Here is a 114626-nt window from a genome sequence, read left to right on the forward strand (position 1 = left end):
GGCCCGCGCGGTCGGCGCCCTGGACGCCGTCGCCGCACAGCCGCACGGCTTCCGGCAGCCCGTGGGAGAGCGCGGCCAGTCACTGTCGGCCGGGCAGCGCCAGCTGATCGCCCTCGCCCGCGCCGAACTCGTCGACCCCGGCCTCCTGCTGCTCGACGAGGCGACCGCCTCCCTCGACCCGGCCACCGAACAGACCGTCACCCGCGCCCAGGAACGGCTCGCCCGACGGCGTACCACCGTCGTGGTCGCCCACCGGATGACCACGGCCGCACGGGCCGACCTGATCGCCGTACTGGACCAGGGACGGATCGTCGAACAGGGCACGCACACCGACCTGCTGGCCGCCGGCGGCGCGTACGCCCGGCTGTGGCAGCACGCCCAGGAAGCGCCCGTCTCCGTCCCGGCAGGAGACCGCCCATGACCCGCACCCAGGCCGGCCCGCACCGCACCACCACCCCCGGCACGCCCGAGGCGCCCGGCACACCCGCCCGGCCGGCCCCGGCCGCCCGCTCCCGCCGCGCCACCGGCCTCGCCCTCGGCCTCGCCCTGCTGACGGCCGCCGTCCTCGCCTCCCTCGCCGTGGGCACCCAGCAGATCCCCCTCGACCACGTGGCGAGCGCCCTGTTCGAGCCGGCCGGCACCAAGAACGACGTCATCGTGCGCCAACTGCGCCTGCCCCGCACCCTCATCGGCGCGGCCGCCGGCGCGGCGCTCGGCCTGGCCGGCGCCGTCATGCAGACCCTCACCCGCAACCCCCTCGCCGACCCCGGCCTCCTCGGCGTCAACGCCGGAGCCTCCGCCGCCGTCGTCACCGCGATCAGCGTCCTCGGCATCCACTCCTTCGACGGCTACCTCTGGTTCGCCCTCGCGGGCGCCGCCGGGGCCGCCGCCCTGGTCAACGCCCTCGGCGGCAGCCGCGCCGCGACCCCCGTCCGCCTCGCCCTGGCCGGTACCGCCGTCAACGCCGCGCTCTTCGGCTACGTCAACGGCCTCCAACTCGTCGACCTCGACACCCTCGACACCATGCGCTACTGGGCCGTCGGCACCCTCGCCGGCCGCGACATCCACCTGCTGTGGCGGGTGCTGCCCCTGCTCGCGGCCGGCGCGCTGCTCGCCTTCGCGCTCGCCCGCCCGCTCGGCGCCCTCTCCCTCGGCGATGACTCCGCCCGGGCGCTCGGCGCCCACCCCGGCCGCACCCGCGTCCTGTCGATCGCCGCGATCACCCTGCTGTGCGGCAGCGCCACCGCCGTGTGCGGCCCGATCGGCTTCATCGGCCTGATGATCCCGCACGCGGTACGCCCCTTCAGCGGCCCCGACCCGCGCTGGCTGCTGCCCTACTGCGCGCTGTACGCCCCGGCCCTGATGCTCGCCTCCGACGTCGTCGGCAGGATCGTCGTGCCGCCCTCCGAGATCGAGGTGGGCATCGTCACCGCCTTCCTCGGCGGCCTGCTGTTCATCCAGCTCGTGCGCCGGCGGAAGGTGGCCCGACTGTGAGCACCGTCAAGCCGGTTCCCGGCGCCCGCCGGACCCCCGTACACCTGGACCGGGCGCGCGGCTGCGTCCGCGTCGGCGCCTGGTCGCTGCGGTTCGACGCGCGGGCCGTCCTGGTCAGCGCGGCCCTGTGCGCGCTCGCCCTGGTGGTGACCGTGTTCGCCATCGGCAGCGGTGAGTTCGCCATCGGCCCGCTCGACGTCGTCCGCACCCTGTTCGGCGACGGGCCGCCCGGCGCCGACTTCATCGTCATGGACCTGCGGCTGCCGCGCGCCCTCGACGGCCTCCTCGTGGGCTTCGCGATGGGCATGGCCGGTGCCGTCTTCCAGTCCCTGACCCGCAACCCGCTGGGCAGCCCGGACATCACGGGCTTCGGCAACGGCGCCTCCGCCGGAGCGCTCGTCGCCATCATCCTGTTCGACGCGGGCGCGCCGCAGACCGCCCTCGGCGCGGTGGGCGGCGGGCTCGCCACCGCCGTCGCCGTCTACCTGCTCGCCTGGAAACGCGGCGTGCACGGCTACCGGCTCGTCCTCGTCGGCATCGGCGCCTCGGCCGTCCTCGGCTCCGTGACCAGCTTCCTGTTCGTCCGCGCCGACATCGGCAAGGCGGCCCAGGCCGCCACCTGGATGATCGGCTCCCTCAACGGGCGCGGCTGGAGCGATGTGCGGATCGCCGTACTGGGCCTGGCGCTGCTCGTCCCCGTCGTCCTCGCGTACACCCGGCGGCTGACCATGCTGGAGATGGGCGACGACACGGCGGCCGCGCTCGGCATCCCGCCCGAGCGCAGCCGTCTGACGCTGCTCGTCACCGCCACCGGACTGACCGCGATGGCCGTCGCGGCGGCCGGACCCGTCCCGTTCGTGGCCCTCGCCTCGCCCCAGCTGGCCCGCCGCATGACCCGGGCGGCCGGGCCCAACGTGCTGCCCGCCGCCTGGACCGGCGCGGTCCTCGTCACCGGCTGCGACTGGGCCACCCAGCGGATCTCGCACTCCGCGCTGCTGCCGGTCGGCGTGGTCACCGGGGTGGCCGGCGGGATCTACCTGGGCTGGCTGCTGTGGCGCGAACGCGGATCCGGCCGGCTGTGACCGGCCGGCCGACCGGCCGCCGGTCCGAAGGGTGGTCCGCCTTCGGGACGGTGGACGAGCGCGGTGTCATTGGGGAAGTGGGGAAGTGGGCCAGTGGTGGTCAGTGGTGTCCCTCGGCGGCGACCAGCCTGGCCTTCGCCAGCGCCGCTCCGGGGTCCAGGTACGTGCCGCCGCGGACCAGCGGGCGCAGCGACGCGTCGAAGTCGTAGCACAGCGGCGCGGCGGTGGGGATGTCGAGCCGTGCCACCTCGGACCCGGTCAGCCGGTCGAGGACGGTGGCCAGGGCGCGCAGCGAGTTGCCGTGCGCGACCACCAGCACGGTGGCCCCGGCGCGCACCTGCGGCGCGAGGACGTCCGCCCAGTACGGGACGGTCCGGGCGGCCATGTCGGCCAGGCTCTCGACCGCCGGCACCCCGTCCGGCCGCAGAGCGCTGTACCGGGGGTCGGCGCGCAGCCGCGCCAGCCGGTCGGGCGGCAGCGGTCCGGGGCGGCCGTGCAGCGACCGGCGCCAGTGCCGGTACAGCTCGTGACCCGCCTCCGCGCGCACCTCCCGCTTGCGCCGCCCGGTCAGCGCCCCGTACTGACGTTCGTTCAGCCGCCAGCTGCGCTGCGCGGGAATCCACGACCGGTCCAGTTCGCCCAGGACCAGATCGGCGCTGCGGATCGCGCGGGCCATGACCGAGGTGTGGACGACGTCCGGCAGCAGGCCCGCGCGGGCCAGCAGCCGCGCCGCCTCCAGGGCCTCCCGCTCGCCGTCCGCGGTGAGCGGCACGTCGGCCCAGCCGGTGAAGCGGCCGTCCGCGTTGGCGGTGCTCCGGCCGTGCCGCAGCAGGACGAGCGGCCCGCGGCGCACGGCCCGGTGCCGCTCAGCCACGGTCGGCGGGCGCCGTCCGCGCGGCCCGGGACCGGGACGCCTCGATCTCGGCGTACGCCTGCTCCCGGCCCTCCCAGTGCGAGCCCTCGACGCTCTTGCCGGGCTCCAGGTCCTTGTACACCTCGAAGAAGTGCGTGATCTCCAGCCGGTCGAACTCGGGGATGTCACCGATGTCGCGCACATGGGCGTACCGGGGATCGTGGGCCGGTACGCACAGGACCTTCTCGTCCGGGCCGTGCTCGTCCCGCATCACGAACATGCCGACCGCGCGGCACTCGACGGTGCAGCCGGGGAACGTCGGCTCGCCGACGACGACGAGCGCGTCCAGCGGGTCGCCGTCGCGGCCGAGGGTGCCCTCGATGTAGCCGTAGTCGGCCGGGTACTGGGTCGAGGTGAACAGCAGCCGGTCCAGCCGGATGCGGTGCAGTTCGTGGTCCATCTCGTACTTGTTGCGGGACCCCTGGGGGATCTCCACGGTCACGTCGAACTCCACAGTCTGCTCCTCATGGCCGTAGGCGCGCGGCCCGGCACCCGGCTCGTGCCGGTCGGCGAGCGCTCGTACTTCGTCAGGGAATGCGCGCGGGTCAGCGGCGGACGGGCCGGGTCTGGAAGCGGCGGGTGCGGGCATGGCTCCTCCTGGTCATCACTCACTCGACCAGGGACCGTCAGCGGCGGATGCCGCGGTTGCGGTGAGCCCCATCACCGGCACGCTCGGCGCGCACCTCCAGTGTGCCCCGGCCCGGCCGGAGCTACCCTGGAAAGGCGTTCGACGTTCGGCGCTGGACCCCGCCGAGATCACTCGTACGGGTGATCGATCCGCCGACCGGCCAATGGTTCCTGCCGCTCCCGGGACACGGGATGGTGGAAGGGACGTGGAACATGGCCGGGACCTCGTCCGGTGCGCACTCCACCGCGCATCCCACCGTAGCCGCCGCGGCGTTCGCGCCCGCGTGGCTGCCGCCGGGCGGCCGGGGCAACGGGCTGCCGGCGCCGTCCTGGGCGCCGATCGCCGACCTCGACGCACGGGACGTCGACACGGTCCTCGCCGCCCTGCTCGACGCGCACGTCCCCGCCCACGCGGCGCCCGCGCCGCGCCCGGTCCGCCCCCTGACCTCGGACAGGTGGGTGCGGGGCGCGGTGTGGCGGCTGCGGGTGGGCTCGTCGTCGTACGGGAAGGCGGAGAACGTCCTGCTGAACGTGTTGCGGGCGGGGAAGAGGGGGAGGCTGCCGCCGTGATCCTGGCGCTGGCTGAGCCGGTCCGGGCCCGGTGCTCAGGTGCGGCCGATCTCCCTCGGCAGTTCCAGGGAGAGGACCCGGTCGGCGTACACGAACGTCTCGAACTTGGCGCCGTCCGGGACATCGGGATCGGCTTCCAGACGGCTCAGCGCGTCCAGCACGGCGGGGGTGTCGAGGTCCTGCTCGTAAGCGGTCCGCAGCCGTTCCACGGTGTCCGCGTGCAGGGGGCGTGAGACCGCGTCCGCCCACGCCGCGACCCGCGCCCGCCAGCGGGCCAGGACGGCGCGCGCCTCCTCCAGCGCCGCCGCGCCGATCTCGGCCGGGGCGACGTACGGCAGGCCGAGCAGGGCCAGCCGCACCGCGAGCGGATCGGCTCCGTCGGCGGCCAGGTCGTCCGGGCCGCCGGGCAGCCGGGTGGGCCCGACCTCGACCAGCAGCGCCTGTTCCGCCTCCTCGACACCGGCCGACGGGGCGAGCACCCGTACGTCGACGGGGCCGCCGAACGCCGCGAACAGGGCGGCGTCGGGCGTGTGCACCGCGGGAGGCTGGATGCCCACCTGCCCGGCGGCACGGGCCAGCGCGTCCGTCCGCTCCCCGGACAGCGGACGCTCCACGTACCCGGTGATCACCTGCAGATCCTCCAGCTCCGCGATCCGGAACAGCACGTCGGCGACCAGCAGCGCCCGCAGGTCACCCGGGAGGTCGCGGCGCTCCGCCGGTGCGGGGTGCACACAGACGCGCAGCAGCCCGCCGGGGCCGCGCCGGATCGGGGTGAGCCGCCCGGTCCGGGCATCGGTGAGAAGCACGCCGACCTCCTTCACAGCACCGTCGGACGACACCGGGGCGGAGCCGTCCGTACCTGGGCAGAGTCGTCCGCCTCCGGCTCGGCCGGCAAGGCGGGGTCACCGCCGAATGCCGGCGGAAGCCACGTCATGGCGCCGATGACAATCCCGGACACGGCACACATCGCCCACGACAGAGGCAGGACCAGAGCGACGACACCGGCCAGGAGGAACCCTCCGGCCAGGCACAGTACGAACGTTCCGGCGCGCCGCGGCAGGCCGCTCGCCCTGGGGCGCGCGCCCACGGCACCGCCGGCCGCGCGCTTCTCGCCGCGTGAGGGCATCGCCAACGTCCTCTCCTCGTGGAGTCGAACAGGGACCGTTGGCGGGTGTCACCGCGGATGTCGGCGAGCCCCTCCGCCGTACGTGCCACCGTAGGCGTGCCGCGCGGCCACCGGCAACCGGACATGGCGGTCAGCGGCGACCGGGCATCGCGGCCACCGGCAACCGGACATCGCGGTCACCGGTGACCGGACCCACGGTGTGGGCCGCCTCGTGCCGTCAGCCGGACGGCGAGCGGGGGCGTCGCCTGACGGCGGCCTTGAAGACCAGGACGGCCCAGCCGCCGTACTCGGGCCGGAACACGGCCCGTGCCGCCACGCCCCGCTGCCACAGCCGGTCGGCTTCCCGCAGGGCGGCCCGGCGGGCGGCGGGCCCGGTGCCGTGGCGCAGCACGCGGTCGACGGGACTCGGGAGGCCGGTCATCTCCCACCTCCTTGCCTCCAGGGTGCCCCCGGAGCGCCTGTCTGTGGAGTGCCTCCGGGGGAGTCTCCAGAAAGGGAGTGCGGCGGCCGGTGGGCCGTGGGGACACGAGGGTTGCGGCAGCCCGCGGCTGGGAACAATGGGGTGCGCGCCACGGCCATGAGGCCCGCCGCCCCGATGAGTCCCGGAGTCCCGCCGCCGGTGTACCCCTGACCGGCCTCGCCGACGAGCCCAGAGCATCCCTGTTCGAGAGGGTGGGGAGGAGAACGATGAAGCGAGAGCCCCAGCAGTCGGCAGTGCGCACCGAGCAGCCCCCGCCGGAGGCCGCCGAGGCCCGGCTGCGGCTGCTGGCCGAGGCGAGCCGCGCACTGGCCTCGGGCCTGGACGCGGAGGAGTCGCTGCGCCGGCTGGCCCGGCTGGTGGTGCCCCTGCTGGCCGACGCCTGCGTGGTCGACGTGACCGAGGGCGAACGGCTGCGCCGCCTCACCGTCACCGACCGGGACCCGGACCGGGCGCTGCGCGTCTTCCACGGCGGCTTCCTGCCCGGGCCGGACGACTCGGCCGCCGCGCTGGCGAAGGTGCTGCGCGGCGCGGGACCCGTGGTGGTGAGCGACTTCGGCACGTCCGATCCGGACGACCCGCTCAGAGCCGCCCAGTGGGCCCTGTACCGCACGCTGGGCGGCGAGACCGCGCTGATCGTGCCCATGCGCGTACGACGGCAGGTCCTCGGCGCGCTGACGTTCGTGCGCCGCGCCCCGGCCGCCCCCTTCGACGAGCAGGAGCAGGCGCTCGCCGCCGACCTCGGCCACCGGGCGGGCCTCGCCCTCGACAACGCACGCCTGTACGCGCTCCAGCAGTACACCGCCGAGCAGTTGCAGCTCTCCCTCCTGCCGGACCTGTCCGGCCTGCCGCACCTCCAGCTCGCCTCCCGGTACGTGGCCGCCCGCGAGCGGGCCGAGGTGGGCGGTGACTGGTACGACGCCTTCCCGCTGCCCGACGGCTCGGCGGTGCTCGCCATCGGTGACGTCGTCGGCCACGACCTGGCGGCCGCCGTCCGCATGGGACAGCTGCGCAACATGCTCAGGGCGCTGGCCTACGACAGCGGTGACGACCCGGCGGGTGTGATGCGCCGTCTGGACGGCGTGATGCAGGGCCTGACCGGCATCGAACTCGTCACGGCCGTCATCGCCCGCCTGGAGACGCGCCCCACCGGACCGTGGCGGCTGCACTGGACCAACGCGGGCCACCCGCCGCCCCTGCTCGCCCAGCCCGACGGCCGCACCTTCCTGCTGGAGGAAGGGCACGCCCCCATCCTGGGAGTCGACCCCGGCCTCCGGCGCGAGACCGCGACCGCGGAGCTGCCGCCCGGCTCCACCCTCCTGCTGTACACCGACGGCCTTGTCGAACGCCCCGGCGAGGACATCGGCCGGGGCCTGACCCGGCTGCGCCAGCACGCCGCCGCGCTGGCCCGCGAGCCGCTGGCCGTCTTCCGTGACGAACTCCTCGCCCGGCTGAGCGACGGCCAGCACGACGACATCGCGGTCCTCGCGCTGCGCGTGCCCTGACCGCGTCACCCGGACGGCCTTGACCGGCGCCCCCGCATGCCTGTTCACTCGACCCTGGCGATGGATCCCGCCTGGACTCCGGTCCGAACCGCCCCACCCCGGGCTGATGGTTCCTGACCAACGTCAGGAACGCATGTCCTCGGGAGGTACGCAGGGTGGTGGCAGCAGTGATCACCGTCGCCGTTCCCCACGCGAGCCCCCCGGGCGGCACGACCGCCACGGCCGTGGACGCGCAGCGCGCCCGGCCTCCCCGTCGCCCTTCCGGCGCGGGTCCCTCCGAGGCGACCACCCGCGCGCCTCGGTCGCACGGAAGGGAAAGGCCGGGGGTGCGCCGTTCCATGTTCGATGTTCCATGCGGGCGGCGCATCCCCGACCGGTACGTCATGGGCCGGATGCCGGATGCCGGATGCCGGTCGCGTGCGGCGGGCATGGCACAACTGGGTGATCTGGCGGCCGAGTCCGACCGACCAGGACGGCAGTGCCGGCCGCGCCACCCACGGCCGCGCCCGTCACCCCGGACCGGCAGGAACAATCCGGTGGCCCGAACGCCCCAGCATCGCGATCATGGAGGTCGCCGACACTGACACCGACGACGCCGACTGCCGAGGAATCGTTCGCCATGCCGCTTGTGCCCGCTGACCCGACGGTGCTCCACCCGATGCCCGAGCAGCCCCGGGTGGTGCTGCTGCGGCCCTTGGTGAAGTCCCCGCTGATCGAGGTGGGGGACTTCTCGTACTACGACGACCCGGACGACCCGACCGCCTTCGAGACACGCAACGTGCTCTACCACTACGGCCCGGAGAAGCTGGTCATCGGCAAGTTCTGCGCGCTGGGCACCGGAGTGCGGTTCATCATGAACGGCGCCAACCACCGCATGGACGGTCCCTCGACCTTCCCCTTCCCCACCATGGGCGGCTCGTGGGCGGACCACTTCGACCTGCTCACCGGCCTGCCGAACCGAGGGGACACCGTCGTCGGCAACGACGTCTGGTTCGGCCATGGAGCGACGGTGATGCCCGGCGTACGGATCGGCCACGGCGCGATCATCGCCACCGGCGCCGTGGTCACCGGCGACGTCCCCGACTACGGCATCGTCGGCGGCAACCCGGCCCGTCTCATCCGCACCCGCCACGACGACCAGGACATCGCCCGGCTGCTCGCGGTGGCCTGGTGGGACTGGCCCACGGAACACATCACCGCGCACGTGCGCACGATCATGTCGGGCAGCATCACCGAACTGGAAGCCGCGGCCCCGTGATCCCACGGACGGGAGGGGCACGCGCGTGACTGCCGGGGGCACTCCGCCGCTCGTGGCCGCCGCACGACGCGGAGACGCCCGGCAGATACGCCAGTTGCTGGACGAAGGGGCCGACCCGGACACCTGCGACACGGCCACCGGCGAGCCCGTGCTGTGCATCGCCGTCGCCGCCTACCACCAGGAGGCCGCCGAGGCCCTGGTGCACGCCGGTGCCGACGTACTGCGCCGACTGCCCGACGGCGGCACCGCGCTGCTGCGGGCGGTGGACAGCGGCTCCGTGGCGATGACCACCTGCCTCCTGCCCGAGCCGGTGCGCCTGACGTCACCGGTGCGCGGAGAACTGCTGGACCGCGCACGGACGTGGGCGACGGCGGGCACGGAGACCGAACTGCGGCGCAGGACCGGTTCGGCGGAACAGGCCGAGCGGGTCCGCGTCGAGGAGGGTTCCGAGCCCTGCCACTGCGAGCAGATCACCCTCGGCGGACTGACGGCACGCGACGGGCACGCGGCGATCCTCACCGCCCTGGAGGCACACCTCCGTATCCGCACCTCCTTCGGTGCGCTGCTCGCACGCGCTCTGCCGTACCCGGACCGGTGCCACGCCGTATGGTGCGAGGCCGTGCTCGTCCTCGGGCAGCGGCTCGACGAGGAGACCTGGGCGGCCGCCCTGGACCTGAGCACCCACGACGACCGGCTGCACCGCCTCTTCGCCGCAGACGTACTGTTGTCCCTGCTCATCGGGGACGTCATAGGGGGCGACCCTTTCGACGGGCGGGGCAGGGAACTTCTGCCCTGGGCCCGGCGGGAACCGGACCCGGAAGTCCTCGCCGTGGTGCTCGACGCGCTGGGATACGACATGACCCCGGAGAACGAGGAGGTGGGCCTGTCGTATCTGACCCATCCGGAACCACGCGTACGGGTCCAGATACCGGACCTGCTCACGCAGCCGCGGCATCAGGTGCGGTCGCATTCGCATGCGCAGCATCAAGCTCAATCGGCGGGTTGGGACCGGCCCGAGAGCCTGGCGGCGATGCTCGCGCTGGCCCGCGATCCCGACCCGGAGGTACGCGCCGGCGTCTGTCACTGGCTCACGCAGCATCTCGTAGGCGGGCCGGAGATCTCCGAAGCGCTGCTGGACCTCGCGCGTGACGAACGGCAGATGACCCGCATCCAGGCCGTGTCGGCCCTGGCCCTGCGGGATGATCGGCGCTGCGTGGAGGCGGAACGCCACATCGGTCCCGTGGACGACGATCTCGCCCGGGACGACCGGCTACGGGCGGTCGACCGCTACCTGGAGCGCGGCGGGCGGCAGCGGGACAGGTGACGCCGTGGTGACCGGCGTCGCACCGTGCCTCAGCGTCCCAGTGCGACCACCAGCAGAGTGCGCGCGGCCGTCGTGCCGATGAGGCGGCAGCGGTGCGGGACGTCGCCGCGGTGATGGGCGCTCTGGCCGGTACGGAGGCGGATCGGGTCCTGGCCGCGCAGTTCCAGGTCGACCTCGCCCTCCAGCACGTAGATGAAGTCCTCCCCCGAGTGCTCGAACCAGCCCCGCTCGCCCTGCCCGGGTGTGAAGTGCTGCTCGTACGCCTCCATGACGTCGCTCTGGCCGCCGGGGATCAGTACGTGGGCGAACTGCCCGGTGCCCTCGGTGACCCGGATGACCTGGGGGTCCTCCTCGTGCGCGACCGTGTCGGACGTGCTGGAGGGGCGCAGGAAGATGCCCGGCGGCAGGGCGAGCGCGTCGGCGATCTTGTAGATGGACGCGAGGCTCGGGGTCGTCAGTCCGCGCTCCAACTGGCTGAGGAACGGCTGGGACAGGCCCGAGCGGGCGGCGAGTTCGGCCATCGGGACACCGAGCCGTCGTCGGTGGCCCCTGATCACGGAACCGACGGCCAGGGCCTCGGGAGAAGGGTCGGGTCGGCGCACGTGCTCGACGGTAGCGCAGCGGATCAGGCGCCGGGGCAGCGGCCGTAGAACCGGGGACGGGCTCCGGAAAAAGCTTCATGGCGCCGACACGCTGCTGCAATAAGCGAGGCGAATTATTGACGTCGTCAATCCCGCTGTCGGCAGAGGAACTGGACGACCATGGCCCGCACATCACCGCCCGGCTCCCCGGCAGACCCCCCGGACACCGCCTCACCCGCGCCCGGCAAGGCGTTCACGAGGACGAGCAAGGCGACCAGGGCAAGCAGGGCGACGAGAACGGCCAGGACTGCCAAGGCCGTTACGGCCGTTACGGCTGCCAAGGTCGCCAAAGCCGCCGGAGCCCCGCTGGTCTCCGCCTGCCTCGTGCTCGTCCTGTGGTGGGCGGCCGCCCGGGCCGGCGTCCTCGGCGCGGGGCTCGTCCCCACCCCCTGGCAGACGCTGCGGGCGGCGCGCGCGATGTGGTCGGACGGCACGTTGACCGACGACCTGCGGGCCAGCCTGGCGCGGGCCGGGCAGGGCTTCGCGGCCGGGGCGTCGGCCGGGATCGCCCTCGGCTTCCTCACCGGCCACCAGCGCCGCGTCGCCGCGCTGGTCAATCCGGTGATGTCGTTCCTGCGGCCGATCCCCGCCATCGCGCTCGTCCCGCTGGTCACCGCCTGGTTCGGGATCGGCGAGCAGGCCAAGCACCTGCTCATCGCCTACGCCGTGTTCCTGGCCGTCTGGCTGTACGTCCACGACGGCGTCGCCCGGGTGCCCGCCGACTACCTGCGCGCGGCCCGCGCCCTCGGCGTACCGCGCTGGCGCAGGCTCACCGAGGTTCTGCTGCCCGCGGCGGCCCCGTCGGTGGTGGCGGCGCTCCGCTACGGGGCCGGGCTCGCCTTCCTGGCCCTGGTGGCCGCGGAACTGGGCGGCGCGCAGAGCGGCATCGCCTACCGCCTCCAGGTCGACGGCCAGTTCCTGCGCACCGACCACATGTTCGTCGGCCTGATCGAACTCGGCCTGCTCGGCCTCCTCGCGGATGCGCTGATCAGCACGGTCGGCCACCGACTCGTCCATTGGAGCAGCGGTTCATGAGCGACCACACCCACCTCGCGCCCCGGGAGCACGCATGAGCGACCTCGTCCGGCTGGAGGGCGTCGAAGTCCGCTACGGGAACTCGCTCGCCCTCGCCGCCACCGAACTCGACTTCGCCGAGGGCTCGTTCACCTCTCTGCTCGGACCGACCGGCTGCGGCAAGTCGACCCTGCTGAACACGATCGCCGGGTTCGTGACGCCGAGTTCCGGGCGCGTCCTGATGGACGGCGTCCCGGTGACCGGCCCCGGCCCGGACCGGGGCGTGGTCTTCCAGCACTACGCGCTGCTGCCCTGGTTCACCGCGCGCGGCAACGTCGAGTTCGCCCTCAAGCGCTTCGGCCTGAGCCGCGCCGAGCGACGGGCGCGCGCCCTGGAGTCGCTGGCCGGAGTCGGTCTCGCGGACGCCGCCGGTAAGTACCCGGCACAACTCTCGGGCGGTATGCGCCAACGGGTCGCCCTCGCCAGGGCGCTGGCCGCCGAGCCGCGCATCCTGCTGATGGACGAGCCGTTCGGGGCGCTCGACGCGATCACCCGCGTACGGATGCAGCGGCTGCTGACGGAGCTGTGGCAGCGCACGCGTACCACCGTCGTCTTCGTCACCCACGACGTGGACGAGGCACTCGCCCTGTCCCAGCGGGTGATCGTCATGGCGGCGGACCCCGGCAGCGTGATCGCGGACCACGAGGTGACCGACGACCCGGCGGCGTCCGGCCTCCACTCCCGCATCGTCACCCAACTCGGCACCGACTGAAGCCGTACGACCGAGCCGGACCGAGTCGGACCGAGCCGGACCGATTCGGACCGAGATTGAGTCGGACCGATTCGGGCGGACCCACCCGCCGTCGCCGCCCCCCCCGACAGACCCTGTTACCCCCCCCTCCGAGGAGCCCCCATGCCCAGAACCTCACCGTCCAGATCCCGGACGGCGGCGGCCGTACTCGCCTGCGCCGTCCTCGCGTTGGCGACGCTGCTCACCGCCTGCGGCAAGGACACGGACGCCACCGCCGGGCCGGGCGGGACCACCCGGGTCACCATCGCCGGCAGCGACTATCTCGGCGGCGCTCCCGTCTACGCCGCCACCGCGAAGGGCCAGTGGGCCGCGAACGGCCTCACCCCCAGGACCCAGTCCTTCAGCACCGGCCGCGACGCCCTCAACGCCGTGCTCGGCGGCCAGGCCCAGTACGCGGTGGTGGGCGACCTGCCCGCCGTGTCGGCCGTGCTCGCCGACCGGAAGATCAAGATCGTCGCTGCCCTGTCCGGCTTCACGGACTGGCGGCTGCTGACCACCACTTCCGGTTCCGTCACCCGCTTCGCCGACCTCAAGGGCAAGAAGATCGGCCTGCCCGAGGGCACCAACGTCCAGTACGCCCTCGACGGCATGCTCACCTCCGCCGGCCTGAAGCCGGGGGACGTCACCCTCGTCAACCTCGCCCCGAACCAGGTCACCCCGTCCCTCGCCCGCGGCGACATCGACGCGGGCCTCACCTTCCCGAGCTTCTACGACGCCACCAGGGCCACGCTCGGCGCCAAGTACCGCGAGCTGCGCTACGACGGCTACACCTACCGCACGCTCCTGATCGCCGCCCCCGGCACGGCGACCGGCACCTCCACCGCCGTCCTGCGCACCCTCACCACCGCGGCCGCCACCATGGCCGAGGACCCCGCCGCGGCCCGCAAGGCCGTCGTCGCCCAGGCCGCGGGAGCCGTGCAACCGGCGTTCGTCGACGGCTACTACGCCTCGTACGACTATGCCGTCACCCTCGACGAGCCCCTGCTGAAGCTGCTCACCGCGGAAGGCACCTGGGCGAAGTCGACCCAGAAGCTGCCGGGAACGCCGAGCCGGACGACCTTCCTCCAGCACATCGACCCCACCCCGCTCAGGACGGCCGCCCCCAAGGCCGTGACCCTCTCCTGAAGCAGCGGCCGGAACCCCTGCTCCGGCCCACCGCCCCTGCCCTCGCCTCCCGCTTACTCATCCCGGAAGGACACCCATGACCACCGTCGACCAGAACACCCTGCGGCGCCGCGGCACCGGACTGCGCGCGCACGACCCCGCCCGCAGCTACGGCGGCCACACCCTCTACACACCCATCGCCGGAGGCGGCGAGGTCTACCTGATCGACAGCCACGGCGAGCCCGCCCACGAGTGGAAGCTCGCGCACCCGCCGGGCCGGCACGCGCACCTCCTGGCCGACGGCACGCTGTTCTACCAGGGCAAGCAGACGGACACGGAGTCGCTCTTCCCCATCTGGGACGTCTACCACGGCGGGATCCTCCAACTCGTCGCCCCCGACGGGTCGGTCCTGCGCGAGGCCCGCCACCCCTACCACCACCATGACGCGAGCCTGCTCGCCAACGGCAACCTGATCCTCCTCGGCGTCGAACCGGTGCCCGCCGCCCTCGCCGCCCGCATCCCCGGCGGCATCCCGGGCTCGGAGGCCCCCGACGGCCGGATCTGGGGAGACGTCGTGTACGAGATGACGTGGTCCGGGGAGATCGTCTGGCGCTGGGCGTCCTTCGAGCATCTGACGCCCGAGGAGACCCCGCTCGACCGCCACTTCGCCCGCGAGCACTGGCCGATGGCCAACACGGTCAACGAACTGCGCGACGGCAGCGTCATGGTCGGCTTCCGCAGCGCCTCGACAGCCGTGATCATCGACCGGGCGACGTCCCGTGTCACCTGGCGCCTCGGCCCCGACGTCCTGGCCCAGCAGCACTACCCCCACGAGCTGGCGAGCGGCACGATCCTGGTCTTCGACAACGGCTCCTACCGCGACGACACCTCGGTCCCGTACTCCCGGGTGATCGAGGTCGACCGCGCCACCCGGGAGATCGTCTGGTCGTACGAGGACAACCCGCCCCAGAACTTCTACAGCCCCTACATGTCCAGCGCCCAGCGCCTCCCGAACGGCAACACCTTCGTCGCCGAGGGCTCCTTCGGCCGCCTCTTCGAGGTCACGCCCGAGGGTGACGTGGTGTGGGAGTACGTCGTCCCGCAGTTCGGCTCCTTCACCACCGGCACCGGCATGGAATCCTCCCGGGGCGCCCAGAACGCGGTCTTCCGCGCCTACCGCTACGGCCCGGAGCACACCGCCTGGCTGCCTCCCCGCCGTAACCCCTGACTCGGTAGGCTTCCCGGATGGTCCGGAACGCGCAGCGGGAGAACGGTACTTCGGCCGGAGACGAGGCCGCAGACAAGGCTGGAGTCGAGGACGGGGACGAGCCGGGGTGGGAAGCCACCCGGGCGTGGGTCGCCGGGCACCTGGGCGAGGGCGAGCGCATCGAGGCCGCGGAGTGCCTCCGCGGGGGCTGGACCTCGCGGATGCGCCGCCTCCGCATCGCGGGCCCGGGCGGCGGCCGTCAGCTCGTGCTGCGGTCCTTCGTCAAGCCGTTCTACCTGCGGCACGCGGAGGGCCTGCTCACCCGTGAGGCGCAGATCCTCACGCTGCTGAGCGGCACCGATGTGCCGGCGGCCACCGTCCGGGCCGTCGACGCGACCGCGCGGTACTGCGACCACCCTTCCCTGCTGATGACGCTGCTGCCCGGCAGCGTCCGGCTGGACGAGGAAGGAGCCGGGGCGCGGGCCGCCCTCCTGGCCCGGCAACTGGTACGGGTCCACCGGGTGCCGACCACCGAGCGGACCCGGCCCCGCTCCTACCAGGCATGGACCGCGCCCGAGCGGGTGCGGCTCCCGGACGGCACCGCCCGCCCGGAGCTGTGGGAACGCGCGGTGGACGTCATCCGCCAGGACCCGCCGCCCTATGAGGGATGCTTCCTGCACCGGGACTTCCACCCCGGCAACGTGCTGTTCACCGGGCAGGGCGAGACACTGCGCGTCAGCGGTGTCGTCGACTGGGTCGAGACGTCCTGGGGCCCGGCCGACCTCGACGTCGCCCACTGCTCCACCGCGCTCGCCCTGCTGCACGGCCCCGAGACGGGGATGTCGTTCGCCGACCTCTACCTCGCCGCCGGCGGCCGCCTGACCCGAACCCCGGCCGCCCACCTGTACTGGAGGCTCCTGGACGCCCTCGCCTTCGCCCCCGACGCGGAGAAGGTCGCCACCCCCTGGCGCGAGCTGGGCCGCACCGACCTGACACCGCAGGTGCTGACCGGCCGCCTGGAGCGCTACCTCGAAGCGCTCCTCCAACGGTACGGCCGCAGGTCGTAGGTCTCGCGCCCCATGCGCACCGTGAACCCCCTGGCTAGGGTCGGTCCCCATGCAGCACACGAAGATCGTCCGCCGCCCGATGGCTGAACGCAGGCGCGACACCTTGGAACGGCTCCGTACCGAGCGGGACGTATGGGTGTCGACGGCTCATCCCGAACACGGCCCGCACCAAGTCCCGTTGTGGTTCTCCTGGGACGGGCGTGCCGTGTGGATGTGCACCGCCGCCGGTTCCGCGACCGCACGGAACGTCCGCACCGAGCCCCGCGTACGTCTCGGCCTGCCGGACACCTTCGACGTGGTCCTCCTCCAGGGCGAGGCGGAGTGCTTCGCGGACCAGGAGGTGCCCGAGGACGCGGCGGAGGCGTTCGCCGGGAAGTTCGGCTGGGATCCGCGCACGGAGGAGAAGCCCTTCCTGTACCTGCGCGTGGCCCCGAAGACCGTACGCGCATGGCGCGGCGGAACCGAACTGCCCGGCAGAGTCATCATGCGCGACGGTACGTGGCTGGAGTAGCGGCCGCCGTACCGCACGGGCCGCCCGTACGTCCCGCGCCGGCACCCACCGCGAGGAGGCCCTCCAGTCATGAGCCGCGCTCCGTACGACGACTCCACCGCCCGCCAGGACGCGCGGACATCCCCGCGTACGAGGAACTGCGGGTACCGTTGGACGGCGGCGACCTGACCGTGCCGCGCCGGCCGGCCGCCGACCCGGGCGCGCCGGTGGTGCTGGCACTGCACGGCATCACCGCCAACGGCCTGATGTGGGCCCGGGTCGCCCACCACCTGGCCGGACGGGTCACACTCGTCGCGCCCGACCTGCGCGGCCGGGGGCCGCAGCGCACCACTGCCCGGCCCGTACGGCATCGCCGCGCACGCCGATGACGTGGCCGCGGTCGTGGCCGCGCTGGACCTGGGGCGCGTGGTGCTCACCGGCCACTCCATGGGCGCCTTCACGGCGGCGCTGACCGCGGTACGCCACCCGGACCTGTTCTCCGCGCTGCTGCTGGTGGACGGGGGCGTGGGCTTCCCGGTCCCGGGCGGCCTACCGCACCTTCTGGCAGCGGCACCGGGCCTTCGTCGATGCCTGGTCGCCGTGGGTGGACGCCTGCATCCGGCGTGACCTGGTGGGCGAGGAACCGGAGTTGCGGTCCTCCTGCCGGATCGAGGCGGTCCGCACCGACGGCATCGACCAGCTGGGCCAGGAGGTGTCGGGCGCCGTCCACGTCGGGTGCCCGGCACCAACCACTACACGATCGTCGTCGGTGACGAGGGTGCCCGGGCGGTGGCCCGTCAGCTGCTGACGGCGGCGGGGGTGGCGGAGGCGGCGGACGGCGAGGGATAGGCGGATCGCGTTCAAGTTCCAGACCGGAACGCAGGGGGTCCACCTGCCGGAGAGGTACGGCCGGGCGATCCGCGAACCCCTGCGGCGACGAGGTGTCCGCGCCGTGATTCCTGTTCCGGCGGACCAGCGCGGCCTACGCCGACGCCGGGGCAGCAGAGGGGGCAGGCCACCGGCCCAGCCCACTCGCAGTCCAAACGAGCGAATAGATGATCCCTTGGATAATCGATTATTGCTGATACAGTCGATTCGTACTCGCCCAAGGACGTCCTCGGCTGCACCATGGCCGGTCACACCCTCGGACGCGCGGTGCTGACCGCCACGGCCGAAACACCCGCCTGACAGCGCCACCCGACACCCCGGAGACATCCCGCCATGCACCTTCACACCCTTCCCGACGCCGGCCGACCCGGTGACGGCCTGATGGACCTGGACACCGTCCGCGCCGTCAGCCGCGCCGTCACCACCGCCCACCTGTTCATCTATCTCGCCCCCGAGGCCGCCGAGGAGGCGGCCGAACTCGGCGTGACCGACACCGGGCCGGCATATCTGGCCTTCCGGTCGGCCGCGATGGGCGCGGTTCCGTGGCAGGTCACGCTCGCGGCCTTCTACAACTTCAGCCCGCGGGCGGCGCGGGCCATGGCGGGCGTATGGGACGCCGCGCCGCCCGAGCAGTGGCAGGCCGCCCGCTTCCGGGCCGCCGGACGGGCGATGCGGCGCGTCGACGTACATCTCACCGGCGAGCACATCGCCGAGGCGCGCTCGCTGATCGACCCGGTCGTCGCCGGTGCCGACTACGCCGGCAAGGTGCTGGCCGCCGCGAACGCCTCGGTCGCACTTCCGCCCGATCCTCTCGTCGCACTCTGGCAGCAGATCACGGTGGCGCGCGAGTGGCGCGGCGACGCACATCTCGTCGTACTCGCCGACAACGACCTCGGGCCGTGCGACTGCCTCGTCCTGCACACCGCGACCGGCCGCCTTCCAACAGCCCTCGCGCGAGCTACCCGGCAGTGGGACGACGAGGAGTGGAACGCGGCGACGGCACGCCTCGTCGCACGCGGCTGGCTCGACTCCGACTCCCTGCTCACCGACGCCGGCAGCGCGGCACGCGAGCGCATCGAAGCGGAAACGGACGAGCACTGCGCCGCGCTGTGGGCACCGATCGGCACCGCAGGCGCCCGCCGCTTCGCCTCGCTCATCGCACCGATCGCCAACGCGTTCACCGCAGCGCCGCTTCACCCATCCACCAAGGCGGTGCCCCCGCCCCGCTCGCGGCCCCGAGTCCGGGCAGATGGCGCAGTGCAGTGAGGAGCAGTGCAGTGAGGAGACGACGGACGGGGGACTCCGGGATGTGGGCGGCGATCGCCGGGGGCGTCAGCCGGACGGGACCGGCGGCTGGTCCGCCGCGGGCCGTACCGCGGCACCCTCCGGCTCCACCGCGGCCAGGTCGCGGCCGCGCGTCTCCCGGGCGGCGGCCACGGCGACCACGGTGATCAGGGCGGCCAGGCCGACGTACACCGAGATCGGGGCGGAGGAGCCGTACGAGCCGAGCAGTGCCGTCGCGATCAGCGGGGCCGGGGCGCCGGCCGCCACCGAGGAGAGCTGCGCGCCGATGGAGGCACCGGTGTACCGCATCCGGGTGGCGAACAACTCGGAGAAGAAGGCCGCCTGCGGGGCGTACATGGCGCTGTGGAAGACCAGGCCGACGGTGACGGCGAGGACGAGCGCGGGGAAGGACTTCGTGTCCAGCAGACCGAAGAAGGCCCAGGACCACGCCCCGACGCCGACCGCGCCCACCAGATAGACCGGCTTGCGCCCGACCTTGTCGGACAGCGCGCCGAACAGCGGGATGAGGCAGAACTGCACGGCCGAGCCGATCAGTACCGCGTTCAGCGCCGTCTGCTTGCCGATGCCGAGATGCTCCACGCAGTAGGTGAGGACGAAGGCGGTGATCACGTAGTACGAGATGTTCTCGGCCATCCGGGCGCCCATCGCGACCAGCACGTCCCGCCAGTGGCTGCGCAGTACCTCGACGAACGGCAGCCGCTCGGCCTGCTGTTCGGTCTTGCGCCGCTCGGCCTTGGCCAGCGCCTGCCGGAACAGCGGGGACTCGTCGACGGACAGCCGGATCCACAGACCGATCATGACCAGCACGGCCGACAGCAGGAAGGGCACCCGCCAGCCCCACGAGTCGAAGGCGTCGTCGCTCAGCACGGTGGTCATCAGGGAGAGAACTCCCACGGCGACCAGATTGCCGGCGGGCGCGCCGCCCTGCGGCCAGGAAGCCCAGAACCCGCGTCTCCGGGCGTCCCCGTGCTCGGACACCAGCAGAACGGCTCCGCCCCACTCACCGCCGAGGGCGAAACCCTGAACGAGCCGCAGCGTGGTGAGCAGCAGGGGAGCGGCGACGCCGATCGTGTCGTAGCCGGGGACACAGCCGATCAGGGCGGTGGAGCCGCCCATCATCAGCAGACTGACCACCAGGAGCTTCTTGCGGCCGAGCCGGTCGCCGTAGTGGCCGAAGACCACCGCACCGATCGGACGGGCGGCGAAGCCGATGGCGTAGGTGAGGAAGGAGAGCAGCGTACCGGTCAGCGGATCGGTCCCGGGGAAGAAGACCCGGCCGAAGACCAGGGCGGCGGCGGAACCGTAGAGGAAATAGTCGTACCACTCGACGGTGGTCCCGATGAGACTGGCGGCGACGATGCGCTTGAGGTGGGGCGGGGCCGGCGGAGCGGCTGCGGGCGACGACATCGGCACCACTTCCTGGCGTGTGACGGGGACGACTGTGTGTCGCCACACCGTAGGAACGCGCAGGTGAGCGGCGTATGTGATGGGACACCATAGTTTCGGGCCGGAGAGTGCGCGTGCCCACCATGGGGGACGCGGAGAGCCGCACGAACGGCACGGTGACGGCTTTCGCGGGGCGGTGAAGGAGGGGGCCGAGTTGCCCTGGTCGGGCATGTCAGGGAAGGCCCGTGCCGACGTTCACCACCGCGCTGTCAGTTCACGGAACTTGGGGCAGGTGACGATGTCTTCCGCGCCGCATTGCAGGGCGTGCTCCAGGAGTTGGGTGGCGTGGCGGAGATCGACCATGCGTTGCTCGATCTCGGTGATCTTGGCGCGGATCATCGCCTGCCGGTGCGGCTGGGCGCGCTGGAAGTCCTTGATCTCGCGCAGGGTCAGTCCCGCGTGCTGGTACTTGCGCAGCACCACGATCCGCTCGGCCGCCTCCGGAGCGTAGCGCCGCTGTCCGCTCAGGCGTTCGGGCGCGGGCAGCAGGCCGTGACGTTCCCAGAAGCGGATGGCCGACGCGGGCACTCCGGTGACTTTGGACAGTTGCCCGATCGTCATGGCCATCGTCCCGGCCCTCTCGTCCTTCTCCGCCCGGCCACGGCCGGGTATTTGACTTGAACCTTAGTTCAAGTTGAAGGGTGGTCGGCACGAGGGCAGCGGCGGACGAGCCGCCGTCGCCGACCGATTCCAGGAGGACGTCATGAGCGATGCACAGGGGAAGAAGGAGCGGGCCGACCAGTTGGTCGAGGCCGCCGAGGGGCTCTTCACGGCGGGGGTGATGTCCCACTCCGGGCACGCCAACCTGAGCGCCCGGCTCGACGACGACAGCTTCCTGCTGACCCCCGGATTCGTCCGCGGGCTGCGGCCCGAGGACCTGGCGGCCGTCAGCCTGGACAGGCAGGTACTCGCCGGACGACTGCGGTCGGTGAGCGCCGAGATCATCGCCATGCACAGCACCGTCTACCGCGCCCGACCGCAGGTGGGGGCCGTCATCCACACGCACTCGCCCGCCGCGACGGCCTTCGCCGTGGCCCACCGGCCGCTGCCGTGCCGCACCGAGCCGATGCTGCGCTTCGGACAGGCCGAGGACGTCCCGGTGGTCCCATGGGGGCCGCGCGGGTCGGACGTGTCGGTCCGCGGCATGGCCGAGATCCTGGAGCGCCGCCCCACGACGGCCGCGGTGCTGCTCGCCAACCACGGCCTGCTGGTGTTCGGCCCGGACTCGGCGGCCGCCGCCCACCTCCTGGTGGCCGTCGAGGAGAGCGCCGAGGCGGAACTCGCCGCCGCGGCGATCGGCGGGGCCGTCGACTTCCCCGAAGGCGCAGTGGAAGCCGTACGGGCCGCGATCGCGCGGGTGGCGTCATGACGGACGTGACGACGGGGACGGACGTGACGACGGGGACGGAGGTGCCGGCCGCGCCGGACGCGCTGTCGGCGGCGGACGACACGGCGGCCGGGCGCGCCGAGGCGGTACGGGAACGCTACCGGACGACCCTGGGGGCCGTCCCGGGCGGTGTGCAGGCCCGGCTGCGGCTGGCCCAGGACTTCGGGCGGCTCCCCACCGAAGAGGCGATCGCGGCCTTGCGCCACATCGTCCTGACCGACAACCCGCTGGGGGCACGGGTGCAGCAGCTCGTCCACTTCGGCCAGCTCCTGGCGCTGGGCCGGGCCGGTCCCGCCCGCATCCACGCCCAAGGCGCGCTGCACGCGGGCGCGAGGGTCGCCGAACTGATCGGAGTCGCCGAGACCGCGCTCATCACGGCGGGCGTACCGGCCTACGCGCTCGGCACCGAGATCGTCGCCGGGCTCCTGTCGGCCGAGGAGGGCAAGGATGGTGAGGACGGCAGGGGCGGCAGGGACGGCGGCGGCGATGACGGTGACGACGCCGGAGGCCGCCCCCGGCCGGCGGGGCAACTGCGCGCGGACTAGGGCCGCGTCCGCGTCCTTGCGCGAGAGGAGACCTGGCGAAGCATCTTCGCCGGGCTGCTCCCGGTGATCCGGAGGTCCTGTTCCGGCTCGGCCAGGGGCAGCAGACGGACGGTCCATGACGCGCGGCCTCCACGCCGCCGCCACCAGCCCGGCCGCCACCAGCCCGGCCGCCACCAGCCCGGCCGCCACCAGCCCGGCCGCCACCAGCGCGGCCGGGCGCCGGCACGGTCTCGCCGCAGCGCGGTCACGACGGGGTGTGCGGGTCCGCCCGCCCCCGGCGGGGCGTTCTGTGCCTCTTCCCGCGCCTGGCTGAGCAGGCGTCCGCAGGACGGCACCTCGTCGCCGGTGAGCGCGTCGCCCGCCCGCCCGGCCCGCCGGTACGCGACGGTCCGGCAGGCCGCCGCGACGGCTTCACCGGCAGCCGCGGCCACCGGTCACTGCCGGCCCGCCCTGGCGCGCTGTGCTTCCTGTGCGGCTGTCGTCCGTCGGGTCCGGCGGCGTCGCTGCTCGTCCACGCCGACGACGGGTGCCGCGAGCAGGAGTTCGCGGGTGTAGGGATGCTGTGGGCTGCGCGTGATGTGCTCGGCGGGCCCCGTCTCGACGATGTCGCCGTGGTGCAGGACGCTGACGCGGTGGCTCATGCAGCGGACGACGGACAGGTCGTGCGAGATGAAGAGGTAGGCGACGGCGGTCGTGTCCTGGATCTCCAGGAGCAGGTCCATGATGGTGCGCTGGGTGGTGAGATCGAGGGCCGAGACCGGCTCGTCGCACACGATGAGACGAGGGCCGAGAGCCAGGGCGCGGGCGATGGCGATGCGCTGGCGCTGGCCGCCGGAGAACTCCCGGGGCAGTCGGTGGGCGGCGTCCTCGGGAAGGTGGACGCGGCCCAGCAGTTCACGGATGCGGGCGCGGGCTTCGGCGGATGTGTGACCGTGGGCGGTGAGCGGTTCCGCGAGGGTGTCACCGATGGTGCGCGCGGGGTTCAACGAGGTGTACGGGTCCTGGAAGATGACCTGGAGGTCTCGGCTCAGGGCACGACGCCGGGCGCGGCCGGCGGTGTCGAGACGGTGCCCGTCGAGGGTGATCGTGCCGGAGTCCAGGGGGACGAGGCCGAGGACGGCGCGGCCGATCGTGGTCTTGCCGGAGCCTGACTCGCCGACGAGGCCGAGGGTTTCACCGGGGCGGATGTCGAGGTCGACGCCGTTGAGAACCTGGGTGCGGGCAGCGCGCCGGCCCTTGCCGGGGAAGGAGACGCGGACGTCGCGGCAGGAGAGCAGTACGTCGTCGGCCGTGGCGCGCCCGGGTTCCGGAGAGGCGGAGGCGGTGGTGTTCATCGGGCGTGGCTCCTCGCGTGGGGTGGCTGCCATGCGGGCCGGGCGGGAGCGTCGTCCAGGACGGCGTCGAGCAGCTTGCGGGTGTAGGGGTGCCGCGGCGCGCCGAGCAGGGTGGCGGCGGGGCCGGTCTCGACGATGGTGCCGTCGCTCATGACGGCCACCCGGTCGCACAGGTCGGCGACGACACCGAGGTTGTGGGTGACGAGGAGGACACCGAGGGACCGCTCCTGCTGGAGCCGGCGCAGCAGGTCGAGTATCCCGGCCTGCACGCGGACGTCGAGGGCGGTGGTGGGTTCGTCGGCGATGAGGAGCTTCGGGTCGCACGACATGGCCCCGGCGATCAGGACGCGTTGGGCCATGCCGCCGGAGATTTCATGGGGGTAGCGGCGGGCCGCGTGGGCGGGGTCGTGGATCTCGACCATGCGCAGCAGTTCCTCGGCACGGGCCGCCGCCTGTCTGCGGGTCAGGCCCAGCACCGTACGCAGGGGCTCTGCCAGCTGACTGCCGATGGTGAACGCGGGGTCGAGATTGCTCATGGGCTCCTGCGGCACGTACGCGAGGGTGGTGCCGCGCAGGGCTCGGCGGTCGCGCTCGCCAAGGCCGGTCACCTCGCGGCCGTCGACGCGGACGCTGCCCCGGGTGATCCGGCCCTCGGCAGGCAGCAGGCCCAGGGCCGCGAAGGCCGTCTGGGTCTTGCCGGAGCCCGACTCGCCGACCAGGCCGACGATTTCGCCGGGGCGGACGTCGAGGTCGACACCGTGCACGACTTCCTTCTCGGTGCCGTCGGGCCGGGGGTAGGAGACGGCGAGGCCGCGCACGGACAGCAACTGCGCCCTGCCCTCGTCGGACGTGCCGCTGCCCACGGACGTCTTCGGGGGCACCGGTCGGCGGCGCGTGCGGGGAGGCGGGGCGGAGTGATCCTCCAGCGCGTCACGCAGGGCGCCGGCGAGCAGGACGAGAGCGCTGCTGGTCAGCGCGAGCGCCAGGCCGGGCCACAGCAGCAGCAGGGGGCTGCGCTGGATGTTCTGGAACGCCTCGTTGAGCATGGCACCCCAGGTGGCGGTGGACCCGCTGCCCACGCCGAGGAATTCGAGCCCGGCCTGCAGGCCGATGGCGATACCGGCGACCAGGGCGGTCTGGATGACGATCGGGCCGCGCACCACCGTGAAGACGTGCCGGGCCACGATCCGGGTGTCGGACAGGCCGGAGATACGGGCGGCGTCCACGTACAGTTCGCCGCGCACGTCGGCCACGATGCCGCGGACCAGGCGGTAGAAACCGGGCGCGACCAGCACGCCCAGGACGATCATCAGGACCCACACGTCGGGGCCGAGGATGGCACGCGAGGCGAGCAGGACGACCATGGCGGGCAGCGCCATGACGAGGTTGACGAGCCAGCCCGCGACGGCGTCGAAGCGTCCCCCGTAGTAGCCGGCGTACAGGCCGGTGGGAACACCCAGCAGCACGGCGACGGCGAGGGCGATGAGCGCTCCGCCCAGGGTGTTGCGTCCGCCGTAGAGGATGCGGGCGAGGATGTCCCGCCCGGCGGAGTCGGTGCCCAGCAGGTGCCCGGCGCCGGGATGGGCGAAGGCGTCGGCCAGGACCGCGTCGCCGGGACCCTGGGAGGTCAGCAGCGGGGCCAGGGCGACCGCGGTCACCAGGAGTGCCAGGACGGCCAGTGACACGGCGCCGAGCGGATCGCGGACCACGCGGCCGAGGGTCCGGCCCCGGGGCGGGGCCTGGGTGCCCCCGGTGGCAGGGGCGAGGGGCGGGGTCTGGCTCATGCCACTCTCGCCTTCGGGTTGAGCCAGCCGATCAGGATGTCGACGGCCAGGTTGATCAGGACGACGCCGACCACGGTGAACATGACCAGCGCCATGATCACGGGGATGTCGCCGCGGGTGGTGTAGGAGACGGTCATACTGCCGATGCCCGGCAGGCCGAAGATCTGTTCCACGAGTACCGCGCCGCCGAGCAGGCCGACGAACTGCGTGCCGAGCAGGGAGAGCGCGGGCGCGGCGGCGTTGCGCAGGACGTGCTTGAAGACGATGCGCCGGGCGGACAGGCCGCGGGCCCGCAGGGTGCGGACGTAGTCCTGGCGCAGCACGTCGATGACCGCGCCGCGCACCTGCTGGCAGACACCCGCGACGGAGGCGACGGACAGCGAGACGACCGGGAGGGTGATGGTGGAGAGCCAGCCGCCGGGTGACTCGGTGAACGGTGTGTAGCCGATGGCGGGGAACCAGTCGAGTTCGACGCCGAAGACCAGGACGAGGACGAGGGTCACCAGGAAGCCGGGCACGGCGTACCCGGCCACGGCCAGGATCTGCACGGCGCGGTCGACCGCGCCCCGGCGGACCCCCGCCCACACGCCCAGCAGGAGCGAGACCAGCGCGGTGACGAGGGTGACACCGAGCACCAGGCTCAGGGTGACGGGCAGCCGGTTGGCGATCGCCTGGGTGACGTCCTCGCTGGTGAACCAGGAGACGCCGAAGTCTCCGCGCACGGCGTGCGTGACCCAGTCGGCGTACTGCGCCGGCACCGGTCTGTCCAGGCCGAGTGCGGCGTTCTTGGCGTCGACGGCGGACTGCGCGGCGCCGTCGCCGAGCAGTTGGCGCCCGACATCGGTGTCGGGGACGGAGAGGAGCAGGTAGGAAAGGAAGGAGATGACGAACAGCAGGACGACTCCTGCGCCGATTCTCCGGACGACGAAAGTCAGCATGGTTCACGTTTCCAAGTCCGACGGCCCTTCAGGCCGGAATGTGCGTGTCCCGCGTGTGGCGGACGGGCCACGTGGGGCGCCCCCATGGGCGGCCGCGGGGCGCGGGTCGCGCGGTGAGGGGCCGCCGTTGGCGGGCGGCCGGTGCGAGCGACCCTGACCCCAGAACCAACCACGCGGTAGGTTTTGCGGTGAGGCTTTTGAGCACGTGGTGGATGCGCCGCCACCGCGGGCGTGGTCCGACCCGTCCGGACCCGTCCGCCCGCACCGCTGGAGGCCCCTCTTGCCCGTACCGACTCCCATGCCCGTACCGACTCCTTCGAAGGGCGAGCGCACGCGCGCACGCATCCTGGACGCGGCCGCCCAGAGGTTCGCCCGGTCCGGCTTCAACGCGCCCTCCCTGCGGGAGATCGCGGCCCAGGCCGGCATGACACACGCCGGCCTGCTCCACCACTTCTCGGGAAAGGAGGAACTCCCGCTGGAACTGCCGGCCCGCCGTGACCGCGAGGACCTCGCCCAGCTCTTCCCGCAGGCCGTGGACCAAGGGACCGCGGCCGTGGACGAAGAGACCGGGGCCGTGGACGAAGGGACCGGGGCCGTGGACGAAGAGACCGCGGCGCTGGAACCGGCACAACTGCTCCAGCGCGTCGTCGACCTCGTCGAACGCAACAGGCGTATGCCGCACATGGTGGGCCTGTTCTCCAGGGTGGCCGCGGAGGCGGCCTCCCCCGAACACCCCGCGCACGACTGCTTCGTCGCCCGCTACCGGCTGCTGCGCCGGGAGCTGACGCGTCTGGTGGAGGCGCTGTGGCGGGAGGCGGACCCGCCGGTGGCGACAGCCGACCCGGACGCTGTCGCCCAGCAACTGCCGGCCCTGCTGGACGGGCTGCAGATCCAGTGGTCGCTGGAGCCGGAGGCGGTCTCGATGCGGGATCAGGTGATCGCCTTCCTCACCCATCACGGTCTCTGCCCCGAGGAAGGCGATGACGCGGTCACGGTGTGAGGGCCTTGCGCACGGCGGTCGCCGCGCTCTGGTGACCGGTGGCGTTGGGGTGGAATCCGGCGGCCGTGTCGGTCGCCCTGGGCTCGATCCATCGCACGCCGTCGGGCTCGCAGGCGTCATGCCCGATCGAGGGGCCGTAGAGGTCCACGTAGGTGGCGTCGTAGACGTCGGCCTGCTCGGCGAGCATGGAGTCGAGTTCCTTCTCCTTGTCCCGGAACCAGGGGAAGTCACCGGTGGCGAAGGGGATCAGGTCGCGGCAGGCACTGCCGTCGTCGGGAACGATCGCCGGGTAGCCGACAAGCAGCACGGTGGCCTGCGGGGAACGGCGGTGGATCTCCTTGAGCACCGCTTCGACCCTGGGCGCCGTGGCGTTGATGAGCCGGCGGATGCCGTCCTGGCCCAGCACGGTGTAACTCGCCTTGCAGGGAGCCGCGTTCGGCGCGAGGTTCGCCAGGATCACGCAGCGTGTGATGGTGCCGGTGAGGTCGAGGTCGTTGCCGCCGATGCCGAGGGTCACCAGCGTGGTGTCGGGGCGCAGCGCGTCCAGCTGGGCGGGTGCCGAGCCCTGCCGCTGGGTCATGTCCTGCGTGGTCGCCCCCGCGCAGGTCACGTCGGTGAAGGACGCGGCCCCCAGGGACTGGGCGACGAGATGGGGGTAATCGCTGCTGGAGCGCCCGCAGTTGAGATCGGTCTGCTCGGGGATGCCCAGCCCGGAGCTGTAGGAGTCGCCCAGTGCGACGTAGCGCACCGGCTCCCCGGCCGCCGGGTGGGCCGGGCGCCCCTGCGCGCCGGCCGGTGTGGCCGGCGCGGTGACGGCCGCCGTGGCCAGGGCCGCCGCGAGTGCGGCGCGGACCGCCCCGGCGTGGCGGCGTCCGGTCGCCGGTGCGGTGGGCGGCGCCGGAGTGGGCGAGTGGTGCAGCGTCATTGCCGTACCCCTTCTGCGGAAGGACCTCGGTACTGCGCGGCACCGTGCCGCACAGCGAAAACCGTATGGTGTGCGGTTTCCGTCGTCAATGAACTGAACGCGACGGTCTCCCTTGACAGTGAAAACCGATCACTTTACGTTTTTCGTGTTCGGACCGTCGAACACCACCGATCACCGAGGCGGGGCGCATGACTGCAGACCACACCGTCGAGCCGGAGCTGTCCGTGGCCCAGAAAGCGGCGCTGACCAGCGGGGAGGGCGACTTCGTCACCGCTTCGGCACCCGGCGTCGCGGCCGTGCGCATGTCGGACGGACCCCATGGACTGCGCCTGCCGCGGGAGGCCGGGGACGGAGGGCAGGCGGACCTGCGCAGCGCGGCGCCCGCGACCTGCTTCCCGCCCGCTGTGGCACTGGGCAGCAGCTGGGACCCCGCCCTGGCCGAGCGGGTGGCGGGAGCGCTCGCCGCGGAGTCGCGTGCCTTCGGCGTCCATGTCGTCCTCGGGCCCGGCATCAACATCAAGCGCTCGCCCCGGTGCGGACGCAACTTCGAGTACTTCTCCGAAGACCCGCTGATCAGCGCCGAGATGGGCGGCGCCATGGTACGCGGACTCCAGCGAGCGGGTGTGGGCGCGGCGTTGAAGCACTACGCGGCCAACAACCAGGAGACGGACCGGATGCGCGTCAGCGCCGACGTCGACGAGCGAGCCCTGCGTGAGATCTATCTGCGCGCCTTCGAACGGATCGTCCGGCGCGAGCGGCCCTGGTCGGTGATGGCCTCCTACAACTCGCTCAACGGCGTCCCGCTGTGCGAGAACGAACTCCTGCTGACGACCATCCTGCGCGGCGAATGGGGTTTCGACGGCGTGGTGATGTCCGACTGGGGCGCCGTACGGGACCGTGTCGCCGCCCTGCGCGCCGGTCTCGACCTCCAGATGCCGGGCACCGGCGGACGCGGTGACCGGCAGGTCGCCGCCGCCGTCGAGGACGGCACGCTCCGCGCCGGCGTGCTCGACGAGGCCGTGCGCCGTCTGTCGCTCTTCGCCTGCCGGGCGACCGCCTGCGACGCAAGCACCACCACCCCCGCCGAGGACCTGTTCGACCGCCATCATGAGCTGGCCCGCGAGGCGGCCGAACGCTCCGTCGTCCTGCTCAAGAACGACCACGACCTGCTGCCCCTCAGCAGCACGGCCGGCAGCGTGGCGGTGATCGGCGAACTCGCCCGCACCCCCCGATACCAGGGCGCCGGAAGTTCCCAGGTCACCCCGACCCGTCTCGACGTACCCCTGGACGAACTGCGCCGACGGGCCGAGGGCGCCACCGTGTGTTTCGCCCCCGGATACCGGCTGCCGGGCGGACCCGGACCCGACGCCGAGGGTGACGAGCCGGTGCGGGAAGCCGAGGAACTGGCGGCCGGCTGCGACACCGTGCTGCTGTTCCTGGGCCTTCCCGCCGAGGACGAGTCCGAAGGCTTCGACCGCGACCACATCGACCTGCCCGCCGCCCAGCTCGCCCTGCTGGACCGCGTCGTACGGGCCAACCCCCGTGTCGTGGTCGTGCTGTCCAACGGGGGCGCGGTCGGCACCGCCGCCTGGCACGAGCGGGTGCCCGCCCTGCTGGAGGCATGGCTGCCGGGCCAGGCCGGCGGCAGCGCGCTCGCCCGTGTGCTGTTCGGTGAGGTCAGCCCGAGCGGCCGGCTCACCGAAACGCTCCCGCTGCGCCTGGAGGAGGTCCCCTCCCATCTGTCGTTCCCCGGCGAGGAAGGGCATGTCCGCTACGGCGAAGGCGTGTTCGTCGGCTACCGGGGGTTCGACGCGCGCCGCAGCCCGGTCGCCTTCTGCTTCGGACACGGCCTGACCTACACCACCTTCGAGTACGGCCACCTCGACGCGGCCTGGAACGACGACCGGTCCGCGCTCGACGTCACCGTCACCGTCACCAACACCGGACGGCGCGCCGGCCGTGAGGTGGTCCAGGTGTACACGCACGGCCCCGACGACTCGCGCGTCGCACGCCCGGAGCGCGAACTGCGCGGTTTCGCCGGCGTGGAACTCGCACCCGGCGAGCGGCGCCGGGTGAGCATCACCCTGGACCGCTCCGACCTGGCGTACTACAGCGGCAGGGAAGGCGGCTGGCACGTCGAGGGCGGCCGGTACCGGATCGACGTCGGTGCCTCCTCGCGCGACATCCGCCGGTCGGTCCACGTGACCGTGGCGGGAGACGCGACGACCGTACCGTTGACAGGCCGTTCGACCCTGGCCGAATGGCTCTCCCACCCGGTCGGCGGGCCCCTGCTGAGCGAGGCGCTCGGGGGTGGCGGCGACAGCGGGCCAGGAGTGTTCGGCGATCCCCGAGTGCGCAGGTTCCTGGCCGATGTCCCGCTCGACGTGATCGCCGGATTCCCGCTTCTCCCGCTCGGCACCGAGGACGTCGCCGCACTCGCGGCCGAGGCGGCCGGCCAGGACGCGAACGGCACCGCCGCACAGAAAGAGGGGTGAGACGGCGGCGGCCGATGCGGGCGTGCACCTGGCGAAGCCCGGCCGCCGAGGCGACCGGACACCGCGCGCCTGTACCACGCCCGCGCCCCGCCTCTGACCACAGCAGCCCAACTTGCGTACGTCACTGCCCAGTTCGCCCCCCCGGGCCCCCGTGTGTCCGCCGGAGGACTCCTCAGACCTCCAGGAGCGCCATGACGTCGTCGGCGGCCTGTCGCATGTCCACCGAGCGGTCCACCAGCCACTGCAACTGGATCCCGTCGACCACCGCGATGAGCAGGACCGCCAGCCGCTCGGCGGGGACGATGCCCGTACGGATCGTGCCCGTGTCCATCCTGCTCCTCAGCGACGCCACGACCTGCTCGCGCAGCACCGGGTAGCGGCGCGCGAAATGCGCGTGGGCCGGATGCGCGGGATCGCTCGCGGCGGCCGCCATGGAGACGAACAACTCCACCAGTCCCGGCGTGCCGGAGCCCTCCTTGATGATCTCCCGGTAACTCAGTGACGCGCCGCGCTCCTCCTGGCGCGCGTGCGCGGCCTCGTCGCGCATCCGCAGCACCTGGGTGAGCAGGTCCTCCTTGGAGTCGAAGTAGTGCATCAGCCCGGGCAGGCTGATGGCGCAGCGGGCCGCGACCTTGCGCAGCGAGGTGCCCCGGTAGCCCTCGTCCGCGAAGACCTCCAAGGCGGCCCGGAGAATCTCCTTGCGCTTGGCCTCGCCCTTCCCGTACGGGCCACGCTTCGCCATGCGCGCCGCCTCAGCACGCGGCCGCGGGCGGCACCAGCGGCAGGCGGCCGGCGCGGGCCAGGGCGCCCAGCCAGCGGGCGGACGGCTTGGGCGTACGGGCGAAGGTCACGGGATCGACGCCGATGAGCCCGAAGGTGGGCTTGAAGGTGCCCCACTCGTAGTTGTCCAGGGCGCTCCAGTGGAAGTAGCCGCGCACGTCGGCACCCTGCTCGATCAGCCGGGCCAGCGAGGCCAGCGCCCGGTGCGTGTAGGCGATGCGCCGGGTGTCGTCGCCGGTCGCGATGCCGTTCTCGGTGACGATGACCGGCACATGCGCCCCGACCGTCCCGACGGTGTGCGTGACCGCCTCGGCGAGCGCGTCGGGGTACACCTCCCAACCGGTCAGTGTGGTCGGCGCACCCTCGGGCACGGGCAGCGGCCCGTCCGGTCCGACACGGTGCCGGGTGTACGCCTGCACACCGACCCAGTCGTCGTCACGGGCGGCTTCGAGGAAGACGTCCTCGCGCGGGTGGGCGTAAGCGGCCGCGGCCTCCTCGGCCCCCGGCTCGGCCTGGTAGACCTGATTGGCGATCGTCCAGCCCGCTTTGAGACCCGCCTCGCGCAGCAGCGCGCCGGCGCGGCGGTGCGCCTCGGTCAGCGCCGCCGTCACCACCGCGTCCGGTTCCACCCGCGCCGGGTCGAAGGCCGCCGCGCCGCTCTCACGGCCCGCGCCGAGTGCCTGCCACCCGTACTCGGAGGCGAGCCGCCGCAGCGCGTACATCAACGACAGCATGTTCGGTTCGTTGATCGTCGCCACCTGCTCCACGCCCTCGCCCACGGCCTCCAGCGCCGTACGCGTGTACGCGGCGAACGCCTCTGGCGCGTCCCCGTGGTGCCAGCCGCCGCGGTCGCTGAACCAGCGGGGCGAGGTGAAGTGGTGCAGCGTCACCAGGGGGGTGAGGCCGCGCTCGACGGCACCGCGCACCATGGACCGGTAGTGGGCCAGCGCGGCGCGGGAGATCCGTCCGGGTTCCGGTTCGATCCGCGCCCATTCGACGCTGAAACGGTAGGCGTTGAAGCCGAGTTCGCTCAGCAGGTCCATGTCCTCGGGCCAGCGGTGATAGCTGTCGGCGGCGTCCCCGCTCGGCTCGGCGACGAAGGTGCCGGGAGTGTGCTCCAGCGCCCACCAGTCGCTCGCCGTGTTGTTGCCCTCGACCTGATGGGCCGAGGTCGCGGCTCCCATCAGGAAGCCGTCGGGCACAGCGAGTTCGGACCCGGTCGGGGGCGTCATGCGTCACTCCTTCATGTCACCGGCGAGGCGGAAGAGCCCCACCACAAAAAGCGTTCATTGATCGGTTTTCGTGTTAGCGTACACACCGCGCCGGTCCGGGCGGAAGGGGTGACGCGGGGGAGGACCCGAGCCCGGAGGGGCGCGCCGCCCAGGGGCCCGACCGCCGTACCTGACGTTCCGGCCGGGGGCCCCTGGGCCCGGCCGGACCGGGGAGGACCACTCGATGCATGTCATCCCGGCCATCGCGGCCGCCACCGCCGCCTCCACGGGCGGCCTTCCGGTGGACGGCCCGTGGCGCATCACGGCCGATCCGTCCCTCCAGCAGGTCGCGGACGTCCTGCGGGACCTGCTCGCGCCGCACCTCGGGGACCGGATCGCGCCGCCGGGCGGCGCGGGGCGGACGCTGCGACTGACGCGGCAAAGCCCGCCGCCGCCCGCCCGGCAGGCCGTCGGCACCGCCCCCACCGGGGCGGCGGAGCCACCGGACGAGAGCTACGAGGTGACCGTGGACGAAGGAGGGATCACCTGCCGCGCCCGCACCGGGGCCGGAGCCTTCAGGGCCGCGACGACGGCCGCCCAGATGCTGCTGACCACCCCGCCGGGCGGGATGCTCGCGCACCGGCGCGTACGGGACGCGCCGCACTTCGCCTGGCGCGGCCTGATGCTCGACCCGGCACGCACCTTCCTGGCCCCGGCCGACCTGCGCCGGCTCATCGACGTAGCGGCCCTGTACAAGTTCAACGTCCTGCACCTGCACCTCACCGACAACGAAGGCTGGCGCCTCGAAGTCCCGCCGCTGCCGCAGCTCACCGGCCGGCACGAGTCCTCGTCCCGGCACCACTACACCGTCGACGACTACGCCGCACTGCAGGAGTACGCCGCCCTGCGGCACCTGACCCTGGTCCCGGAGATCGACCTGCCGGGCCACTGCGCGCCGCTGCGTGCGGTGGTGCCCGGCCTGCCCGGCTCACCGGCCCCGCCCGGGCTGACCGGCCGGTTCCCCTTCGTCTCCCCGCTGGACCTGACCGACCCCGCCACCCGGGACACGGTCGCCGCCGTGCTGGCGGACGTCTGCGCGCGTACGCGGGGCCCCTTCGTGCACATCGGCGGCGACGAGGCGTTCGGGGTGACGCACGAGAACTTCGCGGCCTCCGTCGGTGTCCTGCGGGCGCTGGTGCGCGAGTCCGGCAAGATCCCGATCGCCTGGCAGGAGGCGTCCCGTGCCGGTGTCGAGCCCGGGGAGGTGTTCCAGCACTGGGTGGATGTGCCCATGATGGACCTGCCGGACACCGCCGAGGCGCTCGCCGGCCGGCCCGAACTGACAGCGGCCGGCTTCAGCGTGGAACTGATCGCGGCCCTCAAAGGGTTCTTCGCCCCCTGCGACCGGGACGTGGCCCGCGTCCTGGCCGGCGGCGGGCGCGTGCTGCTCTCCCCGCAGTCCCATCTCTACCTCGACCGGCCCTACGCGGCCGACATCACCCCGCCCGCCGCCGTGCCTCGCCGGACGCCTCTCGGCTTCCCCGGATACCGCCCCCGCGGCGTCGAGCACACCGCGTCCTGGGACCCGGCACAGCACGGCGTCCCGGACGAGCGGATCGCCGGCGTCGAGGCGACCCTGTTCGCCGAGCGGCTGGGCGGATTCGACGACGTGAGCACGCTGCTGCTGCCGAGGCTCCCCTCGGTGGCGGAAGCGGCCTGGAACGGACGGGCACCCCACTGGCCGGCCCACCGGCGGCGACTTGGCGCACACGCCCGATGGTGGCGGCAGCGCGCCCTGGCCTTCTTCCCCGCCACCGACGTCCCCTGGCGGTGACCGCGTGCGTGAGGCCCGGCGGAATCCGCTTCCGCCGGGCCCCACGGCTCAGGGGAGCGGCGAGGTCAGGAAGCGGGACTGTAGTCGTAGAGGGAGGGGACGCCCATGCCGGCCTGCGGTACGGCCTTGACGCCCTGGCCGGTCACCAGGGTGTACGTCATGCGGTAGAACGGCACGAACCAGCCCTCCTGGACCAGATGGCGGTTCAGCTCCCGGCCGGCGGCGGCCGACTGGTCCGGGGTGCCGCTCCGCATCCCGCCCAGCAGCTTCCGCACGGTGGCGTCGGTGGAGCCGAACATGTTGAACGTTCCCGGGGTGACCAGATCCTGAGCGGTCACCCAGGCGTTCGACGACTGCCCGATGTTCATGACCATCGCCGAGTACGCGCGGTCCCGGTAGATCTTCCGCACGGCGCTGCCCGCGTCGAGCTGGTCCCATTTCACCGTGATGCCGACCTTCTTCAGGTCGGTGGCGATCGACGAGGCCAGGGCGTCGTTCACGATGGCGGACACCCGCGGCAGCGTGAGGGTGAATCCCTTCCCGTATCCGGCCTCGCCGAGCAGTCGCTGCGCCTTGGCCGGGTCGTGCGAGTAGTACGCGTCCAGGTTCTTGTCGTAGGCCGTGGTGTCCGGGCCGAAGATCTGGTCGGTGCTCTCGCCCCGGCCCTGCCTGATCTCGTCGAGCATCGTCCGGCGGTCCAGCGCGTAGTTGAGCGCCTGGCGCACCTTGGGCACGCGCAGCGCGGGCGTGCGCACCCCGCCGCGGTCGAAGAGGAGCAGCCCCTGGAAGTCGAAGGCGGTGTCCGTCTTGTGCAGCCGGGTGTCGGAGGCGAGGGACTGCTGCTGGTCGGCGTCCTGGACGACGGCGCTGTCGATCTGCCCGGTGCGCAGCCCGTTGACGATGGCGGTCTCGTTGTCGAACACGCTGATGGTCAGCGTCGCGAAGGGCAGGGCCTTGCCCCAGTAGTCCTTCTTGCGGGTGAACACGTACTTGTTGCCCACGGCCGTGCGGGACTTGTCCAGGGTGTAGGGGCCGGTGCCGACCGGGGTGGTCTTCAGCGAGCCTCCGTCCAGCTCGGCCGGGGCGGCCATCAGGCCGGCGGCGTCGCTCAGGTAGAACAGCAGCGCCGGGTCCGGGGCCGAGAGGTCCAGCTCGACGTGCGAGGCGTCCACGACCTTCACGCTCTTGAGCACGTCCAGGTACTTGGCGCCGCCTCCACCACCACCCTTGAAGTGCTCCAGATCGGCCTTGACCGCCTTGGCGTCGAACGCCGATCCGTCGCTGAACCGCACGCCCTCGCGCAGGGTGAGCGAGAGCCGGGTGCGGTCCTTGCTGTAGGCCCACTTGGTCGCCAGCATGGGCTGGAAACCGCCGTCGGGCGTCCGCTTGATCAGGGTGTCGTAGACCGCCTGGAAGTACGGCAGCGCACCTCCGATCGCATCGGCGGGATCCAGGCTCTGCGCGCTGGTCATCGTGGCGATGTCCAGCTCCGCCGTGCCGGCCGACGCGCCGCCCCCGCCGGCGCAGCCGGTGAGCACCAGGGCGCCCGCGACAGCGGCCGCCGTCAAGGCTCCCGGCCGAGTGATGTACGTCTTCATGCTCTCTCCGTCTGGAGGGGGCCGGACCCCGCGGGCGCCGGCGCGCGACTGAGGGCAGCGCCAGGCGCGGAACGCGCGGCAGCGCCGCCCATCGACACGAAAACCGTAATGTGATCGGTTTCTGGCCGTCAATGGCTCCGTGCGATCGCGGTGGCAGGGGCGTGCGGACGCGGAGGCCGGGGTGCGTGGACGCGGGGGAGTGGGTCGTTGGCGCGGGGGAGTGGGCCGTTGACGATAGAAACCGATCAGCGTACGGTTTTGGAGCCGGCCGGAACCGCGGAACTCTCCGGTGGAGCCGGCGTCATCAGAGCGACGGAGGAGTGCCATGGCAGGCAGGCGGCCGAACTTCCTGTTCTTCATCCCCGATCAGCTGCGGGCCGACGCGCTGGGCGCCTTCGGCAACCCCCATGTGCGCACCCCGCACCTGGACGCGCTCGCGGCCCGGGGCACCCGCTTCGACAACGCCTTCGTCCAGCATCCGGTGTGCTCGCCCAGCCGCGCCTCGTTCCTGACCGGCTGGTATCCCCACACGGGCGGCCACCGCACCCTGACCCACCTGCTCAAACCGTGGGAGCCCAACGTACTGCGCGGCCTCAAGGAGTCGGGATACCACGTCGTCTGGCCCGGCATGCGCGGTGACACGTTCGCCCCCGGTGCGACCGAACTGAGTGTGGACGAGTACGGCTTCGGTGTCCGTCCGACCACCTACCCCCTGCCCGTCACCCGGGAGACCTGGCCCGGGGGCGAGGAATGGGCACGTCTCTACTACCGGGGCCGGCGCGAGGACGACGCCGAGCGCGTCGACGCCGACGAGGCGACCGTCCGCACCGCTGAACGCTGGCTCACCGCACCGCCCGCCGACCGGCCCTGGGCGTTGTTCGTTCCCCTGATCGCCCCGCACTGCCCCTTCGAGGTGGAGGAGCCGTGGTTCTCGATGTACGACCGGGACACGATGCCCGACCCGGTCCCGGCAGCCGCACCGACCGCGGCCGCAACGACCGCGCGCGAGCCGGCCTTCATGCAGGCGATCCGTGAGCGCTTCCGCATCACGGAGACATCACCCGGCATGTGGCGTGAGGTCATCGCCACCTACTACGGCATGATCTCGCGGATGGACGGCCAACTCGGCCGCCTGGTCCGCGCACTGCGCGACAGCGGCGCCGAGGAGGACACCGTCACCTTCTTCTTCGCCGACCACGGCGAGTACCTCGGCGACTACGGCCTCATCGAGAAGTGGCCCTCCGCCCTGCACCCGTGCATCACCCGCGACCCGCTCGTCGTCTCCGGCGGCGGCCTGCCCGCCGGACAGCACACCGACGCCATGGTCGAACTCATCGACATCGTCCCCACCATCCTCGAACTCGCCGGGACCGAGCCCGGCTACCGCCAGTTCGGGCGCAGCCTCCTGCCCCTCCTGCGCGATCCCGCCGGAGCACACCGCGCGTACGCCTTCACCGAAGGCGGCTTCTCCAGGGAAGAGGAGCCGCAGCTCGAAGCGGCCGGGTTCCCCTACGACCTCAAGGCCGCGCTCCAGCACGAGAGCCCCGAACTCGTCGGCCGCGCCATCGCCGTGCGCGACACGGAATGGACGTACGTGTGGCGTCTGTACGAGCCGCCGGAGCTCTACCACCGCACCACCGATCCGCACGAGGTCACCAACCTCGCCGGCCGTCCCGGGCACGCCGAGGTCGAGACCCGCATGCAACAGGCCGTCCTGCACTGGCTGGCCGACACCGCGGACGTCATCCCCACCGCGGAGGACCCCCGCTACCCCAGCGTCGACCTCCCCGTCCCGGCGGGGCCGCCCGGGCCGGACGGGCAGGTCGAACGCGCTTCGGAGCACCTGCGCCGCGTCATGGAGCACTGGGCACGCCGGCAGAGCACGGACGACGGTGGCGGGACCACCGACGACGGTGACGAGACCACCGTTGACGGTGACGAGACTGCCGATGACGGTGACGAGACTGCCGTCGTCGGCAGCGACGACGCAGCCGATGACGGTGGCGACGACAAGGCCGACGTCCGGTCCGTCCCCGGCGGTACAAGGGCCTGAACGCCGCTGAGACCGGACCGGACCGGGCCGGGGCCGGTGCGTTCACCTGCCCGGCCGGAGGTACCGGGCCCGCGTACCGCCTCGGCCGCAGCGGGCCGTTACGCGGCGCGCCGCGTGGTGTTCAGCCAGGTGCGGTAGCGGCGCAGTGCCCGCCGCTGCCTGCGCTGTTCGGCGAGGAGGGCGATCGCCGGATGGGTGCGGGGCGTGGGGCGGCCGCCGCGGGCGATCCGGCGCAGCTGGTGGCGGACCTGGGCCATGCCCGCCGCCGAGGCGAGCGCCTTGTCGGACCAGGTCACCGGCCGCAGCTGCCGGTCGGCCTCGCGGCCGGTGTGCCGGCGGTCGGGCAGGTCGGGGGTGACGGCGAGGGCGGTGCCCATCCCGATGACCGCCACACCGCTGTCGAGGACGCGCTCGGCGGTCTCGCGCCGGGTGATGCCGCCGGCTCGTCCACGGCCTGGCCTTCCTGCACCTGGACGGCAAGCTCGACTCCTCGACCCCCGAGGCGGTGACCGTCCAGGTCGGGGCCGCCGTGCAGGCACTCTTCAAGGCCCCGGCGGCGATGCCACGCGCGGAGCAGCAGGTGAGTGGCAGGCGGCGGCCATCAGTGAGACCTTCGTGACGCGGGCCGGTCGGCCGTGCCGGTCGTCCTGGCCGGTCGGCCGAGCGCCGCGCCCCGAGCCGCCATGAGGAAGGGACGTCCCGCACATGGAGGACCACCACGACTGTCACGACCTCGTGTTCCGCACCGCCCGGGAACTCGTCGGCCTCATGACCGGCGGGCAGGTGTCGGCGCGCGAGGTGCTCGACGCCCACCTGGCACAGATCGAGCGGGTCGACCCGAAGGTCAACGCCGTGGTGACCCTGGTGCCCGAGCACGCCCGCGAGCAGGCCCGGCAAGCCGACGAGGCGATCGCCAGGGGACGCGTGCTGGGACCGCTGCACGGTCTGCCCGTACTGCACAAGGACCTGGCCGACACCGCCGGCATCCGCACCACCTACGGCTCACCGCTCGCCGCCGGGCACGTGCCGCGGCGCAACACCCTCGTGGTCCAGCGGATGATCGACGCGGGCGCGGTCAGCATGGGCAAGACCAACGTGCCGGAGTACGGCACCGGCTCACAGACGTACAACCCGCTCTTCGGCCCCACGGGCAACGCCTACGACCCCACGCTGACCTGCGGAGGCTCCTCCGGCGGCGCCGCGGTCGCGCTGGCCACGGGCATGGCGGCCCTGTGCGACGGCTCGGACATGGCGGGCTCGCTGCGCAACCCGGCGGCCTGGAACAACGTGGTGGGGCTGCGGCCCACCGCCGGGCGGGTGCCGGTGTGGCCGAACCCGATGCCGGTGTTCACCCTCGCCCAGTACGGTCCGATGGCCCGCACGGTCGGTGACGTCGCCCTGTTCATGCGGGTGATCGCCCGCCCGGACGACCGGGCGCTGATGAACCTGCCCGAGAGCGACTTCCACGCCCCGCTCGACCGCGACTTCACCGGCGTGCGCGTGGCGTGGTCCGACACGCTCGGCGGGCTTCCCGTGGACGAGCGGATCACCGCCGCCATGGCTCCGGCCCGCGCGCTGCTCCAGGACGTCCTGGGCGCGGCGGTCGAGGACGCCGAACCCGACATGACCGGCGCCGACGAAGCGTTCGGCATCATGCGCGCGGCGTACTACTGGCAGAACCACGCCGAGGACTACCGCACCCACCCCGACCAGCTCGACGAGGGCGTGCGCTGGGAGATCGCACGAGGGCGCGAGCTGACGGTGCTGGACCTGGGCCGCGCCGAGCGGCTGCGCGCCGAGGCCCACGACCGCGTGCACGCCTTCCTGGCCGCGCACGAGTTCCTGATCGCCCCGGTGGTCCAGCTGCCGCCCTTCCCCGTCGAACAGCACTGGCCGCGTGAGGTGGCGGGGGTGCCGCAGACGTACTACCGCGAATGGATGCGCGTGTGCTCGCGTATCTCGCTGACCGGCAACCCGGCGGTGTCCGTCCCCTTCTCCTTCACCCCCGAGGGGCTTCCGGTGGGCCTCCAGATCATCGGCCGCTGCGGCCGGGACTTCGCCGTCCTGCAACTCGCCCACGCGGTGGAGACCGTGACCGGCACCTGGAAGCGGCGCCCGCCGCTCGCCGCCTGATCACGTGCCGCCACCGGCGCCGCCCCATGCCGGCGGCGGCTGCACGTACGCCGACGGCTCCCGCGCGCGCAGGCCCGCGATCATGAGCGGGTGTCCTGTGTGGGAAGCTGGCCCGCTGAGGGAAGTGGGTGAGGCGAGTGGTCCACCGGCCGCGGACAGGCCGGTCCCGGCCCGGTGCGCGTGCGACGCGTGAACCGACGACGTACGCCGGGACCGCACCCGCCGAACGGGAACTCCGCCCCGCCGGCCTGGTCGACCTGCGCGGCACGCCGCCGGGACCGCCGCGCACGGTCGTCTATCCCCGGGGCGCCGTCGTCGTGGTCTCGGGCCTCCCCGGCAGCGGCAAGAGCACCTTGTTGGCACGCTGGTCGGGCACCGAGGGCGTCCAGGTGATCGAGCCGCGGGTCACGCATGTGCTGTGCGAGTCCCGGATGCCGGCGTGGCTGCCGTACGCCGTGTACCGGCCGTGGGCGCGGCTGCGGTACTTCGACTGGCTGCGCGGGGCCGTGGCATCGGGCGCGCCGCTCCTGCTGCACGACTGCGGAAGCCGCGCCTGGATGCGCACCTGGCTGCGCGCGGCGGCGCTCCGCGCGGGCCGCACCGGTGGTGTCCACCTGGTCCTCATCGACGTCGGTCCCGCCGCCGCACTGGCCGGGCAGCGGGCCCGCGGCCGGCAGGTCCCCCGGCGCACCTTCGCCCGGCACGTACGCGGACTCGGGCGGCTCCTGGCCGCGTTGGACGCCCGAGGAATCCAGGCAGCGCCCGAGGCGGCCTCCGTCGTACTGCTGGACCGGTCCTCCCGCGGTCACCTCGCGGACATCGTCTTCACCGAGGACCAGCGGACCGAGCCGTAGGCGGCCCGTCGCGGACTCCCGTGCTCCGACGGGCAGGCGTACGCGACCTCCGTGGAGACCAGCGCCTACCTGGCGCCCGGACACGGGGGACGCGGCGTCGGCAGCCTGCTGTACGCCTCGCTGTTCGAGATCCTGGAGCAGGAGGACGTCCACCTGGCGCTCGCCGGAATGACCGTGCCCAACGAAGCGTCACGCCGCCCGCACGAACGTTTCGGGTTCCGTCCCGTGGGCGTCTACGAGCAGGTCGGGCGGAAGTTCGGCGCGTTCTGGGACGTGGCCTGGTTCCAGAAGACACGGTCCTGACGCCGACCCCACACCGCCCGAACAGGTAGGTCCGGCTGATCAGGAGGGATCAGCCGATCAGACGGTGTGTCAGCGCCATCAGGCGTCTCTGGCAGTGCCCGGCGCGGGAACGGGAGTAGGTGCCGGGCCTGGTGTCGCCGCCACCAGGCCCAGCGGGCCACATCCGTCACGCGCCCCCGGACGTCATGTCCGGCGGTCAGACTCCGAGCAGGTCGGTGAGGTCGTCGGCGTGCTCCTCCTCCTCTTCGAGGATCGACTCCATCAGCCGGCGGGTGGTGGGGTCCTGGTCGCCCAGCCAGCGGATGATCTCCTGGTAGGTGGAGATGACGATCCGTTCCGCGAGCAGGTTGTCCTTCAGCATCGCGTCGAGGTCGTCGTGCGGCGGCGTGGTGTAGTCGGTGTGGGAGCGCTGCATCAGCGTGGCGGGGTCGAAGTCGGGGTCGGCGCCGAGCTGGGAGATGCGCTCGGCGGCACGGATGGCGTGCTGCAGCTCCTCGGCGGCGTGCTCGGTGAACTCCGCCGACACCTGGGCACGGTCGATGCCGACCGCCGCGATCGCGTGGCGGGTGTACCGCAGCCAGCACACCACCTCCGTGGCGACCACGTCGTTGAGGACGGCGATGACCCGGTCCTTGTCCAGCCCGTAGGTGTTGGTGACCGGGCCTGCGTCCATCTTCTTCTGGGCCTCTTCGCGGATCCTGGTGACGTCCAGGACGAATGAGTTGTCACTCATGTGTGTCCGATCCTCTGTTCGCTCCTGCGGTCGGCAGCACACCCTTGCCCGCACCGGCCGTGCCGCCTCACGCGGTGGGCCGCAGAATGACCTGTTCGAGGCAACCTCACCGGCGCGAATGCGCCGCCCCGCCCGCGCCGGAACGCTCCCGCGGGCGGCGGGGGAGTGGATCCCCCGCCGCCCGCGCGGTCGTGCCCCGCCCGCCCTGGGCGGACCGCCGGCCCGGCCGGTCAGTGTCCGGCGGAGCCCTCGTGGCGCGCGTGGCGCGGGAGGAGGAAGGCGAGGAGGAAGGTCAGCGCGAGCATGCCGTCGACGATCCACAGCACCGTCTGCATGACGGAGCCGAAACCGCTGCGGAAGGCGGACGACACGGCCGTCTCCAGCGCGGCGGGTATCCGGGCGCCGGCCTCGGGCGAGGTCACCGCGGACCGGGTGTCCTTCTCCAGTCGCGCACAGGAGGCCGGGGTCGCGGCGGGGTCCTTGGCCACGGCGCGGTCCGGGGCGCAGGCCCGCAGGTCCGCGATGACACGGTCCTGCGCCGAGGGCGCGACGTGCGCGGCGGCCAGCTGCCCGCGCAGGCCGTCGGAGTGGTGGTCGACGGCGGTGGCGATCCCGCCGCCGAGCAGGCCGAAGAACACCGTGCCGAGGATGGCCACACCGAAGGCGCCGCCGAGCTGCTGCATGGCGGTCATCGTGCCGGACGCCGAACCCGTCTCGTGCTGTTCGACGCTGGCGAGCACGATCTCGAAGAACGGCGCCATCAGCAGGCCCATGCCGATGCCCGTGACGAGCAGGGCCGGCAGCAGCTGCCAGGGCCCGACCCCGCTGCCCACCAGATGCAGGGTCAGCCACACCCCGAACACACCGAGCGCCATGACCAGCGCGCCGGCCTGGAGGACGGCCCGTCCGAACCGGGCGACGCCCTGGGAGAGGCCGAAGCCGACGATCATGCCGCCCGACCAGGGCACCATCACCAGTCCGGCCTTGAGCGGCGAGTAGCCGAGGCCGATCTGGGTGTAGAGGTTGAAGACCAGCATGAAGCCCTGCATGGTCGAGAAGAAGACCAGGCCGAGGGCCATGCCGCCGCTGAAGCCGCGCTTGCGGAAGAGGCTGGGGACGACCAGCGGGTCCCGGCCGGCCCTGCTGCGCCGCGACTCGTACCGGGCGAAGGAGGCGAAGACGGCCAGCGAGGCGGCCATCATCACGAACGTCCACGCGGGCCAGTCGTACTCCCGGCCCTGGACCAGCGGGAAGATGAGGAGCAGTGCGGCCAGCGAGACCAGGAGCATGCCGACGATGTCCAGGCGCGGCCTGGTCTCCGACCGCCCCTTGGGCAGGAAGCGCACGGCCCCGACGAGAGCCGCGGCGCCCAGCGGCAGGTTGATCAGGAAGATCATGCGCCAGCCGGTGCCGAGGTAGTCGGCGTCCACCAGCCAGCCCGCCAGGATCGGCCCGCACACCGCGGACAGCCCCATGACCGGGCCGAACATGCCGAACGCCTTCTGCGACTCCTTCGGCGGGAACATCTCCTTGATCATGCCGAGGCCCTGCGGCAGCATCACCGCGCCGAACAGGCCCTGCAGGACGCGCGAGGTGATCAGCATCCAGGGCGTCACGGACACGGCGCACAGCAGCGAACCCAGCGTGAAGCCGGCGGCCCCCACCAGGAACATGCGCCGGCGCCCGTGGATGTCCCCGAGCCGGCCGCCGGTGACGAGCCCGACCGCCATCGAGAGGGTGTACGCGGCGGCGAGCCACTGCAGGGTGGAGGCGCCGCCGCCGATGTCGGCCCGTATGGAGGGACCGGCGATGTTGGTGACCACGGCGTCGAGGAGGTCCATCACCTCGGCCGCGAGGATGACGAAGAGCGCTGCCCAGCGCCACCGGTAGGGCGCTGGTGAGTCGGCGGGCGTCTCGACGGACGCGACACCGGTGGTGGACATGGGGACTCCTCGTGGGTCATGGGTCGTAGGGAAGGGAGGCGGAGAACGGTGTTCACCGTAGCAGAACACCGCTCACCAGGAGAACGGCGTTCATCAAGATATAGCGCAAAGTGATGGCGACGACAAGATATATCGCGTCTGTGGTCGAGGGGTCCGGGAGAACACTGTTCTCCCGGCGCCTAGACTGCAGGGATGAGCGACGCGGCCGCCGGTACCCCCAGCCCCCCTCCGCCGTCCCCGTGGGAGCGCGCGCGCCCGGCGCGCACTCCCGCCGCCCCCGCGCGGGCGCCGCTGTCACGCGACCGGGTCGTCGAGGCGGCCTTCACCGTGCTGGACCGCCAGGGACTCGACGGCCTGTCGATGCGTCAGGTGGCCGCCGAACTGGGGGTCACGGTCTCCGCCCTCTACGCCCACGTCAGCTCCAAGGACGACCTCCTGGAGCTGATGTACGCGCGGCTCTTCGTCGGGTACGGGCTGCCCGTCCCCGACCCGCGGCGGTGGCAGGAGCAGGTGCGGGACTACGCCCGCACCGCGCGCAAGCGCCTGCTGTCCCACCGGGACATGGCCAGGATCTCCATGGCCTACGTCCCCTTCACCGCCGAACTGCTGCCGCATGTCGAGGCGCTGCTCGCCGTCTTCCGCACCGCGGGGCTGCCCGACCGCATCGCGGCCGAAGCCGGCGACATCATCTCCACCTACATCGACGGGTTCGTCCTGGAGGAGGAGATGTGGCGGGACCGGGCCGTACGGCAGGGCGGGGACGACTCCTCGCCGGCCCGGCCCGACGTGCACGTCATGGCGGACGAGATGCAGCACTACTTCGCGACCCTGCCCGAGGCCGACTTCCCCCATCTGCGGGCCCTGGCGGGGCTGATGGTGACGGACTCCAACGACGCCAGGTTCGACATCGGCCTGGAGATCATCCTGCGCGGCCTGGCGAGCTATCTGCCCGAGGCGCAGGCGCCCGCCGCCCCGGACGCCGGCCCCGCGTCCGGAACCGGTTCCCGGAGCGCACCCGACGCCTGAGCGGAGGCGCCGGGGCGCCGGGCCAGTTCCGCGCGGGCGCGGGAGGCCGCGCCGACCGCGACCGCGTCGCCGCCGAGACCGGCCCGGACCAGCCGCACCGGCTGCCCGCTGACCGGCGGCTCCTCGGCCAGCACTCGCCGGATCGCCGGCTCCAGGAGGTCCCACGCGCCGGTGACACCGCCGCCTAGCACCGCGGTGGTCACGTCCACCAGCCCCGCGGTCATCAGGAGTGCCCGGCCGATCCCCGTCCCGGCCGCTTCGAAGACGGCGCGTGCCTCGGCGTCGCCGCCCCGGGCCGCCGCGGCGACCTCCCGCGCCGTACCGGAGCGGCCGGTCCGCTCGCGGTAGCGTGCCGCGACGGAGCGGCCGGCGGCCAGCGTCTCCAGATGGCCGCGGCCGCCGCACGAGCAGGGCAGCGCGCCGAAACCGGGAATGTGCCCGATCTCGCCCGCCGCGCCGTGCGGCCCGTCCAGCAGCGCGCCGCCCAGCCACAGCGCGCCGCCGACCCCGGTGCCCAGGGTCATGCCCAGGACGTCGGGCTCGCCCGCGACGGCACCGCCGGTGACCTCGCCGCGCAGGAAGGCGTTGACGTCGTTGTCCAGGAAGGCCGGGACGCCGAGCGCGGCCTCCAGGGTGGCGGTCACCTCGAACCCGGCCCAGTCGCGGAAGGAGTCGCTGGCCGCCACGACGCGTCCGGCCCGCGCGTCCACCACCCCGGCCGCCCCGACCCCGACGCCGAGCAGCCGGGCCGGCCGCCGGTCCAGCAGCCCGCGCAGCCCGCCGAGGACCGCGTCCAGCATGGCCGGGCCGCCGGCCGGGGTGGCGGTCTCGAAGCGGTCCAGCACGGCGAGTCCGGGCGTGCACAGCAGGACCTGGGTGGTGGTGCCGCCGATGTCCACGCCGGCGTAGACCGCACCGGACCGGTGGGCCGGCCCGCGCGTGCCGGTACCGCTCACGCCTGCGCTCCCGTCCGGTCCCCGGCGCCGGTGTCCTCACCGGTGTCGTCGGCGAGTCCGGCGGCCTGCCGCTCCGCGCGGCGCCGGCGCTGCACGGCGGGGTCCGGCACCGGCACCGCGGCCAGCAGGCGCCGGGTGTAGTCGCTGCGCGGGCGCAGCAGGGCCGACGCGGTGCGGCCCTGCTCCTCGATCCGGCCGCCGCGCATCACCACCACCCGCTGGGCGAACCGCTGCACCACCGCCAGGTCGTGCGAGACGAACAGGCAGGCGAAACCGAGTTCGGACTGCAGTTCCGAGAGCACGTCCAGCACCGCTTCCTGCACGCTGACGTCCAGCGCGCTGGTCGGCTCGTCGGCGACCAGCAGCCGCGGCTCCAGGACCAGCGCCCGGGCCAGGCTCACCCGCTGGCGCTGCCCGCCGGAGAGTTCGCGCGGCGCGCGGTCGGCCAGCGCGCGCGGCAGGCGCACCCGCTCCAGCGCCTCCTCCACCCGGGCCCGGCGCTCCCGGCCGGACAGTGCGCGCCGGTGCACGCGCAGCGGTTCGGCGACGCATTCCGCGACGCTCATCCGGGCGTCCAGGGAGGCCACCGGGTCCTGCAGCACCACCCCGATGCCGGAGCGCAGCGCACGCCGGGCGCGTGCCCGGGTACGGCGCAGATCGGTGCCGAACAGCTCGACGGTGCCCGCGGAGGGCGGGATGAGGCCGAGCGCGACGCGGGCCGCGGTGGACTTCCCCGAGCCCGACTCCCCGACCAGGCCGACCGTCTCGCCGGGGCGCACCGCGATCGAGACGTCCTGGAGGGCGTGCACCGCGCCGCGGCCGCGGCCGAAGACCACCGAGACCCCGCGCAGATCGACCACCGGTGCCACGACCGGCTCCTGCTCCTGACCCTGTTCCTGTTCCTGTTCCTGCTCGGGCATCGGCTCCGGTGGTGTGCCGGGCTCCGCGACCGCGAGGCGGGGCACCGCCGCGAGCAGCCGCTTGGTGTACTCGTGGGTGGGGCGCAGCAGGACGTCCGCCACGGGCCCGGTCTCGACCAGCCGGCCCTGGAACATCACCGCCACCCGGTCGGCGAAGTCCGCCACCACGCCCATGTTGTGGGTGACCAGCAGCACCCCCGTGCCCGCCTCGACCGCCAGCCGGCGCAGCAGGTCCAGGATCTCCGCCTGGACGGTCACGTCCAGCGCGGTGGTCGGCTCGTCCGCGATCAGCAGGGCGGGCCGGTTGGCGATGGCCATCGCGATGACCACCCGCTGCCGCTGGCCGCCGGACAGCTCGAACGGGTAGGCGGCGGCCCGGCGTTCGGGCTCCGGGATGCCGACCTTGCGCAGCAGTTCGACGGCCTCCCGCCGGGCCTCGGCCGCCGGGACCCTGCGGTGGTTGCGGATCACCTCGGCGATCTGCGTGCCGATCCGGGCGAGCGGGTCCAGTGCGGTGGCCGGCTCCTGGAAGACCATGGACGCGGTACGGCCGCGCAGGCCCGCCAGTTCCGGTTCGCTCGCGGAGACCACGTCGGTCCCGGCGATCGTCGCCCGGCCGGTGGCGCGGGCGTTGCCCGGCAGCAGTCCCATCGCGGCCAGCGCCACGGTGGACTTGCCGGAGCCGGACTCACCGACCAGCGCCAGCGTCTCGCCGGGCCCCACCTGGAGCGACACGCCGCGCACGGCGGGCACCTCGCCGCTCTCCGTGCCGAAGACCACGTCCAGCTCGTCCAGCCGGAGGATCGGCTCGCTCATCCCCGCCCCCTCACGTCGAAGGCGTCGCGCAGTCCGTCACCGATGGCGTTGAACGCGCAGACGACCAGGATGACCGCCAGGCCGGGCGGCACGATCAGCCACCAGCGCCCGGAATAGGCGGCGGTGAGGCCCGCGGAGAGCATGCCGCCCCAGTCCGTGGACGGCGGCTGCACCCCGAGGCCGAGATAGGACACGTAGGCGACCAGCAAGATCGCGTCGGCCACCTGGAAGGTCGCGGCGACCACGATGGTGGAGACCGAGTTGGGCAGGATGTGCCGGCCGATCGCCCGGCCGTGGCCGCCGCCGATCGCGCGCAGCGTCAGGACGTAGTCCCGGTTCTTCAGGCTGAGCGTCTCGGCCCGCATCAGCCGGGACGGCACCAGCCAGGAGACCAGGCCCAGGATGACCACCAGGCCCCGGACGCCGGGTGTGGAGATGGCCGAGACGACCAGCAGGATGAACAGCGCCGGGATGGCGATGCCCGCGTCGACCACCCGCATCATCACCGCCTCGATCCAGCCGCCCGCGTAACCGGCGACGGAACCCCACAGCGTGCCGATCACGGTGGCCAGCAGCCCGGCCGCCAGGCCCACCAGCAGCGAGACGCGGCCGCCGTACATCAGCCGGCCCAGCTCGTCGTGGCCGACCGCGTCGGTGCCCAGCAGATGCCCGGCGCCGGGCGCCAGGTTCACGTGGGCGAGGTCGGTGTGGGTCTGCTTCGTGACGTAGAGGAAGGGGCCGGCGAAGCAGAACAGCAGGAAGAGCACGACCACCGCGAGGCCGATCACGGCCAGCCGGTTCCGGGCGAACCTGCGCAGCACCAGTCGGGCCCCGGAGACCGCGGCCGGGGAGCGGGACGTGTCCCCGGTCGCCCCGGTGCCGGGCACCTGGCCCGGCTGCAGAACGGCGCTCATGCGCGACCTGCCTTCACTCGTGGGTCGATGATCCGCTGGACGATGTCGGCGAGCAGGGTGCCGACCACCGTCGCCACCGAGATGACCAGCACGCAGCCGAGCAGCACCGGATAGTCCGAGGACTGCGCGGCGGTCCAGAACAGCAGGCCCATCCCGGGGTAGTTGAAGAGCTGTTCGACGACCAGGGCGCCGCCGAAGAGCACCGGCACGTAGTAGCCGAGCATCGCCACCACCGGGGTCAGCGAGTTGCGGAAGACGTGCCGCCACAGGATCGACCGCTGCCGGGCGCCGCCGGCGCGCGCGGTGCGCACATAGTCCTCGGAGAGGTTCTCCAGGGTGGCGGCGCGCATGTAGCGGCTGAACACCGCGATCATCGAGGCGGCGCCGGTGACGATCGGCAGCACCATCCCGGCCGGATCGCCGAGCACCTGCCCGAGGGTCTCGCCCTGGGGCGCCTGGGGCGGGAACCACGGCAGGACCTGGCTGAACACCAGCACGAGGACCAGCCCGAGGAAGTACACCGGGGTCGCGTACGCGACGAAGCCCAGCGTGGTGACGGCGTAGTCCACCGGCTTGTTGCGCCGGACGGCCTGCCACATCCCGAGGGGGATCGCCAGCAGCAGCCCGACGAGCGCCGAGAGCACGGTGAGCACCAGGGTCTTCGGCAGCCGCTGGGTGATCAGCTGGGAGACCGACTCGTTGAGCGTGTACGAGGTGCCCAGGTCGCCGTGGAGGAGCCGGCCCAGGTAGTAGGCGTACTGCACGGGCAGCGGACGGTCCAGGCCCTGGGCGTGGTCGAAGGCGGTGATCTGCTGGGCGGTGGCCTGCGGGCCGAGGATGCCCCGGCCGGGTCCGCCGGGCAGGGAATGCAGGAGGCAGAAGACCACCACCGTCACGATGAAGATCACCGCGACGGCCTGCAGGACACGTCGGGTCAGATAGAGGAGGGTAGCCATGTGGGTTCCGATCACTTCCCGGTCCACTTCCACTGCGCGGGATGGAAGTTGGCCAGCGAGTCCTGGGCGAAGCCGCCGAGGCCGTTCCTGATGACCGAGATCTGGTAGTCGGGCTCCGGCAGCCAGATCACCGGCAGGTTCCGGGCGAGCGCCGCGCTGTAGTCCCGTACCGCCTGGGTGGAGCCGGAGGTGGTCGAGGTGGTGATGAGCGCGTCGTCCGCCGCGTTCGAGTAGCCGCCGAAGTTGGAGCCGCCCTTGCTCTGGAAGAGCGAGTCGCCGGTCGGGAAGGGCGGGAAGTACCAGCTGCCCGCGGTGCCGAAGTAGGACAGCTGCCAGGAGCAGATGGGCTGGTCGGCGGTGCAGGCCGGGGTCTGCGAGAGCACCGAGTTGACCGGGGCGGTCTTGATGGACAGCCCGATCCCGGTGTCGGAGAGCATCGACTGCAGGGCGCTGAGCATGTTGTCGGTCACCGTGGAGCCGGACTGGGCGAGCACCCGCATCCTGAACTCGGTGCCCCGGGCCACCCCGGCCCCGCACTGGTGGTCGCCGGTGCCGGCGTCGGTGCAGGTCATCACGTTGTGCCGGAGGGTCCAGCCGTGGCCGGTGAGCAGTGCCCCGGCCTTGGCGGTGGAGTACGGATAGGGGTTGTCCCGCTGGGCCGGTGACAGGAACACCGAGGACTGCGCCTGCGGCACGGGGCCGTAGCCGGGGACGGCCGTGCCGTTGTAGATGGCCTTGGCCAGGGCGGCCTGGTCGATGGAGGTCTGGATCGCCTGCCGGGCGTAGAGCTGCTTGAAGACCGCGCCCATGGCCGGGTTGGCGAAGTTGTAGGGCATGTAGGTGATCGCCCAGCCGGACCACGGCTTGACCGTGTAACCCTGCTTGCTGAACGAGGACTTGAGGCCGAGGTCGGAGACGTCCAGATAGCCGTAGTCGACCTGCCCGGCGCGCAGCGCGTTCTCCTCGGCCGCCGGGGTGGTGAACGGCAGCAGGTTCACCGTGCGGATGCCCGGCTTCTCGCCGCCGTCGTACGCGGGGTTGGCGGTCAGCCGGACATGTCCCGAGGTGGTGAAGGACGAGACCGAGTAGGGGCCGTCGATGGTCTTCCACAGCGGGTCGGTGGCGTAGCGGGAGATGTTCCCGGCCGCGCTGTTGAGGAAGTCCCACACCCGCTTGGCACCGGCCGGGGTCCGGTCGGCGTCGGAGACCGCGGCCGAGGCACCGGTCCGGTCCCAGGCGTGCTGGGGCAGCGGGATGATCAGCGACAGCTCGTTGCCCAGCATCCACTGGGAGTTGTACGCCTTGTCGAAGGTGAGCGTGAAGTGGTGGTCGTCGGCGGCCTTCAGCGAGGTCCAGTTGTCCGGCGCACGGCCCGGGTTGTAGTTGGCCCACTGCGCCTTGTTCGCCTTGACCAGGTTGTACCAGAACTCGACGTCGCGGGAGGTCACCGGTGTGCCGTCGCTCCAGTGCCGGTCGCCGAGGGTGATCGTGACGCTCCGGCCGTCGGCGGCGAAGTCGGCCGCGGTGGCCACCGAGGCGGCCTTGTTCCAGCCGATCGCGCCGGTGGACCCGTCGTAGGCGACCAGCGGTTCCCACAGCGTGGCGGCGATGGAGGCGTTGTTGGTGTTGAGATGGCCCGCGGTGCCGACCGGCAGGATCCAGTTGGGCGTGAAGTTGGCCGGCAGCGCGTAGTTGACGGAGTCGGTGGACGCGGACGACGAGCCGCGGTAGCCGGCGCAGCCCGCGAGCAGTGCGCCCACCGAGACGGCGGTGCCCGCGACGAGCGCCATACGGCGCGGCACGATGCGCGCAGGGGACATGACCCTCCTCATCAGGGGAACGGCCCGGAACGGGGTGGGGCCAGTCAACGGCGCGGCAACCGGAATGAACAGAAGCACCGGCATAACAAGTTTGTTTCATCGTTTTCGAAAAAAGTCGGGCTCCCCGCCCATGTACCGGCCCTGAGCTGCGGTGATCGAGCGAGGGCGGGTGAGAGGTGAGTGCCGGGGCTGCCGCAGCACCTGTTCCCCGGCGGGGGAGTCGGGCGTAACGTCGGCGCCACCGTCCCCGTTCCGGAAGTCCTGCCGCCCATGACTGAAAAAAGTGACCGCCGTTCTCTGGCCTCGCGTGCGCTGGAGCTGATCGCCTCCGGGCAGGCCGCTTCGCGCACCGAACTCGCCGCCCTGCTGGGCGCGGCGCCCTCGACGGTGTCACTGACGGTCGGACAGCTCGTGGACCGGGGGCTGGTCACCGAGCGCGGCACCCGGGCCTCCACCGGCGGACGCCCGCGCAAGGTGCTGCGGCTGGCCGGCGGCGACGAGTTCGCGCTCGCCGCGGACCTCGGCGGCCGCCATGCCCGGATCGGCGCGGTGCTCCCCGACGGCACCCTGGCCGGCACCGCCACCGTGCCGTTCGCGATCGGCGAGGGACCCGAGACCGCGCTGGACGGACTCGCCGGCACCCTGGAGGCCCTTGCCGAACAGCGCGGACGCCCGCTGCTGCGCGGCGTCGGCCTGTCCCTGCCCGGCCCGGTCGACCTCACCACCGGCAGCGCCATGCTGCCCTCCCGGATGCCCGGCTGGAACAACTTCCCGGTCACCGCCTGGCTGGAGGACCGCTTCGGCGTGCCGGCGGCCGTCGACAACGACGCCAACTGCATGGCCGCGGGTGAACACTCGGTGCGCCCGGCCGAGCGGAAGCAGTCCATCATGGTCAAGATCGGCTCCGCGATCGGCGCCGGGATCATCGCGGACGGCCGGCTCTACCGCGGTGCGACCGGCGCCGCCGGCGACATCACCCACGTCCGCATCGAAGGCGCGGGCGACATCGTCTGCTCCTGCGGCAACACCGGCTGCCTGGAGACCGTCGCCTCCGGCGCGGCGCTCGTGCGGGTCCTGGCCGAGAGCGGCGCCGACGTGCACACCCTGGAGGACGTGGTGCGGCTGGTGGACGAGAGCGACCCGGAGGCCACCCGCGCGGTCCGCCGGGCCGGCCGCTACCTCGGCACGGTGCTCTCCGCCAACGTCAACTTCTTCAACCCGGACGCCGTCTACCTCGGCGGCATCCTGTCCACCCTGGAACCCTTCGTCGCCGCCGTGCGCAGCCAGCTCTACGCCGGCTGCCATCCGCTGGTCACCAAGCACCTGGTGATCGAGAGCGCCGGCCTGGGCGCGGACGCCGGACTCGTCGGCGCCGGACGCTTCGCCCTGCAACGCGCGCTCGAACGCAGCCTCCAGCACACCTGAACCGCCCCGCCCACCGCACGAGGAGCCATGTCACAACCCCGCACCGCCGTCAGCCGCCCGGTGATCGCCATCGCCGGGCTGGGCATCGAGTCCTCGACCTTCTCCCCGGCGCGCACCGCGGCGCCCGCCTTCCATCCGCAGCGCGGCGACGAGGTGCTCGGCCGCTATCCGTTCCTCGCCCCCGGGCAGCCGCTGCGCGAGGCCGCCGAGTGGCACGGCGCGCTGGTCGGCAAGGCGCTGCCCGGCGGCACGGTGACCGCCGGGGCGTTCGCCGAACTGGCCGACGACCTGATCGAGCGGCTGACCGCCACACCACGCCTGGACGGCCTGTGGTTCGACATCCACGGCGCCATGACCGTGGAGGGCCTGGACGACGCGGAGTCCGTGCTGCTGGGCTGGATCCGCGAGGCCGTCGGACCGGACGTGATCGTCTCCACCTCCATGGACCTGCACGGCAACGTCTCCCGCGAACTGGTCCACCGCAGCGACCTGATCACCTGCTACCGGATGGCCCCGCACGAGGACCACATGGAGACCAAGGAACGCGCCGCCCGGAATCTGGTACGGCTCCTGGCCACTGGCGCGCCCCGCCCGGTCAAGGCATGGGTGCCGGTCCCGGTGCTGCTCGCCGGGGAGCAGACCTCCACCCGGCTGGAGCCCGCCAAGAGCGTCTACGCGGCCGTCGACGAGGTCGAGGTGGCCGAAGGCGTCGTCGACGCGGCGATCTGGGTCGGCTACGCCTGGGCCGACGAGCCGCGCAACCGGGCCGCGGTGGTCGTCACCGGCCCCTCGGAGCCCGCCGTCACGGCCGGGGCCGAGCGGCTGGCCCGCGGCTTCTGGGACGCCCGCCGGGAATTCGCCTTCGTCGCGCCCACCGGCTCACTGGACGAGTGCCTCGACGACGCCCTCGCCGCCCCCGCGACGGCCCGGCCGTACTTCATCAGCGACAGCGGCGACAACCCGACCGCCGGCGGCGCCGGAGACGTCACCTGGGGGCTCCACCGGGTGCTCGCCCGGCCCGAGTTCACCTCCCCGGACGGCCCGACCGTCATCTACGCCTCGGTGCCCGGCCCGGCCGCGGTGGACGCCGCGGTGCGCGCGGGCGTCGGCGCGACCGTCACCGTCACCGCCGGTGCGGAGGTGGACGACCGGCACGCCGGACCGGTCACCCTGACCGGAGTGGTGCACGCGGTCAAGCACGGCGACCGGGACGCCGGGACCGAGGTCGTGATCCGCGTCGGCGGCGTCCACGCGATCCTCACCCGGCTGCGCAAGCCGTACCACCACGAGCACGACTTCACCGACCTGGACCTCGACCCGCGCGCCGCCGATCTGGTGATCGTCAAGATCGGCTACCTGGAGCCGGAGCTGTTCGACATGGCCGCCGGCTGGAAGCTGGCGCTCACCCCCGGCGGGGTGGACCAGGACCTGCTCCGGCTCGGGCACCACCGCATCCGCCGCCCGATGTTCCCCTTCGACGCGGACATGCCGGACCCGGACCTGACGGCCCGTGTCGTCCCGCCGTCGAACGAGCCGCTGACCGGCCGCGACGAATGATGCACGGTTGATGCGCGGTCCCGTGCCCCGGACATGGCGAGGCCCCGGGGCGGAGGGGGACCGCCCCGGGGCCGGCTCGTCGCCGCGTCCGCGGCGCCGCTCAGCGAACGGTCACGTTGAAGACCGGTGACGCCGTGCTGCCGCTGACGATGCGCAGGTCGTTCTTGCCCTTCAGCCCGAGCTTGACACCGAGCGAGTAGGAGCCGGTCCGCGACGTGTTCACGGACGCGGGCAGGCTCACCCACTGGTTGTGCTGCTTCTGCTGGAGGGTCACCTTGCTGCCCGCCTTGAGCCCGGTGGTCTGGCCCGTGACCCGGAACAGCTGCCAGGCGTTGACCGTGGACACCGACGGCTTGGCGGTGATCGCGGCCTTGGCGGCCGCCTGCTGGGCGGCGGCGGGCGCCGCGGAGTGCGCGACGGGGGTGGCGGGGGTGGCCGCCATCGCGGTGCCCGCGAGGGCGAGGGAGGCCGCACCGAGAACACCGACGACCGCTGTGCGCAGGGCGCGCCGCTTCGAGACCATCACAGAATTGCCCCTTCCATGGTGAGAAAAGCTCTTCGCGGCAATCGCCGCGTACCTTCCGTTTGCCGTGTTCACTAGGGATGACGACACAGAGCGGGGAGGCGTTCATCGGCGGATTGTCCCTGCCTTGTAACAGCCGGACGGGGGTGACCGGTGTGACCGGCCGGGGCGCGGGCAAATTCGGTGGCGTGCGCGGAACGGGGTGTCCATCCTGGTTGCCGTGCAAGAACCCAGATACCGGATCCGAGCCGTCCACACCGAGTCCACGATCACCGTCTACCAGGCCTACACCCCGGGGATCGGCCTGCCGGCGGCCAGGAAGGGCCGGTTCCCGGCTGCCTGGAAGCGGGACCGGATGACCTGGATCAAGCCGTCGTTCCTGTGGATGATGTACCGCTGCGGATGGGGCACCAAGGAGGGGCAGGAGACCGTCCTCGCCGTCGAGATCTCCCGCGAGGGCTTCGAGTGGGCCCTTGAGCACGCCTGCCTGTCGCACTACGAGCAGGGGCTGCACACCGACCCCGGCACCTGGAAACGGCAGCTGAAGCGGGCCCCGGCCCGTGTGCAGTGGGACCCCGAACGGGATCTGCTGCTGCGGCCGCTGGCCCATCGGTCGCTCCAACTCGGCCTCGCCGGCGAGGCGGCACGGCGCTACGCCGACCAGTGGACGGTGTCCATCACCGACGTCACGCCGCTCGCCCACGCGGTGCACGCCCACGTGAGGGACGGCGACCTGGAGGCCGCCCACCGGCTCCTGCCGGAGGAACGCCCCTACCCCGTGGCGGAAGGGGCCTTGGCACATCTGCACCGGTGAGCCGGGCAGTGCACGGCGGGAGCGAAGAGGACCGGAGGGGATCGGAGAGACCCGTACGCCCCGGTCCCGTCCTCAGCTGTGGCTGAGGACGTTGACCACGCGGCCGTCGGGGTCGCGGACGAAGAAGCGGCGCACGCCCCACTCCTCGTCGACCAGCGGATGGACGATCTCCGCGCCGCGTTCCCGCATGGCCTCGTACACGGCGTCCACGTCCTCGACCTCGATGCTCATGTCCGGGATGACCGGTGCCGTCTGGTCCTCGGTCATCACACTGACCTGGACGGCGGGGTTCTCGGCGGACGCCAGGGTCATGATCCAGCCGTGGTTCATGACTTCCTCGAAGCCCAGGACGCCGTAGAACTGCGCGCTCTTGTCGAACGACTGCGACTGGATGTTGGGAACGACACGGCGGACATGCATCTCGCGGCTCCGGTGGTCGGGTCGGACGCGGCTGGACCGGGCCAGCCTAGCCGCTGCGGCGGCGGACCGCGGGCAGACCGAGCGGCCCGGCGCGGATCTTTCCGGGGTCTGTCCCTTCGCGGCCGAAACACCGCGCGGGGGAATTGAATGGCCCGGCCAAGGCCAGGAAACCCCACCCGTGCGGGAGACTCGATGCGGTTGACCACGTCCCAGGGCGCAAGTGTGCCGGAGAGCGCCGTCACCGAGCTGCGCGAACGGCTGCGCGGCCCCGTCATCACCGAGGAGGACCAGGAATACCCGGCCGCCAAGGCCATCTGGAACGCCTACTTCGAACGACGCCCGGGCGCGATCGTGCGGGTCCAGGGCGCCGCCGACGTGATCACCGCCGTGCGGTTCGCCAAGGAGCACGACATCCTGCTCGCGGTCACCGGCGGCGGCCACTGCTTCGCCGGCACCGGCAGCTGCGAGGGCGGCCTCGTCATCGACACCTCCGCGCTCAAGGGCATCAGGGTCGACCCCGAGCGGCGTACCGTGCAGGCCCAGCCCGGCCTGGTGCAGGGTGAGTTCGACGCCGAGACGATGCACTTCGGACTCGCGGTGACCGGCTCGCAGGAGTCGTACATCGGCATCGGCGGCATGACCCTGGGCGGCGGGCTCGGCTGGCTGGGCCGCTACCGGGGGCTGCTGGTGGACAACCTGCTGTCCGCCGACATCGTGCTCGCCAGCGGCGAGGTGCGCCGGGCCAGCCCCGAGGACGACGCCGACCTGTTCTGGGCGATCCGCGGCGGCGGCGGCAACTTCGGCGTGGCCACCGCCTTCGAGTACAAGCTCCACCCGCAGGGCGACTGCCTGGCCGGGCTGCTGGCCTTCCCGGTCGCCGAGACCGGTGCCGTGGCCCGCCGGCTGGGGGAGTTCAACGAGAGCGCGCCGGACGCGCTGACCACCTCGTTCGCCTTCCTCACCGTGGACGGTGAACCGGCCGTCGGTCTCGGCTACGTCCACGCCGACACCTCGGCCGGAGCCGAGGAGGCGGTGGCACCGCTGGCCGGTCTCGGCCAGAAGCCGCTGCTCAACCATGTCGGCCGGATGCCGTACCTCGCCGTGCAGCGGATGCTGGACGACAACACGGTGGCGGGCCGCCGCCTGTACGCGCGCTCCTTCCACATGGCCGAACTGCACCCCGAGGCCGTGGAGATCCTCGGCGACGGCTACGCCACCAACCCCTCGCCGCTGTCCCTGGTCGGCGGCGGCCTGATGGGCGGCGTGATGGCGCAACTGCCGCCGGAGACCACGGCGTTCCCGCACCGCGAGGGATATCTCGTCAGCGTGCTCAGCCAATGGGAGGACGAGAGCGAGGACCAGCAGAACATCGAGTGGACACAGGACGTGTACGAACGCGTCCTGCCCTACACGACAGGCGGGGTGTACGTGAACCACCTCGGCGACGACGGCCCGCAGCGGGTGGCCGACGCCTACGGGGTGAACTATCCGCGCCTGCGCACCCTCAAGGCGGCCTACGACCCGGAGAACGTGTTCCGGGTGAACCACAACATCCTTCCGGCCGACTGACACGCACGGCACGCGAAGAGAGAGCGGCCGGTGGACCCGCAGCCAGCGGGACCACCGGCCGCTGCGTGACGTCGGTGCCACGACGTCGTTCCGGTGGGGACGAGGCGGGGCCTGGCCGGCCGCCATCGGCGCCGGGCCGGGCCGCACCGGGCCCGGCCGGGGGCTCAGCCGACCCGCAACGGGATGCTGCGGTAGGCGCAGTAGGGGAAACGGAAACCGCCGCCGCTCGGCTGCCAGTCCTCCTGCCCGGCGGGCTGGAGGTCGGCGAACCGGTCGAGCAGGCGCCCGAAGACCGCGGTGCCCTCCACCCGGGCCAGCATGGCGCCCAGGCAGTGGTGGACGCCGCCGCCGAAGCTGAGGTGCGGATTGGGGTGCCGGCCGACGTCCAGCCGGCCCGGGTCGGTGAACCGCCGCTCGTCGTAGTTGGCCGACGCCAGCAGCAGCACCACGACCCGGCCCCGGCGCAGTGTGCGCCCGCCCACCTCGACCGGCTCCAGGGTGAGCCGGGTGGTGGTGTGGATCGGCGCGTCCCAGCGCAGGAACTCCTCCAGCGCGGTCGGCAGCAGCGAGCGGTCGGCCCGCAGCCGGGCCTGCTCGCCCGGGTGGCGGGCCAGCGCCGCGCAGCCGGTCGCGATCAGGTTGGTCGTCGTCTCGAAGCCCGCGTAGTAGAGGAACAGCGCGTTGTCGACGGCCTCCTCCTCGGTGAGCCGCCAGTCGCCCTCGTGTGCCGCCGCGATGGCGGTGAGCAGGTCGTCGACCGGGGCGGCCCGGCGCCGGCGCAGCAGCCCGCGGAAGTAGTCGCGCAGCCAGACGACCGCGGCGTGCGCGGCGGCCCGTTCGGCCTCCGGGATGAACACGGCGAACGCCTTGGAGACGTCGATCGAGCGCTCCATGACGGCCGCGCGGTCCTCCGCGGGGATGCCGAGCAGGGTGCTCATCACCAGGACGGGCAGCGGCTGGGCCAGATCCCGGACCGCGTCGAAGGTCCCGTCCGTCACGGCCCGTTCCAGCAGGTCGTCGGTCATGGCCGCGATGGGCTCCGCGAGGGAGCGCACCATCGGGGGGTTCAGCGCGCGGGTCAGCAGCCGGCGCAGCCGGGTGTGCTCCTCCGGGTCCCGGTCGATGACGATGCGGCGCAGGAAGTCCACCGCGGGTCCCGGGCCCACCGAGAGGTTCTGGAACTCCTCGGGGAACTCCCGCCCGAGCCGCCGGTCCCGCAGCAGAGCCGAGACCTCCTCGTGGCGGGTCACGACCCACTGGGCGGGCCCGCCCCGGCACAGCGGCCCTCGGGCACGCAGTTCCCGGTAGACCGGGTACGGATCGCGCAGGAACTCGGGATCGTCCAGGACGAACCTGGGGAGTCGTGTGTCCATCGCCTCGGTCACAGGGCAGAGGATGCCCGTTCCCCCCGTATTACCGAGAGATTCTGAAAGGGATCGGACAGAGAATTCCACTACCTGCGGGAATTTACTTCCCGGCCCCTTGCCCGTTCCCTTTCGATGGTAAGGTGCGCGAGCTGGTGAGATTTCTCGGACTGGGGGAGTGGAATGTCTTTCGATCTGCCCTTGAAATTCGATTCCAGGGACCCAGCGGTACTGTCGGACCCCTATCCGATCTACCGCGGGCTGCGCGCCTCCGGTGGATTGAGCAGAGGCGGACCCGGCCAGTGGGTGGTGAGCCGGTACGACGATGTCGCGCCGTTGCTGCGCGACCGCCGGCTCAGTCACGAATATCCCCCCGAGTACCACGAATTCAGTACCGGAGAAGGACCCGCCCAGAGTTTCTTCCAGCGGATCCTCCTGGACCGTGACGCGCCGGACCACACCCGGCTGCGCAAGCTGATGGCGCAGGCGTTCAGCCCGCGCCTGCTCCAGCGGATGCACGCCTACGTCGAGCAGCAGGTCGACGAGCTGCTCGCGCCCGCCCTGGAGCGGGGCACCTTCGACGCGGTCACCGAACTCGCCTTCCCGCTGCCGGTCTCGGTGGTGTGCGAACTGGTCGGCATCCCGCCCGTCGACCGGGACCTGGTGCGGCCGTACGCCCTCGACCTCGCCAAGGCGTTCGCCCTGTACGTCCCCGACGAGGACCGGGCGGCGGCCCACGGGGCGGTGTCCTGGCTGCGCGAGTACATCGGGGACCTGCTGCGCGAGCGGCGTGCCGCGCTCGGCGAGGACCTGCTCTCCCGGATGATCGAGGCCGAGGACGCCGAGCAGCCGGGCAGCCGGCTGACCGCCGAGGAGATCGTCGACAACACGGTGTTCCTGTTCTTCGCCGGGTTCGAGACCACCACCAACCTCATCGCCACCAGTGTCGCGGCGCTGCTCGACCATCCCGGCGAGGCCGCCCGGCTGCGCCGCGACCCGGAGCTGATGCAGAGCGCGGTGGAGGAGTTCCTCCGGTTCGACGCGCCGATCCAGGCCACCGCCCGGCTCGTGCGCGAGCCGGTGGAGGTGGCCGGGCGGACCGTGCGGGCCGGCCGGGTGCTGGTGCTCCTGCTGGGTTCGGCCAACCACGACGAGCGCCGGTTCCCCGACCCCGAACGGCTCGACATCGGCCGTGCGCCCAATCCCCACCTCAGCTTCGGCGGCGGCGCGCACCACTGCCTCGGTGCCCATCTGGCCAGGATCGAGGGGCGGGCGGCGATCGGCTGGCTGCTGCGGCACGCCCCGGCGCTCAAGGCGGCGGGGGAGGTCGTCCGCAGGCCGAGCGTCACCTTCCGGTCGTACCGCAGTGTGCCCGTCGCGCTGAAGTGATCGTGACCGAAACACAACTGACAGATTTAGGCATCAGCAATGGTCCAGGACCGTAGATTGGCCCTGGGAATCTCCGGCGGACGGATGACCTGACCAGCCGTTGTGCGTCTCGTCCGGAGTCCTCGGCAGGGCTTGCTCGCCGACCGGTCCTCCTTGGGGGAGTGAGGGCCGTACGCGAGCGGTCGCACGACGGTGCGGCCGAGTCCTGGCCGGTCAGTCGCCGTCCGGGCCCGGGGCGGCGCGGGAAGCGGGAAACTTCATTCGAAATTAAACCATGCCCGGGGTGGCGCATAATCGCCGCCGGTCCGAGGTTTGCTTCTCGGGGCAAGGGTGAAGTATGGCGGAATCGTTTCGTCCGCCGGTAACGGCAGTACGGTTGGGCACGTCCAACGGGCATACGACGGATGCCTGTTGGCTTCGCTTGTCTTCAGGGCGGCAATGGACACATACGGGGCCCGTGTCCGGAGCGGCAGCAAGCGCGTGGAGGGAGCGCGTAGTTGGCACGTGAAGAAGTCCGGCTCCTGAGATGGCCGGCACAGCGGGAATTGCGTGACCGATGTAGGTCCGAGGGCCTCCCCCGGATACTGGTCGTCGAGGCGGGCGCGGCGGCCCCCATATGCGAGGACGTGTGCGAGGACTGGGTGCGGGCGCCGATTCCCGCACATGATCTGCAGGCCAGGGTGGACGCTCTGAGCCGACGTTACCGGATGAATCGATTACCGTGCCTGGACGAGAGCGGCGTCCTGCATTTCTGTTCCCGCTTCGTGACCGTCTCGCCCACTCAGGCGGAACTCCTGGAACTGCTCGTGGCGCGTTACCGCGAGGTGGTGCCACGTGAGGCCCTCCGTTTCCGGCTCGGGCAGGTCAGCGGCTCACGCACCCGTAACGCGCTGGATCTGCACATGATGCGGATCCGCGACCGGATCCAGCCGCTCGGACTCTCCATCCGGACCGTGTGGGGACGCGGTTACGTACTGGAGGCCCAGCCGGATCTGTCCTGACCGGGACCCGCCGCGGTCCGGCCCGGGCGGCACCCCGTCGGCCGGACGGACCACGGCGATCACCACGCAGGTGACGAGCAGCCCAGCTGCCGCGTGCCACCTGCCGTGCAGACACCGGCCATCCGGCGACGCGTACCCGTCCGGCAGCGGGTGACCGGCCGGCAGCCGGACCGTGAAATGACCCGAGGCCGAGTCACCCGAGGCCGAGTCGCCCGAGGCCGAGCAGCCCGAGCCCGGGTCGGCCTTGTGTGCGGTGAACTCCTCGACGCTCAGGCCGCGCAGCGGCGGTGGTGCTCCCCGGTGGGAGGGCCAGGCCTTGTAGGCGGCTTCCCGGGCGCTGAACAGCAGCCGGTCCACCGGCAGCCGGGGGAGCCGGACGCGCAGCCGGCCGGCCAGGTCGGCTTCGCGGGCCGTCAGCAGCCGGGCCCGCACGCGGCCGGGCAGCGGCTCGGCCGGCTCGGCGTCCAGCCCGAGCCCCCACGCGTCGCGGGCCCGGCACACGGCGGCCGCCCGGAAGCCGGCGCAGTGCGTGATGCTGCCCACCACCCCCACGGGCCACACCGGTGCGCCGCGCGGTCCGCGGGGCACCGGCGAGAACGGCGTGCCGAGCGCGGCCAGCGCCCGGTGCGCGCACCAGCGGCCGGCCGTGAACTCGGCGCGCCGCCGCTCTCCCACGTCCCGGCCCGGGGACTCCGCCGCGGCCAAGGCGTACGCCGGCACGTCGCCGGTGCGGGCCGCGCCGTACGCCCAGGGCGGCAGCACGGCCCGCAGGAGCGCGTCCTCAGTCCCCGGCACGGGCCCGCAGCGCCTTCTTGTCGACCTTGCCCACGGGCGTCTTCGGGAAGTCGTCCACCAGTTCCAGCCGGTCCGGGAGCTTGTAGGGGGCGAGCCCGCGTTCGGTGAGGTACGCCTTCAGCCGGCCGAGGCGCGGCGGCTGCCCGTCCGGCGAGGACGGCACCACGAACGCGCACACCCGCTCGCCGAGCCGCTCGTCCGGCAGCCCCACCACCGCCACGTCCCGCACGGCCGGATGGGTCAGCAGATGGCTCTCCACCTCCTCCGCGGACACCTTGTCGCCACCCCGGTGGATGATGTCCTTCACCCGCCCGGACACCACCACGTTCCCCTCGGCGGTCAGCCGGACCAGATCGCCGGTGCGGAAGAACCCGTCCCGGGTGAAGGCGCGGGCGTTGTGCTCGGCGGCCCGGTAGTACCCGCGGATCGTGTACGGGCCGCGGGTCAGCAACTCGCCCACCTCACCCGGCGCGACCTCGCGCCCCGCGTCGTCCACCACCCTGATCTCGTCCGCCGGGCACAGCGGACGCCCCTCCGTGGTGAGGACCACCTCCTCGGAGTCGTCCAGCCGGGTGTGGGTGAGCAGCCCCTCCCCGATGCCGTACCACTGGGTGAGCCGGCACCCCAGCGTCGCCGTGACCCGGCGGGCCACCTCCGGCTGGAACTTGGAGCTGCCGACCTGCAGCAGCAGCCCGGACAGATCCGCCTTGGCCACCTCCGGGTCGGCCAGCCACATCATCACCAGCGGGGGGACCAGGGTGGTCAGGGTGACCCCCTCGCCCAGCACCAGCGGCAGGGCCTCCTCCGGGCTCGGATTGGCGGCGAGCACGGCCTTGCCGCCGACGAAGAGCGTGCCCAGCACCCCGGGACAGCCCAGCGCGGCGTTGTGGGCCACCGGAGTGGCCGCCAGATAGGCCCCGTTCCGGTCCATACCGAGGGCCTCGGCGCAGGCCAGCGCGTTGTAGGCGTAGTCGTCATGGGTACGCGGGATCAGCTTGGGCAGCCCGGTGGTGCCGCCGGACAGCAGGAGCAGCGCCACCTCCGACGCGTCCACCGGCGGCAGATCCAGCGGGGCCGCGCGCACCTCGTCGAGGGGGGTGAACCCGTCCGCCTCGCCCGCCACCAGCACATGGCGCAGCCCGGGCGCCTCGGCCAGCACCTCACGGGCCAGGGCACGGTAGTCGAAGCCCTGGAAACGGTCGGGCACCACATAGGCGACGGCGTCCGAGGACCGGCACAGATGGACGATCTCGTTGCGGCGGTGGCCGGGCAGCGCCATCACCGGCACGGCGCCCAGCCGGAACAGCGCGAAGCTCAGCACCACGAAGGACGCCTGGTTGGGCAGTTGGACGATCACCCGGTCCCCGGCGCGCACCCCGATCCCGTACAGTCCGGCGGCCGTCTCGTCCGCCTGCGCGAGGAGCCCGCCGAACGTCAGCCGCAGCCCGCCCGAGACCACCGCGGTGCGTTCCCGGTGCTCGTGCGCCGCGGACCGCAGCAGGTCGTACAGGGTCCGGCCCTGCCAGTAACCCTCCTCGCGGTAGCGCTCGGCGAACTCGGCGGGCCACGGTACAAAGCCCTCCAGCATGGAACACCTCCGTCTGGGACACGCTGCTCGGCGCCGGGGCTGCCCCCGGACCGGTGGTCGCCGGCGCCCGGCACGGGCCGGGCCGCGGGCGGACGCCGGACACGGGCAGGCCGCGGCGCCCGGTCGGGCGCGCGGCACGGGAGCCCGCGCGGCGGGGAGACCAGCATCACCCGGGGCGCGCGCCCCGCGCGGACGGCATGAAAGACACCCAACAGCATCGTCCGGCCCGCCGCGGGCCGCCCCTACGCTCGCCGATGTCCACGGCGCATCGGAGGTGAACCGGCCGTGTCCGCTGCCACGTTGCTCAGCTGGCTGGAGTCACCCAGCACCCGGACCGGCGTGAACTTCGGTACCCGCGAAGGGGGCTGGCACCGCCAGTCCTACGCCGAGCTGGCCCGGCTCAGCCGCCGGGCGGCCCACGCCCTCGTCCGGGCGGGAGTGGGCACCGACGACGTCGTCGCCCTGGTGCTGCCCTCCTCGCCCGCCTTCGTCGCCGCGTTCTTCGGGACCCTGCTGGCCGGGGCCACCCCGGCACCGCTGGCCCCGCCGCTGGCCGGCGCGCCCTCGGCGGCGGGCTACGACGACCGGATGTCCGCCCTGCTGGCGGCCGCCCGGCCGCGTGCCGTGATCGCCGACCGCACGCCCGCGCGTCCGCTGCCGCCCGGCATACCCCTGCTGCACAGCGCCGCCCTGCTCGGCCACCCGGAGGAGACCGGCCCCGGCCGGACACCGGCCGCACGGGGACTGGTGCAGTTCACCTCCGGTTCCGGCGGGCGCGCCCGCGGTGTCGCCCTCGGCGCCGCCGCCCTGGCCGGCCATGTGGCCGCCATCCGGGACTGGCTGGAGGCCGGCCCGGGCACCGTCTGGGCCAGCTGGCTGCCGGTCCACCACGACATGGGCCTGGTCGGCTGCCTGCTCGGGCCCGTACTCGCCCAGGACGAGCTGTGGCTGATGCGGCCCGAGACCTTCGTGCGCCGGCCGCTGGAGTACCTGCGCTGCTTCGGGCTGCGCGGCGCCTCGGTCAGCGCCACCCCCGCCTTCGGCCTCGACCACATCCTGCGCAAGGTCCGGCCGGAGGACCTGACCGGCCTGGACTTCTCCGGCTGGCACTCCCTGGTGGTCGGCGCCGAGCGCATCCCGCCCGGCACGCTGCGCGGCTTCCACGCGCTGCTCGGCCTGCACGGCCTGCGCCGCGCGACCCTGCTGCCCGCCTACGGCCTGGCCGAGGCGTCGCTCGCGGTCACCGGAGTGCGGCACGGGCAGCAGTGGACGGAGGAGAAGTCGGTCGTCGGCTGCGGCAGCCCGCTGCCCGGCACCACCGTGCGGATCGTCGGCGACGACGGCCGGGACCTGCCGGACCGCACGGTCGGGGAGATCGCCGTACGCGGACCGCAGATCGCCCTCGGCCATCTCGGTGACGACCTGCGGGACACCCGGATCGGCGACGGCGAACTGCGCACCGGCGACGCCGGGTTCCTCGCCGACGGACAGCTCTTCGTGCACGGCCGGATCGGGGACGGTCTGAAGCTGCGCGGCCAGTGGGTGTTCGCGGAGGACGTGGAACAGACGCTCCGCCGCGCCGGACTGCTGCCGCCGCGCTCCGCCGTGGTGCTCGGCGAGGACGCCACCGGACCGGTCGCCGCCCTGGTCACCGAGGACGACACCACGGCCGGGGGCGGGGCCACCGGGGGCGGCGCCATCGCCACTGGCGGGGCCATCGGGGGCGCGGCCACCGTCACCGGCGGGGCCACCGGGGGCGGTGCCGTCGCCACCGGCCGGACGGCCGAGGATGACACCACCGTCACCGGCGGGACGGCCGAGGACGACACCACCGTCACCGGCAGGATCACCGGGGGCGGTGCTATCGCCGCCGGCCGGATCACCGAGGATGACACCATCGTCACCGGCAGGACCGCCGAGGACGACACCACCGTCACCGGCAGGATCACCGGAGGCGGTGCCATCGCCGCCGGCCGGACCGCCGAGCACGGCACCGGCCTCACCGGCCGGACCCCCGGGGACGGCGGCAGCCCCCCGGGCGCGTCCGCCGACGACGCCGTACGCCGGCTGCTGCGCCGAGCGGTCCCCGGCGCCGACGCCCTCGTGCTCAGGGTCGGGCGCGGCACGCTCGCCCGGACCCCCAGCGGCAAGCCGAGGCGCCGCGTGATCTGGCACAGCCTCGTGGAGCACGCGGCAGACCACCCACAGCCCTAGGAGAGACATGGCCCACACCGAGAGCGCCGTCCGCGCGACCATCCTGAGCATCATCCGCCAACTGGCCCCGGACGCCGAGGGGTTCCCCGACGAGGGGCCCGCCCATCTGGTCAACGACCTGGGGTACCACTCCCTGGCCCTGCTGGAGCTGGCCTTCGCCGTCGAGGACGACTTCGACCTGCCGCCCATCGACGAGGAGGCGGGCCGCGGGATCGCCACCTCGGACGACGTGATCGCGTACGTGGTGGGGCAGTTGCGCGAGCAGAACGAGCTGGTGGCGGGCTGAACCACGGGCCGCCGCCCGTCGAAAGAGACCTGAAAGGAGACCGGAGTGGACGTGCCCGGATCGCTACGTTCGAGGTGCTCCGTGCGCACGCGCGAGACCTGCGCACCTCCGGCGTGAAGAGAGGGGCTTTCCCGTGTCCGACGCCGTGATCTCCGTCGAACGGCTGTGTAAACGCTTCGGACCGACGACAGCCGTCGACGACGTGTCCTTCCACGTCCCGGCCGGTTCCGTCGTCGGGCTGCTGGGTCCCAACGGAGCCGGCAAGACCACGCTCATCAACTGCCTGACCACCCTGCTCACCCCCGACGGCGGCACCGCCACCGTGGCCGGCCGCGACCTGCGCGCCGACCCGCACGGCGTCCGCGCCTCACTCGCCGTCACCGGGCAGTTCGCGGCCGTCGACGAGACCCTCACCGGCCGCGAGAACCTCGTCTTCTTCGCCCGGCTGCTCGGCCTGTCCAAGCCCGGCGCCGCCGCCCGCGCGCAGGAGCTGCTGGACCGGTTCGGGCTCACGGACAGCGCCGACCGGCCGGTCGGGCAGTACTCGGGCGGCATGCGGCGCAAACTCGACCTGGCCGTAGGGCTGGCCGTGCCACGGCCCGTGCTGATCCTGGACGAACCCACCACGGGCCTCGACCCGCGCAGCCGCGAGACCCTGTGGGAGGCCGTCCGCGCACTCGCCGCCGACGGCATGGCGATCCTGCTCACCACCCAGTACCTGGACGAGGCCGACGCCCTCGCCGACCGGATCGTGGTCATCGACCACGGCCGGGTCGTCGCCCAGGGCACCCCGCGCGAGCTGAAGCAGCAGACCGGCGGCTCGGTCTGCGAGGTGGTCGTGGCCGACGGCACCGTCCGCGCCCGCGCCGCCGAACTCCTCACCGCCTCCATGACGGTGGGCGTCCGCGAGGACAGCCTCGTCGTGCCCGTGCGCGGCACGGACGACCTCGGCCGGATCATCGACGTACTCAAGGCCGGCGGGATCCGCGCCGACGACGTCGCCGTGCACCCGCCCACCCTCAACGACGTCTTCTTCGCTCTCACCGCCGACCGCCCGGACCCGGCAGGGCCGGCCGCCGGCAGCGCGGACACCACCGGCTCGACCGCCGGCCGCCCGGTCCCGGAGGCCCGCGGATGACCGCCCTCGCCACCGCCCCCGCCGCCCCGCCCGGACTCGCGCACGACGTCCGGGTGCTGGCCGAGCGGGACCTGCGGCGCTCCTTCAGCAAGGGCGCGCTCATCGGCACCGTCGTGCAGCCCCTGCTGTTCTTCGGCATCTTCTACGCCACCTTCAGCCGCATGCTGCACGCCAAGGGCATCGACTACGGCCGCTTCGTCACCCCGACCCTCGTCGTGCAGGCCCTGATGTTCGTCGCCATCGCCTCCGCCATGTCCCTGGCGACCGACCGCGGCAGCGGCCTGTTCAACCGGCTGCGCACCATGCCCATCGCCGCGTCCGCCCTGGGCACCGCCCGGCTGCTGGTCGTGGCCGCCGAGGCGCTGACCTCCACCGTGGTGGTCACTCTCGTCGCGCACCTGGCCGGATTCCGGTTCCACGCGGGGCCTGTCGCCGCGATCGGCTTCCTGCTGGTCGCCGTCGCCTTCACGGTCGCGCTGGCCGCCGTCACCGCCACCCTCGGGCTGGGCCTGCGCAACCAGGAGGCGCTGGCCGCCGCGCTCTACCTGCCCTACCTGCCCCTGCTGGTGGTCTCCACCGGCTTCGTGCCCGCCACGCTCTTCCCCGACTGGCTCCAGCCCGTGGTGCGCAACTCGCCGGTGTCGGCGGTGATCGACGCGCTGCGCGCGCTGTCCGGCGGCGAGCCCACCGCCGGACGTGTCCTGCCGGCCGTGTTCTGGTGCGCGGGACTCGCCCTGTTCTTCGGATGGACCACCGCACGCGCGTTCCGGAAGGTGACCCAGTGACCGCGACCAGCCCGGCCCCCGCGCAGAGCCCGGTGCCCGGACTGTGGGCCCAGTCGACGCTCATCGGCGGCCGGACGCTCAAGCACTTCGTGCGCAGCCCCATGATGCTGCTGTCCACCTTCGGTTTCCCGCTGCTGCAACTGTTCATGCTGCTCGCCACGTTCAAGATCCTGGTGCACGACACCCTGGGCCAGAGCTACGTCGTCCGCCTCGCCCCGCTGGTCATCCTCATCACCGCCTTCTCCGCGATCGGCTCCAGCGCCATCGCCTTCTGGGTGGACATCCGCAGCGGCGTCTTCAACCGGCTGCGCGCCATGCCGGTCAACGCCATGTCGATGCTGCTCGGCCGGATGCTCGGCGATCTGGTACGCATCCTCGGCATCGCGGTGCTGGTCGCGCTGATCGCACAGCTGCCGGGGTTCCGCTTCCGCCAGGGCGTGGCCTGCGCGGTCGGCTTCTTCCTGCTCGTCGCCCTGTTCGGGCTGATGTGCACCTCCCTCGCGGTGGTCGCGGCGCTGTCCGCGCCCTATCCGCCGGTCATCATGCGCTGGGTGCAGATGCCCACCCTCGCCCTGACGATGCTCTCGACCGGCTACATGCCGTACGACGCCTTCCCGTCCGCGATCCGGCCGGTGGTCGCGGCCAACCCGGTCTCGACCGCCGTCGAGGCACTGGTCGGGCTGTCCCACGGCGGGCCCCTGCTGTGGCCCGTGCTCGCCACCGTCGCCTGGACGGCGGGGGTGAGCGTGCTGTGCGCGTACGTGACGGCGCGCAAGTTCCGCGGTTTCGTCGCCGGCTGAGGCCCCCGCCCAGGCCGAGGAGTTCCGACGCCCCCCGTGGCGTGGTCCACGGAGAACGAGGAGTTGGTCATGCCCGAAGAAGAACCCGTGCCCGCCGCGCCCCGGGAGCGGCGCGCCCTCATCGCCGGCTGCGGCATCACCGGACCGGTGCTCGCCCTGTTCCTGATCCGCTGCGGCTACACACCGGTGCTGTACGAGGCCCGCCCCGAACCGGACGACCACGCCGGCTCCTTCCTCAACCTCGGGCCCAACGGGCGCAGCGTCCTGGAGACCCTCGGCATCGCCGACACGGTGCTCGCCCACGGCGCAGCGACCACCCGGCTGGTCTTCACCAACCACAAGGGCCGCACCATCGGCAGCAACCCCGAGCACACCACCTGCGTCAAGCGCGGCCTGCTGAACAGGGCGCTGCGCGAGTGCGCCGAACAGGCCGGGGTGCGCGTCGAGTTCGGCAAGCGGCTGGCCGATGTGAAGACCGGGCGGCCGGGCGAGGTCACGGCCGTCTTCAGCGACGGCAGCACCGCCGAGGGAGACCTCCTCGTCGGCGCCGACGGCATCAACTCCGCCACCCGCTCAGCCGTGTTCCCCGAGGCCCCCGCGCCGAGCTTCACCCAGGGCATCGGGTCCGGCGGCTTCGCCCGCACCCGCGCGGTCGGCGAGCCCGACGGCACCTTCCGCATGATGTTCGGCCTGCGCGGCTTCTTCGGCTACCAGGTGCTGCCGGACGGCGAGGTGTACTGGTTCGAGAACCACACCGAGACCCGGGAACCCGCCCGCGGCTGGGCCGCCACCCTCACCGACGACCAGTGGCGCGACCAGCTGGTGAGCCGCCACGCCGGCGACCACCGGGTGGTCGCCGGGATCCTGCGCGCCACCGAGGGCCCCATCGGCCGGTGGCCGCTGTACGACCTGCCGTCCGTGCCCGCCTGGCACCGGGGCGACGTGGCGCTCATCGGTGACGCCGCGCACGCCATCTCACCGCACCTGGGACAGGGCGCGGCCCTCGGTATGGAGGACGCCGTCGTCCTCGCCAAGTGCCTGCGCGACCTGCCCGACGCCCGTACCGCCTTCGCCGTGTACGAGTCGCTGCGCCGCCCGCGGGTGGAGGGCCTGATCCGGCAGGCCCGCCGCACCGGCGGCCAGATGACCCCGGCCGGGCCGGTGGGCCGCGCCCTGCGCGACCTGATGCTGCCGCTCTTCCTCCGGCTGGGCCTGAAGAACGCCGAGACCGTCTACGGCCACCGCGTCGACTGGTCCGCGCCGGTCGGCACGGCGGGCCGGTGACCGGCGGTGGCCCACATCCTGGTGATCGGCGGCGGACTGGCCGGATCGGCCACCGCGCTGTTCTGCGCCCGGCGCGGCCACCGGGTCACCGTCCTGGAGGGCGGTGACCCGCCCCCGGCCGGGGCCGCCGCCGACGACGACTGGCACGACTGGGAACGCCGGGAGGTGCCGCACGCCCGCCAGGGCCACGCCTTCCTCGGCCTGTCCACCCGCGTCCTGCGCGAGGAACTGCCCGAACTGCCCGCCGCCCTCGCCGCCCGGGGAGCCCGCGTCACCCCGCTGGAACCCGGCTCCGAGGACGCCACCGTGCTGAGCCGGCGGCTCGTCTACGAAGGGGTGATCCGGCGCGCCGCGGCGGCCGAACCGGGGATCACCCTGGTCACCGGAGCACGGGTGACCGCACTGCTGACCGGCGCCGAGGACGCGGGGATCACCCGCGTGACGGGCGTCCGCACCCAGGACGGCACCGAGCACACCGGCGACCTCGTGGTGGACGCCTCCGGCCGCCGTACCCCGCTCGCCCGGTGGCTGGCCGAAGCGGGCCTCGGCACGCCCCGCGAGACGGCGCAGCCGTGCGGTTTCTTCTACCTCACCCGGCACTACCGGCTGCGTCCGGGCCACGCCTTCCCGTCCACCACCGTGCCCATCGTCACCGAACTCGACTACGCCACCACCCTGGTCTTCCCCGGCGACAACGGCACCTTCCAGCTCTCCACCACGGTGGCGGTCGACGACCCGCACAAGCACCGCCTGCGCGAACCGGAGGTCTTCACCCGCTTCCTCCAGGCCGTGCCGAGCACCGCCCGGTGGTGCGAGCGCGGGGTGCCGCTGGACGAACCCGCGCCCATGGGCCGGCTGGAGAACCGCCGCCGCACCCTGCTCGGCGCGGACGGCACCCCGGTGGCCGCCGGACTGGTCATGGTCGGTGACGCCGCGCTCCAGACCAACCCCACCTTCGGCCGCGGGGTGTCCCTGGCCTTCGCCCACGCCCGCCGGCTCGCGCAGACCGCCGAACAGGCGGCGGCCGGGCCGGCGGCGTACACCGAGCGGTTCGAGCGGTGGACGGACGACACCCTCGGCGTGTGGTTCGAGATCCAGCGGGCCACCGACCAGGCCCGGCTCGCGCAGCTGCGGGCCGGGCTGCGCGGCGAGCACGCGCCGCCCCCCGACGACCTGCCCAACCGGTTCGTGCGGGCGATGGCCGTGCTCCGCGACGACGACGAGCACATCCGCAGCGCCTCGCTGCGGATGTACCACATGCTCATGACCCCGCAGGACCTGATGGGCGACCGGGCCGGCTCCCGGCGCATCCTCGCCTTCCTGCGCGAGCACCCCCTGCCCGAGACCCCCGCCGAGGGCCCGGACCGGGCCGCCTTCGAGGCCCTGGTCACGGGCGCCGCCACCCCCTCGGTTCTCCCCTGTGCCGGCACCCCGGCCGACGGGCCCGGCCACCGGGCCCGCACCTGACGAAGGACGACAGCGTGGACATCACACTGAAGACGGGCGTGACCCTCGACTACGACATCTTCGGCAACCCCGAGGACCCCCCGGTCCTCCTGGTCGCCGGACAGCACCAGGCCAACCTGTTCCACCAGACCCAGGTGCCCTTCCTGACCAAGCGCGGACACCGCGTCATCACCTTCGACCACCGGGGGGTGCCGCCGTCCGAGGAGACCCCGCCGCCCTACACCATGGAGGGCCTGGCCGAGGACACCGCCGCCCTCATCGAGCAGCTCGGCATCGGGCCGTGCGCGATCGTGGGCTACTCCCTGGGCGCCACCATCATCCTGGAACTCGCCGCGGCACGGCCCGAACTGCTGACCCGGGCCGCCCTGGTGGGCGTCCCCTGGAAGCCGAGCGCGCTGCACCGGGCGATCCGCGAGGACGCGCTGGAACGCCTGCGGTCGGGCGCGGTGATGCCGCCGGTGACCGAGGGCATCTACCGGGCGATGTACCTGTTCGGGCCGCGCGCCCTGAACCGGGACGCCTTCATCGGGCCGTACCTGGAGGGGCTGCGGGGCCTGGCCGCGTCCGGCGGGCACGGCGCCCTCGGACACGCGGAGGCGTCGGCGGCGTACGACCCCGACCCGCGGCGGATCGCCTCCATCACCGTGCCCTGCCTGATCGTCGGCATGGAGCACGACATCATGTCCCCCTACCCGATGGCCCGCGAGCTGGCCCGGCTCATCCCCGGCTCCGAGTACCGGGAGATCAAGAACAGCGGACACGCCGCCCTGCTGGAGAAGCCGACCGAGGTGAACCGGCTCCTCGACGAGTACCTGGGCGCGGGCGGCTCCGCCACCCCGGAGGGCTGAACGCCGCCGGCCGGACCGCGCCTGCCGCACGGCGCGGTCCGGCCGACGGGTGGGCCACGCGGGTTCAGCTCAGGTGGTACAGCCGGTGGAAGGTGTGCCGCACCGGCAGCACGCGCACCTTCCGGAAACCCGCGGCGCGCGCGTACGCCCGGACCGTGCCGGGCCGCATCACCGTACCGGTGGCGGCCGAGTCCGCCTCCGTCCTGCCCACTGGCAGGCAGTGCAGCACGCTGACCGCGTACTGGTACCGCTCGGTCTCCGGTGCCGGTGCCCGGAAGCGCTCACCCACGTTGGGCTCCATCAGCAGCACGCTGCCACCGTCCGCGAGCAGCGCCCGGCACGCGCCCAGCACCTCCACCGGGCGGGCCATGTCGTGCAGCGCGTCGAACACGCACACCAGGTCGAACCGCCCGGCCAGCGCGGGGTCGGCCGCGTCCCGGACCTCGAAGCCGACCCGCCCGTCGAGCCCGGCCTCCCGGGCGTTGCGCCGGGCGTCCGCCACCGACGCCTCGTCGAGGTCCAGTCCGTGCACCCGGGCGCGCGGATACGCCTGCGCCAGGGCGATCGACGACCAGCCGGTGCCGCAGGCGACATCGGCGATACGACCGCCGTCGCCGGACAGCGAGGCGTGCACCTCCGGCAGCGTCGCCGCGATCCACCCGGCGAGCTGGTGCCGGAACACCGACTTGTTCAAACCCTCCTGACCGCCGCGCAGTTGAGCGCCGTAGGCGGCGTACGCGACGCCCTCCCCGGTGCGGAAGGCGTCGGCCAGCCGCGGCAGCACCGCCGACAGCCCGCCGATGGGCAGCACCACCAGCGGGGCGATGCAGTGCGGGCTGTCCGGGTCGGTGAGCGCCTCCGCGTGCCCGGCGGGCAGCGTGAACACCCGCCGCCCGGCGTCCGGTTCGCTCTCGTCGGTGGTCAGGATGCCGGCCGCGGCCTGCTGCTCCAGCCACTCGCGCGCGTAGCGCTCGTCGACACCGGCGCGCCGCGCCAGTTCGCCGGACGTGGCCGGTCCCTTGCCCAGCTCCTCGTACAGCCCGAGCCGCAGGCCCAGATACGCGGTCATCAGCTCCGCCGCCCCCAGCCCGGCCATGAACAGCCGTACCGACAGCGCCCGGGCCTCACCCTCCGCGTCCCGCCCGTCCATGGCCATCCCCGTCTCCCTCCGGTCGACCGCCGGGAAAACCGCTCACGCGGACCGGCCGGACGGCCGGCGGGACAGCCGGCGGGGCACCGTCCCGTAGCTGAGCAGATCCAGGTCCGCGAGCCCCTGGCGCACCCGCTCGGACATGAGCCCGATGTGCACCAGCGAGGACACCACCCGGGCGAACACCGTCTGCCGGTACATCACCATCGCCGGGTCCGTGGCGGCGTAGGCGAGCCCCGCCGGCCGGTCCACGTCCAGGCGCTCCCACAGGTCGCCGAGCAGGAACCGCCGCCGCATCAGCGCGGCCGCCTCCAGCACCAGTTCCTCCCGCTCGGCCAGTTCCCGCCGGGACAGTTCCCGGTACGCCTCCTCCAGCGACATCACGCCCAGCGACACGTGCCGGGCCTCGTCGCGCGCGACCAGCGTGGTGATGTGCCGGATCAGCGGGTCGTGGAACGTGGCGCCGGCCAGCCGGAACGCGGCCATCGCCAGCGCCTCCACCATGATCTGCATGCCGAGCGCCGTCACGTCCCACCGGGAGTCGCGCAGCACGTCCTCCAGCAGGGCCCGCAGATCCGCGTTGACCGGATACGGCTCGGGCACGTGTTCGCGCAGATAGCGGGCGAACACCTCGACGTGCCGGGCCTCGTCGGTCACCTGCGTCGCGGCGCACAGCTTGGCCTCGACCGTGGGCAGGGACTCCACCAGGCGGGCCGCCACCGTGAGCGCGGCCTGCTCCCCGTGCAGGAACTGGCTCACCAGCCATGCCTGCAGCTCCCAGCGGAAGGCGTCCCACAGCGGGCGTCCCCGCCCGGCCATCGGCGACGCCTCGAAGGACGCCCGGGCCAGGTCGGAGCCGTCCGGCAGGGGAGCCCCGAAGGGCACCGGCGCCGACCAGTCGATGTCGTGCTCCGCGTCCCACTGGCCGGCGTGCGCGCGGCGGGTGAGGGTGCGCAGCCTGCCCGTGCTCGTCGAGTAGTCCCAGGAGAGCCGGGTGTGCACCCGGGCCTGGACGTCCAGGTCCTGCATGCGGGCGAGGCTAACCGCGCGCACCGGCCGGCGGGGGAAATCTTTCAATGCCGCCAAACATCTTTCAGCGCGGGCCCGGGCCCCTTCCGGCCGCCGGTAGCTTGACCGGGTGGCCAGCCCAGATGAGCTAAAGCCGGATGAACGAATACCGGAAGAACGCGAGATCGAGCCTTCCGCGGGACAGCGGCTGCTGTGGTTCCTGGACCGTTATCGAGGGCATGACGGCGCACTGAACTGCCCCATGATGTGCCGCATTCGCGGCCCGCTGGACATACGGGTGCTCCGGCAATGCCTGGAGACGGTGATGTCCCGGCACGAATCCCTGCGCACGGTGTTCCGCGGCGGCGGACGCGAACTGCGCGGGCTCGTACGGGCACCCGCGCCCGTCGACCTGCGCCTGCGGCGGCTGGACGGCGAAAGCGACCCCGAGGGGGCGCTGCGCGCGGCGATCGGCGAGGAGCTGGCCACCCGTATCGACCCGGCCGGCTCCGCCGTCCGCGTCACCCTGTGGCAGCTCGCCGCCGACGACCACGTGCTGTGCCTGAACATGCACCACCTCGTCACCGACTCCTGGTCGTGCGGCGTCGTCTTCCAGGACCTGTGCGCGCTGCTCGGCCAGGCCCGCGGCGAGGGCGCCGGACCGCCCCCGGCGGGCATGCCGTTCAGTGACTTCGCCGCCTGGCAGCGGGCCGCCCTGGACGGCGGCGAACTCCGCGGCCAGCAGCGGTACTGGCAGGAGCGCCTGGCCGGGCTCACCCTGTCGCCGCTGCCCGTCCGCGACACACCGGGGCCCCGCGGCACCGCGCTGGTCCGAAGGGAACTGGACCGGGCCGCGGTGGCCGGCCTGCGCGAGGGCGCCCGCGCCGGCGGCAGCACCCTCTTCTCGCTGCTGCTGACCCTCTACTACGCCGTCCTGCACCACGCCACCGGCCGCGCCGACCTGGCCGTCGCCTCCCTGTACGCCAACCGGACCCGGCCCGAACTGCGCAGAACCGTCGGGTTCCTGGCCAACATGGTCGTCCTGCGCACCCGGTTCGATGCCGAGGCAGGCGTCCTGGACGCCCTGCGCGCCACCCACGCCACCGTCACCGGCGCCTTCCTCAACCAGGGCGTCCCCTACCAGCTGCTGCCGCTGCGCGAGGCCCAGAGCCAAGGGGCGAGAGCCGACGACATCGTCTTCCAGATGCTCGCCGAACCCGTCTACAGCACCACCGCGGGCGGCCTCGCCCTGGAAGTCCTGGTACCCGACGGAGTGGGCAGCCGATTCGAGCTGGAATTGGTTCTCGTACCGCACGACGAGGGATTGCACGTCCTGCTCTTCTACAACGGGGGACGGCTCGACGAGAAATTCGCCACGGAATTGGCCGAGCGATATGTCACGGCCGCCGAACGTGTCTCCCGGAACACCGGACTGTCCTTCGTCCGGGTCTGCTGAGCACCGCGGGAAACCAGGGGAACTTCATGCGTATAACGCTCGACACGATGCGCGCGGCCGTCGCCGACCTCCTCGACGAACCGCCCGGCGCCATCGGCGACCAGGACGACCTGACCGCCCTGGGACTCGACTCGATGGCCATCATGACGCTCGCGGCGCAATGGCGCCGCGAGGGCGCCGACATCCGCTTCGGCGATCTGGTGGAGCACCCCCGGCTCGCGCAGTGGTGGGCGCTGGTGGCACGGAGCCCCGGCCCGGCCGCCGATGCGGCCGAACCCCCCGCCGGCGGCCCGCTCACCGCCCCCGCCGACGAGTCCGCCGCGTTCCCGCTCGCCCCCATGCAGCACGCCTACTGGGTGGGCCGGGCCGACGGCCAGGTCCTTGGCGGGGTCGGCGGCCACTTCTACTTCGAGTTCGACGGACCCGCCCTGGACCCCGACCGGCTGGACACGGCGGTGCGCGCCCTCACCTCGCGGCACGCCATGTTCCGCGCCCGCTTCCTGCCCGACGGCACCCAGCGCATCACCGAGGCGCCCACCGGCCTGACCGGCGTGCACGACCTGCGCGCCGAGGACGCCGGGCGCGCCGCCGCCGAACTGGACCGGCTGCGCGCCGCCCTGTCCCACCAGCGCCTGGACGCCGCCGCCGGCCCCCTGCTCGACGTACGCCTGACCCTGCTGCCGGACGGCACGAGCCGGCTGCACCTGGACGTCGACATGCTGGTGTGCGACGCGATGAGCTTCCGCATCGCGCTCGCCGACCTCGCCCGGCACTACGCGGACCCCGCCTGGCAGCCCGGACCGCTCGGCTACAGCTATCCGCGCTACCTGGCGGACCGCACCGCCCGGCCGCCCGCCCACCTCGAACGGGACCGCGCCTACTGGGCCGGCCGGCTGCCCACGCTGCCCTCCGGGCCCCACCTCCCGCTGGCCGGGCCACCCGAGCGGCTGCGCCGGCCCCGCACCGGCCGCCGCACCCTGTGGCTGGCACCCGAGCAGCGCGCACGGCTCACCGACCGCGCCCGCAAGCACGGCCTGAGCCCGGCGATGGCGCTGGCCGGCTGCTACGCCGAGGTGCTGGCCACCTGGAGCGCGGAGAAACGCTTCCTGCTCAACCTGCCGCTGTTCGACCGCGAACCGGTCCACCCGGACGTCCCCGCGCTCGTCGGCGACTTCACCAACCTGCTGCTGCTCACCGTGGACGCCACCCGCGAGGAGTCCTTCGCCGACCGGGCCCGCCGGCTGAACGCCGAGTTCCGCGAGGCCGCCGCGCACAGCACCTGCCCCGGCACCGACGTCCTGCGCGACCTGGCCCGCACCCGCCCCGGCGCCGCGGTCGCGCCGGTGGTCTTCACCTCGGCGCTGAGCATGGGCGAGTTGTTCGGGCCGCGGACGCGGCGGGCGCTGGGGGAGCCGGTGTGGCTCAGCTCCCAGACACCGCAGGTCTGGATGGACCTCCAGGTCGTCGAGGAGGACGGCGGCATCAGGATCATCTGGGAGGCCGTCGAGGACCTGTTCCCCGCCGGACTGCTGGACGACATGGCCGGCGCGCTGAGCCGGCTGCTCGACCACCTGACCGCACCGGACGCCGACTGGACCGCGCCCCTGCCCGACCTGCTGCCCCCGGCCCAGCGGACGGTCCGGGCCGCCGTCAACGCCACCGACCGGCCGGTGCCCGCGCACACCCTGCACGAACCGTTCTTCGCCCTCGCCCGGCAGGAACCGGACCGGCCCGCGCTGCTGTGGGCGGACGGCTCCCTGACCCGCGCGGAACTCGCCGGCCGGGCCCTCCGACTCGCCGGGCTGCTGCGCGACCGCGGGGTGGCCCCGGGCGACCCGGTGATGATCACCCTGCCCAAGGGCCCGCGGCAGATCGTCGCCGTCCTCGGCGTCCTCGCCGCCGGCGGCACCTACGTCCCCGCCGGCATCGACCAGCCCGCACCGCGCAGGCGGCGCATCACGGAGTCCTGCGGCGCCCGCCTGACGGTCACCGAGGACATCCTGGAGGAGGCCCGCACGGCGACACCGCTGCCCGGGCCCGTCCCCGTACCGCCCGAGCAGATCGCGTACGTGCTCTACACCTCGGGGTCCACCGGCGAACCCAAGGGCGTCGAGGTGCCGCACCGCAGCGCCGTGAACACCGTGACCGCGCTCGACGAACGGTTCGGCCTCGGACCGGACGACCGCACCCTGGCCGTGTCGGCACTCGACTTCGACCTGTCGGTGTACGACATCTTCGGCCCGCTGTGCGCGGGCGGCGCGGTGGTCTGCGTACGCCAGGAGGAACGGCGCGACGCGCGGGCCTGGCTCGATCTGGTCCGGGGCCTGGACGTGACCGTCGTCAACTGCGTCCCCACCCTGCTGGAGATGCTGCTGGAGGCGGCCGAGGGCGCCGGCGCCACCGCCGGGGTCCGCGTCGCGCTGCTCGGCGGCGACCGGGTCGCCCCCGACCTGGCGGCACGCGCCCGCGGGATCTTCCCCTCGGTGCGCTTCGCGGGCCTGGGCGGCACCACCGAGACGGCCATCCACTCCACCGTGCAGGAGGTCACCCGGGCCCCCGCGCACTGGGCATGCGTCCCCTACGGCGTCCCGCTGCCCGGCCAGCGCTGCCGGGTCGTCGATCCACGCGGCCGGGACTGCCCCGACCAGGTGCCCGGCGAACTGTGGATCGGCGGCGCGTCGGTGGCCCGCGGCTACCGGGGCGACCCGGAACGCACCGCCGACCGGTTCGTGGAGTACGACGGGCTGCGCTGGTACCGCACCGGCGACCTGGCCCGCTATCTCCCCGACGGCACCCTGGAGTTCCTGGGGCGCGCCGACTTCCAGCTCAAGGTGCGCGGCCACCGGATCGAGCCCGGCGAGATCGAGACCGCGCTGCGGGACCACCCGGCGGTGAGCGCCGCCGCCGTCGTCGGCGTGGGGGAGCCCGCCACCCGGCTGGCCGCCGCCGTCGTCGCACGGGAGCCCGCGCCGGACGGCACCGGGGAGTCCGGTGCGACGCCCGGCCTGCTGCGCGACCACCTGGCCGACCGGCTGCCGCCCGCCATGGTCCCGGACGTGATCACCGTCCTGGACGCGCTGCCGCTCAACATCAACGGCAAGGTCGACCGCGGCGCCCTGCGCGACCTGCTCGCCCGCGACGAGCGCGCCACCGCCGCACACGAGCCGCCGCGCGGCGTCGTCGAGAGCCAGGTGGCCGAACTCTGGGGCGAACTGCTCGGCGTGCGGGGCGTCGGACGCGACGACGGCTTCTTCGCCCTGGGCGGTGACAGCCTGCTCGCCACCCGCCTGCTGACCCGGCTGCGCGCGGCCGGACTGCACGGCGCCGACCTCGGGCGGCTGTTCACCGCGCCGATGCTGCGCGACTTCGCGGCCGGCCTGCACCTGGGCCGCCCCACCAGCCTGCCCCCGGTCACCCCCGACCCCGCCGCCCGCCACGAGCCGTTCCCCGCCACCGACATCCAGCGCGCCTACTGGCTCGGACGCGGCACGGACTTCACGCTCGGCGGCGTCGGATCGTACTGGTACTGGGAGTTCGACGGCCGGGACGTGGACCTCAAACGGCTGGAGGACGCCTGGAACCGGCTCGTCGAGCGGCACGAGATGATGCGCGCGGTCTTCGACGAGGACGGCAACCAGCGCATCCTCGAACAGGTCCCGGCCTTCGCCTTCGACGTCACCGCCGCGCCGCCCGGCCACGCCGCGGAGGCGCTGCGCATCCAGCGGGCCGCCCTGGACCACCGGGTGTTCGACGTGACGCGGTGGCCGCTGTTCCACATCGCCGCCACCCGCTACGACGGCGACCGCACCCGGATCGCGTTCGGCTTCGACTACATCGTCCTGGACGCGCTGAGCATCATGACCATCTTCTGGGAGCTGTCCCGGCTGTACGAGGACCCCGCCCGCGCACTGCCCTCGCTGGACGTCTCCTTCCGGGACTACATCCTGCAGGCGTCCCCCGACCCCGAGGAGGTCGCCGCCGACCGGGCGTACTGGACCGGGCGGCTGCCCGAACTGCCGCCCGCCCCGGCGCTGCCGCTGGCCGTCGCCCCCGAACAGGCCGGCCCGCCCCGCTTCACCCGGCGCGAGTTCTTCCTGCCGCCGGATCTCTGGCAGGCGCTGACCGGCACCGCCCGGGGCTGCGGCCTGACCCCGTCGGCGGTGCTGGCCGCCGCCTTCGCCGACGTGCTGTCCGCCTGGAGCGCCCAGCCCGACGTCACCGTGAACCTGACCCTGTTCGACCGGCGCGAGGTGCACCCCGACATCAACAACATCGTCGGTGACTTCACCTCCCTGCTGCTGGTGGGCCACCGGCCCGAGGACGGCGACGGCTGGGCGGACGCGGCCCGCCGCTTCCAGCAGCAGATCTGGGAAGGACTCCAGCACAGCTCGGTCTCCGCGCTGTGGGTGCTGCGCGAACTGGCCCGCCGCACCGGCACCGCCGAGGCGGCCATGCCGGTCGTCTTCACCAGCACCCTGGGCGTCTCCGACCGGCTCGCCGACCTGACCATGCCCTTCGGGGAGCAGGTGTACGGCCTCTCCCAGACCCCCCAGGTGTGGCTGGACTGCCAGGTCGTGGAGCGCGACGGCGGGATCGCGGTCAACTGGGACGCCGTCGAGGAACTGTTCCCCGCCGGGCTCCTGGACACCATGCTCGGCGCCTACCAGCGGCACCTGACCGCGCTGGCCGGGACCGACTGGCGGCGGCCCGTCCCCGTGGCGCTCCCCGCGGACCAGGCCCGCGTCCGCGCCGAGGTGAACGCCACCGGCGCCCCGCTCAGCGGACGGCTGCTGCACGAGCCCTTCTTCGCACAGGCCGCCGACGCACCCGGCCGGCCCGCGCTGCTGTGGCGCGACGGCCGCCTGGACCACGGCGAACTCGCCGGCCGCGCCCTGCGGGTGGCCGGCGCGCTCACGGCGGCGGGCGTACGGCCCGGCGACAGTGTCGCGATCGTGCTGCCCAAGGGACCCGAGCAGATCACCGCCGTGCTCGGCGCCCTCGCCGCCGGCGCCTGCTACGTGCCGGTCGGCGTCGACCAGCCGCCCGTCCGCCGCACCCGCATCCTGCGCCGCTCCGGTGCCGCGGCCGTCCTCACCGACGCGGACCTGGCCGCCGGCGCCGACTGGCCGGACGGCATCGCCGTGCTGGACGTACGGCAAGCCCGTACGCACGCCACCGCCCTGGCCGCGCCGGTCGCCGTGCCCGACACCGCGCTCGCCTACACCATCTTCACCTCCGGCTCCACCGGCGAGCCCAAGGGCGTGGAGACCACCCACCGCGCCGCCCTCAACACCGTCGAGGACATCGACGACCGCTTCCGCGTCGGGCCCGACGACCGCGTGCTGGCCCTGTCCGCCCTCGACTTCGACCTCTCCGTCTACGACATCTTCGGCCCGCTCGCGGCCGGCGGCGCCCTCGTCCTGGTGGAGGAGCGCGACCGCCGCGAACCGCACCGCTGGCTCGATCTGGTGCACACCCACCGCGTCACCGTGTGGAACACGGTCCCGGCCCTGCTCGACATGCTGCTGACGGCCGCCGAGGGCGCCGCCGGAGCGGAGGGAGCAGGGGGCGCAGGGGGAGCGGAGGGAGGGGAGGGCGCCGGGGGAGCGGGCGGGAACCCGCTTCAGCCGCTGCGCCTGGCGCTGGTCTCCGGCGACTGGGTCGGCCTGGACCTGCCGGGCCGGCTGGCCGCCCGCGCCCCGGACTGCCGGCTGGTGGCGCTCGGCGGCGCGACCGAGGCCGCCATCTGGTCCAACGCCCACCCCGTGACCGGGCCGCTGCCCGACTGGCCGTCCATCCCGTACGGCCACCCCCTGCGCAACCAGTGCTTCCGCGTCGCCGACCCGGCGGGCCGCGACCGCCCCGACTGGGTGCCGGGCGAGCTGTGGATCGGCGGCGAGGGCGTGGCCCGCGGCTACCGCGGCGACCCCGACCGCACGGCCCGGCAGTTCGTCACCCACGACGGGCTGCGCTGGTACCGCACCGGCGACCTCGGCCGGTACCGGCCCGGCGGCATCCTGGAGTTCCTCGGCCGCGCCGACCAGCAGGTCAAGATCCGCGGACACCGCATCGAACTCGGCGAGATCGAGGCCGCCCTGCACGAACTGCCCGGCATCGCCCGCGCCGTCGCCTGCGTGGTGGGGGAGCGGCCCAGGCACCGGATCGTGGCCTTCGCCGTACCGGACGGCGAACCACCGCAGGCCGTGGCCCTGCGCGCCGCCCTCACCGAACGACTGCCCGGCTACATGATCCCCGAACGGGTCCGGCTGCTGGAGCGCATGCCACTGACCGCCAACGGCAAGGTGGACCGCGGCGCCCTCGCCGCCCTCCTCGACGAGGAACCCGCCCCGGCCGACGAAGCACCCCAGGGAGAGCAGGAGAGCGCCCTCGCCGCGCTCTTCGCCGAACTGCTGGGCACCGACCGCGTCGGCCGCACCGAGAGCTTCTTCGCCCTCGGCGGCGACAGCCTCACCGCCACCCGGGCCACCGAACGGCTGTGGCACACCACCGGCGTCCGCCTCACCCTGCGCGAGTTCTTCTCGGCGCCCACCGTCGAGGCCCTCGCCCGTCTCATCGAGCACCGGCGCGCCGAGAGCGCCCTGATCCCCATGGAAGAAGGAGTGCTATGAACCTGGCCGGGCTCCTGGCCGAACTGGAGGCCAGCGGGATCGAGTTGTGGGAGGAAGCGGGCACCCTGCGCTTCCGCGCCCCCCGCGGCGCCCTCACCGCGCAGCGCCGCGCCCTCCTGAAGGACCACAAGGACGAGGTGCTCGACCTGCTGAGGGCCGGCGACGAACGCGTCACCGTGACCGCCCGCCCCGCCGAACGGCACACGCCCTTCCCGCTCACCGACGTCCAGACCGCCTACCTCCTGGGCCGCCGCGACGTCTTCGACTACGGCTCGGTCGCCTGCCACGCCTACGGCGAACTGCGGTTCGCCGCCCTCGACCCGGACCGGCTGCAAGCCGCCTGGCAGGCGCTGATCGACCGGCACGACATGCTCCGCGCGATCGTCGAGGACGAGGGCGCCCAGCGCGTCCTCGACTCCACCCCGCCCTACCGCATCGCGGTCACCGACCTGCGCACGGCGGACGAGACCGGGACCCGGACGGCACTGGCCGAGGTGCGCGAGGAGATGGAGCACCAGGTGCTGCCCGCCGGCACCTGGCCGCTGTTCGACCTGCGGATCAGCCTGCTGCCCGACCACGCCCTGCTGCACCTGTCGATCGACTTCCTCATCGCCGACTACATCTCCCTGCACCTCCTCCTCGACGAACTGCGCACCCTGTACACCGACCCGGACGCGGTCCTGCCCGAACTGCCCATCACCTTCCGCGACTACCTGCTCGCCGAACGCCGGCTGCGCCAGGGCCCGCGCCGCGAACGCGACCGCGCCTACTGGCTGGACCGCGTCGATGACCTGCCCCCGGCCCCGGCGCTGCCGCTGCGCGAGGGACGCAAGCGGGGCGGCCCGGCCCGGTTCGCCCGCCACCGGCTCACCCTGGAGCCCGAGCGCTGGCAGGAACTGCGCCGCCGGGCCGTGTCCCGCGGCCTGACCCCCTCGGGCGCCGTCCTGGCCGCCTACGCCGAGGTGATGGGCCGCTGGAGCGGACGCGACCGCTTCACCCTCGACCTCACCCTGCTCAACCGGCTGCCCCTGCACCCCCAGGTCGGCTCCCTCGTCGGCGACTTCACCTCGGTGGAACTGCTCGCCGTCGACCGCCGCCGGGGTACGACGTTCACCGAGCGCGCCACCGCCGTGCTGGAGCAGCTCTTCGAGGACCTGGACCACCGGCTGTTCACCGGCGTCGAGGTGCTGCGCGAACTCGCCCGCCGCCGCGGCCAGGAGGCCGCCCTGATGCCGGTCGTCTTCACCAGCGCCATCGGCCTGCGCGACCAGGAGGCACCGCGCGACCAGAAGGCACCGGGCGGCCCGTCGCGCACCGCCGGCACCGGCGGCGCGGTGCCCGACGGCGAACTCGTGCACGGCATCAGCCAGACCCCGCAGGTGTGGATCGACTGCCAGGCCATGGAACGCGGCGGGGCCCTCGACATCAACTGGGACGTCCGCGAGGGCGTCCTGGACGAGACGGTCGTGGCCGACATGTTCGCCGCCTTCCAGGACCTGCTCGACCGCCTCGCCGCCGACGAGGAGACCTGGACCTCGCCCGCGCCGCTGCGGCTGCCCGCCGCCCAGCAGGAACGCCGGGAGAAGGCCAACGCCACCGACGCGCCGCTGCCCGAGGCGCTGCTGCACGAGGGCCCGCTCGCCGCCGCGCTGCGCACCCCCGACGCGCCCGCCGTCATCAGCGGGTCCCACCGGCTGACCCACGGCGAACTCGCCGCCCGCGCCGCCGCCGTCACCCGCGCCCTCACCGAGGCCGGCTGCGCGCCCGGCGACCCGGTCGCCGTCGTCGCCGACAAGGGCTGGGAACAGGCGGCGGCCGTCCTCGGCGCCCTGGCCGCGGGCGCGGTCTACGTCCCCGTCGACACCCACCAGCCGGCCGCGCGCCGGGCGAGCATGCTGCGCGACGCACAGGTCCGCCACGCCCTGGTCCGCTCCGGCACCGAGCCGCTGCCCGAGGGGATCACCGCGATCGCCGTGGACACGCTCCCGGCCGAGCCCGCCCCCACCCGGCTGCCCGCACGGCTGCGCACCCCCGACGACCTCGCCTACGTCATCTACACCTCCGGCTCCACCGGCAGCCCCAAGGGCGTGATGATCACCCACCGGGGCGCGGTCAACACCATCGAGGACATCAACCACCGCTTCGCCGTGGGCCCCGAGGACCGCGTCCTGGCCCTCGCCAACCTGGGCTTCGACCTGTCCGTCTACGACGTCTTCGGCGTCCTCGCGGCCGGCGGCTGCCTCGTCCTGCCCGACCCCGGCCGCCGTGCGGACCCCTCGCACTGGACGGCGCTCCTGGCCGAGCACGACGTCACCCTGTGGAACTCGGTGCCCGCCCAGCTCCACATGGTCAACGAGTACCTCGCCACCAGCCCCGTCCCGCTGCCCCGCCTGCGCCTGGCGCTGCTGTCCGGCGACTGGATCCCGGTACGGCTGCCCGACAGCATCCGCGCCAAGGTGCCCGGGCTGCGCGTGATCTCCCTCGGCGGCGCGACCGAGGCGTCCATCTGGTCCATCCACCATCCCGTCGACGGCCCGGTCCCCGAGGACCAGCCGTCCGTTCCCTACGGCCGCCCGCTGGCCAACCAGCGCTTCCACGTCCTGGACGCCGGCTTCGAGCCCTGCCCCGATCTGGTCGCCGGCGACCTCTACATCGCCGGTGCCGGACTCGCCGCCGGCTACCTGCACGACGAGGAGAAGACCGCCGACCGCTTCGTACGGCACCCGCGCACCGGCGAACGCCTGTACCGGACCGGCGACCTCGGCCGCTGGCTGCCCTCCGGCGAGATCGAGTTCCTGGGCCGCAACGACCGGCAGGTCAAGATCCGCGGCCACCGCATCGAGGCCGCCGAGGTCGAGGCCGCCCTCCAGACCCACCCGGCGGTGGCCGCGGGCGCGGTGATCGTCGACGGCGAACCGCCCCTGGAACGCCGCCTCGTGGGCTTCGCCCAGACCGCCCGCACCGGGCCGGGACCGGCCGGACCGGCCGACGGCGCGCTGGTCGCGGCCGTCGCCGAGGAGGGCGAGGAGATCCGCTCCGGCGTGGACGCCGAGGGTGTCGTCCTCTTCGCCCGGCACCTGGACGAGGCCGCCCTGCTCGCCATGATGGACGTCCTGCAGAACAGCGGCCTCTTCCCCGACGAACACACCCGCCACCCGCTGCCCGAGATCCTCGCCGCCGCCAAGGTCGCCCCCAAGCACCACCGCCTGGTACGCCGCTGGCTCGCCGCCCTGGTCCGCGAAGGACACCTGGAGCACCGGCCGCAGGACGGCTACCGGGCCCTGCGCCGCGCCGCACCCGGCGCCGTCGCCGAGGCGTGGCGGCGGGTGGACGCCGCGCTGCCCTCCGCCCAGGACGGCTCCCAGCTCCTGCACTACTTCCGCACCGCCACCGCCCACCTGCCGCAACTGCTGCGCGACGAACAGGACCCCGTGCAGCTGCTGTTCCCCGAAGGCAGCATCGACATCCAGGAAGCCGCCTACACCCAGGGCTTCCTCAACTCCTACCTCAACCGCATCGCCACCTCGGTGGTGCGCCGCATCGCCGACGACCACGCCCGGCACGGCACGGTCCGCGTGCTGGAGGTCGGCGCCGGAGTGGGCGGCGTCAGCGTCGAGGCGGTGCCCCGGCTGGCCGGCACCGACTGCTCCTACCTCTTCACCGACGTCTCGCAGTTCTTCCTCAACAAGGCCGCCGAACGGTTCACCGACTTCCCCTGGGTGCGCTACGCCCTGTTCGACATGAACGAGGACTTCCGGCCCCAGGGCGTCGAACCCAACTCGCTCGACCTCATCCTGTGCGGCAACGTCATGCACTACTCCCGCAACGCCACCACGGTCCTGGACCGCATGCGGCAGATGCTGGCCCCCGACGGCTGGCTCGTGTTCATCGAGACCACCCGCGACAACTACCAGATCCTCACCTCCATGGAGTTCCTCTTCGACGCCACCGCCGGCGACTTCGAGGACGTACGCCACGGCAAGGACCAGACCTTCGTGACCCGGGACCAGTGGCTCGACCTGATCGCCGGGGCCGGCGGCGAGACCGTGCTCTGCCTGCCCGGCACGGACGACCCGCTCGCGGCCATCGGCATGCACGTCTTCGCCGTCCGCTTCAAGGCCGACCGGGCCCGGACCACCCCCGCGCAGCTCTCCGCGCACCTCGCCGAACGGCTGCCCGAGGAGATGGTCCCCGCCCAGATCCAGATCGTCGACGAACTCCCGCTCACCGACAACGGCAAGGTGGACCGGCGCACCCTGCGCACCTGGCTCACCCCGCGCCGCACCGCCGAGCAGGCCCGCAGCGCGGACCCGCAGCCGATGACCGACCTGGAGCAGCGCGTCACCGCACTGTGGTGCCGTGTCCTGGACACCCCCGCCGTGGGCCGCGACGACACGTTCTACGAGGCGGGCGGCGACTCCCTGCTCGCCGCCCAGCTCGTCGGGGCGCTCCGCGAGGAGATCCCCGAGGCCGAACACGCCCTCTTCGACGAGCTGCTGCGCGAACTCCTCGACGGCGCGAGCGTCCACCGCCTCGCCCAGACCCTCACCACCACCACCACCGATCCGGAGCCCGCCGCCACGCCCCAGGCCGCCGCACCCGCCGCGCCCGCGGCCGTCCCCGCCGCCGGCGACTCCGGCGACCGGCTGTGGGCGGTGTTCCGCGAGGGCTTCCCCGCCGGGCCCGTCCACCAGGACCTGTGCGACCTGCTGGAGGAGACCGGACCCCTGCTCGACGCCTCCGCCGCACACCCCCTGGGCGCCCACCTCGACGCCGCCCCCGACACCGTCATCGAACGCGTCGCCCACGAACGGGCCCGGCTGCTGCGCGCCACCGGACACACCCGGTTCCGCCTGGTCGGCGCCCACAGCGGAGCCCTGCTCGCGGCCGAGACCGCCCGGCAGCTCACCGAGGGCGGCGCCGACGTCGAGCTGACCGTCATCAGCAGCTACCCGCTGCCCGCCACCGTCGAGGACCCCGTCCTCGCCGCCTGGCTCTTCGCCCTCGGCAGCGGAGCGGACCCCGGCGCCCTGGGCTGGCCCGACGAGCGGGCCACCGGCGCCGCCCTGGCCGCCGTACTGGCCGAGACCCCCGGCAGGGTGCCCGCCGGCGCGCTCGCCGCACTGAACGGCGACCTCGCCGCCACCGCCACCGCGTTCGCCCGGCTGGCGGCCGTCCCCGCCGAGGAACGCTGGGCGCGTCTCGCCGAAGCCCTGGGCAGCAGCACGGAGGCGGTCCGCGACCGGTACGCCGCCCACCGCCTGCTCGCCCGCGCGGCGGCCGGCCACCGCCCCGACCCGTACACCGGGGACATCACCCTGCTCCTGCACCGCGACGACACCCCCCTGTGGCCGTCCCTGGCCGCCGACGCCACCCGCTACTGGGACGAGCTGTGCCTCGGACGGTTGCGGACCCGGCCCGTCCCGGGCGACCACTTCAGCTGCCTGTCCGCCCGGCACACGGCCGAACTGGCCGCCGCCCTGACCGCTCCCGCCACCCGACAGGAGGGCACCCGGTGACCCCCACCCTCGCCGTCCTCGGCGGCTACGGCGCCGTCGGCGCGGTCGCCGCCCGCGAACTGGCCGCCGCCCACCCCGAGGCACGCGTACGCGTCGGCGGCCGCCGCGCCGACGAGGCGGCCGCCTTCGCCGCCCGGCTCGGCGACCGGGCCGAGCCCCGCGCCGTGGACCTGACCGACCCCGCCTCACTCGCCGCGTTCTGCGCCGGCAGCACCGTCGTCGTCAACTGCGCGGGCCCCTCCTACCGCGTCCTGGACACGGTCGCCGAGGCCGCGCTGGCCGCCGGCGCCGACTACGTGGACGCGGGCGGCGACGAACCCGTGCACCGCGCCCTGACCGACCGCGACCCGGCCGCGCACGGCCGCGCCGCCGTCCTCACCGCCGGCATGATGCCCGGCCTCACCGGGCTGCTGCCGCGCTGGCTCGCCGCCCAGGGCATCGACACCCCCGAGCGGCTGGTCGGCTACGTCGGCACCATGGACCGGCTCACCCCGGCCGGCGCCGGCGACTACCTGCTCAGCCTCGGCGGCGCCTACGGCGAGGCCCAGTCCGCGTGGCGCGGCGGCGCCCGCGTGCTGCGCGTCCTGCAACCGCTCAACGACACCGAACTGCCCTTCTTCCCGGGCACCGTCAGCGCCTACCCCTACCTCAGCTACGAGGTCGAACGGCTCGCCCGCGACCTCGGCCTCGCCACCGTCGACTGGTACAACGTCTTCGACGGCGGCTCCCGGATGCTCAAGACGCTCGGCCGCCTCCAGGGCGCCATGACCGGGCAGAGCGCCCTGGAGCCCGCCGCCCGCGAACTCATCGAGGCGGCCGCGCTCGACCTGTTCGGCCGGGACCCCTACCAGCTGTTCGCGCTGGAGCTGACCGGCCGCAGCGCGGGCCGCGAGACCGTGCGCGCCCTGGTGCTGCGCGGCACCGACACCTACGAGCTGACCGGTGCCGTCGCCGCCCTCGCCACCAGCGCGCTGCTCGCCGGACAGGTGCCCGCCGGCGTCCACTACGCCGCCGAGGTGCTCGACCCCGGCCCCGTCGTCGACCGGCTGCGGACCCTGCCGGCCGTGACCTCGCTGGACCTCTTCGACCGCCCGCTGGACGAGGTCGCGGCCCCGGAGGAGGGCGAACTGTGAGCGGCCGGCGGCCCCGGGTCGTGGTGGCCGGCACCAAGTTCGGCAGGGTCTACCTCGCGGGGACCGCCCGCCCCGACTCCCCGTACGAACTCGCCGGCGTGCTCGCCCGGGGCAGCGAGCGCTCCGCGCGCATCGCCCGGCACTACGGCGTCCCCCTGTTCACCGACCCCGAACAGGTGCCCAAGGACGTCGAGGCCTGCTGCGTGGTGGTCGGCGCCGGCATCAACGGCGGCCCGGGCGCCCGCCTCGCCGGGCAGCTCATGGCCCGCGGCCACCACGTCCTGCAAGAACACCCCCTGCACGCCAGGGAACTGGCCGACTGCCTGCGCGCGGCCCGCGAACACCGGGTGGTGTACCGGCTGAACAGCCACTACGTGCACGTCGAGCCGGTACGGCGGTTCATCGCCGCCGCCCGCCGGCTGCTGGCCGGGCAGCGGCTGCTGCACATCGACGCCGTCTGCGGCTTCCAGGTGCTGTACACCCTCTTCGACATCCTCGGCCGCGCCCTGGGCGGCGTCCGCCCCTGGGGATTCGCGCAGTTGGGCGACCTGCCGCCCGAAGTGGCGGACCTGGCCGGCGCACCGCCCGTGTACCGCGGCCTGGACGGGGTGCTCGCCGGGGTGCCGTGCACACTGCGGCTGCAGAACGACATGGACCCCGCCGACCCCGACAACCACATCCACCTCTTCCACCGCGTCACCCTGCACACCGAGGGCGGCCACCTCACCCTGCTCAACACCCACGGCCCCGTCCTGTGGAGCCCCCGCCCGTACATGCCGCAGGACATGCGCGCGACCGTGCGCATGGAGGAGTCCGGGGCACCCTGCTTCGGCTACCCCAGCGCCGAACCCCTCGGCCCCGCCGCCGGCCCCGACCAGCGGCACATCCTCGGCGAACTGTGGCCCGAGGCGACGGCGGCCGCCCTGCGGGCACTGCGCGAGGACATCGAGGACGGCACCGACCCGGGCCGGGACGGCCAGTACCACCTCACCCTGAGCCGCCTCACCCGCGAGGTCACCGACCGCTTCGGCCCCGTACGCCTGCACCGCGGCACCCCCGCCCCCCAGGTGCTGCCCGCCACGGCCCTCACCGACGACGCGCCGCGACCGGGAGCCCGCCCATGACCGCCGACCCGGACCTGTGGTTCCGCCGCTACTGGCCGCGCCCGGCCGCACGGCGCCGGGTGGTGTTCCTCCCGCACGGCGGCGGCTCCGCCAGCTTCTACCGGGGCATGGCCAAACGCGTGCTGCCCGCCGCCGAACCGATGATCGCGCAGTACCCCGGCCGCGAGGACCGGCTGGAGGAACAGCACATCACCGGGATGGCCGAACTGGCGGACCGGATCAGCGCCGCGCTGCTGCCCCTGCTCGACCGCGAGTTCGTGCTCTTCGGGCACAGCATGGGCGCCTCCGTCGCCCACGAGGTGGCGCTCCGGCTGGAACACGGGCACGGAGTGACCCCGGCCCTGCTGTGCCTGTCGGGCCGGCCGGCCCCCCGCCATCACAAGCCCGGCGACAAGCACCTCGACGACGAGGCCCTGTGGGAGGACCTCGCCCGGCTCGGCGCCACACCGCCCCTGCTCCTTGCCAACCCGCAGGTCCGCAGGACCGTCCTGCCCACCCTGCGGGCCGACTACCGGCTGGTCGAGCGCTACCGGCCGGACACCGCGGGACCCCTGCTGTCCTGCCCCGTCGCCGCCTGCGTGGGCGACGACGACCCGGAGGTCACGCCCAAGGAGGCCGAGGCGTGGCAGGAGGTCTCCCGGGGCGGCTTCACCTTCCGCCTCTTCACCGGCGACCACTTCTACTTCCGCGGCCAGGAGGACGACCTCGTGCACTGGCTGCTCACCACAACGGACCGGGAGGCCGCATGATCGTCAGGCCCGTCGTCGAGGCGTACGCCGAGGCGCACTCGACGGGCGAACCGCCCGGACTGGCCGCGCTCGCCGAGGAGACCCGCGGCCTCTGCGAGGTCCCGCAGATGATGGTCGGCCCGATGCAGGGCCACCTGCTCGCCCTGCTCGTCGGCATGCTGCGCGCCCGCGATGTCCTGGAGATCGGCACGTTCACCGGCTACTCGGCCCTGTGCATGGCGGCCGAACTCCCGCCCGACGGCACCCTGGTGACCTGCGAGGTGGACCCCGGGCACGCCGCGATCGCACGGCGCCACTTCGCCGCCTCGCCCTACGCCGACCGCATCGAACTGCGGCTGGGCCCGGCGCTGGAACAGCTCAAGAGCATGGAAGGGCCCTTCGACTTCGTGTTCATCGACGCCGACAAGCAGGGCTACGCCGACTACTACGACGCGGTGCTGCCCCGGCTCTCCGAGACCGGGGTCATCGCCGTCGACAACGTCCTCCAGTTCGGCGGCGTGGCCAACCCCCTGGACGACAAGCCCGACACCGTGGCCCTGCGGGCGTTCAACGACAAGGTACGGGACGACCCCCGGGTCGAACAGGTGATGCTCACGGTACGGGAGGGCATCACCCTGATCCGCCGGGTCAGGGCCCGCTGAATTACCCGATCCGGTCCCGGAGAAAGTTTCTTTTTGAACTCTGAAAGATTGTGCCGGTGACGGTGGACCGGGCCATAGGCTCCCGATGACGGGCGACAGCAAGCGGAAACCGCAGACACCGAACCGCGGAAGAAAGCGAGCGGAATTCCCCTCATGAGCCTGCACGACAAGACCTTCCTCGTCACCGGCGCCGGCAGCGGCATCGGGCGCGCGGTGGCACGGCGGCTGTTCGACGAGGGCGCCCACGCCGTCCTGGTCGGCCGGCGCGCCGCGGCCCTGCGCGAGAGTGCCGAGACGGCGAAGGACGGCCAGGCACTCGTGCACCCGGCGGACATCGCCCGCCCCGCCGCGGCCGCCGGCGCCGTGCAGGCCGCGCTGGAATGCTTCGGCGCACTCGACGGCCTGGTCAACAACGCCGGACTGGCCCGCTTCGGCCCGCTGGCCGACGCCGATCCGGACGACCTGACCGCCATGCTCGACGTCAACCTGCTGGGCCCGGTCCACCTGATCCGGGCCGCCCTGCCCACCCTGCGCGCCGGCGGCGGATGCGTCGTCAACGTCTCCTCCGTCGGCGGTGTCCTGGCCATGCCCGGCCGGGCGGTGTACGGCGCCTCCAAGGCCGCCCTGAACAGCCTCACCCGGTCCCTGGCCCGGGAACTGGCCCCGCTCGTCCGGGTCAACGCGGTGCTGCCCGGCCCGGTCGACACCCCGATGTACGACGATCTCGGACTCGCCCCCGAACAGGTCGCGCGCCTGCGTGACGACATGGTCGAGAGCACCCCGCTCGGCCGCTTCGGAACCCCGGACGACGTCGCGTCCTGGGTGTGCCGGCTGCTCGACGAGGAGACCGCCGGATGGGTCACCGGCGCCCTCATCCCCGTCGACGGCGGCCGCACGTCGTAATTCCCGATTCCCGCCACTCGATTCCGTACCGCAGCCCGGCGCAGGTCGAAAGTCACGACGGTGCCGGAAAAGGCCGAGGGAGAAAAAGAATGAGCACCGAAGAGATTTCCACCGTCTACGGCCGTGAGGAATTCAAGCGCGTCGACGTCGGCGCCGTCATGCGCGAGGGCCACCCCGACATCAGCGACGGCGACCAGCTCATCGTCGAGCTGGTGGCCAAGAAGCGGGAAGCGGCCGGGCGCCCGCTGACCGTCATCGACGTGGGCTCCGGGTCGGGCGTGCTCTCCGAGCTGATCGCGCAGCGGCTGCCCGACTGCCGGGTGATCGCCAACGAGATCGCCCCCAACCCGGCCCGCCAGGCCCGCGAACGGCTGGCCGCGCACCCCCGCGCCGAGGTCTTCACCGAGTCCTTCACGGACTGGAAGGAACCGCTCGACGTCATCATCTCCTGGGGCAGCCACCACCACCTCCCGCACAGCCACCTCCAGCACGTGCGCGACCTGCTCACCGAGGGCGGCGTCCTGATCCTCGGCGACGAGTTCTGTCCCGAGTACTGCACGGACGAGGACGCCGAACGGCTGAAGAACGCGGAGGTCATCGAGCTGGGCGGCGGCTACCTGCTCGCCAGCCGGGAGGAGATCGAGGCGTACCGCCGGGACAGCACCGTGCCCGAGTGGTCCAAGGTCCTGGAGGACCGCCGCCGGCGCACCCTGTGGAACTGGTACAAGTTCGTCATCGACCACGCCATCGAGCGGGACTACTGGCAGGTGGCCATCGCCGAGATGCAGATCACCAAGGACGACATGGTCACGTCGTTCGAGGAGGAGCACAAGCTCTCCCCGCTCATCGTCGAACACGAACTGGCCGTCAATGGCTTCGAGCAGGCCGCCAAGCACGTCATCGGCGACCGGCCCGCGGAGCTGCAGAGCTTCTTCGTCTACGAGTTCGTACCGGGCGCCGCGCCCGCCGGCGCCGACGGCGAGCGGTGATGGGCCCCGTCCCGCGCGCCGGCACCATCCCCCCGTCCTGCCTGCACGCGGTCTTCCGCGCCGCCGAGGACCGGGAACGGGCGACCGGCCGGCCCGTCGTCAAACTGCACGTGGGGGAACCGTACTTCCCGCCGCCGCGCGAAGTCGCCCTGGCCGTGGAGCACGCCGTGCACGACGGCCGGACCGCCTACACCTCGGCCGAGGGCATGCTCGCCCTGCGGGAGGCGCTGGCGGTCCGGCTGGAGACGGAGAACGGCCACCGCACCAGCGCGGACCGGGTGTTCGTGACCCCGGGCTCCTGCCAGGGACTCGCCGCCCTGTTCCAGTCGCTGGCCCGGCCGGGCGACGAACTGCTGATGCCGGAACTGCACTGGCCGATCCACCTCCAGCAGGTCCTCCTCGCCGGATTCCGGCCCGTCTTCTATCCGCTCGGGCCCGGCTACCGCCCGGACCCGGAGGCCCTGCGCGCCGCCGTCACCCCCCGCACCCGGGTCGTCCTGGTGAACTCGCCGGCCAACCCGACCGGCGCGGTGCTGGGCGCCGAGGCCCTGCGGGACATCCTGGAGATCGCCCGCGCACACGACCTCCAGATCATCAGCGACGAGGCGTACGAGCACTTCGTCTACGACGGCGAGCACGTCTCCTTCGCCTCCCTGGAGAGCGGCGTCCCCGAGGAGGAACGGCGCGTCTTCAGCACCTTCACCTTCTCCAAGAGCCTGGCGATGACCGGATACCGGCTGGGGTACGTGGTGACGCCCAACGCCACCGCCGCGCACGCCCTGCGCGTGGTGCAGGAGGCGAGCATCATCGGCCCCTCCACCCCGGTCCAGTACGCCGGCCTCACCGCGCTGAAGGCGCAGGACGCCGCACGGGCCAACGCCCGCATGGTCCAGGCCAACCGCGACCGGGCGCTGCCCGCGCTGCGCGAGGCGGGACTGCTCGCCGAACTCCCGCAGGGCGGCTGGTACGCCGTGCTCGACATCGGCTCCACCGGCGTCGACGCGGAGACCTTCGCCGCCGGCCTGCTGGAGACCCACGAGGTGGGGGTGGCGCCGGCCGCCGGGTTCGCGCTGCGGCCCGTACTGGCGGACGACGGCCGGGTCCTGTCGGCCGACCCCGCCCGCGAGGCCCGCACCCTGATCCGGCTCGCGTTCTGCGGCGACCCCGACGAACTCGACACCGGGGTCGCCCGGCTGCTCGCGCACGCCAGGGAGCTGCGCTCCCGGGGCGGATCACCGTGAGCGGACAGGACTACGCGGGGTATCTGCGCCTGGAGCGGCTGCTGTCGCTCCAGGAGCCGCTGTCCCCGGCCGGCGAGGACACCGCCACCGGTTCGGCCGAACTGTTCTTCATCGTGGCCCACCAGACCAGTGAGCTGTGGCTCACCCAGGCCCTGCACGACCTGGACGCGGCGACCGAGGCACTGGTGTGCGCGGACGCGGGAGCCGCGCCCGACGACATCGAACAGGCGCTGGAGCACGTGGACCGGGCCGTGGCGGTGATGGGCCTGCTGGGGGACACGCTGCGCGTCCTGGAACGGCTGCCGGTCCGGCGCTTCGCCGCGTTCCGCCCCCGCCTCGGCACCGCCAGCGGAGCCCAGTCGCGCAACTTCCACGACCTGGAGGTGCGGCTGGGCACCGCCGACGCGGGGGAGGAGAGCCCGCTGTACCGGGCCTTCCTCAAGGCGCTCGCCGCGCGTGGCACCACGGTGGAGGAGGTCTGCCGGCTCGGCGCGTCCGGGGCCGGCGCGCCGCACCGCCTGGCGGAGGCGCTGCTCGACCTCGGATACCGCTTCTGGCAGTGGAAGGTCGCCCATCTGGTCCTGGTCGACCGCACCCTGGGCGGCCTGTCCGGCACGGGCGGCACCACGGGCGCCGGGTACCTGCTCACGCGGGCCCGGATGCCCTTCCCGGAGCTGCGGTCGGCGCGTGAGCGGCTGCACGGGCCCGACTCGGGCGGCTGAACGAAGGCGGCGAGCCGAGACGGAGAGCCGAGACGGAGAGCCGAGACGGAGAGCCGGAGTGGAGGGCCGGAGTGGAGGGCCGGGGCGGACGGGGCCCGCGACCGTCCGCCGACGGCTCTCGCGCCCCCGTCCGTGGCGTCCGCCGGGCGACGCGCGGAGGCGCCCGGGCGCCCGGACGATGAGAGAATGACCCGGTGGAGTTGCGTCAGGCATGTCACGCGGCCGGCATCGGCGTGGTCGCCGCCAGCGAACACACCGGCCCGCCCCGCCCGCACAGGGCCGTTCCGGCCCTGTCGTCCCGCCTGGTCGTCAGCCTCGGGGCACCCATCGACGTGCGGTACGGCGACGAGACCCGGCGCATGCAGGCCGTGGTCACCGGCATGATGCGGCCCGGCACGGCCACCCCCGTCCTCGCCCTGCTGCCCCACCAGCCGATGGTGTACGTCGAGCTGTCGCCGCTGGCCGCGCAACGGCTCATCGGAGTGCCCCTCAGCGAAGTGGACGCGGGCGGTGTCGGCGCCGAGGCCCTGCTGCCGTGGATGAGCCGGCTGGGCGAGGAACTGGCGGACCACCCGGCCGGCCTGCGGGCCGCGCTCATGCGGCGCCGGCTGCTCGAACGCCTCGACGGGGCCACCCGGCCCGGCGTGTCCCCGTACGCGGTCGAGGCCCTGAAGATCATCCAGGCCGGGCACGGACAGGTGCCCGCCGAGGACGTCGCACGGCGGGTGCACCTGAGCCCGCGCCGGCTGCGCCAGGTGATGCACGACGCTGTCGGGATCGGCCCGAAGTACGCCTCACGCGTCGCACGGCTGGCGGCCGCCGTCCGCCGGGCCGGCGCCGGGGCCGACTCCTGGGCCCAGGTCGCGGCCGAGAGCGCCTACCACGACCAGAGTCATCTGGTGCGGGACTTCCACGACCTCATGCGGACGACACCGACCGCGTGGCTCGCGGAGGAAGGCCGAAATCTACAAGGCTGGAGGCGCCCTACGCCGTGATCATCGAGCCATGACCGGTGAACTCCAGCCCAAGCTGCTCGTCTCCGACGCCGACGCGGCGATCGACTTCTACACCAAGGCCCTGGGCGCCGACCTGACCTCACGGGTGGCCGACGACCAGGGAATCGTCATCCACGCCGAACTCACCCTGGGCGGGGCGTCCTTCGCGCTGGCCCAGAGCGTCGACGAGTGGGGCTGGCTCGATCCCGTGTCGGTGGGCGGCTCACCCGTCCTCCTCATGATCGACCTGCCCGACCCGGGCGCGACGGCGGACCGCATGGCCCAGCTCGGTGCCCACATCGTGATCCCGGTGGAGGACCGCCCCTACGGCAAACGCCAGGGCAGGGTGAAGGACCCGTTCGGACACCTGTGGGTACTCAGCGGGGACCTCGACTAGCACACTGGGCACTGCGGGCACTGCGGGCACTGCGGGCACTCCGGCACCGACAGGCGCCGGATGTCCCGGCACCGTTCGTACCGGTACCCGCCGTCCCGGCACCGGAGACTCGGTCCACCGCCGGGTTCCGGGGCAGGATGCCCTTGTGCACCACATATTGTGCGGCCTCGCCGCCAACCCGGCCCTGCCGTCCGAGACGGTCGACCGGCTGACAGCCGTCGCGGACGACGACATCGCCTTCCACCTGGCCGGCCGCGCCGACCTCAGCCGCGCGCAGGCGGCCGCGCTGGTCGCCCGCGTGCGGGGGAGCGCGGCGCGGCTCGCGGCCGAAGGCCGGCTCACCGCCGCCGACATCGATCCGCGTACGCGGCCCGACGCCGCCCTCGCCCTGCTCGACGAGGGCATCGGCCCGCCGGAGTGGGCGCGACTCCTCGCGACGGACCCGGCCGGTGAACGCCGCGAGAAGCTGGCCGCCTGCCCCGGCCTTCCCTCCGACGTGGTGGAGCGGCTCGCGGCGGACCCGGAGGTACGGGTGGTCGTCGAACTGGCGCTGTGGGCCCCGGCGAACACGGCGGCCGGACTCGCGACGCATCCGCACGCCGAGGTCCGCCGCGCGGTGGCGGCCAACGAGTCGACGCCCCCGGCCACCCTGGCGGCACTGCTGACCGGGGTAGGGCTCCCGGCGCCGCGACACTGCGCGGTCTGCGACCAGCATGAGACACCCTTCGTCCACGCCCCGCAGTGCCCCCGGCCCGACTGCCACCTCCCGCCGGGCGCATCCTGCGACGGCTCCCACGCATCCGCCGTGCACCACATACGGGAAGCGGCACTCCGTAACCCCACCACCCCCACCGAGGCCGCTGCTCCCTTCGCGGACCACCCCTCGGCGCTGCTGCGCTGGGCGCTGGCCGGCCGCCCGGACCTTCCCCCGAAGGTGTGCGCGAGCCTCGCCGAGGACCCCGTCCCCGGCATCCGCGCCGACCTCGCCGAGAACCCCGCCATCGACGACGCCCTGATCCGTGTCCTGGCCGACGACCGCGACCCGGCCGTACGCCGTGCGCTCGCCCAACACCCCCGCGTACCGCTCGACGTCCTCGCCCACCTGGCCCGTACCACCAGGATCGGCCCCACTCTCCTGCCCCGGATCGCCACCGCGTCCCCCGCCGAGACCGAGCAACTGGCCACGTCACCGGACCCGTCCACCCGCATGCTCGTGGCCCGGCGACGCGATCTCCCAGCCCACGTCCGCGACCGGCTGGCCGACGACCCCGACGCGAAGGTACTGAAGTCCATCGCACCGCACCCGGGCCTCACCGAGCAGCAGTTGCGCACCATGGTCGCCCGGCACGGTGCCCGAGTCCTCACCGCCGTGGCGGCCAACCCGGGCACACCCCCGGCACTGCTGGAGGACCTCACCCGCCACCGACCACCGGTACGGAAGGTGCTCCGCGAGGTCGCCCGACACCCCAGGGCGACCGCCACGGCACTCCTCGCCTGCCTGGCGGACGACCAGTCAAGGCCCATCGCCGCCGCCCACCCGTCCCTGCCACCGCCCGTCGTCCTGCACCTGCTCAACGACCCGAACCACCAAGTGGCGGAAGCGGCAGCAGCCAACCCGTCCCTGCCGCCTGCTGCGATGTCACACATCATGGGGCCGGTGCCAGGCCCTCCTACCGGGGCGCCGTAGCCGCCCCGAGTAATACGTCCGCGAGGCGGAGGACTGTTCGGGCTCGGAGCTGGACCGTCAGAGCTTGCCGGCGACCGTACGTATCCGGTGGCCCAGGACGCGGCCGAACTCCGCGACGAACCCCGGCCGCAGCCGGGCCGCGTTCCAGATCTCGAAGCCGAGATGGGCGAAGGCGAAGCTGTCGTCCGTCCAGCACCACTCGGGCAGGGGAACCGGGCAGCCGCACGTCGGGCAGCGCAATGTGGCTGCGCCGGCTGTCTGCCAGGTGTGCACGGCCTCCGGCCAGGGCGCGTCCGTGGCCGGCGACGAGCAGCGCGGACACACGGGGGACGCGTCCGCGCCGAGAGAGCCCCAGAAGACGCTAGGGCCGGTGACGGCGGTGAGGCCGTCGCAGCCGCCCGGCACTCGCCGCTCTGTGACGTCGTCCCACCGCGGCCCCGGCGAGTACACCGGCTTGCCGAACATCTCGTACGTCTGCTCGGCAAGCACGATCTGCTCGGCAACCAGCCACGCCACCACCCGAGCCCCGAGCGCCTCGGCCTCCCCGGGGCTCGCATCGATGTCGACGATCGTCTGGAAGCAGTCGCCCATCAGCTCTTGTCCCGATGGCCCGTACTGAGGCGGCCTGGTCCGTGCGAGTGCTGCTTCATGCGGGGCACCCTGCCAGAAGGCACCGACAGCGCTCTCCCTTTCGGCTCTCCCCCCTTGGCAGTCCGTGCAGGGACCTGGAGATCACTGGGCGGCTGAAGCGCGAGCTGTTCAACGGGTCGAGCTGGGTGTGGATTTGGTGGAGGGCCACGGCAATGCTGTGTCGCGTCGTGGACGGTGAATACGCGAGGACGCTCCCGCAGAGGGAACACCTGGCTCGCAGGCCGGGAGAGTCAGGCGTCGCTGCCGTGGTCAGTTCCGAGTCGCGGTCACGGGCGCGCGGGTGATGATGCCGGCCGGGTGGCGGCCGCCGCCTCCCGGTGGTGCGTCCACGCCTCCTCCCGCAGCTCCGTGTTCAGCAGTACGTCCGCGGCCGTGCACGCCAGCGCGCCGGTCGCGGCGACGAGTACCTCGCGGGCCCGGGGGGACGCGGCGGCCGCGGCGAACTCGGGGGTGTGGTCGGAGCCGTCGTCCATGATCGCGACGAACGGGTGGATGGCCGGTACGCGCGTGCTGACGTTGCCGATGTCGGAGGAGCCCAGGTAGACGCCCGGGGCGGGCGGCGTCAGGTCGATCCCCGCTCGGGACAGGTGTCCGGCGAACCGTTCGGACAGCACGCCGCTGTCGCGGAAGTGCTCGTAGCGGGTCGTGGCGCGGGTGACCTCGGCCCTGGTGCCGGTGGCCAGGGCGACGCCCTCGGCGCAGGTGCGCAACTGACCGATCAGGTCCTCCAGTGCCCCGGTCGTGGCCGCGCGCAGGCCGAACACGCCCTCCGCGTACTCCGGGACGATGTTGGTGGCCGTGCCGCCGGCGGTCACGATGCCCTGGACGTGGGAGGCTTCCGGCAAGCGCCGGCCCAGCGCGGAGAGGACGTTGAACAGCTCGATCAGCGCCGCCAGGGCGTCGACGCCCTCGGTCGGGTCGCCGGTGGGGTGCGCGGCGCGTCCATGGAACGCCACGCGGTACTGCACCTGTGCGGTCAGCGGCGCCCGCGTCCAGTTGTGCACCCCCGGGTGGAACATCAGGGCGGCGTCGACCTCGTCGAAGACACCGGCCTCCGCCTCCACCGCCTTGCCGCCGCCGCCTTCCTCGGCCGGGGTGCCGATCGCCAGCACGCATCCGGCGGAGCCGCCGAGCACCGCGTCGACCGCGAGCGCCGCGCCCAGGCCGGCGGCCGCGATCAGATGGTGCCCGCAGGCGTGCCCGAGGCCGGGCAGGGCGTCGTACTCCAGCAGCAGCGCGACGGCAGGGCGGCCGTGGCCCGACCGGGCGGTGAACGCGGTCGCCATACCGGCCACCGGGCGCTCCACCGTGAAACCGGCCTGCTCCAGCTCCGCCGTCAGCCGGGCCGCGGCCCGGTGCTCGGCGAAGGCGTACTCGGGGTCGGCGTGCAGCCCGAGCGCGATCTCCCACAGGGTGTCCGCCCGCCCGGCGACCTCCGCGCGGAGCCGGTCGTGGACATCACCGCTCATGTCGCCGGTGTCATCGCCGTTCACGTCGTCGCTGACATCGTCGGACGTGCGAGTCACCTTGCCTCCTCGGCGTACGGGTGCGGTCACAGGGCGCGTACCACTGCGGCGGGTGCCACCCACCGGCGTCACGACACCCGCCGGTTCCGGCGTGTCGCCGGAGCGACACGGTCGGTGCACGCACCGAACGTCGCTGGGACCGTGCCGTCCGCATCGTGAAGGAGGGCCTCCGCTTAGCAATGGGCCAGAGGGGAAGTCGGAGGTGCACAGCCCCCGCCGCCGGTGATCCGGCCGGGCGGGCCGGTCCCCGGGCGAGGCAGTCGGCCGCCCGTTGTCATCCGAGGAGTGCCGTGACCGTTCGCATCGGAGTGGAAGAGGAGTTCCACATCGTCGAGGTGGAGACCGGCCTGCTCGTGTCCCGGGCCGGCACCGTGCTGGAGGAGCTGCCCCGGCCGACCTTCACGACGGAGTTGCAGCAGGCGACGGTGGAGACGAACAGCGGGGTGCACGCGTCCCTGGACGGCCTGCACCGCGACATCGTCGGCACCAGGCGCCGGCTGGACGCCGCGGCGACCGCGCACGGCCTGGCCGTGGTGGCCGCCGGGACGGTCCCGCTGGCCCGCACGGCGGACATCCTCCCCACGCCCGGCCGCCGCTACCGCCGCATGGTCGACGACTACGGCATGCTCGCCGACGAACAGCTGATCTGCGGCACCCACGTCCACGTCGACATCCCCGACCGTAACGTGGCGGTACGCGTCATGTGCGAGGTGGCGCCGTGGCTGCCCGTGCTGCTGGCCCTGTCCGCCAGTTCCCCCTTCTGGCTGGGCGCCGACACCGGCTACGCGAGCTGGCGGACCATGCTGTGGCAGCGCTGGCCCACCGCCGGGCCGCCGGGATGTTACGCCGACGCCGCCGCGTACGACGCGGCCGTGGCCTCCCTGATCGACTCCGGGGTCATCAGCGACGCCGGAATGATCTACTACGACATCCGGCCCTCGGCCCACCAGAGCACCCTTGAACTGCGCGTCTGCGACGCCTGCCCCCGCGCCGAGACCGTCGTGCTGATCGCCGGGCTCTTCCGCGCCCTGGTCACCGACGCCCGCGAGCGGCTGGAGACGGCCGGCGCCCCCGCCTGCACGGGCCGGCACGAATGGCTGCGGGCCGCCGCCTGGCGGGCCGCGCGAGCCGGTCTCGAAGGCACCCTGGTCGACCCCCGCACCCGGCACGAGGCGCCCGCCGCCGAGGTCGTCCGCGGCCTGCTGGCACGGGTGCGCCCGGCGCTGGAGGGCGCCGGCGACTGGGCCACGGTCCGTGACCTCGCCGAGCGGGCGCTCGCGGACGGCAGCGCCTCCCGGCGCATACGCCGTGCCGCCGCCGACGAGGACCTGCTGGCCTGCACGGACCTGGCGATCGCGGAGACCCGCGGCGACGACCACCCCCGGCCACGGCCCGCCGCCGGCCCCGCCCGGCACATCGCCTCCCCGGCGAGAACCGTAGGCCCCTGACAGCCCCCGGTCCGGGCGGCTCACAGGCCCCCCGTACCCGGCCCCGTCCCTGTCCCCGTCCCCGTCACGAAGGAGAACCGGTACCGTGCCATCCAGCCCCGACCACATACCGACGGACGGGCCCGCGCGCACCTCACCGCCGCGCGACCCGCGCGACCCCGATGTGCGGCCGGGAGGTGGTCGCGGATGTGCGGTCTGAGCGGAGAGATACGCTTCGACGGCACCCGGCCCGACCTGGCGGCCGTCGAGCGCATGACCGACCACCTCGCCGCCCGCGGCCCCGACGGCGACGGGCTCTGGTCCCAGGGCGCCGTGGCACTGGGGCACCGCAGGCTGAAGATCATCGACCTCTCCGAGCGCGGCGCCCAGCCCATGACCGACGCCCGGCAGGAAGTCACCGGCGTCTTCAACGGGTGCGTCTACAACTACGCGGAACTGCGCGAGGAACTCAAGGCCCTGGGCCACCGGTTCCGGTCCACGTCCGACACCGAGGTCGTCCTCAACGCGTACCGGCAATGGGGCACCGCCTGCGTCGACCGGTTCTACGGCATGTTCGCCTTCGCGCTGGTCGAGCACCGCACCGGACGGCTGATCCTGGGCCGCGACCGGCTCGGCGTCAAGCCCCTCTACCTGACCCGGACCCCCGGCCGGCTGCGGTTCGCCTCCTCGCTGCCCGCCCTGCTCGCGGGTGGCGGCGTCGACACGTCGCTGGACCCGGCCGCGGTGCACCAGTACCTCAGCTGGCACGCGACCGTGGCCGCGCCCCGTACCGTCCTCGCCGGGGTGCGCAAGCTGCCCCCGGCCACCGTGCGGGTCGTCGAGCCGGACGGCACCCACGAGGACCACCGCTACTGGCAGCCGTCCTGCACGCGCCGCCCGGAGCACGCCGGCATGAGCCCCACCGAGTGGCGCGACGCCGTGCTGGAGACGCTGCGCACCGCCGTACGCCGGCGGATGGTCGCCGATGTCCCGGTCGGCGTCCTGCTCTCCGGCGGACTGGACTCCAGCCTGATCGTGGCGCTGCTGGCCGACGAGGGGCAGCGGGACCTGGCCACGTTCAGCGTCGGCTTCGAGTCGGAGGGCGACGACGTGGGGGACGAGTTCGAGTACTCCGACCTGATCGCCAAGGAGTTCGCCACCGACCACCAGCAGCTCGTGGTCCCCTCGCACCGGGTCTCGACGGCCCTGGACGCGGCGGTCCGGGCGATGAGTGAACCCATGATGAGCCACGACGTGGTGGCGTTCCATCTGCTGTCCGAGCAGGTGGCCCGGAACGTGAAGGTCGTCCAGAGCGGCCAGGGCGCCGACGAGATCTTCGCCGGCTACCACTGGTACCCGCGCCTGGCCGACGCGGCCCGCGAGGAGGAACCGGAGCGGTACGCCGAGACGTACTTCGACCGCCCCCACGCCGACCTCGCCGCCATGCTGCAACCGGACATGCTGCCCCGCGACGACGTCTCCGGCCGGTTCGTACGGGAACACATGGCCGCGCCGGGCGCCGAGACCGCGCTCGACGCCGCCCTGCGCCTGGACACGCAGGTGATGCTGGCGGACGACCCCGTCAAGCGGGTCGACAACATGACCATGGACTGGGGCCTGGAGGCCCGGGTGCCGTTCCTGGACCACGAACTGGTGGAGCTGGCGGCCGCCTGCCCGCCCGAACTCAAGCTGGCCGACGGCGGCAAGGGCGTCCTGAAGGAGGCCGGCCGCAAACTGCTGCCGCACGCGGTGGTCGACCGGCCCAAGGGCTACTTCCCGGTCCCCGCGATCACCCACATGGCAGGACCCGTCCTGGCCAGGGTGCGCGAGGCGCTCGACGCGCCGGAAGCGAAGCGGCGCGGCCTCTTCCAGGACTCCTATGTCGCCGGACTTCTGGCGGCCCCCGACCGACACCGCACCAAGCGCGGAGCGAACGCGCTGTGGCAAGTGGCTTTGCTGGAGATATGGCTGCAGACGCACGGAATCTGACCGGAGCACACCGTACGGAGCACACGGCGCCCGGGACGCACAGAAGCGAGGGGGCTGCCGGGGCCGGAGGGGCCGGCGGGATCGAAGGGGCCCACGGGCTCGCCGGGACCGCCGGAGCCGACGTACTCGACGGGACCGCCGAGTACGCGGGCGAGCGGGCCGCCACCGCACACCTCGCACCGACCGCCGACCCGCCACCCGCCCCGGCCCCTGACCCGGACGGCCGCGACCCCGCCTTCGCGGCGCCCGCCCGTATCCCCCTGGCGGACGCCTCCGGGCCGCGCGAGGCGACCACGCGGCTGATCGCGCACGGCTGCTGGTACCCCTCGTCCGACCCGGCCGGGACACAGGTCGCCTTCATCTGCGACCGGGGCGGCGTACCCCAGCTCTGGGCGGGGCCCGTCGACGGCGACGCGGTGCGCCTGCTCGACGACGGACCCGACCCGGTCCGCGAGGTGTCCTGGTCGCCCGACGGCCACTGGATCGCCTACAGCACGGCTCCCGGCGGCGGAGAACACACCCGGGTGCTGTGCGTACGCCCCGACGGCACCCAGCGGCACATCCTGGCCGGGGCCGAGCCGGGCAGCTCCGCCCACCTGGGCTGCTGGGCGCACGACGGATCGGCGCTCGCGGTCACCGTCGCGGTCCCCACCGGCCTGACCGGTATCGCCGACCTGACCGCCCCGGACACCCCGCCGGAGCCCGCACCGGCCGCCCCCGGCCGTTCCCCGGGGCGGCTGCCGGACCACTGGCGCAGCCGCATGGGCGATGCGCGACTCCTCGGCGGGGCACCCCACACGCCTCCGCCGCGCCATGGCCCCGGCCGGCCGCCGTCCCCCCTCACAGCCGGTACGACGGCGCTCGGCAGCCAGGACGACAGCCACACCACCGCCCACGACGACAGGCGCGCCGCCCCGGCGGCCGGCTTCGGCGACGGACTGTCGGCCTACCTCATCGACCCCGACGGCGTGACCGCACCCGTCCTGCTCGCCACCGAGAAGGACGCGGCGACCCTGCGCGTGTGCGACCTCAGCCGGGACGGCACCCTCGCACTGCTGCGCCGGGGCCCCCGCGGCCGGCGCGAGGCGGTCGTGCTGCGCACCACCGACCACGTGACGACCTGCACGGTTCCGGTGGCCGACGGAGACCCGTGGATCGGCAGCTTCTCCCCCCGCGCGGACACCCTCTGGCTGCGCAGCAACACGGGCCGGGAGTTCGCGGCCCTGCTCGTCGCCGCGCTCGACCAGGAGGGCCGGCCGCACCGCTGGTCCGTCGAGGCGTCACGCGACGACACCGATCTCGAACTGCTGCGCTGCGGCCACGACGGCGGCACCGCCGTACTGGCCTGGAACGTCCGGGGCACGAGCGAGGTGGAGATCCGCGACACGGACCCCTCCGCACCCGCCGGGGCCGCCACCGGCCCGCCCCGCGCCCTCCCGTTGCCCCACGAGGTGGCCACCCGTGTCGTGGACGCCGGCCCCCGCCTGCTGCTGGCCCTGTCGGGCTCCCAGCGCCGCCCCGGCATCTGGTGGCTGCCCGAGGGCGTGAGCCTGGTGCGCACCCCGTGGTCGTCACGGGACGAGGACGCCGTACCCCCGGGCCGCCCGCCCGTACGCCCCGTCCACCGCCGCCCGGCCGCACGCGACGGGCTGCCGTTGAACGGCTGGTACTACAGGGCACCGGGACGCGGCCCCGGCGCCCCGGCCCCCTGCGTCATCCACCTGCACGGCGGCCCCGAGGATCAGGAACGCCCGGTCCTCGATCCGCTCTACCACGAGATCCTGGGCCGCGGGCTGGACATCTTCGCCCCCGACGTCCGCGGCTCGTCCGGATACGGCCGGTCGTTCGTCGACGCGGACCTCGGAAGAGGCCGGTTCGCCGCCATCGACGACGTCGCGGACTGCGCAGCCCACGCGGTGCTGGCCGGGCCGGCCGACCCCCGGCGGCTGGCGGTCATGGGCCACTCGTACGGCGGCTACCTCACCTTCGCCTCCCTGGTGCGGCACCCGGACCTCTTCCGTACCGGCGTGGCGGTGTGCGGGATGTCCGACTTCGCCACGTTCTTCGAGGGCACCGAACCCTGGATCGCCCAGTCGGCGGCCAACAAGTACGGCCACCCGGTGGACGACCGCGAACTGCTGCACGCGCTGTCCCCGATGAGCCGCATCGACGCGCTGCGCGCCCCGGTGCTCGCCGTGCACGGGGAGCACGACACCAATGTCCCGCCGGGGGAGTCGGAGCAGTTCGTCCGCGCGGCCCGCGAACGCGGCGTCACCGCCGAACTGCTCACCCTGCGCGACGAGGGCCACGACTTCCTGCGCGCCGACAACCGCCGGCACTTCCGCCGCGCCGCCGCCGACTGGCTGCAGCAGCACCTGGCCGACTGACCGGCGGCGACAGCCGTCCGCCTGGGCGACGGCCGTCCGCCGGGGCGGGAGCCGCAGCGGCCCGACTGCGCCGCGGCCACACAACTGCCAGGCCGCCGCCCGGCTGGTTTCGGCGGTGTCGCTCCGGGGGAGCCGGGGGGCGTGGTGTCCTGTCGACTGCTGCGGCACGCGCACCGGACCGCACCTCGCGACCGGCTGCGCTTCGACGGCTGGATCGCGGGTGTCGGAACGGCGTCCGGGACCCGGCTGGTGCTCGGCCACTGGGTCCGCTCGCCCTTCGGGGCGTTCGACGACGTGATGATCGAACGGCCCGACGGCCACCGCCTGTTGCTGGCGCCCACCCGGCGCACGGCCCGGTTCATCGCCGGGACGTACTCCTTCGACGAGGTGCGGGTCGTCCCCGTACGGGTCCGCGTCAGTCCCGGGGACGGCTGGGCCGTCACCGCGGGGCCGCTGCTCGACCTGCGGTTCACCGTGGGCCGCCGCGGCCCGGCGGGACTGCTGCTGCGGGCGGTCCCCGGGGCGCTGGCCGGGAGTCCCCTCTGGACGCTGGTGACGGACCTACCGGCCCGGCTCCTGCTGGGCGTGCGCACGCGGGGGACGGCCGGCGGCGGGCGCCGCGAGTGGTACGGCGCGCGCGATCTGCGCCCGATCACCGCCGCGACCGCCGTGCTCGCCGGCCGCGACCTCGGCGCCCTCGCCGCCGTGCGGCCGCCGGTCCGGTTCGGGTTCGGCTCGACACCCCACCGGCCCGGCCTGGTGCGGGTCACGACGACGGTGGGCGTCGCCGGGCACCGGCCCTGACCGCGGGCGAGGACTCACCCCTGGCCGGATACCTCCGCGGCGCCTGCCGCCGCCTTCGCCAGCAGGTCCAGCACGTCGGTGAGCCGGGCGCGGACCGCCGGGTCGGTGAACACGCCGGTCGTGTCGGCCGCGGCCCGGGACGCGGGGAGCCGCCCGCAGGCCGGCTCGACGACGGCGGCGCCGGTGTATCCCAGGACCGTCCGCAGCGTGGCCTCCGCACCCTCGCCCCGGCCGGGGGCCGCCGCGTTCACCCAGGCCACCGGCTTGTCGCAGATCTCCGTACCGCCGACCGTCCAGTCCAGGAGGTTCTTGAACGAACCCGGCAGCGTGCCCGCGTACTCCGGCGTGCAGACGAGCAGGGCGGCCGCCTCGTCGATCGCCGCGCGCAGAGCGGCCACCGGGGCGGGCAGGGGATCGGTGTCGTCATCGGGGTTGAAGTGCGGGAGCGCGGCCAGCCCGTCGTACCGGACGGCACGCACCCGCGCGGACGGCGCCACGTCCTGCGCGGTACGCAGCACGGCCTCGTTGGTGGAGCCGGCGCGCAGGCTCCCCGACAGCAACAGAATCATCGGTGGTACGGACATCCGCCCAACTTACCTTTCCTCGCTACGCTGGTGGGCAGCGGGACGAGCCGGGACATCGAGGGGCGGACTTGTGCTGGGTCGGCTGAGGCGAGCACATCGCGAGTGGCGCCGGCGCGGGGAGCGGCGCAGGCGGCTGGCCGCGCTGGAGTCATGGCTGATCGCGGCCGCGCGCAAGAAGGTCGTGGACGCCATGGCCGACGCGCACGGCACCGCGTCCGGGCGCGGGTTCGTCGCGGTGGCGGACGTCCTCGCCCAGGTCCGCCGTGACCTGCGCGACCAGGCCCTGCTGGGGGCCGCGCTCTCCGAGCGGGGCAGGCGGCGAGGCTGGGACGAGGTGCACGAACGGGCGGGCGAGGACCGGCAGCGGGCGGCGGAGCTGGAGATCCCGGCCTGGACGGCCGCCGCGGCCGTACGGTGGCAGCTGGACAACCGCCGCGACCTGCCCGTCGACACGGACGCCTACGACCGCCGCTACGACCGTCCCGCATCCTGACGCGGCAAGTCCACTGTTCTGTGGGCGAGTTGTGCGGTGCGATGGACGTCCGGAACGGCAGCCACGGGGAGGGAGCGGGCGCATGGGAGAGGACGGGCAGGGACAGCGGGCGTATCCGCCGAGCCGCCGGGACCTCCTGGCGGCGCTGAAGGCGCTGCCCCTGCCCTCCCTTCCGTTCGTGATCGCCGACCGGATCGCCGACGCGTCGGCCGCCCGGCGCGGCAGGCGCCCCGGCCCCGGCGACCCGCCGCCCGTGTCGGCCCTCGCGGTGTTGGCGCTGCTGCGCGCGCTGGAGCGGGACAGCCTGGTCAAGGGGTACTCGGCGCAGCAGTGGGCGGATCTGGGGACCGAGGTGGGTGGCGTCGAACTGTCCGTGCTCGACACGCTGCGCGATGCCCAGCTGGGCGGCTGGGCCGCGCAGAAGCCGGAGAGCTGGGCGGCTCTCGGACTGGACCCCGACGAGAGCGCCCACCTGACCCGGCTGTGGTGGTCGGTGGACAACTGGCGCGACGCCCAGGCGGCCGGGATCAGGCGGACCCTCGCGGTCGACCGCCTGACGGCGGCCGTGCGGGCGGCCGAAGCGGCCAGGCGGTACAGCCCGGTGCGGGACGCGGTGGACGCGGTCCTGGCGGAGCGCGAGCGGCTGTACAAGTCCCGTGGCCCCTTCGACGGCCCCCAAGGGTGGTGACGGCGGGCCTGCACCGCCCCACGGCACGGCCGCGGCCCGGCCCCGGGCTGCCGCCCGGCCCACCCTGGGCCGCCGCGCGTCACTCGGCGAAGCGTTCCGCTCCCGTGCGTCCCCTCTCCTGGTTCTCCGTCACATACGGGCGCATCTCCCACTCGTAGTCCTCGAAGGCCCTGGTGTGGTCGCCGCCGGTCTGCGCGAGATGGCGGGCCAGGGTGCTCGCGCCGATGAGGGCCTGCGAGGTGCCCAGCCCGGACGTGGGGGAGGCGCAGTACCCGGCGTCGCCCAGCAGCACCACCCGGCCCGCGGACCAGTGGTCGATGCGCACCTGGGCGGCCGAGAAGAAGTAGAAGTCGGAGGCGTCGGCCATGTCCGCCAGCAGGCGGGGCACGATCCAGCCGCCACCGGCCAGGTGCTCGCGCAGGGCCCGCTCCTGCTCGGCGCGTCCCAGCAGGTCCAGCGCCGGGGAGTCGGTGGGGAAGAAGAAGCCGACACTCATCCGGTCGGGGTCCGCCGCGCTGTACAGGTAGGCCCGGCGGCCGGGGGCCTGCTGCCACAGGGCCCCGCGGTGGTCCAGCCCGAGGTGGTTCGCCGTGCTGAACCCGGCGCCGGACAGCCCGAGGTGGTGCACCGCCTCGGCGTGCGGGCCGAAGACCAGGCGGCGCACCACCGAGTAGATGCCGTCCGCGCCGACCACGAGGTCGTAGCTCTCCGGGTCGGCCCGCTCGAAGCCGACCCGCACCCCGCTGTCGTCCTGTTCGATGCGGTTGATGGAGTCGCCGAAGACGTAACGCACCGCGTCCGCCGTGTGCGCGTGGAGGATGCGGGTCAGGTCGCGCTTGGGCACCTCCAGCTCGCCGGAGAACACGTCGGCGGGCAGTTCGTCGATCTTGTCGCCGTCCGCGTCCAGCACGTCGGTGCCGGTCATCCCGGTGGCGTGGGCACGTACCTCCGAAAGGATGTCCAGTTCTTCCAGCACCTTGAAGACGGCGCCCCGGAAATCGATGGCCCAGCCGCTCTGCCGCAGGGCCGGCGCCCGTTCCACGACGGTCACCCGGTGGCCGTCGCGGTGCAGGAAGTAGGCCAGGGCCGGGCCCGCGACACTCGCTCCAGAGATCAGGATCTTCATGCGGCCTCCACTGTCGAGACGTGACGTTGCGTCCGCTCCCTCAGCTTCACCCCGCTCCGGATCACTGATCAACAGCGCTTTCGGCCATCGGCCGTACGTCCTGAACCACGCGCCCCGCCGACCGCCGATGTTCGGCCATCTGGCGTGCCGGTGCCGGTGCCGGTGCCGATTCTGGTTCTGGTTCCGATTCCGATTCCGATTCCGATTCCGATTCCGGTCCCGGTTCCGGTTCCGGTTCCGGTGCCCGTGCTCGCGTCCGTGCCCGGCCGCGGCGGTTCAGGGCTTGCGCGCCACGCCCGCGTAGCAGGCGGCCTCGGCGTCGCTGACGTCGCGGGGTGCGGCATCGGCGTCGGGGCGCCAGCGCAGGATGGGCGTGAGTCCGGGCTCGATGAGATCCCAGCCGTCGAAGAAGGCGGCGATCTCCTCCCGGGTGCGCGCCTGTCCCGGGGTCCCGGCCGCCCGGTAGGCGGCGGTGAGCCGGGCGATGCCCTCGGGATCGAACTCGGGCGTGACGTGGCTGATCGTCAGGGCACTGCCCGAGGGCAGCGCGTCCTTGAGGCGGCCGACGATCGCGTGCGCGTCGTGCTCGTCGGTCACGAAGTGCAGCAGGGCGTTCAGACTGAGCGCGACGGGCCTGGCGAAGTCGAGTCCGGACCGCAGGACCGGGTGGTTCAGCAGGGCGTCCGGGTCGGTGACGTCGGCCTGCATGTAGGCGGTACCGCCCTCGGGGTGGCTGCGCAGCAGCGCGCGGGCGTGGGCCAGGACGATCGGGTCGTTGTCGGTGTAGACGACGCGCGCGCGGGGATTGACGGCCTGGGCGACCTCGTGGAGGTTCGGCGAGGTCGGGATGCCGGTGCCGATGTCCAGGAACTGGTCGATGCCCAGCCGCGCGAGGTGGCGGGCCGAGCGGGCGACGAAAGCGCGGTTGCTCCGCGCGGCGACCAGGATGGAGGGGAAGGCGGCCATCGCCCGGCCGGCGGCCTCCCGGTCGGCGGGGAAGTTGGTGATCCCGCCGAGGAAGTAGTCGTACATGCGGGCCGAGTGGGCCCGGTCCAGTTCCAGGTCCACCACGTCCGCGGCGGTCTCATTGACGTCGTCCATCGCCTGTCCCCCTCGGCTCCCGCGTCGATGACGTCCACCTCGCCCACCGCACACCCCGGGCCGCGCCGCCCCGTCCCGCCCCGCCCCGGCTCCAGCTTCCTGCCCGGGCGACGACGCGGACAACCGGGCGGTACCGGCCAGCGTCGGCCGGCGCGCGGCCCTTCAGGGGGACGAGCAGGGCCTTCTCGGGGCGAAACGCCCTCCACCCTGCGCTTGAGTAATCGTATTATTGCGCTGCGTAGAGGAAGTTGGGTCGTCTCCTGCACGCGGGAGCCGTTCATCCGGTTGGCTGACGAGTGGGACACGAGTTGTCCCGCACCGACCCCGTTCCACCATGGAGCGGCGCGGTGCACAGCCGAAGGACGCCACGCCCGTGGACCTCGATCTGGACACCTTGACGGTCTGGGGGACCGCCGCCCGGATCTATGCCCCCGTCCCGCACCGGACCGGCCGGCACCTGCCGCCCGCCGCCGCGCGGACCGCTGCGCAAACCGGAGCGCGGACCGGCGTATGGACCGGAGCGCGGACCGGAGTGCGCCGGCCCCACCACCAGCCCGGCGCTCCCACCGCTCCCACCGCTCCCACCGCCCCCGCCGCGCCCGCCGGTCCCCGCGCCCCGGAAGGCGCCCTCCGTGCGGGCGAGGCGCGATGACGCCCGCCCTCGACGGCCCCCGCGGGCACCGTGCCGGACCGGCCGCGGACCGCCCGGGCCGGATGGCGTTGACCTTCGGCGCCTTCCACGCCTACCACCGCAAGCTGTGGATGCGTTACGCGCACACCCAGGTCGGCAGCCGGCGGGCCGCCGAGTCCGTGGTGGACGCCGCCTGCGCCCGCCTCAAGGCCACCTGGCCGCACGTCCTGCTCCAGGAGTCCGTGCCCCGCTACGCCTGGATGGTGCTCAAGGAGGAGGTGCAGCGATGGCTCGACGACCGGGGCATATCACCCCAGGTGGGCGACGCGGCCATGCTCACCGCGATCCAGAAACTCCTGATGTACGAGATGCGCGACGAACTGCACGTCATCTCCCAGGAGATAGGGCTCTACACGGCGATCTCGGCCCTGCCCGAACGCCGCTACGACGTGATCGTCCTGCGCTTCCTGCTCGGCAAGGACGAGGAGCAGGTCGCCGAGTACCTCGGCATCGACACGGCCACGGTCCGCTCGCACATCCGCCACGCCCGCCGCTCCCTCGCCAAGGAACTCCACATCCCCTACCAGGAGACGGACCACCGACCGTGACGCGCACCCACCACGACCCCGCTCCCGGCATCGACGCCGCCCTCCAGGAGGCACAGGCCCTCACCACCGCCTACGACGACTACGACACCGACGCCGCCCTGCGGCGCGTCACGGCCCGCGCCGCCGCCCTCGCCCCCCGGCCCGGCACACGGACGTCCCCGCCCTCCCCGTACCGCACGGTCCACGAACAGGCGGCGCACGATCTCGACCTGGCCGCCACCCTCGTCGTCGGCGCCCCGCAGGCACATCTCAGCCTCGCCCGGCTCGTCGACGCCGAGCGGACGGAGCCGGAAGGCGCCCTGGTCTTCGCCGCCCTGCTCCACCTGGCCACGTACCGCGAACAGGCCCAGTTCTGGTTCGAGTTCGCCGCCGGCGCCGGCAACCGCACCGCGGCCTTCTGCCTCTACCTCGTCCACGAGCAGCGCGCCGAACACCGCACGGCCCGCTACTGGCGCGCCCAGGCACACACCCCCGCGCCCACCGCCCGCCCGGCCGCCCCGGTCCGGCGCCGCGAGCGGCCCCTGCTGTCGGAGGCGGTCCGCCGCGACCTGATCTGCCGCTGCTGGCAGGGCCGGCGGCCGATCCTGCCGGCCCGGCTCGAAGCGGTCATCCACAGCCTGCCCGTCGAGGCGGAGGACGAGGACTTCGGCGTCATCCCCCGCCCGGACCGCTCCCTCACCCGGCTGTCCGGGCACGAGACCGGCGCGCACTGATCCGGTCTCGTGCCCGGACAGGCTCGTGCCCGGACAGGCTCGGGCGCGGCTCTCGGCGGGGGAGAGCGCGTGCCCTGTCGTCTCCCTCTCCCCGGGGTTACGGCCACAACCGGTGGCGTTCCCAGATGCTGTGGCGGTCGGGGCGTTCGTAGCGCAGCCGGTCGTGCAGGCGGTCCTTGTCCGCCTGCCAGAACTCGACGGCGGTCGGAACGAGGGTGCACAACGTCCATTCCGGGCTGACCAGACCGGGTTCGGCCGCGATCCGGGCCGCCGCCGCCCGGAAGGCGCGGTCACGTTCCCCGGGGCTCTCCAGGTGCTCGCTCTGCCGGCCGAGCAGGACCTCGGCGCGGGCGGTCGCCCCGCGGGCCAGCAGATCGGCGGCGCTCCGCCCGGGGGACGCGGGCTCGACGCCGCCCCGCACCCTCACCTGCCGCCCCAGGAGCGGCCAGTGGAAGGTGAGGGCCGCACGCGGCCGCCCGGCCAGTTGACGGCCTTTCGGGCTGTCGGCGTGCACGGCGAACTGCCAGCCGTCCTCGTCCACGTTCTTGAGGATGAGCACCCGGGCGTCCGGGCCGCCGTCCTCCCCGACCGTGGAGAGCGTCATGGCGTGCGCCTCGGGCACACCCGCGGCGACGGCCTCCCTCAGCCAGTCCAGGAACAGGCCGGCCGGCTCGGCGGGG

Annotated in this window: 95 protein-coding genes, 4 pseudogenes and 1 riboswitch (2 of these 100 cut by a window edge); of the genes and pseudogenes, 64 read left to right on the forward strand and 35 right to left on the reverse strand. The window is 73.5% G+C overall.

Going from position 1 to position 114626, the window contains the following annotated elements; translation table 11 throughout:
• The 3 genes in view from ABZ858_RS06620 to ABZ858_RS06630 are tightly spaced (each overlapping or abutting the next) and all read left to right on the forward strand, a layout consistent with a single transcriptional unit that may run on beyond the window.
• Positions 1 to 421: the final stretch of an ABC transporter ATP-binding protein gene (locus ABZ858_RS06620; protein ID WP_361373366.1), read on the forward strand. It extends 3260 nt beyond the left edge of the window; 421 of the gene's 3681 nt are visible here — the last part of the coding sequence; its start codon lies off the left edge, out of view; its stop codon occupies positions 419 to 421.
• Complete coding sequence (locus tag ABZ858_RS06625) at positions 418 to 1494, forward strand: iron chelate uptake ABC transporter family permease subunit (protein ID WP_361373368.1); 1077 nt, start codon at positions 418 to 420, stop codon at positions 1492 to 1494. Before ABZ858_RS06620 ends, ABZ858_RS06625 begins: the two co-directional genes overlap by 4 nt.
• Complete coding sequence (locus ABZ858_RS06630; RefSeq protein ID WP_361373370.1) at positions 1491 to 2576, forward strand: iron chelate uptake ABC transporter family permease subunit; 1086 nt, start codon at positions 1491 to 1493, stop codon at positions 2574 to 2576. Before ABZ858_RS06625 ends, ABZ858_RS06630 begins: the two co-directional genes overlap by 4 nt.
• Before the next feature lie 100 nt (positions 2577 to 2676).
• On the opposite strand, the gene ABZ858_RS06635 is transcribed toward ABZ858_RS06630, so the two are convergent.
• Together ABZ858_RS06635 and ABZ858_RS06640 are read right to left on the reverse strand one after the other, a co-directional pair.
• On the reverse strand, positions 2677 to 3450 hold the full coding sequence (locus tag ABZ858_RS06635) for a 2,3-bisphosphoglycerate-dependent phosphoglycerate mutase (protein WP_361373372.1): 774 nt from the start codon (positions 3448 to 3450) through the stop codon (positions 2677 to 2679).
• Positions 3443 to 3943: an inorganic diphosphatase gene (locus tag ABZ858_RS06640; protein WP_361373374.1), complete on the reverse strand. Its 501-nt coding sequence runs from the start codon at positions 3941 to 3943 to the stop codon at positions 3443 to 3445. Before ABZ858_RS06640 ends, ABZ858_RS06635 begins: the two co-directional genes overlap by 8 nt.
• A gap of 386 nt (positions 3944 to 4329) precedes the next feature.
• Between ABZ858_RS06640 and ABZ858_RS06645 the strand changes: the two genes are divergently transcribed.
• A complete protein-coding gene (locus tag ABZ858_RS06645) occupies positions 4330 to 4686 on the forward strand; it encodes a hypothetical protein (RefSeq protein WP_361373376.1) in 357 nt (118 codons plus the stop codon).
• Positions 4687 to 4721: 35 nt separating this feature from the next.
• Here ABZ858_RS06645 and ABZ858_RS06650 read toward each other — a convergent pair whose 3' ends face one another.
• Both ABZ858_RS06650 and ABZ858_RS06655 read right to left on the reverse strand, forming a co-directional pair.
• Positions 4722 to 5492 (reverse strand): hypothetical protein, encoded by a 771-nt coding sequence (locus tag ABZ858_RS06650; RefSeq protein WP_361373378.1) that lies wholly within the window; start codon positions 5490 to 5492, stop codon positions 4722 to 4724.
• Between the two features lie 537 nt (positions 5493 to 6029).
• Positions 6030 to 6233, reverse strand: coding sequence for a hypothetical protein (locus ABZ858_RS06655; RefSeq protein WP_361373380.1), 204 nt, complete (start codon positions 6231 to 6233; stop codon positions 6030 to 6032).
• A gap of 266 nt (positions 6234 to 6499) precedes the next feature.
• Here ABZ858_RS06655 and ABZ858_RS06660 point away from each other — a divergent pair, with 266 nt between their 5' ends.
• From ABZ858_RS06660 to ABZ858_RS06670, 3 genes are all read left to right on the forward strand, one after another.
• Positions 6500 to 7795 (forward strand): GAF domain-containing SpoIIE family protein phosphatase, encoded by a 1296-nt coding sequence (locus ABZ858_RS06660; protein ID WP_361373382.1) that lies wholly within the window; start codon positions 6500 to 6502, stop codon positions 7793 to 7795.
• 47 nt (positions 7796 to 7842) lie between these two features.
• A riboswitch (Fluoride riboswitch) is annotated at positions 7843 to 7918 on the forward strand.
• Positions 7919 to 8414: 496 nt separating this feature from the next.
• Complete coding sequence (locus ABZ858_RS06665; RefSeq protein WP_361373384.1) at positions 8415 to 9053, forward strand: CatB-related O-acetyltransferase; 639 nt, start codon at positions 8415 to 8417, stop codon at positions 9051 to 9053.
• Between the two features lie 52 nt (positions 9054 to 9105).
• Positions 9106 to 10377 carry a HEAT repeat domain-containing protein gene (locus ABZ858_RS06670; protein WP_361373386.1) on the forward strand — a complete coding sequence of 424 codons (1272 nt, stop codon included), beginning with the start codon at positions 9106 to 9108 and terminating at the stop codon, positions 10375 to 10377.
• A gap of 29 nt (positions 10378 to 10406) precedes the next feature.
• Here the strand turns inward: ABZ858_RS06670 and ABZ858_RS06675 are convergent, their stop codons facing one another.
• The gene (locus tag ABZ858_RS06675) at positions 10407 to 10979 is read right to left on the reverse strand and encodes an XRE family transcriptional regulator (RefSeq protein ID WP_361373388.1); all 573 of its coding nucleotides are present in this window, start codon (positions 10977 to 10979) and stop codon (positions 10407 to 10409) included.
• 159 nt (positions 10980 to 11138) lie between these two features.
• Here ABZ858_RS06675 and ABZ858_RS06680 point away from each other — a divergent pair, with 159 nt between their 5' ends.
• The 11 genes and pseudogenes from ABZ858_RS06680 (at position 11139) to ABZ858_RS06730 (ending at position 18865) form a co-directional block, all read left to right on the forward strand.
• The gene (locus ABZ858_RS06680) at positions 11139 to 12053 is read left to right on the forward strand and encodes an ABC transporter permease (protein WP_361373390.1); all 915 of its coding nucleotides are present in this window, start codon (positions 11139 to 11141) and stop codon (positions 12051 to 12053) included.
• A 34-nt stretch (positions 12054 to 12087) separates the two neighbouring features.
• Positions 12088 to 12804 (forward strand): ABC transporter ATP-binding protein, encoded by a 717-nt coding sequence (locus ABZ858_RS06685; RefSeq protein ID WP_361373392.1) that lies wholly within the window; start codon positions 12088 to 12090, stop codon positions 12802 to 12804.
• Positions 12805 to 12945: 141 nt separating this feature from the next.
• A complete protein-coding gene (locus ABZ858_RS06690) occupies positions 12946 to 13968 on the forward strand; it encodes an ABC transporter substrate-binding protein (RefSeq protein ID WP_361373394.1) in 1023 nt (340 codons plus the stop codon).
• A 76-nt stretch (positions 13969 to 14044) separates the two neighbouring features.
• Positions 14045 to 15175 (forward strand): aryl-sulfate sulfotransferase, encoded by a 1131-nt coding sequence (locus tag ABZ858_RS06695; RefSeq protein WP_361373396.1) that lies wholly within the window; start codon positions 14045 to 14047, stop codon positions 15173 to 15175.
• 17 nt (positions 15176 to 15192) lie between these two features.
• Complete coding sequence (locus ABZ858_RS06700; protein WP_361373398.1) at positions 15193 to 16221, forward strand: aminoglycoside phosphotransferase family protein; 1029 nt, start codon at positions 15193 to 15195, stop codon at positions 16219 to 16221.
• 49 nt (positions 16222 to 16270) lie between these two features.
• Positions 16271 to 16732 carry a pyridoxamine 5'-phosphate oxidase family protein gene (locus tag ABZ858_RS06705; protein WP_361373400.1) on the forward strand — a complete coding sequence of 154 codons (462 nt, stop codon included), beginning with the start codon at positions 16271 to 16273 and terminating at the stop codon, positions 16730 to 16732.
• Between the two features lie 149 nt (positions 16733 to 16881).
• Positions 16882 to 17100, forward strand: coding sequence for an alpha/beta fold hydrolase (locus ABZ858_RS06710; protein WP_361373402.1), 219 nt, complete (start codon positions 16882 to 16884; stop codon positions 17098 to 17100).
• Positions 17063 to 17338: an alpha/beta fold hydrolase gene (locus ABZ858_RS06715; RefSeq protein ID WP_361373724.1), complete on the forward strand. Its 276-nt coding sequence runs from the start codon at positions 17063 to 17065 to the stop codon at positions 17336 to 17338. The genes ABZ858_RS06710 and ABZ858_RS06715 overlap by 38 nt, the downstream gene beginning before the upstream one ends.
• Before the next feature lie 283 nt (positions 17339 to 17621).
• A pseudogene (locus tag ABZ858_RS06720) lies at positions 17622 to 17735 on the forward strand (IS5/IS1182 family transposase); the annotation flags it as partial.
• 89 nt (positions 17736 to 17824) lie between these two features.
• Positions 17825 to 17899, forward strand: a pseudogene (locus ABZ858_RS06725) (YbhB/YbcL family Raf kinase inhibitor-like protein); the annotation flags it as partial.
• A gap of 33 nt (positions 17900 to 17932) precedes the next feature.
• Entirely contained in the window at positions 17933 to 18865 is a 933-nt protein-coding gene (locus ABZ858_RS06730; protein WP_361373404.1) for a hypothetical protein, read from the forward strand.
• A 66-nt stretch (positions 18866 to 18931) separates the two neighbouring features.
• On the opposite strand, the gene ABZ858_RS06735 is transcribed toward ABZ858_RS06730, so the two are convergent.
• Both ABZ858_RS06735 and ABZ858_RS06740 read right to left on the reverse strand, forming a co-directional pair.
• Positions 18932 to 20311: an MFS transporter gene (locus ABZ858_RS06735; RefSeq protein ID WP_361373406.1), complete on the reverse strand. Its 1380-nt coding sequence runs from the start codon at positions 20309 to 20311 to the stop codon at positions 18932 to 18934.
• Between the two features lie 234 nt (positions 20312 to 20545).
• On the reverse strand, positions 20546 to 20911 hold the full coding sequence (locus tag ABZ858_RS06740; protein WP_361373408.1) for a MerR family transcriptional regulator: 366 nt from the start codon (positions 20909 to 20911) through the stop codon (positions 20546 to 20548).
• A 142-nt stretch (positions 20912 to 21053) separates the two neighbouring features.
• Between ABZ858_RS06740 and ABZ858_RS06745 the strand changes: the two genes are divergently transcribed.
• Positions 21054 to 21719, forward strand: a complete 666-nt coding sequence (locus ABZ858_RS06745; protein ID WP_361373410.1) for a class II aldolase/adducin family protein — start codon at positions 21054 to 21056, stop codon at positions 21717 to 21719.
• Positions 21716 to 22282 (forward strand): carboxymuconolactone decarboxylase family protein, encoded by a 567-nt coding sequence (locus ABZ858_RS06750; RefSeq protein WP_361373412.1) that lies wholly within the window; start codon positions 21716 to 21718, stop codon positions 22280 to 22282. Before ABZ858_RS06745 ends, ABZ858_RS06750 begins: the two co-directional genes overlap by 4 nt.
• 434 nt (positions 22283 to 22716) lie before the next feature.
• Here ABZ858_RS06750 and ABZ858_RS06755 read toward each other — a convergent pair whose 3' ends face one another.
• Genes ABZ858_RS06755 through ABZ858_RS06765 form a run of 3 tightly spaced genes read right to left on the reverse strand, consistent with a single transcriptional unit; the run spans position 22717 to position 26338 of the window.
• Positions 22717 to 23616: an ATP-binding cassette domain-containing protein gene (locus ABZ858_RS06755; RefSeq protein WP_361373414.1), complete on the reverse strand. Its 900-nt coding sequence runs from the start codon at positions 23614 to 23616 to the stop codon at positions 22717 to 22719.
• On the reverse strand, positions 23613 to 25400 hold the full coding sequence (locus tag ABZ858_RS06760; RefSeq protein WP_361373416.1) for a dipeptide/oligopeptide/nickel ABC transporter permease/ATP-binding protein: 1788 nt from the start codon (positions 25398 to 25400) through the stop codon (positions 23613 to 23615). The genes ABZ858_RS06755 and ABZ858_RS06760 overlap by 4 nt, the downstream gene beginning before the upstream one ends.
• On the reverse strand, positions 25397 to 26338 hold the full coding sequence (locus ABZ858_RS06765; RefSeq protein WP_361373418.1) for an ABC transporter permease: 942 nt from the start codon (positions 26336 to 26338) through the stop codon (positions 25397 to 25399). Before ABZ858_RS06765 ends, ABZ858_RS06760 begins: the two co-directional genes overlap by 4 nt.
• A 280-nt stretch (positions 26339 to 26618) precedes the next feature.
• On the opposite strand from ABZ858_RS06765, the gene ABZ858_RS06770 reads away from it, so the two are divergent.
• Positions 26619 to 27338 (forward strand): helix-turn-helix domain-containing protein, encoded by a 720-nt coding sequence (locus ABZ858_RS06770; protein ID WP_361373420.1) that lies wholly within the window; start codon positions 26619 to 26621, stop codon positions 27336 to 27338.
• Here the strand turns inward: ABZ858_RS06770 and ABZ858_RS06775 are convergent.
• Positions 27328 to 28263 (reverse strand): SGNH/GDSL hydrolase family protein, encoded by a 936-nt coding sequence (locus ABZ858_RS06775; protein WP_361373422.1) that lies wholly within the window; start codon positions 28261 to 28263, stop codon positions 27328 to 27330. The genes ABZ858_RS06770 and ABZ858_RS06775 overlap by 11 nt on opposite strands.
• A gap of 188 nt (positions 28264 to 28451) precedes the next feature.
• On the opposite strand from ABZ858_RS06775, the gene ABZ858_RS06780 reads away from it, so the two are divergent.
• Positions 28452 to 30758, forward strand: coding sequence for a glycoside hydrolase family 3 C-terminal domain-containing protein (locus ABZ858_RS06780; protein ID WP_361373424.1), 2307 nt, complete (start codon positions 28452 to 28454; stop codon positions 30756 to 30758).
• A 172-nt stretch (positions 30759 to 30930) separates the two neighbouring features.
• On the opposite strand, the gene ABZ858_RS06785 is transcribed toward ABZ858_RS06780, so the two are convergent.
• Together ABZ858_RS06785 and ABZ858_RS06790 are read right to left on the reverse strand one after the other, a co-directional pair.
• Complete coding sequence (locus tag ABZ858_RS06785) at positions 30931 to 31500, reverse strand: helix-turn-helix domain-containing protein (protein ID WP_361373426.1); 570 nt, start codon at positions 31498 to 31500, stop codon at positions 30931 to 30933.
• A 10-nt stretch (positions 31501 to 31510) separates the two neighbouring features.
• Positions 31511 to 32770 carry a family 1 glycosylhydrolase gene (locus ABZ858_RS06790; protein ID WP_361373428.1) on the reverse strand — a complete coding sequence of 420 codons (1260 nt, stop codon included), beginning with the start codon at positions 32768 to 32770 and terminating at the stop codon, positions 31511 to 31513.
• A gap of 223 nt (positions 32771 to 32993) precedes the next feature.
• Between ABZ858_RS06790 and ABZ858_RS06795 the strand changes: the two genes are divergently transcribed.
• Positions 32994 to 34583, forward strand: coding sequence for a family 20 glycosylhydrolase (locus tag ABZ858_RS06795; protein WP_361373430.1), 1590 nt, complete (start codon positions 32994 to 32996; stop codon positions 34581 to 34583).
• 65 nt (positions 34584 to 34648) lie between these two features.
• Here ABZ858_RS06795 and ABZ858_RS06800 read toward each other — a convergent pair whose 3' ends face one another.
• Positions 34649 to 36181 (reverse strand): ABC transporter substrate-binding protein, encoded by a 1533-nt coding sequence (locus ABZ858_RS06800; protein ID WP_361373432.1) that lies wholly within the window; start codon positions 36179 to 36181, stop codon positions 34649 to 34651.
• A gap of 325 nt (positions 36182 to 36506) precedes the next feature.
• Between ABZ858_RS06800 and ABZ858_RS06805 the strand changes: the two genes are divergently transcribed.
• A complete protein-coding gene (locus ABZ858_RS06805; protein WP_361373434.1) occupies positions 36507 to 38234 on the forward strand; it encodes a sulfatase-like hydrolase/transferase in 1728 nt (575 codons plus the stop codon).
• Between the two features lie 98 nt (positions 38235 to 38332).
• Here ABZ858_RS06805 and ABZ858_RS06810 read toward each other — a convergent pair whose 3' ends face one another.
• On the reverse strand, positions 38333 to 38611 hold the full coding sequence (locus ABZ858_RS06810) for a hypothetical protein (protein WP_361373436.1): 279 nt from the start codon (positions 38609 to 38611) through the stop codon (positions 38333 to 38335).
• Between the two features lie 328 nt (positions 38612 to 38939).
• Here ABZ858_RS06810 and ABZ858_RS06815 point away from each other — a divergent pair, with 328 nt between their 5' ends.
• The 3 genes and pseudogenes from ABZ858_RS06815 to ABZ858_RS06825 form a co-directional block, all read left to right on the forward strand.
• Positions 38940 to 40367 (forward strand): amidase family protein, encoded by a 1428-nt coding sequence (locus ABZ858_RS06815; protein WP_361373438.1) that lies wholly within the window; start codon positions 38940 to 38942, stop codon positions 40365 to 40367.
• Positions 40368 to 40495: 128 nt separating this feature from the next.
• The gene (locus tag ABZ858_RS06820; protein ID WP_361373440.1) at positions 40496 to 41221 is read left to right on the forward strand and encodes an AAA family ATPase; all 726 of its coding nucleotides are present in this window, start codon (positions 40496 to 40498) and stop codon (positions 41219 to 41221) included.
• Between the two features lie 36 nt (positions 41222 to 41257).
• Positions 41258 to 41524: pseudogene (locus ABZ858_RS06825) on the forward strand (GNAT family N-acetyltransferase); the annotation flags it as partial.
• Positions 41525 to 41720: 196 nt separating this feature from the next.
• On the opposite strand, the gene ABZ858_RS06830 reads toward ABZ858_RS06825, so the two are convergent.
• Complete coding sequence (locus tag ABZ858_RS06830; protein ID WP_361373442.1) at positions 41721 to 42257, reverse strand: ferritin-like domain-containing protein; 537 nt, start codon at positions 42255 to 42257, stop codon at positions 41721 to 41723.
• Between the two features lie 230 nt (positions 42258 to 42487).
• Complete coding sequence (locus tag ABZ858_RS06835) at positions 42488 to 44200, reverse strand: MFS transporter (RefSeq protein ID WP_361373444.1); 1713 nt, start codon at positions 44198 to 44200, stop codon at positions 42488 to 42490.
• A gap of 192 nt (positions 44201 to 44392) precedes the next feature.
• Here ABZ858_RS06835 and ABZ858_RS06840 point away from each other — a divergent pair, with 192 nt between their 5' ends.
• Positions 44393 to 45226, forward strand: a complete 834-nt coding sequence (locus ABZ858_RS06840) for a TetR/AcrR family transcriptional regulator (protein WP_361373446.1) — start codon at positions 44393 to 44395, stop codon at positions 45224 to 45226.
• Here ABZ858_RS06840 and ABZ858_RS06845 read toward each other — a convergent pair.
• Genes ABZ858_RS06845 through ABZ858_RS06865 form a run of 5 tightly spaced genes read right to left on the reverse strand, consistent with a single transcriptional unit; the run spans position 45142 to position 51608 of the window.
• On the reverse strand, positions 45142 to 46182 hold the full coding sequence (locus ABZ858_RS06845; RefSeq protein WP_361373448.1) for an ROK family protein: 1041 nt from the start codon (positions 46180 to 46182) through the stop codon (positions 45142 to 45144). The two genes, ABZ858_RS06840 and ABZ858_RS06845, sit on opposite strands and share 85 nt — an antisense overlap.
• Positions 46179 to 47918 carry an ABC transporter ATP-binding protein gene (locus ABZ858_RS06850; RefSeq protein WP_361373450.1) on the reverse strand — a complete coding sequence of 580 codons (1740 nt, stop codon included), beginning with the start codon at positions 47916 to 47918 and terminating at the stop codon, positions 46179 to 46181. The genes ABZ858_RS06845 and ABZ858_RS06850 overlap by 4 nt, the downstream gene beginning before the upstream one ends.
• Positions 47915 to 48832, reverse strand: coding sequence for an ABC transporter permease (locus tag ABZ858_RS06855; RefSeq protein ID WP_361373452.1), 918 nt, complete (start codon positions 48830 to 48832; stop codon positions 47915 to 47917). The genes ABZ858_RS06850 and ABZ858_RS06855 overlap by 4 nt, the downstream gene beginning before the upstream one ends.
• The gene (locus ABZ858_RS06860) at positions 48829 to 49788 is read right to left on the reverse strand and encodes an ABC transporter permease (protein WP_361373454.1); all 960 of its coding nucleotides are present in this window, start codon (positions 49786 to 49788) and stop codon (positions 48829 to 48831) included. The genes ABZ858_RS06855 and ABZ858_RS06860 overlap by 4 nt, the downstream gene beginning before the upstream one ends.
• 11 nt (positions 49789 to 49799) lie before the next feature.
• The gene (locus ABZ858_RS06865; protein ID WP_361373456.1) at positions 49800 to 51608 is read right to left on the reverse strand and encodes a peptide ABC transporter substrate-binding protein; all 1809 of its coding nucleotides are present in this window, start codon (positions 51606 to 51608) and stop codon (positions 49800 to 49802) included.
• A gap of 270 nt (positions 51609 to 51878) precedes the next feature.
• Here ABZ858_RS06865 and ABZ858_RS06870 point away from each other — a divergent pair, with 270 nt between their 5' ends.
• Both ABZ858_RS06870 and ABZ858_RS06875 read left to right on the forward strand, forming a co-directional pair.
• Complete coding sequence (locus ABZ858_RS06870; RefSeq protein WP_361373458.1) at positions 51879 to 53033, forward strand: ROK family transcriptional regulator; 1155 nt, start codon at positions 51879 to 51881, stop codon at positions 53031 to 53033.
• A gap of 27 nt (positions 53034 to 53060) precedes the next feature.
• Positions 53061 to 54590 (forward strand): M81 family metallopeptidase, encoded by a 1530-nt coding sequence (locus ABZ858_RS06875; RefSeq protein WP_361373460.1) that lies wholly within the window; start codon positions 53061 to 53063, stop codon positions 54588 to 54590.
• A 100-nt stretch (positions 54591 to 54690) separates the two neighbouring features.
• Here the strand turns inward: ABZ858_RS06875 and ABZ858_RS06880 are convergent, their stop codons facing one another.
• Positions 54691 to 55113: a hypothetical protein gene (locus ABZ858_RS06880; RefSeq protein ID WP_361373462.1), complete on the reverse strand. Its 423-nt coding sequence runs from the start codon at positions 55111 to 55113 to the stop codon at positions 54691 to 54693.
• Between the two features lie 220 nt (positions 55114 to 55333).
• Here ABZ858_RS06880 and ABZ858_RS06885 point away from each other — a divergent pair, with 220 nt between their 5' ends.
• Positions 55334 to 55927 carry a DUF4291 domain-containing protein gene (locus ABZ858_RS06885; RefSeq protein WP_361373464.1) on the forward strand — a complete coding sequence of 198 codons (594 nt, stop codon included), beginning with the start codon at positions 55334 to 55336 and terminating at the stop codon, positions 55925 to 55927.
• Positions 55928 to 55999: 72 nt separating this feature from the next.
• On the opposite strand, the gene ABZ858_RS06890 is transcribed toward ABZ858_RS06885, so the two are convergent.
• On the reverse strand, positions 56000 to 56347 hold the full coding sequence (locus ABZ858_RS06890; RefSeq protein WP_361373466.1) for a VOC family protein: 348 nt from the start codon (positions 56345 to 56347) through the stop codon (positions 56000 to 56002).
• Between the two features lie 192 nt (positions 56348 to 56539).
• On the opposite strand from ABZ858_RS06890, the gene ABZ858_RS06895 reads away from it, so the two are divergent.
• Positions 56540 to 57916 carry an FAD-binding oxidoreductase gene (locus ABZ858_RS06895; RefSeq protein WP_361373468.1) on the forward strand — a complete coding sequence of 459 codons (1377 nt, stop codon included), beginning with the start codon at positions 56540 to 56542 and terminating at the stop codon, positions 57914 to 57916.
• Positions 57917 to 58080: 164 nt separating this feature from the next.
• On the opposite strand, the gene ABZ858_RS06900 is transcribed toward ABZ858_RS06895, so the two are convergent.
• On the reverse strand, positions 58081 to 59301 hold the full coding sequence (locus tag ABZ858_RS06900; RefSeq protein ID WP_361373470.1) for a cytochrome P450: 1221 nt from the start codon (positions 59299 to 59301) through the stop codon (positions 58081 to 58083).
• Between the two features lie 288 nt (positions 59302 to 59589).
• On the opposite strand from ABZ858_RS06900, the gene ABZ858_RS06905 reads away from it, so the two are divergent.
• Both ABZ858_RS06905 and ABZ858_RS06910 read left to right on the forward strand, forming a co-directional pair.
• Complete coding sequence (locus ABZ858_RS06905; RefSeq protein ID WP_361373472.1) at positions 59590 to 60669, forward strand: cytochrome P450; 1080 nt, start codon at positions 59590 to 59592, stop codon at positions 60667 to 60669.
• A gap of 707 nt (positions 60670 to 61376) precedes the next feature.
• Positions 61377 to 61670 carry a helix-turn-helix domain-containing protein gene (locus ABZ858_RS06910; RefSeq protein WP_361373725.1) on the forward strand — a complete coding sequence of 98 codons (294 nt, stop codon included), beginning with the start codon at positions 61377 to 61379 and terminating at the stop codon, positions 61668 to 61670.
• Positions 61671 to 61934: 264 nt separating this feature from the next.
• Here the strand turns inward: ABZ858_RS06910 and ABZ858_RS06915 are convergent.
• Positions 61935 to 62465, reverse strand: a pseudogene (locus tag ABZ858_RS06915) (4'-phosphopantetheinyl transferase); the annotation flags it as partial.
• Positions 62452 to 64053, reverse strand: coding sequence for an AMP-binding protein (locus ABZ858_RS06920; RefSeq protein ID WP_361373474.1), 1602 nt, complete (start codon positions 64051 to 64053; stop codon positions 62452 to 62454). The pseudogene ABZ858_RS06915 and the gene ABZ858_RS06920, both read right to left, overlap by 14 nt.
• Positions 64054 to 64338: 285 nt before the next feature.
• Between ABZ858_RS06920 and ABZ858_RS06925 the strand changes: the two genes are divergently transcribed.
• From ABZ858_RS06925 to ABZ858_RS06960, 8 genes are all read left to right on the forward strand, one after another.
• On the forward strand, positions 64339 to 66267 hold the full coding sequence (locus ABZ858_RS06925) for an AMP-binding protein (protein ID WP_361373476.1): 1929 nt from the start codon (positions 64339 to 64341) through the stop codon (positions 66265 to 66267).
• A gap of 7 nt (positions 66268 to 66274) precedes the next feature.
• A complete protein-coding gene (locus tag ABZ858_RS06930) occupies positions 66275 to 66553 on the forward strand; it encodes a hypothetical protein (RefSeq protein ID WP_361373478.1) in 279 nt (92 codons plus the stop codon).
• Between the two features lie 133 nt (positions 66554 to 66686).
• On the forward strand, positions 66687 to 67691 hold the full coding sequence (locus ABZ858_RS06935; protein WP_361373480.1) for an ATP-binding cassette domain-containing protein: 1005 nt from the start codon (positions 66687 to 66689) through the stop codon (positions 67689 to 67691).
• Positions 67688 to 68476: an ABC transporter permease gene (locus tag ABZ858_RS06940; RefSeq protein WP_361373482.1), complete on the forward strand. Its 789-nt coding sequence runs from the start codon at positions 67688 to 67690 to the stop codon at positions 68474 to 68476. Before ABZ858_RS06935 ends, ABZ858_RS06940 begins: the two co-directional genes overlap by 4 nt.
• On the forward strand, positions 68473 to 69276 hold the full coding sequence (locus ABZ858_RS06945; protein ID WP_361373484.1) for an ABC transporter permease: 804 nt from the start codon (positions 68473 to 68475) through the stop codon (positions 69274 to 69276). The genes ABZ858_RS06940 and ABZ858_RS06945 overlap by 4 nt, the downstream gene beginning before the upstream one ends.
• Before the next feature lie 69 nt (positions 69277 to 69345).
• Positions 69346 to 70560: an NAD(P)/FAD-dependent oxidoreductase gene (locus ABZ858_RS06950; protein ID WP_361373486.1), complete on the forward strand. Its 1215-nt coding sequence runs from the start codon at positions 69346 to 69348 to the stop codon at positions 70558 to 70560.
• 6 nt (positions 70561 to 70566) lie between these two features.
• Complete coding sequence (locus ABZ858_RS06955) at positions 70567 to 72027, forward strand: FAD-dependent oxidoreductase (protein ID WP_361373488.1); 1461 nt, start codon at positions 70567 to 70569, stop codon at positions 72025 to 72027.
• 14 nt (positions 72028 to 72041) lie between these two features.
• Positions 72042 to 72875, forward strand: coding sequence for an alpha/beta hydrolase (locus ABZ858_RS06960; protein WP_361373490.1), 834 nt, complete (start codon positions 72042 to 72044; stop codon positions 72873 to 72875).
• Positions 72876 to 72939: 64 nt separating this feature from the next.
• Here the strand turns inward: ABZ858_RS06960 and ABZ858_RS06965 are convergent, their stop codons facing one another.
• Both ABZ858_RS06965 and ABZ858_RS06970 read right to left on the reverse strand, forming a co-directional pair.
• Positions 72940 to 74031, reverse strand: a complete 1092-nt coding sequence (locus tag ABZ858_RS06965) for a methyltransferase domain-containing protein (protein WP_361373492.1) — start codon at positions 74029 to 74031, stop codon at positions 72940 to 72942.
• A 36-nt stretch (positions 74032 to 74067) separates the two neighbouring features.
• A complete protein-coding gene (locus ABZ858_RS06970) occupies positions 74068 to 75054 on the reverse strand; it encodes a diiron oxygenase (RefSeq protein WP_361373494.1) in 987 nt (328 codons plus the stop codon).
• 109 nt (positions 75055 to 75163) lie between these two features.
• On the opposite strand from ABZ858_RS06970, the gene ABZ858_RS06975 reads away from it, so the two are divergent.
• The 14 genes from ABZ858_RS06975 to ABZ858_RS07040 all read left to right on the forward strand — a co-directional run bounded on the left by ABZ858_RS06975 (position 75164) and on the right by ABZ858_RS07040 (position 99218).
• Positions 75164 to 76489 carry a condensation domain-containing protein gene (locus ABZ858_RS06975; protein WP_361373496.1) on the forward strand — a complete coding sequence of 442 codons (1326 nt, stop codon included), beginning with the start codon at positions 75164 to 75166 and terminating at the stop codon, positions 76487 to 76489.
• A gap of 26 nt (positions 76490 to 76515) precedes the next feature.
• The gene (locus ABZ858_RS06980) at positions 76516 to 83118 is read left to right on the forward strand and encodes an amino acid adenylation domain-containing protein (protein WP_361373498.1); all 6603 of its coding nucleotides are present in this window, start codon (positions 76516 to 76518) and stop codon (positions 83116 to 83118) included.
• On the forward strand, positions 83115 to 88637 hold the full coding sequence (locus ABZ858_RS06985; RefSeq protein WP_361373500.1) for an amino acid adenylation domain-containing protein: 5523 nt from the start codon (positions 83115 to 83117) through the stop codon (positions 88635 to 88637). Before ABZ858_RS06980 ends, ABZ858_RS06985 begins: the two co-directional genes overlap by 4 nt.
• Positions 88634 to 89770, forward strand: coding sequence for a saccharopine dehydrogenase NADP-binding domain-containing protein (locus ABZ858_RS06990; RefSeq protein WP_361373502.1), 1137 nt, complete (start codon positions 88634 to 88636; stop codon positions 89768 to 89770). Before ABZ858_RS06985 ends, ABZ858_RS06990 begins: the two co-directional genes overlap by 4 nt.
• On the forward strand, positions 89767 to 90894 hold the full coding sequence (locus ABZ858_RS06995; protein WP_361373504.1) for a Gfo/Idh/MocA family oxidoreductase: 1128 nt from the start codon (positions 89767 to 89769) through the stop codon (positions 90892 to 90894). Before ABZ858_RS06990 ends, ABZ858_RS06995 begins: the two co-directional genes overlap by 4 nt.
• Positions 90891 to 91643 (forward strand): alpha/beta fold hydrolase, encoded by a 753-nt coding sequence (locus ABZ858_RS07000; protein ID WP_361373506.1) that lies wholly within the window; start codon positions 90891 to 90893, stop codon positions 91641 to 91643. The genes ABZ858_RS06995 and ABZ858_RS07000 overlap by 4 nt, the downstream gene beginning before the upstream one ends.
• Complete coding sequence (locus ABZ858_RS07005; protein WP_361373508.1) at positions 91640 to 92284, forward strand: class I SAM-dependent methyltransferase; 645 nt, start codon at positions 91640 to 91642, stop codon at positions 92282 to 92284. Before ABZ858_RS07000 ends, ABZ858_RS07005 begins: the two co-directional genes overlap by 4 nt.
• Before the next feature lie 153 nt (positions 92285 to 92437).
• Positions 92438 to 93187, forward strand: coding sequence for a glucose 1-dehydrogenase (locus tag ABZ858_RS07010; RefSeq protein ID WP_361373510.1), 750 nt, complete (start codon positions 92438 to 92440; stop codon positions 93185 to 93187).
• 89 nt (positions 93188 to 93276) lie between these two features.
• A complete protein-coding gene (locus ABZ858_RS07015; RefSeq protein WP_361373512.1) occupies positions 93277 to 94176 on the forward strand; it encodes a class I SAM-dependent methyltransferase in 900 nt (299 codons plus the stop codon).
• Positions 94176 to 95417, forward strand: a complete 1242-nt coding sequence (locus tag ABZ858_RS07020; RefSeq protein WP_361373514.1) for a pyridoxal phosphate-dependent aminotransferase — start codon at positions 94176 to 94178, stop codon at positions 95415 to 95417. The genes ABZ858_RS07015 and ABZ858_RS07020 overlap by 1 nt, the downstream gene beginning before the upstream one ends.
• Positions 95414 to 96139, forward strand: a complete 726-nt coding sequence (locus tag ABZ858_RS07025; RefSeq protein ID WP_361373516.1) for a tryptophan 2,3-dioxygenase family protein — start codon at positions 95414 to 95416, stop codon at positions 96137 to 96139. The genes ABZ858_RS07020 and ABZ858_RS07025 overlap by 4 nt, the downstream gene beginning before the upstream one ends.
• A gap of 194 nt (positions 96140 to 96333) precedes the next feature.
• Positions 96334 to 97134, forward strand: coding sequence for a helix-turn-helix domain-containing protein (locus ABZ858_RS07030; protein ID WP_361373518.1), 801 nt, complete (start codon positions 96334 to 96336; stop codon positions 97132 to 97134).
• Between the two features lie 10 nt (positions 97135 to 97144).
• The gene (locus ABZ858_RS07035; RefSeq protein ID WP_361373521.1) at positions 97145 to 97531 is read left to right on the forward strand and encodes a VOC family protein; all 387 of its coding nucleotides are present in this window, start codon (positions 97145 to 97147) and stop codon (positions 97529 to 97531) included.
• 145 nt (positions 97532 to 97676) lie between these two features.
• Positions 97677 to 99218, forward strand: coding sequence for a hypothetical protein (locus tag ABZ858_RS07040; RefSeq protein WP_361373523.1), 1542 nt, complete (start codon positions 97677 to 97679; stop codon positions 99216 to 99218).
• Positions 99219 to 99275: 57 nt separating this feature from the next.
• Here the strand turns inward: ABZ858_RS07040 and ABZ858_RS07045 are convergent, their stop codons facing one another.
• Positions 99276 to 99809: a hypothetical protein gene (locus ABZ858_RS07045; RefSeq protein ID WP_361373525.1), complete on the reverse strand. Its 534-nt coding sequence runs from the start codon at positions 99807 to 99809 to the stop codon at positions 99276 to 99278.
• Positions 99810 to 100135: 326 nt separating this feature from the next.
• Positions 100136 to 101338 carry an amidohydrolase gene (locus ABZ858_RS07050; protein WP_361373726.1) on the reverse strand — a complete coding sequence of 401 codons (1203 nt, stop codon included), beginning with the start codon at positions 101336 to 101338 and terminating at the stop codon, positions 100136 to 100138.
• A 347-nt stretch (positions 101339 to 101685) separates the two neighbouring features.
• Here ABZ858_RS07050 and ABZ858_RS07055 point away from each other — a divergent pair, with 347 nt between their 5' ends.
• The 4 genes from ABZ858_RS07055 (at position 101686) to ABZ858_RS07070 (ending at position 108002) form a co-directional block, all read left to right on the forward strand.
• Complete coding sequence (locus ABZ858_RS07055; RefSeq protein WP_361373527.1) at positions 101686 to 102843, forward strand: glutamate--cysteine ligase; 1158 nt, start codon at positions 101686 to 101688, stop codon at positions 102841 to 102843.
• A 186-nt stretch (positions 102844 to 103029) separates the two neighbouring features.
• Positions 103030 to 104811 (forward strand): N-acetylglutaminylglutamine amidotransferase, encoded by a 1782-nt coding sequence (locus tag ABZ858_RS07060; protein ID WP_361373529.1) that lies wholly within the window; start codon positions 103030 to 103032, stop codon positions 104809 to 104811.
• Positions 104787 to 107198, forward strand: coding sequence for an alpha/beta fold hydrolase (locus ABZ858_RS07065; RefSeq protein WP_361373531.1), 2412 nt, complete (start codon positions 104787 to 104789; stop codon positions 107196 to 107198). Before ABZ858_RS07060 ends, ABZ858_RS07065 begins: the two co-directional genes overlap by 25 nt.
• 141 nt (positions 107199 to 107339) lie before the next feature.
• Complete coding sequence (locus tag ABZ858_RS07070; protein ID WP_361373533.1) at positions 107340 to 108002, forward strand: hypothetical protein; 663 nt, start codon at positions 107340 to 107342, stop codon at positions 108000 to 108002.
• Between the two features lie 14 nt (positions 108003 to 108016).
• On the opposite strand, the gene ABZ858_RS07075 is transcribed toward ABZ858_RS07070, so the two are convergent.
• Entirely contained in the window at positions 108017 to 108586 is a 570-nt protein-coding gene (locus ABZ858_RS07075) for an NADPH-dependent FMN reductase (RefSeq protein ID WP_361373535.1), read from the reverse strand.
• A 70-nt stretch (positions 108587 to 108656) separates the two neighbouring features.
• On the opposite strand from ABZ858_RS07075, the gene ABZ858_RS07080 reads away from it, so the two are divergent.
• Together ABZ858_RS07080 and ABZ858_RS07085 are read left to right on the forward strand one after the other, a co-directional pair.
• A complete protein-coding gene (locus ABZ858_RS07080; RefSeq protein WP_361373537.1) occupies positions 108657 to 109079 on the forward strand; it encodes a hypothetical protein in 423 nt (140 codons plus the stop codon).
• Between the two features lie 82 nt (positions 109080 to 109161).
• Positions 109162 to 109767 (forward strand): hypothetical protein, encoded by a 606-nt coding sequence (locus ABZ858_RS07085; RefSeq protein ID WP_361373539.1) that lies wholly within the window; start codon positions 109162 to 109164, stop codon positions 109765 to 109767.
• 79 nt (positions 109768 to 109846) lie between these two features.
• Here ABZ858_RS07085 and ABZ858_RS07090 read toward each other — a convergent pair whose 3' ends face one another.
• Positions 109847 to 110893 (reverse strand): FAD-dependent monooxygenase, encoded by a 1047-nt coding sequence (locus tag ABZ858_RS07090; protein WP_361373541.1) that lies wholly within the window; start codon positions 110891 to 110893, stop codon positions 109847 to 109849.
• Between the two features lie 276 nt (positions 110894 to 111169).
• Positions 111170 to 111994: an SAM-dependent methyltransferase gene (locus ABZ858_RS07095; RefSeq protein ID WP_361373543.1), complete on the reverse strand. Its 825-nt coding sequence runs from the start codon at positions 111992 to 111994 to the stop codon at positions 111170 to 111172.
• A 714-nt stretch (positions 111995 to 112708) separates the two neighbouring features.
• Between ABZ858_RS07095 and ABZ858_RS07100 the strand changes: the two genes are divergently transcribed.
• On the forward strand, positions 112709 to 113233 hold the full coding sequence (locus tag ABZ858_RS07100) for a sigma-70 family RNA polymerase sigma factor (RefSeq protein ID WP_361373545.1): 525 nt from the start codon (positions 112709 to 112711) through the stop codon (positions 113231 to 113233).
• A complete protein-coding gene (locus ABZ858_RS07105) occupies positions 113230 to 113946 on the forward strand; it encodes a glycoprotein (RefSeq protein WP_361373547.1) in 717 nt (238 codons plus the stop codon). Before ABZ858_RS07100 ends, ABZ858_RS07105 begins: the two co-directional genes overlap by 4 nt.
• Positions 113947 to 114043: 97 nt before the next feature.
• On the opposite strand, the gene ABZ858_RS07110 is transcribed toward ABZ858_RS07105, so the two are convergent.
• On the reverse strand, positions 114044 to 114626 hold the 3' portion of the coding sequence (locus tag ABZ858_RS07110; RefSeq protein ID WP_361373727.1) for a pyridoxal 5'-phosphate synthase. Its footprint extends 41 nt past the window's final position; only the last 583 of its 624 coding nucleotides appear in the window; its start codon lies beyond the right edge, outside the window; the stop codon is at positions 114044 to 114046.

Origin of the sequence: Streptomyces sp. NPDC047017, from assembly GCF_040644175.1 — a bacterium.
Lineage (GTDB): Bacteria > Actinomycetota > Actinomycetes > Streptomycetales > Streptomycetaceae > Streptomyces.

What these genes read in the sequence shown, in the direction of transcription:
- ABZ858_RS06850 (WP_361373450.1), bottom strand. Translation starts at nt 47,918, where the DNA reads ATGAGCGAGCCGATCCTCCGGCTGGACGAGCTGGACGTGGTCTTCGGC.
- ABZ858_RS06665 (WP_361373384.1), top strand. Translation starts at nt 8,415, where the DNA reads ATGCCGCTTGTGCCCGCTGACCCGACGGTGCTCCACCCGATGCCCGAG.
- ABZ858_RS06655 (WP_361373380.1), bottom strand. Translation starts at nt 6,233, where the DNA reads ATGACCGGCCTCCCGAGTCCCGTCGACCGCGTGCTGCGCCACGGCACC.
- ABZ858_RS06865 (WP_361373456.1), bottom strand. Translation starts at nt 51,608, where the DNA reads ATGTCCCCTGCGCGCATCGTGCCGCGCCGTATGGCGCTCGTCGCGGGC.
- ABZ858_RS07005 (WP_361373508.1), top strand. Translation starts at nt 91,640, where the DNA reads ATGATCGTCAGGCCCGTCGTCGAGGCGTACGCCGAGGCGCACTCGACG.
- ABZ858_RS07045 (WP_361373525.1), bottom strand. Translation starts at nt 99,809, where the DNA reads ATGGGCGACTGCTTCCAGACGATCGTCGACATCGATGCGAGCCCCGGG.
- ABZ858_RS06685 (WP_361373392.1), top strand. Translation starts at nt 12,088, where the DNA reads ATGAGCGACCTCGTCCGGCTGGAGGGCGTCGAAGTCCGCTACGGGAAC.
- ABZ858_RS07015 (WP_361373512.1), top strand. Translation starts at nt 93,277, where the DNA reads ATGAGCACCGAAGAGATTTCCACCGTCTACGGCCGTGAGGAATTCAAG.
- ABZ858_RS06805 (WP_361373434.1), top strand. Translation starts at nt 36,507, where the DNA reads ATGGCAGGCAGGCGGCCGAACTTCCTGTTCTTCATCCCCGATCAGCTG.
- ABZ858_RS06985 (WP_361373500.1), top strand. Translation starts at nt 83,115, where the DNA reads ATGAACCTGGCCGGGCTCCTGGCCGAACTGGAGGCCAGCGGGATCGAG.
- ABZ858_RS06680 (WP_361373390.1), top strand. Translation starts at nt 11,139, where the DNA reads ATGGCCCGCACATCACCGCCCGGCTCCCCGGCAGACCCCCCGGACACC.
- ABZ858_RS06750 (WP_361373412.1), top strand. Translation starts at nt 21,716, where the DNA reads ATGACGGACGTGACGACGGGGACGGACGTGACGACGGGGACGGAGGTG.
- ABZ858_RS06690 (WP_361373394.1), top strand. Translation starts at nt 12,946, where the DNA reads ATGCCCAGAACCTCACCGTCCAGATCCCGGACGGCGGCGGCCGTACTC.
- ABZ858_RS06920 (WP_361373474.1), bottom strand. Translation starts at nt 64,053, where the DNA reads ATGCTGGAGGGCTTTGTACCGTGGCCCGCCGAGTTCGCCGAGCGCTAC.
- ABZ858_RS07000 (WP_361373506.1), top strand. Translation starts at nt 90,891, where the DNA reads ATGACCGCCGACCCGGACCTGTGGTTCCGCCGCTACTGGCCGCGCCCG.
- ABZ858_RS07100 (WP_361373545.1), top strand. Translation starts at nt 112,709, where the DNA reads ATGGCGTTGACCTTCGGCGCCTTCCACGCCTACCACCGCAAGCTGTGG.
- ABZ858_RS06775 (WP_361373422.1), bottom strand. Translation starts at nt 28,263, where the DNA reads ATGACGCTGCACCACTCGCCCACTCCGGCGCCGCCCACCGCACCGGCG.
- ABZ858_RS06970 (WP_361373494.1), bottom strand. Translation starts at nt 75,054, where the DNA reads ATGCAGGACCTGGACGTCCAGGCCCGGGTGCACACCCGGCTCTCCTGG.
- ABZ858_RS07020 (WP_361373514.1), top strand. Translation starts at nt 94,176, where the DNA reads ATGGGCCCCGTCCCGCGCGCCGGCACCATCCCCCCGTCCTGCCTGCAC.
- ABZ858_RS06705 (WP_361373400.1), top strand. Translation starts at nt 16,271, where the DNA reads ATGCAGCACACGAAGATCGTCCGCCGCCCGATGGCTGAACGCAGGCGC.
- ABZ858_RS06810 (WP_361373436.1), bottom strand. Translation starts at nt 38,611, where the DNA reads ATGGGCACCGCCCTCGCCGTCACCCCCGACCTGCCCGACCGCCGGCAC.
- ABZ858_RS06795 (WP_361373430.1), top strand. Translation starts at nt 32,994, where the DNA reads ATGCATGTCATCCCGGCCATCGCGGCCGCCACCGCCGCCTCCACGGGC.
- ABZ858_RS06860 (WP_361373454.1), bottom strand. Translation starts at nt 49,788, where the DNA reads ATGGCTACCCTCCTCTATCTGACCCGACGTGTCCTGCAGGCCGTCGCG.
- ABZ858_RS06785 (WP_361373426.1), bottom strand. Translation starts at nt 31,500, where the DNA reads ATGGCGAAGCGTGGCCCGTACGGGAAGGGCGAGGCCAAGCGCAAGGAG.
- ABZ858_RS07010 (WP_361373510.1), top strand. Translation starts at nt 92,438, where the DNA reads ATGAGCCTGCACGACAAGACCTTCCTCGTCACCGGCGCCGGCAGCGGC.
- ABZ858_RS06830 (WP_361373442.1), bottom strand. Translation starts at nt 42,257, where the DNA reads ATGAGTGACAACTCATTCGTCCTGGACGTCACCAGGATCCGCGAAGAG.
- ABZ858_RS06800 (WP_361373432.1), bottom strand. Translation starts at nt 36,181, where the DNA reads ATGAAGACGTACATCACTCGGCCGGGAGCCTTGACGGCGGCCGCTGTC.
- ABZ858_RS06890 (WP_361373466.1), bottom strand. Translation starts at nt 56,347, where the DNA reads ATGCATGTCCGCCGTGTCGTTCCCAACATCCAGTCGCAGTCGTTCGAC.
- ABZ858_RS06880 (WP_361373462.1), bottom strand. Translation starts at nt 55,113, where the DNA reads ATGGTCTCGAAGCGGCGCGCCCTGCGCACAGCGGTCGTCGGTGTTCTC.
- ABZ858_RS06755 (WP_361373414.1), bottom strand. Translation starts at nt 23,616, where the DNA reads ATGAACACCACCGCCTCCGCCTCTCCGGAACCCGGGCGCGCCACGGCC.
- ABZ858_RS06950 (WP_361373486.1), top strand. Translation starts at nt 69,346, where the DNA reads ATGCCCGAAGAAGAACCCGTGCCCGCCGCGCCCCGGGAGCGGCGCGCC.
- ABZ858_RS07085 (WP_361373539.1), top strand. Translation starts at nt 109,162, where the DNA reads ATGGGAGAGGACGGGCAGGGACAGCGGGCGTATCCGCCGAGCCGCCGG.
- ABZ858_RS06940 (WP_361373482.1), top strand. Translation starts at nt 67,688, where the DNA reads ATGACCGCCCTCGCCACCGCCCCCGCCGCCCCGCCCGGACTCGCGCAC.
- ABZ858_RS06700 (WP_361373398.1), top strand. Translation starts at nt 15,193, where the DNA reads ATGGTCCGGAACGCGCAGCGGGAGAACGGTACTTCGGCCGGAGACGAG.
- ABZ858_RS06735 (WP_361373406.1), bottom strand. Translation starts at nt 20,311, where the DNA reads ATGTCGTCGCCCGCAGCCGCTCCGCCGGCCCCGCCCCACCTCAAGCGC.
- ABZ858_RS06910 (WP_361373725.1), top strand. Translation starts at nt 61,377, where the DNA reads ATGAATCGATTACCGTGCCTGGACGAGAGCGGCGTCCTGCATTTCTGT.
- ABZ858_RS06625 (WP_361373368.1), top strand. Translation starts at nt 418, where the DNA reads ATGACCCGCACCCAGGCCGGCCCGCACCGCACCACCACCCCCGGCACG.
- ABZ858_RS06840 (WP_361373446.1), top strand. Translation starts at nt 44,393, where the DNA reads ATGAGCGACGCGGCCGCCGGTACCCCCAGCCCCCCTCCGCCGTCCCCG.
- ABZ858_RS06695 (WP_361373396.1), top strand. Translation starts at nt 14,045, where the DNA reads ATGACCACCGTCGACCAGAACACCCTGCGGCGCCGCGGCACCGGACTG.
- ABZ858_RS07075 (WP_361373535.1), bottom strand. Translation starts at nt 108,586, where the DNA reads ATGTCCGTACCACCGATGATTCTGTTGCTGTCGGGGAGCCTGCGCGCC.
- ABZ858_RS07090 (WP_361373541.1), bottom strand. Translation starts at nt 110,893, where the DNA reads ATGAAGATCCTGATCTCTGGAGCGAGTGTCGCGGGCCCGGCCCTGGCC.
- ABZ858_RS06790 (WP_361373428.1), bottom strand. Translation starts at nt 32,770, where the DNA reads ATGACGCCCCCGACCGGGTCCGAACTCGCTGTGCCCGACGGCTTCCTG.
- ABZ858_RS06645 (WP_361373376.1), top strand. Translation starts at nt 4,330, where the DNA reads ATGGCCGGGACCTCGTCCGGTGCGCACTCCACCGCGCATCCCACCGTA.
- ABZ858_RS06965 (WP_361373492.1), bottom strand. Translation starts at nt 74,031, where the DNA reads ATGGCCATGGACGGGCGGGACGCGGAGGGTGAGGCCCGGGCGCTGTCG.
- ABZ858_RS06875 (WP_361373460.1), top strand. Translation starts at nt 53,061, where the DNA reads ATGTCACAACCCCGCACCGCCGTCAGCCGCCCGGTGATCGCCATCGCC.
- ABZ858_RS06855 (WP_361373452.1), bottom strand. Translation starts at nt 48,832, where the DNA reads ATGAGCGCCGTTCTGCAGCCGGGCCAGGTGCCCGGCACCGGGGCGACC.
- ABZ858_RS06660 (WP_361373382.1), top strand. Translation starts at nt 6,500, where the DNA reads ATGAAGCGAGAGCCCCAGCAGTCGGCAGTGCGCACCGAGCAGCCCCCG.
- ABZ858_RS06745 (WP_361373410.1), top strand. Translation starts at nt 21,054, where the DNA reads ATGAGCGATGCACAGGGGAAGAAGGAGCGGGCCGACCAGTTGGTCGAG.
- ABZ858_RS06835 (WP_361373444.1), bottom strand. Translation starts at nt 44,200, where the DNA reads ATGTCCACCACCGGTGTCGCGTCCGTCGAGACGCCCGCCGACTCACCA.
- ABZ858_RS07065 (WP_361373531.1), top strand. Translation starts at nt 104,787, where the DNA reads ATGGCTGCAGACGCACGGAATCTGACCGGAGCACACCGTACGGAGCAC.
- ABZ858_RS07095 (WP_361373543.1), bottom strand. Translation starts at nt 111,994, where the DNA reads ATGGACGACGTCAATGAGACCGCCGCGGACGTGGTGGACCTGGAACTG.
- ABZ858_RS06895 (WP_361373468.1), top strand. Translation starts at nt 56,540, where the DNA reads ATGCGGTTGACCACGTCCCAGGGCGCAAGTGTGCCGGAGAGCGCCGTC.
- ABZ858_RS06780 (WP_361373424.1), top strand. Translation starts at nt 28,452, where the DNA reads ATGACTGCAGACCACACCGTCGAGCCGGAGCTGTCCGTGGCCCAGAAA.
- ABZ858_RS06765 (WP_361373418.1), bottom strand. Translation starts at nt 26,338, where the DNA reads ATGCTGACTTTCGTCGTCCGGAGAATCGGCGCAGGAGTCGTCCTGCTG.
- ABZ858_RS07035 (WP_361373521.1), top strand. Translation starts at nt 97,145, where the DNA reads ATGACCGGTGAACTCCAGCCCAAGCTGCTCGTCTCCGACGCCGACGCG.
- ABZ858_RS07050 (WP_361373726.1), bottom strand. Translation starts at nt 101,338, where the DNA reads ATGAGCGGTGATGTCCACGACCGGCTCCGCGCGGAGGTCGCCGGGCGG.
- ABZ858_RS06980 (WP_361373498.1), top strand. Translation starts at nt 76,516, where the DNA reads ATGCGTATAACGCTCGACACGATGCGCGCGGCCGTCGCCGACCTCCTC.
- ABZ858_RS06740 (WP_361373408.1), bottom strand. Translation starts at nt 20,911, where the DNA reads ATGACGATCGGGCAACTGTCCAAAGTCACCGGAGTGCCCGCGTCGGCC.
- ABZ858_RS06815 (WP_361373438.1), top strand. Translation starts at nt 38,940, where the DNA reads ATGGAGGACCACCACGACTGTCACGACCTCGTGTTCCGCACCGCCCGG.
- ABZ858_RS06730 (WP_361373404.1), top strand. Translation starts at nt 17,933, where the DNA reads ATGCACCTTCACACCCTTCCCGACGCCGGCCGACCCGGTGACGGCCTG.
- ABZ858_RS07060 (WP_361373529.1), top strand. Translation starts at nt 103,030, where the DNA reads ATGTGCGGTCTGAGCGGAGAGATACGCTTCGACGGCACCCGGCCCGAC.
- ABZ858_RS06870 (WP_361373458.1), top strand. Translation starts at nt 51,879, where the DNA reads ATGACTGAAAAAAGTGACCGCCGTTCTCTGGCCTCGCGTGCGCTGGAG.
- ABZ858_RS06930 (WP_361373478.1), top strand. Translation starts at nt 66,275, where the DNA reads ATGGCCCACACCGAGAGCGCCGTCCGCGCGACCATCCTGAGCATCATC.
- ABZ858_RS06760 (WP_361373416.1), bottom strand. Translation starts at nt 25,400, where the DNA reads ATGAGCCAGACCCCGCCCCTCGCCCCTGCCACCGGGGGCACCCAGGCC.